This window comes from Candidatus Pelagibacter sp. HIMB1493 (assembly GCF_052047995.1).
In the GTDB taxonomy this organism is placed as follows: domain Bacteria; phylum Pseudomonadota; class Alphaproteobacteria; order Pelagibacterales; family Pelagibacteraceae; genus Pelagibacter.
In genome coordinates this window covers 1,319,270-1,434,612 of record NZ_JBNAIP010000001.1, presented here as the reverse complement: position 1 = coordinate 1,434,612, position 115,343 = coordinate 1,319,270, and the positions used below count along the sequence as shown (strand labels likewise).

The window sequence follows — 115,343 nt, the reverse complement described above, 5'->3', positions numbered from 1 at the left end:
CCAGATGTGATCTTAAACCTTTCTTCTCTAAAAAAAATTTCTGAAAAAATTTGAAAAATAGAACTTATTCTATTTATAAGAAAATAAGATATTAAAATTTTTGGAAAAAAAATTGAAATAAAAATTTTATCTAGAGAAAATAATGATGATCCCAAGAATGTAATAAGTGAACTTCTAAAAGAGTAACCATTTTTATCAAATTTTATTTCTATTTTTCCGTATAGATATACTGATGAAATCAAATTTATTAGAGTAAAAAATAAAATTAAATTTAAAAAAGAAACCTCTAAAAGAATGGAAAAATAAACTGAAAAAAACTTTAATATCGCTACAAAAAGTAAATATTTAGAATTTGAGGTCAGCATATCATTATATGCTGCTTTTGCTGATATTAAATTTATCCAAAATAAATTTAAACTCAAAACAATGAAAACAAAACTAATTAAAAAATCATATTTAATTGAGCAAAATATGAAAATTAGAATTTTTAAAAATAAGTAAAATATTAAAATTTCCTTTCTTATTGATAAAATGCCTTTATTTTGAAAAAAAAACTGAATAGATCCAAAAACTCCATTTAATAAACTTGAAATCGAAATTAGTTGAATATAAATAAAAAAATCATCTGTGAAATCTTTTGCCAAAATTAAAAAATAAAATTGAAAAAAAATCGATATAAAAGAATATATGTAAAAAGTTTTTCTACTCAATTTTAGAGCCCATTAATTACTTTAATGTCCTACAATTACCCAAATTATTTAAAGAATTAAACATCAAACCCAACACTAACCAATATTGTGATCCATTCCATGTTGTAAAAAAACTACCATTTGATGATATTGGCCATATATAAGCTAGATACAGAGCAAAAGAACAAATAAATAAGTGATATTCTATTTTATCTATCTGATTTCTGGTGAATAAAAATTTAAATGATTTTAAAACTATTATTAAATTAAAGGCTATAAATAAAAATAATCCTAATATTCCTGTTTCAGACATTAGCTCTAAATATAAATTATGCGGATGTGAAGAGCATAGCTGATGTCCATTTTCAGGTCTTAAGTCATTTAGCTCTATATCACAATCAACTCTAAAATTTTTTACACCAACACCATTTAAAGGATTTTTTTTCCATAATCGATATCCAGAGCTATATAATTTTCCATAGGTACTATCCTCAAAATTTAAAATTATATTTTTAAAATCACCATATCTATTTTGTACATGTGAACTATTGAAATTAATTAAAATAATTAAGCTTAAGAAAACTGTAAGAACTAAAATTTTATATTTTTTTAAGAAAATTAAAATTAATATGAAGCTAAAGCAAAATAATAAAAAAGCCATTCTTTCACCTGTAATCAATATAATTATTGTACTTGTGATAATAAAAAGAATTAATTGAAATATTTTATTTTTATTTTTAAAAAAATTATATAAGAAAAAACTCATTAATATTGTGCAAAATTTTTGCAGATATGAACCAGCAATCAGTTCATCACCAAAGAAACCTGCAAATCTATCCCCATGATCAGGATAACCGAATATGTCTTTGCCGAAAAAAAATTGTATTAAAATATCTGCTTTTGTTAAAAAAATAATTAATATCCAAAATGTGAAAATTTTCTTTAAAGAAATTCTTTGAAAAGCAAAAAAATATATACATCCAAAAAATAATATAAACCTGATAAAGAAAAATGAAGTTTTTAATGATGATAAAAAATTTGTTGCAAAAAAAGAATTTATCAAAATATAAAAATAGAAAATTAGAATTATTAAAATAAATTTTTCTTTAAACAGCAAAAATTTATTTTCTCTTTTGGCTAATATAATAAAAAAAATTGAGCATAATAATGTCAAAAAATTAACGAAGGGTGAACCAAGTATATAAAAAATAGGGCTTGTTAAAATTAAAACATCCAATAAATACTTCAAATCAAAATTTATTTTTTTCTGTAAGTAGTATTTCATTTGTAGTAATTATATTTACACAATGGATATTTCTTTTTTTCAAAAAATATTATTTATAATTTTAATTTCTTTTTTTGTGAATTTAATATTAACTTTGATATACAGAAATCTAGCAAAAAAATATAGTTTTTTTGATATACCCGAAAATATAAGTGTACATAAAAAAAAAATTATTACTGCAAGTGGAATAACTTTTGTTATAACTTTTCAAATTTTGGGTGTAATTTATTTTTTCACTAACATTTATGATAATTTAAGCTTTGAAGTTTACGGAAAATTTTGGATATACTATTTTAGCATTCTATTGTTGGGAATTTTTTTTTTCTTTGATGACATTAAAAAGATTAATCCTGTATATAAGCTTTTTTTTCAAACAACTATTCTTTTTTTATCAATACCTTTGTTAAACTTAAATTATTTTCCGTTTGAAAATTACACTAAATTAAATGTAATAATTGGTTTATATTTTTGGGTTTATACAATAAATATCATCAACTTTACTGATGGAACAGATGGCTTTCTTTCAACTAATTGTTTAATTTCCTTCATTGCGATTTCATTAACTGAAATTAATCAATCGAATTATTCATTTGTATTAATGTTAAGTCTGATTTCAATTGGAATTATAATTTCTTATTTAATTTTTAACAAACCTCCTGCTAAAATTTTTATGGGGGATACAGGAAGTATTATTTTAGGTTTCACTTTATTTATTTGTTCTTACAAATTATTAATAGATGGATATTGGTATATTGTCTTTTCTTATATAATTTACACTTATCTTGATTGCACATTAACTCTTATTAATAAAATTTTGAAAGGCCAGCTTCCTTGGGCTAGATTATTTGATTATAATTTCTTGAAACCCATTAAAAAAAATATTCACAATAAATCAAAAGTTTTTTATATAAATTTAACTTATAATTTGTTGATACTCTTAATTATAATTTTACAACTTTATTTTCAGCTAAACTATTTATTTGTTTTATCATTCATTTTAGCTTTAATTAAAATTAAGATCTATAGGGTCTTAGGATAAATTTTCTAAATCAGAAGCGACCATCTCTTTTACTAATTTAGTATAATTTATTTTTGGCGTCCATTTTAATATTTTTTTTGCCTTCATATAATTTCCCTTTAAAAAATTAACTTCATTTGGTCTGAATAATCTTTTGTCAATCTTAACTAAAACTTCTTTTGTTTTTTTATCTATACCAATCTCATTCAAAGATTTTCCTTTCCAAATAATTTGGACATCGATGCACTTGAATGCATCTTCAACAAATTTTCTTACTGTAAAACTTTTTCCAGTTGCTAAAACAAAATCATCTGGTTTCTTTTGTTGTAATATTTTATACATGCCTTCAACGTAATCTTTTGCGTGACCCCAGTCTCTTTTGGCGTCAAGATTACCAAGATACATTAATTTTTGTTTTCCTAACTTTATTTTTGCAACTGCCATAGTAATTTTTTTACTAACAAAAGTTTCTCCTCTTAATGGGCTTTCATGATTAAACAATATTCCATTACAAGCAAAAATCTTATAAGCGTCTCTATAATTTTTTGTAATATGGTATGCATAAACCTTTGCGGTTCCATATGGACTTTCTGGACTTAATATTGATTTTTCTGACTGTGGAGCAGGAGTGTTGCCAAACATTTCAGACGTAGATGCTTGATAAAATTTTATATTCTTTTTTTTCCTAACATTTCTAATAGCTTCTAAAATTCTTAGAGGACCTAAAGCATCACAATTGGCAGTATACTCTGGAGTTTCAAAACTCACTTTAACGTGAGATTGAGCACCCAAATTATAAATTTCATCAGGCAAAATATCTGAAATTAAATTTTGTATATTAGAAGTATCTGTTAAATCTCCATAATGTAAAATTAATCTTCTATTTTTTTTATAAGGATCCTCATAAATACTATCTACCCTCGAAGTATTGTATGAAGACGATCTTCTTTTTATTCCGTGCACTTCATATCTTCGTTTAATCAAAAACCTCGCTAAATATGCACCATCCTGTCCAGTAACACCAAAAATTAAAGCTTTCTTCATTTTAATGAATTGTACCAATTTATAGTTTCTTTTAACCCTTTATCCAAACTAATTCTAGGTTTCCAGCCAATTTTTTTTAATTTATTAATGTTCAACCTTTTTCTTGGAGTGCCGTCTGGATACTTTCTATTAAAAATGATTTTTCCATCATAACCAACTATTTTTTTTATTTTTAAAGCAAGGGATTTAATTGAGATTTCTTGACCTGTACCAATATTAATTGGTTTGTCTTCATTGTATTTATCAATAGTAAATATTATTGCTCTAGCCAAATCCTCAGCATATATAAATTCTCTTAATGGTTTACCAGTTCCCCAGAGTTCAACTACATCTTGATTATTTATTTTTGCTTTTGAAATTTTATTTATTAAACCTGGAATCACGTGACTATTATAGTCGTCAAAATTATCATATTTACCATAAACATTTGTAGGCATTAGAGATATATGGTTACAATTATACTGTTTTCTATATGCTTCAATTAACTTCAATCCTGCTATTTTTGCTATACCATACCATTCATTTGTTTTTTCTAAGTAGTTCGAAAGTAAATATTCCTCTTTTATTGGTTGTTTGGAGTTTCTTGGATAAATACAAGAAGATCCTAAAAAAATAATTTTTTCAACTTTATTTTTCTGGCAGGCTTCAATAAAGTTAATTTGTATTTTTAAATTTTCTAATAAAAAATTTACTGGATATTTACTATTTGCATAAATTCCACCTACTTTAGCAGCACATAAAACAGCAATTGAAGGTCGATTTTTTTTTAAAAATAAATTAATCCTATTTTTCTTAAATAAATCACATTGACTTCTGCTGCTACCTATTACTCTTCTTTTATTTTTTTTTAAAATATTAATTAAATTTTTTCCAACCATGCCATTAGCACCAGCAACCCAAATTTTAGAATTTTTATTCATTATTTCAGTTTAAGTTCAAAATAATTTTTTACAGTATTTTGTAGGCCTGTTTTTAAAAGTGTAAATTTTTTAAACCCTGTTATTTTTTTTATCAATCTATTATCTCCATATGTTTTTAAGCTATCTAAACTATTTTTATTTTTATAAATTATTTTAGGTCTATTAATAAAATTATCTAAAATAGATATAACTTTATTTAACGACACAGGTTTAGAACTACAAATATTAAATATATTATAATTTGATTTTAGTTTTTTTTTCAAAAGAATATTCATAATTTCAACTACATCTTTAATGTATGTAAAGTCTCTTTTATAATTTCCATTGAAATTTAAATTAAATTTTTGTTTATTTTTAATAGAACCTAGATATTTATATAAAAACATATCAGGTCGACCAAGTTCACCATAAACTGTAAAAAATCTTAATCCAATTGTTTTCAAACCATAATGATTTGTATATTGTTTTGCATATTCTTCATTATGAACTTTTGTAGATGCATAAATTGATAAAGGATTAAGTTTATTATTTTCTTTAGTTGGAAATTTATTTGTATTTCCATATACTGAACTTGAAGAAGCATAAAATAATTTTTTCACATTTTGATTTCTTGCAAATTCCAAGATATTAATAAAACTATTGATATTATTTTTGATATAAACTTTGGGATTTGTAATTGAGTATCTTACACCTGGCTGAGCTGCCAAATGAAAAATTACATCAATTTTTTTAATTTTTTCATATAAATTTTTTTCTTTAGACAAATCTTCTTCCAAAAAAGAAAAATTTTTAAATTTTTTCAAAATTGATAATCTTTTCTTTTTATAACTTGTATCATAATAAGAGTTTAAATCATCTAAACCAATTATCTTATGATTTTCTCTTAATAACCTCATACTTAAATGAAATCCAATAAAGCCAGCAGAACCTGTAATTAATATTTTCATAAATTAGGTGGATCTAAATATATAATTTTTTCATTATTTATTGCCCATTTATACCATTTATCAAGATCATCCAAATTGTCCTCCATAATATTAATTTTTCTTTTAGGTAAGAGATTATGGTCTAGTGGATCAACTTTTCCAGGATTTTTTGAAAAAACAGATTTAAATGACTGCATTTTCCACAATCTATTATCGAAACTTAAAAGTGCATGTTTTTTCGCTAAATCAATTATATTTTTTTCTAAACTACTTAATTGTTGCAAGTTCATTAGAATATTTTCGTATTCATTTATAGATTTTGGATCTACAGTAAATCCCAAATCAGAATATCTACCTGTGCCCGCTAATATTGTGGTAATGCCTTTTGTTGGTGCTTCCATCCCTGCAGTTCCTCTAACTGTAATTGCATAATTACTTATTTTAAACAAATCTGAAGTACTAATATTTGTTGTTGGATACAATATTTTTACATGTTCACCCAGATTACCTACAAATTTCTCTATTACTTGAATTTCTGCATACTTGCCATCCACATTATTTCTTTTGTATTTCCATATGTTTGCTGGGTGAACTTTAAGTATCCAGTTTATCTCTTTATTTTTATTTGCTAACTTTAAAGTTTCTATCAACCACTGACCATAATCATCATACAAATCTTCACCAAAAAAAAGATTGGTGTCCCAAAGAATATGTGAGTAAATTACAGCAATTTTCTTTTTATTTTTAAAATTAATTCTATCTAATATTTCATCTTTGCTCATTTTTACTATTTTATGACTATTTCTAGATTGAAGTATATATTTATCATTATACCTATCTTGAAAAATATTATTTAAAATTTTTTGATGATTTTCTGAAAATTCTATTTCATTATTTTTTAAGAATTCTTCTTTAGTAATTATGCTTGGATGAAATCTTCTTGTCTTTTTATTTAATTTTAAGAACGTTAGTGTTTTTTCATTCCATGGCTGATGAAATTGAATTACGTTTTTACCCTGATCTATAATTACATCTACATAAGGTGCATATTCAATATAATTGACATCAAATGAGGCTAAATATATGTCAAAACTTTTTTTTTTAAAAATTAGTTTTGATAATTTAATTTTATATAAAATTTCATTTAAGAAAAATTTGATAGTTGAGATAACTTCAGGGTCATTAAAGTCAATTTTTCCTGAAAATAATTTTTTTGATAAACTTGCAATGATAGTTGGTCCTATCCAAACATTTTCAAAATACCATTCTTTTATTATATTGATAGAAATTTTATCTTTTAAAAAATTTAAAGCTATTTCATTAATATCTTTTTTACTTATGTCGGGATTGTATTTATTTACATAAATAAATTTTTTTATACCAAAGCTTTTAAAAACTTTAATAGAGTCGTGATGATAGGTTTCAGTAAGTACTGTTATGTCCCAGCCTTGTTTTAAAAATGGCAATACTAACATTGATTGTAATTTTGATTGATAAATCCAATTAGAAAGTGAAATAATTAAAACTTTTTTTCCATTAGGCACAACTTTATCCACCTCGAAAGATATCTTTTTATTTATTTGATAAAAATCTAAATAAATTTTTAGTGACTGGATAGGGTTTTTTAAAACTCTTATAATTTTTAAAATAAAATTTATATCTTTAATTTTTTTTTTTAATTTATTGTAATCCACGACGCGTTTTTTATTTTGTTGAAATTTTTTTCATTTATTACAAAAATTTTAGATTTCGGTGAAATCTTTTTTTTTAACCAAGCGGCCCACCAATAAAAAGTACTATTTGAAATTATTAAATGGTCCATTTTAATCATTGAATTTAATGTTTTGATATTTCCATTTATCATTTCATTGTCTATAATTTTAAATTGTATTTTTTTTTTAAAAAAATATTTTATTAAAAGTGAATTTTTTAATAATTTCTTTTGTGTAATAAAAACAATAATAATTATATTTTTAAGATTTAGCTTTTCTATAGCATTTATATATTTTTTTTGACTTACTACGTTGTGATGATGTTTATCATACATTGAAACTTCTTCATACATTCTTATACAAATTCCAATAAATTGTTTATTTTTATTTTTATTTTTTAGATTATTTATTAATTTATTTTTTTTTAAATTGATGATTTTTTTAAAGTTTGTTAATGAAAAATCTTTAAAATTTTTTTCATTTTGAAAATAACCATAGAGCAAAACTGGTTTGGAATTCTTTTTTAAATCACCCAAATTATGATTAAATGAATTTGCAAAAATATTATGAAAAAAAATATTTTTTTTAAAAATTTTGAAAAATATAAACTCAAAAAAGATTAAAAATTTTTCAAATAATCTTGTTTTAGTAATATTTAGATTAAGTGTGTCGAGTTCATATTTTCTTTTATATTTAAAATCAAAAAAAAAACCTAAATAATTTTCAACAATTAATTTACCATGAATTTTTTTTGAAAAAGACAAAGATGATGCGTATTGAAAAAGCTGGTTCCCAAATCCACCCATAGAAATTAAATAAACTCTTTTTGGTGATTTAATTATTTTCATTATTGCTCAAATCATAGACAGTATCACAAATATCCAATAGTTTTTTTTTATGAGTAGATATGACCATTGTTAGATTCTCTCGTTTTAATTTAATTAATGATTCTATAATTTTTGATTCGGTCTCATCATCAAGTGAACTAGTAAATTCATCAAAAATTATAATTTTCTTATTCTGATAAATCGCACGAGCTATACCTATTCGTTGTGATTGCCCTCCTGATAAATTAGTTCCATTCTCACCAACTATCATATCAACTCCTTTATTATCTACTAAATTTTTTAAACCTGCTAAAACTATAGATTTATTTAATCTGTTTTGGTCAATATTGTCTTCTGTAAAAAAATTTAAAGTTATATTATTTTTTAAAGATGAATTAAGTAAATGAATATTCTGTGGAACCACTGTCATTAAATTTGATAAATCAAGGTGTTTGTTACTAACATCAATATCATCAATAAAAATTTTTCCATTAGGCATTTTAATTAGGCCAAGTAAAATATCAATTAAAGTTGTTTTTCCTGATCCAGATTTTCCAATTAATCCAACTATTTGATTTTTATAAATATTAAAGTTTAAATTTTTAAATATAACTTTTTTTTCGTAATCAAAATTTAAATTCATTTTAATTTCTTTTTTAAAATTATTTAATTTAAAAAATTCTTTTTTATTCGGGATAACTTTAATTGACTCATAAATTTCATTAAGTACTTTTTTTTGTGAATTTAAAATTTGAATATTTGATACAAGTTTATTAAATATTGGAATTAATTTAATTAGAATTACAAAAAATACCCCTAGAGAAACAATAATGTTTTGATCATCAAAAATTATATCTGAAAATATAATTATTGTACCAATTAGAACTATTCCAATAAATTCCATAAAAATTCTTGGAGTTTGAGTAATTATAATTACTTTTTTTTGAGGGTTAAAAAAATTATTTAAATATATTTTGAGATTAGATAAAAATTTTAAATCAAATTTTAAAAACTTAATTTCTTTAAATAGAGAAAAACTATCTTTAACTATTTTAATAAAGTTTTCATTTGAGATTTGTCTTTGTTCAATAAAGTTAGAGAGTTTAGTTTTATAAAAAGAAAAATAAAAATAAGAAACAAATATTAAAAATACTGAAACAAATAGTGTTATTTCTAGATTATAAATAGTTAAAAAAACTAAGTAAGAAATTAAAATTATAATATCAGGTATAATTAAGAAAAAGGGCAAAAATACATTAGAAGAAAAAAAACTTGGCTCATTAATAATATTCTTCAAATAATGAGATGTATCTTTTTTAATAAATTCTAAATATTCTTTAGATAATATATTTTCATAAATTTTAGTTGTAATTTTTTTTAAATTTAGAAAAATATATTTAGTACTTAAATTTAAATATATTAAAGAAACTATAAATTTTAATAAACTTAAAATAATTAATGTTAAAACTATAAAATGTAAATTGCTTAACTTTGTATTAAAAAATTCTTTTAGCTTGAATAATTTGTTATAATTTGTTGATATCTCACCTTCGTTTATAATTTGAAATAATCCTGGTAAAGCTGAGATTATTAATATTTCTAGAAATGTAATAAAAAGTGATATGAATATAAGAAAATAAAATATTTTAATATTATTTTGTCTTAATATATTGATTAATTTTTTTAGATATGAAAACATTTAAAATTAACTTAGAAATATAAAAATATTTATCTGATGAGATTTAAATTATCAAACTTAAAAACCTATATTGTAGCTGAAATAGGATGGAACTTTCTTGGTGACTTAAAATTAGCAAAAAAAATGATTAATATAGCAAAAAAAAATGGTGCTGATGCTGTAAAGTTACAAATTTGGGATCCAAAATATTTAAAAGAAGGATCTTGGGATCACGATGGAAGAAGAGAAATATATAATAAAGCAAAATTAAACATGAAAAAATACAATATTTTAAAAAATTATTGTAAAAAAATTAAAATCTTATGCTTTGCCTCAGTATTTAATCTTAAAAGTTGTAAAGATTTAAAAAATAATAAAGACAAGGTTATTAAAATTCCATCTCACGAAGCGTATAATAAAGAGCTAATCGAATATGCACTAAAAAATTTTAATACAGTAATATTGTCTGCTGGAGCAATAACACAAAAAGAGTTAAAGTTTTTAGAAAAATTTAAAAATTCAAATAAATTAATAATTTTACATTGTGTGAGCTCATACCCTCTTAAAAGTGAAAACGTGAATTTTCAAAAATTTTTTCATTTAAAAAATATTTTTAAAAAAGTTGGGTATTCAGGTCATTTAGAAGGTTTGGATGATGCTTATCTAGCTATATCTTCAGGTGCTGTAATGCTTGAAAAACATTTTTCTATTGATAATAACTTGCCAGGTAGGGACAATAAATTTGCAATTCTTCCAGAGGAATTATCTATTATAGTTAAATATAGAGATAAAGTTGCACAAATGAATAAAAAAAAAGGTTTAGGTTTGCAAAAATGTGAACAAGACATTTATAAAAATTATCGAGGTAGATGGTCAAAAAATCTAGAAAATTAAAAGTTTCAATTGTTATAAGAAATAAAAATGAAGCAAAATGGCTTAAAATTGTATTAAAAAAAATTTCAATTCAAACTTTTAAAGATTTTGAAATAATTTTCATTGATAATGATAGTGATGATAATTCAATAGATATCGCAAAAAAATTTAAAATTAAAAAAATTTTTAAACAAAAAAAATATATACCCGGAAGATTTTTAAATTTTGGTGTCTCAAAGTCTTACTCTGAATATATCATATTTCTTTCTGTTCACTGTATACCTTTGAATAAAAACTGGTTAAAAAATTTTATTAATTTCATGGATAATAATAAAAATATTGTAGCCGCATATGGAAAACAAATTCCTTTACCTGGAACAAATTCAAAAAACTCTCTTGATATGAATTTATTGTTCAGAGATAAACCAGTTTATCATTATAAGGATCCTTATATTAGTAATGCAAATTCAATTTATAGGACAAATAATTTAAAAAAAAATAAATTCAATGAGAGTGTAGGAAATATAGAGGATCGACTATGGGCTATGAAGGCATGTAAAAGAAATGAAGTAATAGCATATACAGGATCCTCTGAGGTTTATCATCTACATGGAGTCCATCAACACGAAAATGAGTCGGAAAGATCGAGAAGTACAATGAAACTTCTAAGAAATAACTATAATTGGACCTCTTGTGATTTTATTAGAAAAAATTACTTTAACTATTCAATCGTTTTAAATTGTAGAGGTGACTTAACTCCAATTAATAAAATAAAAAAACTTTTAAAAATTTTAAATTTAAAAAGAAATAAATATGTAAATTTTAGGAAAATATTCATCTTATCAAAAAAAAAAATAATTTTAAATAATTCAAAAAAATTAAATAAAATTCAACCCAGTAAAAATTTAGAAAAAGACCTTAAAAATATATATTACAGTTTCTATAAAGAGTGGATAGATACAGATTTTGTATTATATCTAAATTCAAAAGGAACTTGGTCAAGCAATACAATAAATAAACTGCTAAGTCACAACAGTAATTTTTCAAATAACTCAACATGTTATGCTAAAAAGTTTGTTGGAAATTTTATTGTAAATTTTCCTGAAGGTGGTCAAATTGAAAGTCTTAAACTTGAGGAAAGAGAGAAAAAACCATATTTGACTATTTTAAATTGGGCTAATGGTTCAGTTTTTGAAAATGATTATTTAAGAAAAGGTATAACTTTTGATAAAAATACCAAACTTTTGTTTTAATGAAAAAATATCCATGTTTTATACTTGCTAGAAAAAATTCTAAAGGACTAAAAAATAAAAATATAGTCAAGTTACTTAAAAAACCACTAATCTATTATACGGTAAAATTTGCAAAGTCTTCTAAATTGGTTTCAAAAGTGATTGTATCTACTGATGATAATAGAATATCTAATATAGCTAAAAAACTTGGCTGCTATGTTATATACCCAAGACCAAAAAAATTATCTAATGATAGCGCTAAATCAGAAGATGCCCTTATTCATGCGATAAATAATTATGAAGCTAATTTTGATAAGATAAGCGCATTTTCATATTTACAAATTACAGAACCACTCAGACCTAAAAATATTTTAGATAAATGTATTAAAGTTTTTAATAAAAAAAAATGCGATAGTGTTTTTGCCGCTTTCAAAACACACAAAAATTATTGGATAAAAGATAAAAAAAATTATTTTAGAATTTCTCCGAAAAAGCAATCTTTTTTGCCTAGACAAATTAAATCCCCAGTACTTAGGGAAGATACAGGAGTAGCCCTAATCACAAAAAAAGAAAACTTATATAAATATAAAAGTAGATTAGGAAGAAAAATTGAAATTATTGAATACGACTCTTTTCATGGACTTGTAGATATTCATACTTCAAAAGATTTAAAATTAGCAAAAATTCTTTTAAAAAATAAAATTATAAATTAATATAAATATTAAGTTTTTTCGCCAGGTTTTATAACACCTCTAATGTGGTCACATCCGTTGCAAGCATCAATTTTATATGCTTGTTTTTTTTCATGTAGAGATCTTGACTCTTTTAGTACCTTTCCATCCCAAATAGATTTAAGGTCATTTTTTCCAGTTAGTTTACCTAATGTAAGTCTTTTCCCTGCATCTCGACAACAAGCCGTAACTTCACCAGTCGCATTTATTGTCATTCTTTGCCATAAAGCAGGACAAGCGTAAGATTTGTTTTCTTTTTTTGTTTTTACATATCGATCTACCTTGTCTAACCCATCTTGGTTCCTATAATCAGTATAAGAAATTTCATCAGCATACTTGCCCCAAAAGCTACTAAAATTTTTTACTTCATGATCATTTTCCTTCATCCTAACCATGCTTATTCTTATTACTGGTAATTTAGATTTTAGTTTCTCTCTAGTTTCATAAAATAATTTAACATTATTTACAGTTTCTTCAAAAGTTGCTCCGATACGTATTTTTTCATAAATTTCCTTTGAAATACTATCCATTGAAAAAATTATTCTTGTTAAGCCAGACTCAACTAGCCCTTCTGCCATTTTGTGATCCATTTTTGTGCCATTGGTATGCATCATAATATCTAACACACCTTTTTTACTCGCATAATTAATCATTTCGACAATATTTTTATTGTACAAAGATTCACCAAAGTTATTTAAGTTGATAGCTTTTAGGCCTTTTTCAGCTCCTTCATCTATAATTTTTTTAAACTTATCCAGTTTCATCATTCTATTTTCCCAATTGCCCATTTCAACACGGTGTGTTCTAGGACACATGGGACAAGCTAAATTACAATATGAAGTAACTTCTATATCTAAATGTAAAGGAAAATTTGTTATTTTGTGTTTTAAAGCTGTATCACGCCAATTTTTTCTGTAATTTTGATATTCTATAGTTTTTTTAAAATCTATATCGTTCTTTTCTTTTATAACTTTAAAATGACTATAAAGTTGATTTAGCTCGTCATCAACATAGTTGGTATTTTTTTCATTTATATTTTTTTTAATTTCCACAATGTCTTATTTATGTGTAAATTGAGATTAATCAAGAAATTAATTATTGTGAATTCACAAATCAATTTAGCGTTAATATTAAAATTCAAATTTATGTATAGTTTAAATGTCAAATTTAAAAATATTTAAAAAAAAAATTTATTTGTTTGACTTATGGGGAGTAATTCATGATGGCAGAAAGCCTTATGATAGAATAATCAGGTTAATTAAACATTTAAAAAAATTAAAAAAAAGAATTTATATTGTATCTAATTCTTCATCTTCGAGTTCGGAAGTAAAAAAAGATTTAAAAAAAATGTTCATTAATATTAATTATTTTGATAAAATTTTTACTAGTGGAGATTTCGCATCAAATTATTTAAAAAGATATAAAAAAAAAAAATTTTATTCTCTTTCAGGTTTAGGACCTAAGAATTTAAAATTTTGTAAAGAAAATAAAATTATACTCACATCCGATCCAAAAAAATCAGATATTGGGATACTAATATCAAATGAAATTAATATTAGAGAAAGAGAGCTTATAGGTAATATTAACAACTTCTTTTTATTAAAGAAAAAAATTATTTGTATAAACCCTGATTATTTGAACATATATAAAAAAAAATGTATGGGCTTTTATGCAAATAAATTTTTTTTAAAAGGAGGAAATGTAACGTGTCTTGGAAAACCTGAAAAATTATATTTTAATTTTATTTCAAAAAAAATTAAAAATTTTAAGAAGAGAGACGCTATTCTTATAGGTGATACTTACTTAAACGACATCTGTGGTGCAAATAAATTTGGGATAGACTCAGTTTTATTTAAAAGTAGTAAAATAAATCAATATATTAAATTAAATAACGTAAAACTATTTGGAAAAATTAAAAAAAATTTAGAACCCTCAGCTAAAATTGATCCAAAGGAATTAGAAAAAATTTTTTTCTAATTCATTAATGATAAACAAGCCCTTATAGAAGGATGTTAAAATAGAGTCATAATCCTCTTTAACGTAACCAGTTAAAGACAACCAAATGAGTCCATGAATTAAATTAATTTTGTTAATTTCTCTACCAAATTTTTCTTTAAAAAAATATTGATATTTTGCCCATCCATTTTCTAAAATATAATATTCTATATTCTTATTTATAATTCTTAGTGCAAACTTTTTATTATTGAAATTGTCATATGACCCGTAAACAGAGTAATATAATTTTGCCCAATCATACAATGGATCCCCGAATAATTTTGAATTTCCAAAATTCATTCTCGGATCAATCAATTTAACATTATTTTTTTTACCAATAAGAATATTAGAAAAAGTTGTATCACCATGAATTATTGTGAATTTGTTTGGATTAATTATTTTCAATAATTTTTTTAAATCCCCAATATATTTTTTTGAAAAATAATTTTTACAATTTTGACCATTTATTCTAAATTCTTCATCTTTAAAATTAGGTATCATATTTTTTATACTTAAGACCCTATCAATCGTTTTTTTGTAATAAACTTTATTTAAATCTTGTCTAGTAGCTTCTTTCTCAGAAATAGAATGTAAATCATCAATCGTTTGGAAAATTTTTTTTAAAATTTTTTCTCTGTTAGAAAAAATTTGATAAGGATGTTTACCGTGTATTCTTTCCAGTTTAATTGAATTTTTAGATTTATATATTTTTGGAATTTTATTGAAATTGTATTTATTTAAATTTTTATACCATGCTTTTTCGCCTTTTAGAAGTTCATCAAAATTTTTAATCTTACTTTTCTTTATTACATATTTTTTAAATGTTGAAATTTCGTTAAAATATCTTGAGTTGCTAAATTTACTCCTAAAAATTTCAAGATTTCCATCTTCACCGATTTCAGAAACATTATCAAACTTTTGAGTATTAAATTTAATTTTTTTATTTATTAAATATTCTACAAATTCTCCATCACTAGAAATATTTTTTAATAACACTTTATTAGGAAAATAAAAAAAACCAATAACTCCATTCTTATTTTGAAGGCTAATATTTTTTTTAATTTTTTTATTTTGTATTAAATATCTACAAGGAAAATTATCAGAAATACCAATTAAAGGTTTATTTGATTTTTGTAATTTTAATTTTGATGTAAAAAATAGATCACTCCATATAATTAATATTGGCCCATCATTTTTTATCAAATGTAAAGCTTGATTTATTCCAGATAAGGAGCCCGATCCTTTTGCTTTAATTAAACGTAAATTATTTTTTGGTTTAATCGTTTCTGTATATAATTTCAATGCATCGAATTTATAATCACCAATCAAATAAAAGGAATTTGCGTCTACGGCATCTAAAGTATGATATAATAATGTTTTGCCCAACACTGGTACCAAACATTTGGGTCTATTCCACGTGTTATGCTTTAGTCTAGTGCCTTTTCCACCTGCTTGAATAATTACATTTAGTTTAATATTTTTTTTTTTCATTTTGCCAATAAAAATTTTCAACTTTTGTTATTAAGAAGTTTCTAAGTGTGTTATACTTTGAAAATAGTTTTAAATAATCTCTTATTTCATTTAAAGAACAATTGTTTATATTTCTATTATACAAAATCTCTTGAGACTCCCATAGTATAAAATTAGAAATCAATAATTCAAAATAAGCTTCCTCGAAATTTGATGCATTTGAAATAATTTTATGCCTTGTTATTTTATTAAAATCAATTTTGTCTATACTTTGTGCATTTTTTAACGCTTTAATAATGCTATTAACTTCAAATAAAGTGATATCTGCTTTTTTTCTATCTTTTAATTTTTTTTTTAAATGATTTAATTTTAAACATAATACTGTCAATCTATCTAATAACAAACCTACTGTATTCATTCCAACAATTATATTTTTATTTTTTCTTATTATCTTTTTTTTTGGAAATTTTTTTGTAAATTTTATTTTTTGATTGAACAGTTTAGTTGAAAATTTATTTTTAATAAAATTAAGATGCATAATTTTATCTGCAGAATTAGAATTAATAAATTTCAGTGTAAGATTAAAAATCTTGTCAAAATATAGTGAATTTCTGGTCATTTAAATATCTAACATATTGATAAGTTTTTGAATATTTTTCATAGGATTATGGTTTTGTTCCCAATAATTTCTCGCATTAATACTTACTTTTTTCAATAGATCTTTTTCATTAATAATTTTATGAAATATTTCATCCAATTTTTTTTTTTTATCTAATAAAAAACAATTTTTATTGTTCTCCAAAAGCGGAATACCCTTTTTTGCATTTAAATCTGTTATGCAAGGCAATCCAAACGATTGACTTGTAATCACCCTAGTTCTTGTTCCAACTGGATAATTAGATATAACAAAATAAAGATCATTTTGTTTATAATATTTTTCAATATTGTTTTGAAATCCATGAAAATTTAATTTTATATTTTTATAATTACTAAATATTTTTTTTTCATGCTTTCCAACAAAATTAAATTCAAATTCAAATTTTAATCTTGATAAGATTAATTCAATTTCATCTTTAAAAAATTTTATAAATGATCTGCCAACACTTGTCCTTAAATCTCCTACATGCAAAATTTTTATTTTGTTTTCTATATCAAAACTTTGTTTTATCTTGTCTTTTGAAATATATTCACTAGAGTATGGAAAAACATTACATTTTAGTCCTTTTAAAGTGTATTCTTCTGCGTGATGTTTTGAAAAAGAAAAAATTTTGAAATCTTTTTTTATTTCACGATTAATTTTTTTTATAATATTCTTATTACCTAAAAAAACACCTCTAAAATAATTAAAATTATCCTTTAAATTGAATGTTAAATTTGAGCCAAATTTTATTCTTTGATGTATAGGATCATTTAAAATACCAATACAATTTTTTATATTAGTGCTTGATAATGCTAAAATCCACCCCAGATCGTAGCAAATATAGCCATCAAAATTTAAATCAATTTTTTTTAAATATCCCTTCAAAAAATTTACATGGTATATTTTTTTTAAATACTCATATCCAAACTTAAATTTTGATAAAAAACTCTCCTCATAATAGTCTCCATCATCAATTATATTGATTTTAACTCCTAGAGTTTTTAATTTATCTAAACTTATTTGATTACTTTCTGATAAGAATTTTTTATTAGTCCTAAAAAAACCTTCAATATAAAAATTATTTTTAATTAAATATTCGCAGATTAAATAATTGGTTATACCAGTGCCTCCTTGGGTTAAATCAGGTAAGCTAGTTGAAAAAAAAGCAATTTTTTTCATTTTGCAAAAATTTAATTAAAAAATTAAATATGATCAATTATAGTTAAAATTAAGAACAAATGAGCAGTTTCTACATGATTGTACGTTTTGGAATCTACCCAGAATCCTATACCTTTTTTATTAATTAAGTTTAGTTTATTATTTTTTTTAAAACCTGAAAATGAAATTAATTCTACTTTATTATTTTTACACCAATTTGCTGCATTGATTATGTTTTTTGACTCTCCAGATGAAGAAATTATTACAACACAGTCTCCTTTTACATAATATTTTTTTAATGCTTCTCTCATCCAAAACTGGTGGCTAAAATCGTTTGAAAAACAGGTAATTAAATCTGCATCGTTAAAATTAATTGCTTTAATTTTAGTATTTTTTAGTAAGTCTACTGTTACATGACTACAGATAGCAGCACTACCTCCATTGCCAATAAATATTAATTTATTTGTTTTTTTTATTTTTTTAATTTTATTAATAGACTTGTTAATTAATTTATAATTAAAATCATTTAATTTAATTAGATTTAAAAACCTATAGTTATAGTTAAATACTTTTTTTTTAATCATATTTTATTTTGAAAGTTAATTAACCAAGCTTACAAAATTATCTCCTAAATTAAATAATTTTATTTAATTTAAGCCATTTTGGGGATATTTTGCAACCAGTTTCAACAAATACTCCATGATTTATTCCAAATTTTTGAACTCCTACGCCATAATTTGGATTATCTAAGTTTTCAATAAACTCTTCAATAATTTGCTTGCATTGTATTTTATCTAAATCTTTAAAATTTTTAAGAAAAAAATCTTTACTATAATTTTTTTTTATTCTAACTAAACTTTGTTTCAAAATATCCAACCTGTTATTGGTAATCATTGGATAAGAAAAAATTGAATTTCTAAAACAAAATCCAATTGGGTAACAATTCAAAACAAGATTTCTTTTTTTTGGCTTTAATAATTCCCACATAATTGGGCCAGTCATATTACCAATGTAAACATCACTGGAAATTCCAGTATAAAGATTAAAGTAGTCTTTTGATAAATTTGTAAATGCGTTTAAAAAAATATAGTTTCTATAATTCTTTATCCACTCAGGTATTTCAAAGTCTTCTCCGGTAATGATTATTTTCCATTTTTTATTTACTAGATATTCAAAAATATTTTTATAAAAATTAATTTGGTTGGAGTCTCTTAAATAATTTAAATGATCAATTTGGTTTTTTTTATACCTTAAATGAAAGTTAATTATTCCCTTACAAGAGTCTGCCTCATTATTCAAAAATCTATTAAAATCCTCACATCTAATTTTTATATTTTTAATATTATAATTTATTTTTTTTTTGTTAAATAAAACAAATGTTTCTTCTTCTTCATTAATTTTTTTTGAATAGTTTAGTTTTTTTAAAATAATATCATCATATAAAATTACTTTTTGTTTATTACAAAAATTAAATAGATTGATAATAAATTTTTCTATCTTTTTTTCAAAATATGAACTATGAATTCCTTTTCTAATAAAAAAGAGATTATCTTTAAAAAAAATTTTTATTAATTTATTATGTACTGCTTCTATACCAAAAATTAATACCCAATCTTTGTCATTAGTTAGTTTTAAATAATGAGGGGTTGTTATCAAATGACCGAATCCACCGTTTAATTTAAGTATTATTTTTAATTTTTTTTTTCTAAATTTATAAATTAAAAAAATTATATCATAAAAAAAAATTATGAAATCAATTGTAAATTTAATTAAAAGTAATATTTTTTTAAATAAATTTTTCATAAAATTTTTTTTTAAATATATGTAATTATGATTATATGTCATTCAAAAAAATTTATATTTCTTCGTCCACGTAAATGTGCATCTAGTACAATTGAATTATACTTATCATCTTGGTGTGATGCGACGGACATAATAACTTACGATCATCAAGTTGAAGAGATAAAGAAAATATATTCACCTAAATTCACAAAATACAATTTAGGTAAAAAAGTTTTAAATCTTGATAATATTATTTTTAATTTCAAAAATATCATTAAAAAATATTCTTTTTTTAAATTTAAAAATCCAGTAGAGAAATTAAGAAATTTTTCAATATATAAGTATCAATTTGACCTACCTCCCCACATTAATGCTAAAGAATTAAAAAAAAATTTATATTTTAAAAATCAAACAAATAATTGGAAAAACTATAAAAAAATTTCAATATTAAGGGATCCTGTCACTCAATTTTTAAGCGCCTGCAATCAAAAATATATAGATAATAGCATGTCATTAAAACAAAAAGTAAATAAATATGCAAAATTATTTTTTTCAATAAATAATGTTTATAGTATTAATGAAATTCCTATATGCGATTTTTTTATAAGATACGAGCACCTCGATGAAGATATTAATAAGTTATATAAATTATTAAATTTAAAAAATGAAATGTCATTTTATGATTTTCAAAATTACAATATTCGAATTAATGATCCTAAAATTAAAAAATTTTTAAATAAAATTCATTCTATTGATGAATTTGATGATGATGATATCAAAAAAATTAAACACGAAGCAAGCTATATTTATAATATTTATAATAATATTTAATTTATTTAAAACTTTCTAATACAATTCGTCTTTTTGTATTAATTTTAGAGATTCTTTTTTTAATACTATTAGATACTTTACTGTTGTTAATGTATATAAATAATTTTGTTTCTTCTGGAAAATTCTTTGTTGAATAAATTTTTTTGTCATCAAAAAATTTATTAATTTTAGAGGTATCCTCATCAACAAAAAATTTAACTCTATTTTTAAATAAAGCATTTAAGTAAAATGATGATGTTCCAACTCCAAAAATACCAAATTGTTTTCGCTTTTCTTGAATAATTTTTTTTTCAAATTTCAAATTTTTTTTTATTAAATGATTTACTAGATATAAAGTTTTTTTATAATTTTTTACTATTTTTTTTCCAGAATAAATAAATGATTTATTTTTAACTTTTTTCAAAATGATGAATAGTTCTGCATCATTTGCACTTTTTTCAAACTTAAAATAACTAAATTTAGATAAATAAATCAAATTTTTAATTGATTGTTTAGAAAAATGCGAACAATGGTCTAAAATTGAAAAATCAGAATTAACGAATTGATAGTTAGGAACTCTAATAATTGCGCATCCGTCTTCATTCAAGATTTTATGAATATTATTTAAAAAATTTATTGGGCTTATAACATGTTCTAAAACATGATTAGCACTTATTAAGTCAAATTTCTCCTTTATTTTAGTGATATCACATTGATAAAATCTTTTAATCAACTTTTTTTTTAAAATTAATTTTTTATTTATAGAGCTGATATCTTGTGCATTTACAAGCCAACCTTTATTGTATTTTGCGAATGACTGTAAAAAATTTCCAGCTCCACATCCTATATCTAAAAAATTTCCACTTTTTTTTAATTGTAATTTTTTTTTAATTTTTTTAACTATAAAATCATCACGACTTATAACTTTATTATTTTTAAAATTAATGTGTTTACCTAAGAAAAAATATTTTTTTTCATATAAATTCTGAATTCCTTTCTTCCAAGATGAGTCAATTATTTTTTGCACATGACCACATTTTTTACAAATACCTAAAGAAACAAAAAAAACTTTTGTTCCCATCGGGACAGCGCATTTTAAACTTTTGTTTTGTAATATTTTTAAATTGCCTTTACAAATTATACATTTTGACATAACTACTTTCATTTTAAGATTATTTATCAATTTTTACAAAGCAATTTATAATGAAAAAAATTTTAGTATTAGGTGGCGCAGGGTATGTTGGAACTGAACTTTGTAATTATTTAAGCAGCAAATATAAAGTTATATGTTTTGATACTTTTTGGTTTGGTGATTATTTAGATAAAAATGTTTTAAAAATAAAAGGTGATATTAGAAATATAAATGAAAAAATTTTCAAAAACATTGATGTAGTAATTTGTCTTGCTTACCTATCAAATGATCCAACATGTGAATTAGATGCTAGACAAACTTGGGAGATTGGCCCCTTGGCTTTAAATTCAATTTTAACAAAATCAATTCAAAATAAAGTAAAAAAAATAATTTTTGCTTCATCAGGAAGTATTTATGGAATCAAAAAAGAAAAAAAAGTGACCGAAAAACTAGATCTTTTTCCACTTACTGATTACAATAAATCCAAGATGATTTGTGAAAGAGTTTTGGAATCATATAAAAAACAAATAAAAATTATATCAGTTAGACCAGCTACTGTATGTGGGTTTTCAAAAAGATTAAGGTTAGATGTTGTTTTAAATTTATTCTGTTATCAAGCATATTTTAAAAAGAAAATAATTGTGACTGGAGGAAAGCAAATTAGACCATTAATTCACATTAAAGATATGATTAGATGTTATGATTTTTTCATTAAAAAAAATATTTCTGGAATATTCAATTTAGGTATTGAAAATAAAAGTATTTTATCTTTAGCTAAAAAAATTCAAAATAAAATACCATGTAAATTAAAAGTTATCAAATCTAATGATCCAAGATCTTATAGATTAGATTCCTCAAAACTAATTAAATCAGGTTTCAAAACTCTATATAATTCTGATGATGCCATTAATGATTTAATTTATAACTTTAAAAATTTTAAACCTTCAAAAAAAAATTGGAATCTTAAGTGGCTGGCAGAAAAAAAAATTATCTAAGTAAAAGTACATTACTTCAATCAAAAAAAAGGTGTTCTGATTATCGAAAGAGATTATTAGATTTATCTTTAAAAGTATCAGCTTTACATATTGGAGGTTCTTTTTCATCCCTTGAAATAATGGATTGTGTAAACAATATTCTTCATAAAAAGAGGCAAGATTTTAAATTTATTTTATCCAAGGGGCATATAGCGGTAATGATGTACATCATATTACAAAGTAAGAAGATTATCTCAAAAAATGAACTTTATAAATATTGTACAAAAAAAGGTAAGCTAGGTGTGCACCCTACAATCTCGACTCCAGGAATAGAAATATCGTCTGGATCTCTTGGTCATGGTTTGGGCATAGCATCTGGTATGGCGTATGCAAATATAAAAAATAAAAAAACTTTTTATGTTTTAATTAGTGATGGTGAATTACAAGAAGGCTCTACTTGGGAAAGTGCAATAACTATTGGTGCTTTAAATTTAAAAAATGTAATTTTAATTGTTGATAATAATAATCTTCAAAGTCTCGAAAATATGAGCAAATCTCATCCAAATCTTTACCCAATTGAAAATAAATTCAGAGAATTTGGATGGGATGCAAAAACATGTAATGGACATGATACACAAGAAATTTATCAAAAAATTATTGAAAGAAAAAAAAATAAACCATTTGCATTAATTGCAAAAACTATAAAAGGATATCCAATTAGTTTTATGAGAAATGTTCCAATATGGCATTACAGATCTCCAACAATAGAAGAATACAGTAAGGCTATAAAAGAATTGATATGAGAAATACTTTTTCAGACGAAATATTAAAAAACTCAAAAAAAAATAATAAAATTTTTGTTGTTGCAGCAGATATATCTCCGGCTGGTAGCATGGAAAAGTTTAGAAAAAAATATCCAGACAGATTTATCAATGTTGGTGTAGCAGAACAATCAATGATAGGACTTTGTGCTGGTTTAGCAATAGAGGGGAAAAAGCCATTTGCATATACTATTGCTGCATTTTCAGTATATCGACCATTTGAAATGATTAGAAATGATATTTGTCTGCAAAATTTGCCAGTAACAGTTGTTGGAATGGGATCAGGAACAATTTACTCTACTCTTGGAAGCACGCATTTAACACAGGAAGATATCGGAATTCTAAGATCAGTGCCTAATTTAAAAATACTTTCCCCAGCAGATCCGTTCGAATTGAAACATTGTATTGATTACTGTTGTAATTATTCAAAATCTCCTACTTATCTTAGAATTGGAAAAACTGGAGAAAAAAATTTTAGCGATAAAAATAGCGATAAATTTAAAATTGGAAAATTAAGGCAGATTTTTAAAGGTAATAAAATTTGTTTAATGACACATGGTATAATGATTGAAAAAGCAAACATAGTACGAAATGGATTAATAAAAAAAAAAATGAAAGCCAGTATTTATAGTTGTCATACACTCAAACCATTTGACATAAAATCCCTAAAAAAAATTTTTAGAAAATATAAATTAATTATTTCTATAGAGGATCATTCAATAATTGGGGGATTATCAGAAATAATTATTAATAACGCCTTTAAAGAAAAGTATAAAGGAAAAATCTTGAATTATTCTCTTAAAGATGAGTTTATTAATTGTTATGGAAGTCACAATGACCTCCTAAGAAAACATGGCATTGATGAAAAAAAAATTATTAAAGATATTTTAAATGAAATATAAAAAAAAAATATTGATTATTGGAAAAAATAGTTTTTTTTATAAAAACTTTAAACCATATCTTAAAAAATATAAATTAGTTGAAATTGGTAGAAAAGATAAAATTGAAAAAGTTAATTTTAAAAATATTGATTTTATAATCAATTGTGCTGCTGATGTTTATAATGAAAAAAATATGTTTGAAAATAATACGCATCTAGTATTTAAAATTTTAAAAAAATATATAAATGAAAAATCAAAGGCAAAAATAATACATTTTGGTACCTCAGGAGAATATGGTAGATTAAACAAACCAGCTATTGAAACCTATGCTCCAAATCCACAAACAATTTACGAAGGAACAAAATCTGCTGCAACAATGCTGGTTCAAAGTTTTACAAGACAATTCAATATACCTTCTATAATAATAAGACCTTATAGTATTTATGGTCCCTACGAAAATTCATCAAGAATAATACCTAATATTTTTAGACATTTTTTACATGGAGATAGTTTAAAAATATATGATGGGTACCATGATTATTATTATATAGATGATTTATCTAGATTAATTATTTCTCTTATTAAAAAATGGAAAATAAAATATTGTGGAGAAATACTTAATGTTGGGAGCGGGAAACAATATAGTAACTTTGAAGTTTTAAAATTTTGTGAAAAGGCTGTTAAGAAAAAAGCATCCCTGCAAAGAATATATAAATTTAACAAAAAATATGATAATAAAATTTGGTATACTAAAATTAAAAAATTAAAAAAATACAAATATCAATCGAAAACATCTTTGGAAAAAGGTATTAAAATATATTGGAATACTGTAATTAAAGACAAAACTTTATATAAACATATTATGAAATACAATAATCAACCACACAAAGAATGGAAATAAATGGGAATCATTAGACAAACAATAAAAGCATTGGTGCACGAAAATAACTATAAAAAAATTTCAGGTGATTTCGTTAGTCTAGGAAAACAATCTGTGAATGTTTCTATTGGAGAATGCGAAAAGCTAACTAATACAAAATTTAGTATAAAACTTGGCGCAGATAAACAAACAAGGCATGCCAAAAAAGACAGTAAATTTAAGAGAATTACTGATCATGAGCTAATTTCTAAAGCATTTAAAGTAAATTATTTCAATTTAGATATAAGCAATTACGAAGGAGCTAAATATATTCATGATATGAATCTAAGAATTCCAAAAAAATTTGAGAACAAATTTGACTTTATTTTTTCAGGTGGATGTTTAGACAATATTCATAACCCAAGTACAGCTCTTCAAAATACCTCAAGAATGCTTAAAAACAATGGAAGAATCATACATTGGGAAGCAGCAAGAGGATTGGTTGGTCATTTTCACTTTTTTTGTCCAGAATGGTTTTATTCATATTACGCGATTAATAATTTTACAGATTGTAAAACTTATCTTTTAACACAAAGAAAATTTGGCAAAGGTAGATTTGACTATGTTACTGATATATTTGAGTGGAAACCAAAGTTTACAAGGAGGAAGAATTTTAATTATTTCAAATCTTCAACTACGTTTAATGGTATACATTATATATTAGTTATTGCTGAGAAAAATAAAAATAGTACATATGATAAAATACCAACTAATTTACAATATCTTGATGATTCAAAATCATATGATTGGAGGAAAATGCAAAAAATATTTGATAAATCAAAAAGAAAACCTATTACTACAAAAATAAAATTTAAAAAAATTGGTTTACCATATGATACAGATCATTTTAAATACTTAGGTTCCAACTTTTAATGGAAATTAAAAAAGAAAGTTTTCTTAAAGAAATTAAAAAAAAATATAAAAAAAAAAAAATTGGCTTGTGTCATGGAGTTTTTGATATTTTGCATAATGGCCATATAGAGCATTTCAAAAAAGCTAAAAAAAATGTTGATATACTTGTTGTAAGTATAACTTCAAAAAAATTTGTAAATAAAGGTCCAAGACAACCTCTCAATGATGATAAAAAAAGACTAAATCTTATTGATAGTATTAAATATATTGACTACGTTTATATAAATAACACAAAAGATGCTGCTAGGGTTTTAAGTAATTTAAAACCAAATTATTATTTTAAAGGTCAAGATTATCTAAAAGCAGATAATCATGGGAATCTAAAAAAAGAACTGAGAATTTTAAAAAAAAATAAAGGAAAAATTTTTTATACAAAAACAAAACTGGAGAGTTCCACAAAATTATTTAACAAGAATTATGGTTGGACCGAAACTCAAATAAAACAATTAAAAAATATCAGCAAAATACCAATGAAAGAGATCAAAAATTATTTTGATAATATTTCTAAAATTACACTAAATCTAATTGGAGAACCTATAATTGATAAATATGAAATTGGTAAAATCATGGGTGTAACTACGAAAGACCCAGCTATATCAATTTTATCACAAAAAATAGATAGTATTGGGGGAGGGGTAATAGCGATTGCAAAAATGGCATCAGAATTTGTTAAAGAAGTAAATTTATTTACATACGGAAATCACGTAGAAATTAAAAAAAAATTTTCTAATTATCCAAATGTTAAAATTTATAACTTTTCAAAAAATAAAGAAATTCAGTGTAAAACACGTTTTATAAATTCAAATAGAGAAGAAAAATTATTGCAAGTAACTAATTTTGATAAAAATCACTTTTCAAAAAATGAAATTAATCAGCTAAAAACTAAAATTAGTAAATTAAAAGAAAAAAATTTAGTGATCTGTGATTTTGGGGTTGGATTATTTGAAAATGAATTTTTAGAATTTTTAAATAAAAAGAATATTAAAAAATATTTAAACGTACAGTCTAATTCAATTAATTTAGGGTTTAATTTATTTACTAAGTATGACTCTGCACATTATGTGAGTCTTGACAGTAGGGAGTGGTCTTTGGGCCTAGGTAGCAAAAATCTTGATTATAAATTTCTAATAAAAAGGACAAAAAATTTTAATTCTATATCAATAACTCTTGGTAAAGAAGGTGCGAAGTTCTTAATAGGAAAAGAAAATAATTTTTCGCCATCGTTTGTGAAAACAATAAAGGATACTACTGGTTGTGGTGATGCATATTTCATAATGTCTTCTTTATTGATTATGGTAAAAGCAAAACATGAAATAGTCCCATTTTTAGGAAATTTATATGCGGGTATGCACGGACAAAATTTAGGAAACAAAAATATTGTTACAAAGAATGAGTTGCTAAAAAATATTATTAGTATTATTAATATATGAAAATGATTAATTTAACTTAAGTCAATTTTTTTTGAGTTTTTTCCTCCGTACGCATAAAATTTAAGAGTTATAAGGTAATTTAAAAATTTAGCTAATATCTTTGCAAAGCTAAAATAATTGGCTTTGAAATATTTATTAAAACTATGTGTTATGCCACCAATTGTAATGATAACGATGTTACGATTTAAATTTTTTTTAATTATATGTCCACCCTTATGATAACATCTGTTAGTATCAACAAATAAAATATCACCTAAGTCAGACTCAAAATCAAATATCTCATTAAAAAAATGTTTTCTAAATACTTCATCTGTTACTCTAACACTATCTTCTCTCACATAGTCATCACTCACTGATTCTAATTTTTTTTGTAAAATTAGATCATTTAACTTTTCATGTATCTTGCAAATTCTTTTATCTGCTACAGAAAAAAAACCATTATTTTTATCTATTTTGTGAAGTGGAATAAAAACTTTGACATGAGAAAAATTATCATCAGCATCTCTATGCCATAGCATAGCATGCGTAGGACTAATAGCTGATTTATCATCATAATTAGATTTTAATACTTGGATTTGCAAGACTTTTGGAGAAAACATAAAATATTTCATCCATGAATTTACACTCAAAATTTTATCAGCTAAAATTTTTACATAATCAATTTGATCTTTATTTAATATATCAAAAATATCATTAGAATATCCTCTTTGTTCTCTTAAGTTTGAGAATAATTTACTATGATTAAATTGATTAACATACTCAGCAAATTTTCTTAAGTTAGTGTCAATATTTATTTTATCTACGCTAAAACCATTTAATTTTAATCTGCTTAAATGTTTCATAAAGTGCATTATTATTAAATTCTTTAATTTCATAAATCAAGTTAATTGAGCTATTGATACTAGTGAGTTGAGCCACCAATTATGTCTCTGTACAATGATTATCAATTTAATGTCTTACTTAAATTTTAAAATATCAATAGTTTTTATAAAAAATATATTCAAATTTAAATAGAAAGGCTATTCAACTATAATTAATTTTTGTATTAATTTTTTAAAAATAATTAAAATAAAAACATGAGTATTGTTTTTATACAAAGAGTGACTCGCTACAAATTTTCATTAAAGATATATCTGAGGAAGAGTCAGTGTAAAAAATAGAGTATTTGTTTTTAAATTTTTTTATTTCTTTTAAAACTCTTTTTTTTTTTTCAACTCCATAACAGTTTTTTCCTATAATTTTACCTAAATTTTTTTTTTTTAAATTTACTCTAGTAGATATCAATTTAACAGCAAGTAACTTGGCAATAAACTTACAGTAAAAATCTGCGCTAGCTGTAACTATATATATTTCAGATTTAAATTTTTTTGCTTTTAATAATTTTTTATATACAGAGATGTTTTTGAATCTTAAAAAAATATATTTAGCAAATTTCTGTGAGAAACTCTCAATTTCTTTCTTATTGTAACCCTCTAATAATTTAATCAAAAACTTTGATTTTGTGTGTGTATTATCCAAATTTTTATAAAGAAAATGTTGAAAGGATATTAAAACTAAAAAGGGAATTTTAAAAAGAATTTTAAAAGTATTTCTTTTAAACAAAAAAAGTACTAAAAGTTTAAGAGTATCATGTGTTATTAATGTTCCGTCTAAATCAAATAAAACTATTTTTTTTTTATTCATAAAGTAATAATTTTTTTTCAAAAAAATTTTTTTCAGTGCATAAATCAAGCCAATTGAGCTATTAGTACTGGTCAGCTGCACGCATTACTGCGCTTCCACATCCAGCCTATCAACGTGGTGGTCTACCACGGCTCTATAGGAAGAACTAGTTTTGAGGTGAGTTTCCCGCTTAGATGCTTTCAGCAGTTATCTCGTCCATACTTAGCTACCCGGCACTGCAGCTGGCGCTACAACCGGTCCACCAGTGGTATGTTCAACCCGGTCCTCTCGTACTAGGGTCAACTCCTCTCAATTCTTCTACACGCATAGCAGATAGGGACCGAACTGTCTCACGACGTTCTGAACCCAGCTCACGTACCACTTTAATTGGCGAACAGCCAAACCCTTGGGACCTGCTCCAGCCCCAGGATGTGATGAGCCGACATCGAGGTGCCAAACACTGCCGTCGATATGAGCTCTTGGGCAGTATCAGCCTGTTATCCCCGGCGTACCTTTTATCCGTTGAGCGATGGCCCTTCCACTCAGAACCACCGGATCACTATGACCGACTTTCGTCTCTGCTCGACTTGTCAGTCTCACAGTCAGGCAGGCTTATGCCATTGCACTCTACGAACGATTTCTGACCGTTCTGAGCCTACCTTCGCACGCCTCCGTTACTATTTGGGAGGCGACCGCCCCAGTCAAACTACCCACCATACAATGTCTTGACGCCGGATAACGGCAGTCAGTTAGATACCAAGAAAAACAAAAGAGGTATTTCACTGTTGACTCCACAAAAGCTGACGCCTATGCTTCAATGTCTCCCTCCTATACTAAATATGTTTTTCCTAATACCAATGTAAAGTTGCAGTAAAGGTGCACGGGGTCTTTCCGTCTAACTACGCGAACTCCGCATCTTCACGGAGAATTCAATTTCACTGAGTTGATGTTGGAGACAGCGGAGAAATCGTTACGCCATTCATGCAGGTCGGAACTTACCCGACAAGGAATTTCGCTACCTTAGGACCGTTATAGTTACGGCCGCCGTTTACTGGGGCTTCAGAAGTTAGCTTGCACCAACCGCATTAACCTTCCAGCACCGGGCAGGCGTCAGACCCTATACATCCACTTACGTGTTAGCAGAGCCCTGTGTTTTTGATAAACAGTCGCTTCTCCCTGGCTTGTGCCACCCATCTCTAGTTGCCTAAAAACAGGTCTTCCTTATCCCGAAGTTACGGAAGCATTTTGCCGAGTTCCTTCAACATCATTCTCTCAAGCGCCTAAATATACTCTATTAATCCACCTGTGTCGGTTTAGGGTACGGTCTAATGATGGAGCTATTTCTTGGAACCTTTTCGCGGCAAACTCAATCCATTAAGAGCTCACAACTTATAAGATCCGTCACTACCATCTGGTTAAGGAATATTAACCTTATTTCCATCGACTACGGCTTTCGCCCTCGCCTTAGGTGCCGACTAACTCTGCGCGGATTAACCTTGCGCAGAAACCCTTGGATTTTCGGCGAAGAAGTTTTTCACTTCTTTTATCGTTACTTATGTCAGCATTCGCACTTCTGATACCTCCAGGATCCCTCGCGGGTATCCCTTCACAGGCTTACAGAACGTTCCGCTACCAGTTATAACTTTCGAAAAAATTATAAATCCACAGATTCGGTATATGATTTTAGCCCCGTTACATCTTCGGCGCAGAAACTCTATTAGACCGGTGAGCTGTTACGCTATCTTTAAAGGATGGCTGCTTCTAAGCCAACCTCCCGGCTGTTAAGGAATTTCCACATCCTTTCACACTTAATCATAATTTGGGGACCTTATCTGGTGGTCTGGGCTCTTTCCCTCTCGACCATGGACCTTAGCACCCACAGTCTGTCTGCTGAAGAACAACGTTTAGCATTCGGAGTTTTATTAGGTTTGGTAAGAATCTCTTCCCCCTAGCCCATTTAGTGCTCTACCTCTAAACGTCTATTTATTCAACGCACTACCTAAATAGTTTTCGCGGAAAACCAGCTATCTACGAATTTGGTTGGCCTTTCACCCCTTACCACAAGTCATCCAAAGACTTTTCAACGTCAACTGGTTCGGTCCTCCGGTTGGTGTTACCCAACTTTCAACCTGCTCATGGTAAGCTCATTCGTTTTCGGGTCTAATTCATTAAACTAATCGCCCTATTAAGACTTGCTTTCGCTGCGCCTACACCTAGATGGCTTAAGCTTGCTTAATAAATTAAGTCACTGACCCATTATACAAAAGGTACGCCGTCACTCTAAAAAGAGCTTCGACTGATTGTAGGCATGCGGTTTCAGGTTCTATTTCACTCCCCTAATAGGGGTTCTTTTCACCTTTCCCTCACGGTACTAGTTCACTATCGGTCACTGAAGAGTATTTAGGCTTAGAGGGTGGTCCCCCTATATTCGAGCAGGATTTCACGTGTCCCGCTTTACTCAAGAATTTTGTTAAACATTACTCATACGGGACTATCACCCTCTATGGTTAGCATTTCCAAACTATTCAAATTTTTTTAACAAAACTACTGGCCTAGTCCGCGTTCGCTCGCCACTACTAACGGAATCTCAATTGATTTCTTTTCCTCTGGTTACTTAGATGTTTCAGTTCTCCAGGTTGTCTCTTTAAACCTATGTATTCAGTTTAAAGTACCACATAAAGTGGTGGGTTTCCCCATTCGGAAATTTTCGGATCAAAACTTACATACAGCTCCCCGAAACTTATCGCAGTATATCACGTCCTTCATCGGCTTTCAGTGCCAAGGCATCCACTACACGCCCTTAAACGCTTGATTTATGCACAGAAAAAAATTCTGTGTTGAATCAAATTTTTATTTTGAACATTAGTTAATTACATTACTAATGTTCGGATATAGATATTGATATTAATTATTAATTATTTACAAATTTTTATAACTAAGTGTTTTGGTGGAGGATAGCGGGATCGAACCGCTGACCTCCTGAATGCAAATCAGGCGCTCTCCCAGCTGAGCTAATCCCCCATGATCTAAATTTGGTGGGCCGAGAAAGACTCGAACTTTCGACCCCACCCTTATCAAGGGTGTGCTCTAACCAACTGAGCTACCGGCCCCTATGCAAAGAGAAACACTACTTTAAGAAGAGAAATGAGGACGGTCAACATTACCTGTATATTATTTAGAATGAAATTTTACTTTCATTCATCCTTAGAAAGGAGGTAATCCAGCCGCAGGTTCCCCTACGGCTACCTTGTTACGACTTCACCCCAGTCGCTGACTATACCGTGGTCAAGGGTTTTAAACCTTGCCTTAAGGTAGAACCAACTCCCATGGTGTGACGGGCGGTGTGTACAAGACCCGGGAACGCATTCACCGTGGCACGCTGATCCACGATTACTAGTAATTCCAGCTTCATGCACTCGAGTTGCAGAGTGCAATCCGAACTGAGGTATCTTTTAAGGATTTGCTTGACCTCGCAGCCTTGCTTCCTGTTGTAGATACCATTGTAGCACGTGTGTAGCCCAACACGTAAGGGCCATGAGGACTTGACGTCATCCCCACCTTCCTCCAGCTTATCACTGGCAGTTCTTTCAGAGTGCCCAACTAAATGATGGCAACTAAAAGTGAGGGTTGCGCTCGTTGCGGGACTTAACCCAACATCTCACGACACGAGCTGACGACAGCCATGCAGCACCTGTGTTTCGTCCGGCCGAACCGAAAACTCTAATCTCTTAGAGTCGCGACGAACATGTCAAGTGTTGGTAAGGTTCTGCGCGTATCTTCGAATTAAACCACATGCTCCACTACTTGTGCGGGTCCCCGTCAATTCATTTGAGTTTTAACCTTGCGGTCGTACTCCCCAGGCGGTGTGTTTATCGCTTTCGCTGCGACACTGAAAATAAATTTCCAACGTCTAACACACATCGTTTACGGCATGGACTACGAGGGTATCTAATCCTCTTCGCTACCCATGCTTTCGTTCCTCAGTGTCAGTAATGATCCAGAAAGCTGCCTTCGCAATTGGTATTCTTTCTAATATCTACGAATTTCACCTCTACACTAGAAATTCTGCTTTCCTCTATCACACTCTAGCTGAAAAGTTTTAATGGCAGTTCCAGAGTTAAGCTCTGGGATTTCACCACTAACTTTTTCAACCACCTACGAACTCTTTAAGCCCAGTAATTCCGAACTACGCTAGGTCCCTTCGTATTACCGCGGCTGCTGGCACGAAGTTAGCCGGACCTTCTTATTCGGGTACAGTCATTTTCTTCCCCGACGAAAGAGCTTTACAACCCAAAGGCCTTCTTCACTCACGCGGCATCGCTGCATCAGAGTTTCCTCCATTGTGCAAGATTCCCCACTGCTGCCTCCCGTAGGAGTTTGGGCCGTGTCTCAGTCCCAATGTGGCTGATCATCCTCTCAAATCAGCTATTGATCACAGTCTTGGTAGGCCATTACCCCACCAACAAACTAATCAAGTGCAGGCTCATCCAATGGTGCATAAAGCTTTCTCCGTTAAGACTTATCCGGTATTAGCACAAGTTTCCTCGTGTTATTCCAGGCCAAAGGGTAGATACCTACATGTTACTCACCCGTCTGCCACTAAGTATTGCTACTTCGTTCGACTTGCATGTGTTAGGCGTGCCGCCAGCGTACGTTCTGAGCCATGATCAAACTCTCAAGTTTAAAAACGGCGCACACTAGCTTCCATATAAATTCTAAGAATAAAATTTATATGTGATTGAAGTGTGTACGACAAATTTTTGGTAACCTTAACCGTCCACACTTCTCTTCTTAAATTTTAACTTTTAAAATAGCTAATTGAGCTAAAAAGGCTCAATAATCCTCACTAATTTATTGTGTTAACAATAATTTTATTGAGAAAGTTCAGTGCTTATAGGCTAAAAATAATGGAAATCAAGCATTTAAGAATAAATATTTAAATAAAAACACGCCATTTTAAGGGCTTTTTTTTGATTTTTAACACTGTCTAAACTAATAATTGTGTTCGCTTAAATATAAAATGTTGAAAATTCTATTAAGTAAAACAAAAAAAAACTTAGAAATTTTTGGCTTAGTTTTATTGATTCTTTTTACTGCTATCATCGCTACTAATTTGAATTCAACAAAAAAAGAGAATTTAGAAATCTATAATAATTTAGTTGATAACATTTACTTTAAAAAAACACTTACACACATAGTTGAAAACCTTGAACCAAAATACAAAAAAATAAAACATAAAATAAAATCTGGTGAAACATTTGATAAAATTTTAGAGAATTATCTAGTACAGAAAAAAGAAATATTAGAAATAAAAAAAGCCTTAAAAAAAAAAGTTAATCTTAATAAATTAAATACCAGACAAATTATTGAGTTCAGCCTAGATAAAACTAATAATCAAATAAGTGAATTTACTTTTCAAATATCAAATAAACAAAAAATATTTTTAGTAAGAGACAATTCTGGTAATACCTTTAATGATGAAATTATTTCAATTAAATTAAATAAGAAAATAGTATACAGAGAAAATTTAATTTTACAAAGTCTATACAAAGCTGCAACAGATGAAAAAATACCAGCAAATATAATAATTGAATTTGCTAGGATATATGGTTTTCAAGTAGACTTTCAAAGAGATGTAAGAAAACAAGATAAGTTTCAAATAATGTATGAAATTTTCCTTAATGATAAAAATGAAATCATTGAAACAGGAGATATACTTTTTGCTAATTTAAAATTAAGTGGTCAAGATAATGGGCTTTATTATTTTGATAAAGAAGGAAGCGAAGGGCATTATGATAAAAATGGTAAGAGTGTTAAAAAAGCTTTAATGAAAACTCCAATTAATGGAGCAAGACTTTCATCATCTTTTGGTATGAGAAAACATCCCATAGATGGATATAATAAAATGCATAGAGGAACTGATTTTGCAGCACCCACAGGAACGCCTATTATGGCATCTGGTGACGGTGTTGTAAAAAAAGCTGGATGGTGTGGTGGAGGTGGTAACTGTGTAAAAATAAGACATAACTCAACTTATCAAACAGTGTATGCTCACATGTCAAAATTTGCTCGTGGCATTAAAGCAGGAGTAAGAGTAAAACAAGGTCAAACAATTGGCTACGTTGGTTCAACAGGTAAGTCTACTGGACCTCATTTACATTACGAAGTAATTGTAAATGGAAAAAAAGTTAATTCTCAAAAACTAAAACTTCCTTCAGGTAAAATATTAAAAGGTAAAGAGAGAAAATTATTTGAAACCAACAAAATCAAACTGGATGTTCTTAAATCAGAAAAAATTATAGGTTTGAATTAATTAGCCTCTGCTGGTGTTTCAGTTTGAATATCTAAGTTAGAATTATCTTTTAAATTTTTTTCAGAAACATCAATATTTTCTGATGGCTTATTTGTTTCTTTTTCATTTTCATCAGATTTCTCCTCTAAATTTCTCTCTTTTTTGAAGCTTTCTCTTTCATTTAGTATTCTTGTAAAATGATCAGCATGCTGAAGATAATTTTCAGAAAGAATTTTATCACCATTTGACAAAGCCTCTCTAGCTAAATCATTGTACTTTTCGATTAATTTTGGTGCATTGTGATTGTTTCTGCCTGGAGACTTTCTTTTGAAATTATCACCATTAGAAAAATTTGAACTAAATTTCTGCCTGTCACCATTAGATTTAAAATTTCTGTCGTTTCTTCTAAAATTATTTCTTCTATTGTTGTTATTACTGTTATTCCTAAATGTTACCATGATTTAAATAATTATATTTTTGTGCAAATTATGCATCGATCATTATTAGCAAGATCTTTTAGAGCACTATTTATATAAAAACCCTCTTTATTTAATAATTTAATTACTTTATTTTTTTGATCAAAACCAATCTCTAAAATAAATTTACCATTTTTTTTAATCAGCTCAGATGATTTTTTAATAACTTTTCTGATTTCTGATAAACCATCTAATCCACCATCTAGTGCTATTTTTGGTTCAAACCTAGCAACTCCTTTATCCAAATATTTTATAATATGCTTTTTAATATAAGGAGGATTAGAAACTATCAAATCATATTTGCCCAAACTAAATTTGTCAACATTAGATTTATATAATTTAAGTCTATTATGTACTTTTAAACTAGTTGCATTCATATTAGCTATTTTTAAACAATTTTTGCTTATATCTATTCCCGTTCCATAAAAATTTTTTCTCTCTTTTAATATAGACAAAAGTATACATCCAGATCCTATGCCAATATCTAAAATACTAAGTTTACTTTTATTTTTTGTTAAATTTAAAATATTTTCTACAATTAGCTCAGTATCAGGACGAGGTATTAAAGTATCCTCTGTTACAAAAAATTCTGAATTCCAAAATAACTTTTTATTTGTCAAATGAGAAACTGGCTTACCTTTGGACCTTTCATTAATTAGTTTTTGAAACAAATTTAAATTTATTTCTTCTATTTTTTCTAGAGAATTAAGTATTAAGTATTTTTTATCCTTATTAATTGCTTTTGACATTAAAATTTCTGAATCCAAATAAGGATTTAAAAAAAATTTATCTTTTAAAATTTGAGCACCTTGAGTTATTGCTGATTGAATATTCATTTATTTTAAATTACTTAAACTTTCTTCTTGTGCTTGCAGTGTAAGTGACTCTATCATTTCATCAAAAGCCTCACCTTCAAGAAATTCTTCTAATTTGTGCAAAGTTAAATTTATTCTGTGATCTGTAACTCTACCTTGTGGAAAATTATAAGTTCTAATTCTTTCTGATCTATCTCCAGTACCAATTTTAGTTTTTCTATCTTGTGATCTTTCTTGATCAATTCTTGATCTTTCAAGTTCATACAATCTTGCTCTTAAGATTTTCATTCCTTTTGCTTTATTTTTGTGTTGTGATTTTTCATCTTGTTGAGAAACTGATAAACCAGTGGGTATATGAGTTATTCTAACAGCGCTATCTGTTGTGTTAACTGATTGTCCACCTGGACCACCTGCTCGAAAAACGTCAATTCTTAAGTCAGAGTCGTTGATTTTTAAATCAACTTCTTCAGCTTCAGGTAAAACAGCAACTGTGGCTGCAGATGTATGCACTCTTCCTTGTGTTTCGGTATCTGGAACTCTTTGAACTCTATGCACACCACTCTCATATTTTAATGTAGAATATATATTTGTACCTTTAATAGATGCAATTACCTCTTTTAAACCCCCAGCATCACTTCTTGAAATAGAAATAAGTTCTAATGACCACTTTTTTTTATGACTTACTTTTTCATACATTTTGAAAAGGTCTGAAGCAAATAAACTTGCTTCTAGTCCACCAGTTCCAGCCCTTATTTCTATTATTGCATTTTTTTTATCTGCTTCATCTTTTGGTAGTAGAAATAATTTTAATTTTTTTTCATTGATCTCATGTTGAGATTTCAAATCAACAAGTTCTAACTCAGCCATATTTTTTAATTCTTTATCTGATGAGCTGTCCTCTAATATTTTCTCTAATTCTTGTTTTTCATTTTCGAAAGATAAGTATTTTTTAGCATTTAAAATTATTTCATTAACATCGGAATATTCTTTTGATTTTTCAGCAAATACTTTATTATCCAAATTTCCTGATGATAGATCTTTTTCTAGTGTAGAATGTTTTATAATTAATTCTTCAATAGTCTTTGTTGGTATCATTGTAAATTTTCTAATTCAGAGGCCTTTTTTTCTACTTCTGCTACGACTTTATTAACTATATCATTAGTTAATACTTTTTCACTTTGTACCCCAGATAAATAAAGCATGTTGTTACCTTTTCCACCTCCAGTTATTCCAATATCAGTTAAAGCAGCCTCACCAGGTCCGTTCACAACACAGCCAATTATAGATAGGGTAATTGGAGTTTTTATATGAGATAATTTTTCCTCTAAAATTTTAACTGTATCAATTACTTGAAACGCTTGCCTTGCACAAGATGGGCAAGAAATTATTTTAACTCCTCTGTTTCGTAATCCTAAAGATTTAAGGATTTCATTTCCAATCTTAACCTCTTTAACAGGATCATCTGACAAAGAAACTCTTAAGGTGTCACCTATTCCGTCTAACAGCAATGAACCTAGTCCTATTGAAGACTTAACACTTCCTGATACAAAACTTCCAGCCTCAGTTATTCCAAGATGAAGAGGATAATCAGTAACATCTGAAAGCTGTCTATAAGCTGCAATCGACAAAAATACATCAGAGGACTTAACACTTATCTTGAAATTAAAAAAATCTTGATCCTCTAATATTTCAATGTTTCTTTTTGCGCTCTCTACTAATGCTTCAGGGCATGGCTCCTTATACTTTTCTAGAATATCTTTTTCAAGAGAACCTGCATTAACTCCTATCCGAATTGAACAATCGTTATTTTTTGCTGCACTTAAGACCTCATGGATTTTATTTTTATCACCAATATTTCCAGGATTTATTCTTAAACACTTCGCTCCATTTTCTGCAGCCTCTATGGCTCTTTTATAATGAAAATGAATATCTGCAATTACAGGTATTTGAACATTTTTTGTAATTTCTTTTAAGGCTTTTGAGGAGTCTTCGTCTGGACAGGAAACTCTAACTAAGTCTGCACCCTCTTCATGAATTTTATTTATTTGTTCTATAGTAGCTGAAATATCTGTGGTCAAAGTATTGGTCATTGATTGAATTGATATTGGATTGTCGCCACCAACTTTAATACCACCAACGTTAATTACTTTAGTTTTTTTTCGATTTATATTTCTAAATGGTCTTACATTCATAAGTTTAATCTAGTTTAAATTCTTTATGAAGAGCGGCTATTGCTTTTTTTACATTTTTTGATGAAACTAATACTGAAATTTTAATTTCAGATGTTGATATAACTAAAATATTTATTTGTTTTGAAGCTAAAGCTTGAAACATCCTGTAAGTAATTCCAGGTGTAGTAATCATCCCAACTCCAATTATAGAAACTTTGGAAAGATTTTTATCAAAAGAAAGTTTTTTATAAGATATCGATTTATTTTGCTTAATTAATTTCTCAGTTTTGTTCAGATCATCAGATTTAATTGTAAAAGTTAAGTCAGTATCTTTTCCATTTTGAGAAATATTTTGTACAACCATATCAACGTTAATTAAATTTCTTGATAGTGGTCTAAAAACTGAAGCAGCAACACCAGGTCTATCTTTAACTCCTACAATTGTGATCTTAGCATCATTTTTAGTTGAAGATATCCCGGTAATTATTTGATCGCTAAACGCTTTTTTAGAGCCTGTTATTAATGTACCTGGTTTATTAACAAATGAAGACTTAACTTTAATATCAATATTATTTAACTTTGCATCTTGAACTGATGTTGGTTGCATCACTTTTGATCCTAAAGATGCCATTTCTAACATTTCATCATAAAATATTTTTTTAATTTTCTTTGCTTTTTTATGTTGTCTTGGATCGGTAGTATAAACACCATCAACATCTGTATAAATAATACATTCATCAGCTTTAATAAATTTTGCTAACATTATTGCAGTTGCATCAGAACCACTTCTTCCTATTGTTGTAATTCTATTTTCATTATTAATTCCTTGAAAACCAGTAACAATTGGGATCCCACCTTGTTTCACATAATTATTTAATTCTTTTGTAACTATCTTATTTATTCTTGCTCCAGAATAAGGTCCATCAGTAATTATTGGTAATTGCCAAGAAACCCATGACCTAGATTTAAAACCATCATGAGTAAGTCTTCCAGCAATTAAAGCACATGAAACTTGTTCTCCAGTGGATACAAGTGCATCATATTCAGATCTGCTAAAATTATTACTAATTTGCTTCGATTTTTTTACGAGCTCATTGGTTACTCCACTCATTGCAGATGAAATCACCAAAACTCTATTTTTTTTCTTTTTATAAGTAGCTATAATTTTGCTTACTTTTTTTATCCTATCGATACTACCAACAGAAGTTCCGCCAAATTTTAGTACAACAGTTTTCATGATCAGTTGAATTAATATAATTTAATTATAAATTGATAAAGTACATCTTAATTGTTATGTCAACTAATTATATATTATGAACAGTATTAATAAAAAAGAAATAGAAAAATTTTCAAATATGGCGGCCGAATGGTGGGATCCAGAAGGAAAATTTAAACCTCTTCATAAATTTAATCCTATAAGAATAAAATATATTAAAGAAAATATAGTTAAGGAATTTCAACTTAAAAATAAAAAATATCCTCTTTCTGGAATAAATGTCCTTGATATTGGATGTGGAGGTGGATTGTTATCTGAGCCCATGTGTAGATTAGGAGCTGATGTTACAGCAATCGATGCTTCAAATAAAAATATTGCCATAGCAAACCTACATGCAAAAAAAAACAATCTAAAAATAAACTATATATGTTCATCGCCTGAAAAACTAAAAACTACAAAAAAATTTGATGTAATTTTGAACATGGAGATTGTTGAACATGTTGAGGATGTTGATTTTTTTTTAAAATCATGTGCTAATCTTTTAAAAAAAAATGGATTAATGTTTGTTGCAACTATAAATAAAACCTTAAAATCTTATATATTTGCAATTGTTGGTGCAGAATATGTTTTGAGATGGCTTCCTATTGGTACCCATGAATGGGAAAAGTTTGTTAAGCCTGAAGAATTAAAAAATATTCTAATCAAAAACAATCTAAATCTTAAAAAAATAGATGGAATGAATTTTAACATTCTGAAGGATGAATGGAATGTTTCAAAAGATTTATCAGTAAATTATATTGCTGAATTTAAGAAAAACTAATTTTCTTTTTCATCAACCCAAGGAATTAATTGAGTATCTATACCCTCTTCTTTGAGCTCTTTAACGTCTTTCTGAGAGGCTTTGCCATATATCCCTTTTGTAGGTTTCTTACTATTGTAATGAATAGATCTGGCTTCATATGCAAAATTATCCCCAACGTACTTAAAATTATCTTTTATAAATTTTTGGTAATTTTTAATTGTTTTTTTAATTTTTTTATACTTCTGAGTATCAAATTTTTCTTCATTTTTAGCTTTTCTATTTATTAGCTGAGGAGCCATTAATGTTTTTTCAACTTTTTCAGAATTACAGTTGTGACAGATTAAAAGTTTTTTCTTTTTTAGTTTTTCATATTCTGATGATGAAGAAAACCAACTATCAAACTTTAATTCACAGTCGTTGCACAAAAGTTTGTATTTTATCATAGTATAGAATTAGTTATCAAAATTTATATTTCAATATATTCAACTTCTATAATCAGCATTAATCTCAATATAATTTTTTGTAAAATCCATAGTAAAAGCAGTAAAGCTTTTAGGACCAGTAAACAAATCTACGTTAATGTCTATATTTTCACCTTTCATATACTCAGCTACTAATTTTTCATCGTAGTACTTGTATAATTTTCCATCCTGAATTATTTGATAATTTCCAAATTTCAAACCTAATTTATTTAAATTTATTTTTGGTCCTGCTTTTCCTATTGCCATCACTATTCGTCCCCAGTTTGGATCTTCTCCTGCAATAGCTGTTTTTACCAAAGCTGAATTTGCTATTGAGAAAGCAATTATCTTTGCATCTTGTTCACTTTTGCTTTTATTAACATTTATAGTTACAAATTTTGATGCTCCTTCTCCATCAGAAACTACTCTCTTAGCTAAATTTAACAAAACATTGTTTAATGCTTTGTCGAATTTTTTTAGTTTTATATCATTAATACTTTTAATATTTGAATTGTTTGCTTTATTTGTTGCAAAAATACTAACCATGTCATTTGTGCTAGTGTCCCCATCACACGAGATAGCATTAAATGTATTTGTAATATTTTTTTTTAATAATTTACTTAAAATATCATTCGATAAGTTGGCATCTGTAAATATGTATGCCAAAGTTGTTCCCATATTTGGAAATATCATACCCGAACCTTTGGCAACACCATAAATTTTTACCTCTTTATCTCCAATTTTACATTGTTCCATCGCAAGTTTTGGTTTTGTATCAGTGGTCATTATTCCTAAGGCTGCTTTCATCCAAAGAAATTTGTTTTGTGTATACTTAATTTTTTTAATCAAGTTTGGAATTTGATCTATTATCTTTTCACATGGAAATGTTTCGCCTATTGTACCAGTGCATCCAAAAATAATTTCCTTTGAAGTAATTTTCTTTGGATAATCTTCATCTTCATTTTGTTTTTTTGATAGTTGCTCAGAAGTTAAATCAGCAATTTTTGCAAGACTTGTGTAACCTTGTTTGCCTGTGAAAGCATTTGCATTTCTAGTATTTACAATAAGAGAATAAATTTTTTTTGATTTTTGATTTATATTCCATTTAATATTTTCTGAAATAATTTTTGACTTTGTATAGACGGAGGCATGATTTGCACCATCTCTAAAGTAAAACATTACTAAATCATCTCTTTTAGTTTTGTATAAATCTGCACTTAGAGCTGAAATAGATAAGCCATCTATATGATCTAGGTCCTGGAAATCCATCATTCTGGTATTTTTTGATTTTGAGGTTAAAAAATTTGTTAAATTAATACCCATGATATTTAAAATAATTGTTTAATACATATATTAAACAATATATTTAAAGAATAAATCAAATAGTAATGTTTAACCCGCTTAACCTAATTACAAAATTTATCAAATCTAGTAATCAAAAAGAACTAGATAGAATTGGAAAAATTGTAGAAAAAATAAATTCACACGAGGAACAATTCATAAAATTAAGCGATACAGACTTTCCAAAAAAAACAGTTGAATTTAAAAATCAATTAAAAAATGGAAAAAGTTTAGACGAAATTCTACCTGAAGCATTTGCAATAGTAAGGGAAGCTGCAAAAAGAACAAGACAGGAAAGACACTTTGATGTTCAGCTTGTTGGGGGAGTAGTTCTTCACGAAGGTAAAATTGCAGAAATGAGAACGGGTGAAGGAAAAACACTCACTATTGCTTTAGCAGCCTATTTAAATGCACTTTCTGAAGATGGGGTCCATATAGTAACTGTTAATGATTACTTAGCAAAAAGAGATTCGATGGAAATGGGTCTCATATATAATTTTCTAGGTCTTACATCTGGATTTATTAATAATGACCAAGATGATCCAGAAAGAAAGAAAAACTATAATTGTGATATTACTTATGCAACTAACAGTGAATTAGGATTTGATTATCTAAGAGATAACATGAAGTTTTCTCAAAAAGAGATGGTTCAAAGATCTCATGCATTTTCAATTGTAGATGAAATAGATTCTTGTTTAATTGATGAAGCAAGAACTCCACTTGTAATTTCTGGAGCTGCAGAAGATAAAACTGCTCAATACCTAGCAATAGATAAACTTATTAAAATTTTAAATAAGAAAGATTTTGAAATAGATGAGAAAGAAAAAAGTATACTTTTAACAAACGAGGGTATTAATAATGTTGAAAAGCTTTTCTCTAATGCGGGTATCTTAAAAAATGATAATTTTTATGACCCAGAAAATCTTCATTTAGTTCACCACGTAAATCAAGCACTTCGTGCAAATCATTTATTTGAAAAAGGAAAAGATTACATAGTAAAAGATGGAGTTCTTAAAATCATAGACGAGTTGACCGGTAGAATTTTAGAAGGAAGAAGATTTGGAGATGGACTTCATCAAGCTCTTGAAGCTAAAGAAAAAATTCAGATACAAGCTGAAAATCAAACTTTAGCATCTATTACCTATCAAAATTATTTTAAACTATATAAAAAAATATCAGGTTGCACCGGTACTGCAGTCACAGAGTCTGAGGAATTTTTTGAGATATATAATCTTTCAGTAGTTGTAATACCAACAAATAAAGAAATGATCCGAAAGGACTATAATGATTTAATCTTCAGAACTGAAAAAGAAAAAAATGATGCAATAATTAATAAAATTATTGAAAAGCATGAAGTTGGTCAACCAATTTTGGTTTTCACATCTAGTATCAACAAATCTGAAATTTATTCTAAATTATTAAATGAAAAAAATGTTAAACACGTAGTTTTAAATGCAAAGAACCATGAAAATGAAGCTGAAATTATTGCAAATGCTGGAAAAGAAAAATCTTTGATAATTACAACCAGTATTTCTGGTAGAGGTGTTGACATCCAGCTTGGTGGAAAAAAAGGATCTATTCCTGATGATGAGTTAAAAATAGATAAAGAAAAAATTAAATCTCTGGGTGGCTTATTCGTAATTGGTACAGAAAGAATGGAGTCTAGAAGAGTAGATAATCAAGCAAGAGGAAGAGCTGGACGACAAGGAGATGAGGGTAGTTCTGTATTTTATGTAAGTTTAGAAGATGATTTGATGAGAATTTTTGGCTCAGAATCTATGAATAATATGCTTGAAAAACTTGGTTTAAAAGATGGTGAAAGTATTGATCACCCTTGGATCAACAAAGCATTAGAAAGAGCTCAGCAAAAAGTTGAAGCCAGAAATTTTGATATCAGAAAAACACTTATCAAATTTGATAATGTTTTGAATGACCAAAGACATGTTGTGTTTTCTCAAAGAAAAAACGCAATGAATAGTGAAAATATTTTTGATTATTCTGACGAATTTTTAAAAGAAATATCAGAAGACTTGATAAAATTAAAAATTCAAAATCTAACTAATCCAAAAAGTAATGAATTTAACAATAAAGTTAGGCAAATTGTTGGAAAAAGTTTTAATGATACTGAACTTGAGAGTTTGATTTCTGCAAAAGATAATGAACTGAAAGAGCAAATATCCTCAAAATTTAATGAGACACGTAATGAAAGAATTAAAGTTCTAAACGAGCAGCATGCAAAAGAAATCGAAAAAAGAATATTTTTGCAAACAATAGATTTAAATTGGAAATCACATATACAATATTTAGAACAACTTAGACAAGTGATTGGATTAAGATCTTACGGTCAAAGAGATCCTTTAGTTGAATATAAAAAAGAAGCTTTTGATTTATTTTCAAATTTATTAGAAAAACTAAAATTAGACTACGTGACAATTTTAATGAATTTAAAAGTTATAACAGAAGAAAGATCTTCCAATGAGGAAAGAGTAAATCCAAAACCACAAACCAAAAAAATGGGAAGAAATGAACCTTGCTTTTGTGGATCAGGCAAGAAGTTTAAACATTGCCATGGAGCTTTGTAATTCTTAAACAAGAAAAAATAAGAAAGCTATCAATAATAAACCTGCACCAATACCAAATAATAATTTTTTTGACTTAAAAATATTATCAAAATTATTTTTTTTAATAGTCAAATTGCTTAAATCTTCTGCATTATTCATGAAACCATCATTTCTTCCAATTTTTAAGAACTTATTTTTTCTTTCATTCATTATTTCTTCTGATGACATTTCTTTATATTGATCTAAATTTTTAGAAATAGATTCTCTAACATTATCTAACATCAGATCTTTATCCCTATGAGCACCGCCTAATGGTTCTGGGATTATTTCATCTATGACTTTTAATTTTAATAAATCTTTTGCAGAGAGTTTCATTGCTTTTGCTGCATCAAGCATTTTTTTTGGATCTCTCCACAATATAGTTGCACAGCCTTCAGGAGATATAACTGAATAAATAGCATTTTCTAGCATGATAACTTTGTTAGAAGATGCTAATGCAATCGCACCACCTGAACCACCTTCACCTATAATTATTGCGATACTTGGCACCTTAAGTTCCATGCAACATTCAATTGATTTTGCTATTGCCTCAGCTTGACCTCTTTCCTCTGCACCAACACCAGGATAAGCACCTGGCGTATCTACAAAAGAGATAATTGGAATTTTAAATTTATTTGCTAAATTCATTAATCGAATAGTTTTTCTGTAACCCTCAGGTCGCATCATCCCAAAATTTCTTTCGATTCTACTATCTAAATCCTCACCCTTTTCTTGGCCAATAACCAAAACCGAATAACCATTAAATTTTGCAAAACCTGTAAGTACAGATTTATCTTCACCATAATAACGATCTCCAGATAGAGAAATAAAATCTTCGAATAAATTATCTATGAAAAATTTAGACTTTGGTCTGTCTTCATGTCTTGCAACCATGGTAGTTTGCCATGGATCAAGGTTTGAATATATATCATTTAATTTTTGATCTAACTCAACTTGTGTTTTTGAAATTTTTTGCGTATCTACTTCTGACAATCCCTCTTGATTATAGGGATCTTTTAATTTTTCCAATTCTGTCTCTAAATCTTTAATCTCAGTTTCAAAATTAAGATAATTTTTCATAATATGGTTATAGCGGATGGTTAATTCATAAAAAAGGCAATAAAATGATATTTAATTTAAAGTGTAATTGTTATTAATTGACTCTTTTCTAGAAGAAGATACATATTTTACTGTCGGGAGAGACTAATAGATTTAGCACCGAAGGAGCAACCACCCCGGAAACTCTCAGGTAAAAAGGACCGATAGTTGCATAACACTCTGGAAAGAGAATTAATTCCGCCGAAGGAGCAAAACTCTCAGGCAAAAATACAGATGGGGTAATTTAGGTGATATGCAAGAAAAATATATAAATATAAATACTTTAAAAGTATCTGAAAAGCTTTCTCAATTTGTAAGTGACGAGCTATTAAAAGAAACAGGTCTATCTGTTGACAATTTTTGGTCAGGGTTCGAGAAAACAGTCAATGAATTAGCACCTAAAAATAAAGAATTAATAAAATTTAGAGAAGACTTACAAAAACAAATAGACAATTGGCATATAAAAAATAAGGGAAATGAATTTAATTTGTCAGAATATAAAAAATTTCTAACAGAAATTGGTTATCTGAAAGAAGAAGGTGACGATTTTGAAATATCTACTCAAAATGTTGATGAAGAAATAACAAGTATTGCTGGACCTCAACTTGTTGTACCAGTAATGAATGCAAGATACGCATTAAATGCTGCTAATGCTAGATGGATGAGCTTATACGATAGTCTGTATGGAACAGATGTAATTGAACAATCAGAAGATAGTGTATCTGAAAGATACGACCCATTAAGAGGTGAGATGGTAATAAAATATGGAAGAGATTTTTTAGATAAATATTTTCCATTAGCTGGATTGAGTTGGCAAAAAATTACAAGTTTTGCGGTTAAGTATGGAAAATTTAAAGCTTTAAAAGGCGCTGATATTTATGATTTGGTAGATGAGAATAAGTTTATTGGCCATAGGGGTGAAGCTGACAACCCATCTGCTATAATTTTAAAAAATAACAATTTACATATAGAAATTTTAAAAGACTCAAGAGCTTTTGCGGCTCAACAAGATCATGCTGGAATTAATGACATAATTTTAGAATCTGCAGTGTCAACTATATGTGATAATGAAGATAGTGTTGCTGCTGTAGATGCAGAAGATAAAATTGTTTGTTACAGAAATTGGCTAGGTCTGATGAAGGGTGATCTAAAATCAAAATTTGAAAAAGAGGGAAAACTATTTGAGAGAAAACTTAACCCTAACAGAAGCTATGTTTCAAAAGATGGAAAAGGTTTAAAGCTTCATGGAAGAAGTTTGCTGCTAGTTAGAAATGTTGGTCACTTAATGACTAATCCATCAATAATTTTAAAAGATGGTAGTGAAGTTCCAGAAGGAATAATGGATGCGTTCATTACTACAGCTGCAGCCCTTCATGATATTAAGAAAAAAATCAATTCAAGAACTGGTTCTATTTATATCGTGAAACCAAAAATGCATGGACCAGATGAAACTGCATTTACTGATTTGCTTTTCTCAAAAGTTGAAGAAGTTTTAGGTTTACCAAAATACACATGCAAGATTGGAATAATGGATGAAGAAAGAAGAACCTCAGCTAATTTAAAAGAGTGCATTAGATCGTTAAAAAATAGAGTTTTCTTTATAAATACAGGTTTTCTAGACAGAACTGGTGATGAAATGCACACTTCTATGGAAGCTGGTCCAATGATTAAAAAAGGTGACATGAAAACTTCAAAATGGATTACAGCATATGAAAACAACAATGTTGATATTGGTTTAAAATGTGGATTTTCTGGAAAAGCTCAAATTGGAAAAGGAATGTGGGCAATGCCTGATAAAATGAAAGATATGATGGAGCAAAAAACTGGGCATTTAAAAGCAGGTGCAAATTGTGCATGGGTTCCATCTCCAACTGCTGCAGCTTTGCATTCGCTACATTATCATGAATTAAATATTTTTGATGAACAACAAAAAATTAAAAATAGAGAACAAGCAAAGCTTGATGATCTTTTAACAATACCTACTGCTGATAGACCAAATTGGTCTGTGGATGAAATTAATAAAGAAATTTCTAACTCAGCTCAAACTTTATTAGGTTATGTGGTCAGATGGATCGATCAAGGAGTTGGGTGCTCCAAAGTACCAGATATAAATAACGTAGGTTTGATGGAAGATAGAGCTACACTTAGAATTTCATCTCAACATATTGCAAATTGGATACATCACGGAATTACAACAAAAATTCAAGTTGTAGAAATTCTTAAAGACATGGCTAAAATTGTTGATGATCAAAATAAAAATGACACTAATTACGTAAGAATGAGTGATAACTTTGAAAATTCAATTGCATTTCAAACTGCATGTGATTTGGTGTTTAAAGGAAAAGAACAGCCATCTGGTTATACTGAACCCTTACTGCATTTAAATAGACTTACTAAAAAGTCTAATCTGAATTAGAAATTAAATTAGACCGATTTTTAAAAGCAGAAAACAAAGTCCCATCATCTAAACTTTCAATTTCACCACCTACAGGTAAACCCTGTGCAAGTTTTGTAATTTTTACATTAGAATTTTTTAGGCTATCTTGAATGTAGTAAGCAGTTGTTTGACCTTCAACAGTTGCACTTGTGGCTAATATGACTTCTTCAATTTTATCTCGGTTAACTCTCTCAACCAACGAATTTACAAGTAAATCTTCTTTTCTTTGACCTACTGATGAAATGGTGCCTCCAAGAATATGAAAATACCCTTGGTAAATATTTGAATTTTCAATTGACCATTGATCTGCAATGTCTTCTACAACACAAATCTTTGAATATTTATTTTTTGTATTTTCACAATTTATACATCCAGTTGAAATTGATTTAAGTGAACCACAAGAATTACATCTAGTTACATTTTTATAAACTTGAGCCAATGTATTTGCCATTGGTTTTACTAATTCATCACGGTTATTAATGAGTTTTAAAACAATCCTTTTGGCAGATTTTGGTCCTAAACCTGGAAGCTTTGAAATTAATTTTATTAACTCTTCAATCTCGTTAATATTTTGCATCTACTATAGCGGCCACTTAAAACCAGGTATTCCAAATCCACCTGTAGCTTTTGATATCTCTTCTGATGTTTTCGACTTTAATTGTGATTTAGCGTTATTATGTGCAGCTACAATTAAATCTTCTATTATTGATTTGTCTTCTTTCATTATTTCATCTGATAGTTTAATTGATTGCATTTCACCTTCTCCATCCAAGACGATTTTTGCTGAATTTGAGCCAGAAACACCCTCTACTCTAATCTCCTTAATTTTTTGCTGACTCTCTTTCATTTTTGCTTCAAGTTCTTTTGCTTTATCTAATATTTTATTAAAATCAGTCATTATCCTTATCCTCCTTAGTTATCGATTTAACATCTACCAGTTCTGCATCAGGAAAATTTTCCATAAAGTTTTTATAAATTTCAGTTTGTTTAGCTTTTTCAATTAATATTTTTTTTTCATTTTCTTTTTTTTCTCTAACTGAGAGATCTCCTTTTGATTTACTAAGAGTGATAATCCATCTTTCTTTTGTCCATTCAAAAAGCTTTGTGGAAAGATCTTTTACAAAATCTTTATCAAGGCTGTCATTAAATGAAATCTCAATCCTATTTTTTTCAAATTTAACCAAATTGACATTTTTCTCTAATTCAAATTTAAGTTTTAATTCTCTTTTACTTGTGCAAGTAGCAATTAATTCATCAAAAGAATTAATTTGAGTTTTAATTTCTGCTTTAACTTCAGTTTGTATTTCAGGATTCTTTTTTTCTTCTTGAGAAATATTTTTTATTTGGTCAATAATTTTAGTCTCTGTTTTTATTTCAATTTTGCTAGTTGAATTTTCTTCTTTAGGTTTTGTATCTATTTGTTTAACTTGTTTTACAGAACTTAAATGCATTAATCTAATCAAAAACATCTCAATTGATAAATGTTGATTTGATACAATATCTAATTCTTCTAATGACTTGATAGAAAATTGCCAAAATAAAATTAATACATCTGGTTGGATTTGATTAGAAATATTTTTTATTTTGTTAAATTCTTCATCATTGAGAGAAAAATTTGTGCTTTCTAAAGTTAAAGAATTTATATTTTTAAAGTAATACAACAGTTCTAAAAAATCATTTAAAAATATTTTTGGTTCAACTCCCTGATCATATATTTTTCTATAAATTTTAATTACCTTTTCTTCTTCTCCTCTTAATATCAATTCAAATAAATCAATTAATTGTGATTTATCAAAATAACCAAAAATCTTTTGAGCAGAATTTAAATCTAGTTCTTTATCATTATCTAAACTCAATAACGCTCTATCTAACAGAGATAATGCATCTCTTACTGAGCCCTCTGATATTTTTACAATTAATTTTAGAGCGTCATCCGTAACTTTTCCGTTTTCTTTATCTTTAATTTTTTTTATAAAATCTAATAATTCAGAAGATTTAATCCTTGAAAGATCAAAACGCTGACACCTTGAAACGACAGTTATAGGAATCTTTTTTATTTCTGTTGTGGCAAATATAAATTTTAAATATGAAGGTGGTTCTTCCAATGTTTTTAGTAAAGCATTAAAAGCTTGTTTGCTTAACATATGAACTTCATCGATTATAAAAATTTTGTACTTTGCTGAAGTAGGTCCGTATCTGGAAAACTCAATTAGATCTCTAACATCATCAACTCCTGTCTTGCTGGCCGCGTCCATTTCAAGTACATCAATGTGACTTGAGTTTGCAATCGACTGACAATTTTCACACAAATTATCAATGCACATTTTTTCAATACCATTTGAGCAATTCAAGGCTTTTGCTACAATTCTTGCGGTTGTAGTTTTTCCAATCCCTCTAATTCCAGTAAACAAATATGCATTAGGTACTTTGTCAGCTTTTATTGAATTTATAATTGTTTCAGCAACAACTTCTTGACCAATAAGATCATCAAATATTTGAGGTCTATATTTAAGAGCTAGTACTTTTGAATTGTTATTCATAAATTTTTTAAGGAGACTAGAACCTGAATAACTGTCTTTACGACTGCTTCCGTTAAGATCTGGTCGGGTTCAAGCAGCATCCACCTCTAGCCTCCAAATCTATTATAGCAGTTAAAATTTCTAATCTACAAGAAAAGATTATTGTTTTTTTTGTCTCAAACTATCGGCTTCAAAAACACCCAGGACGTGAAAATCCTCACAATGTAAGCCTAGCTCTTCAAGAGATTTTTGAACTTTTGGATCTTCAATATGTCCATCTAAATCACATAAGAAAAAATAAGAGTCGAAAGAATTTTTTTCAGGGTAACTTTGAAGCTTAGTAAGATTTACTCCATTGATGGCAAATCCTCCAAGCGATTGATAAAGAGCTGCAGGTTTACTTTTAAGTTTAAATAAAAATGAAGTTATATATTTTTTATTTCCAAACTCAGGTTGAGATATATTTTTTCCCATAACAAGAAATCGTGTTAAATTTCCACTCTCGTTTTCTATATTTTTTTTAATTACATCAAGATTATAAATTTCAGCACTTAGAGATGATGCTATTGCTGCCTGTTTTTTGTCTTTTGTTTTAGAAATCATTTCGGCTGATCCAGCTGTGTCTGCTCTTATATGTTCAGCAATATTATTTTCTTTTATGAAATTTGAACATTGCGACAAACCCTGTGCATGAGAGTAAACTTCTTTTATATCAGACAGTTTAGCTCCCTGTTGACCTAATAAATTATGTTCGATTTTTTGAAAGTGCTCTTGGTAAATATTCAATCTATGTTTAAAAATTAAATATTCGATACCTATATTTCCTGTAATTCTGTTAGACTCTGGTATTATTATTCTACAATCGGGTTCTTCTGAAGCTTTATTAAAACAATCATCAAAAGTTTTACAAGGTAAAATTTCAGCATCAGGGTCTATTGATAATGCTGCTAAATGAGAATAAGCTCCAAATGTTCCTTGAAAATATATTTTACCCATCAGGACTTATATTCCATTATTTTTTTTAAGGCCAGATAATCTTCCTCTGTGTCAACTCCTATAGGGGCTTTGCTTGCTAGAGCAACATTTATTTTAATATTATTGTCTAGAGCTCGAAGCTGTTCTAATTTATTTTCAATTTCATTTTTTGATTGTGGTAATTCAACAAATTTTTTAAGAATTTCAGATGAATAACAGTAAATTCCAATATGGTGATAAATATTTGGGGTATCTTCAGATTTCCTTAAAAATATTTTTGCTTTAGAAAACGGGTCATCTTCTAAATTATTTTCAGTAATAACTTTAACTATATTCTCATTTGCTAAATCTGATTTATTCTCAATTTTAGCAGCAAGGGTTCCTATTTTTGCTTTGTGATCTATCATCATTTGGTTTAGGTTTACAATATCCTCTATATTTATTGCTGGCTCGTCACCCTGTAGGTTCATTATAAAATCAATGTTATCTAAGTTGAGTTTTTGATAAGCTTCATATATTCGGTCTGTACCAGTTTTATGTTTATTGCTTGTAAAAATAGCATTTCCTCCATTATTTTTAATATCATTGACAATCTCTTGATCCTCTGCAGCAACAATTACCTCTCCAATATTTGCTTGTTTTGCCTTATTAAATACATGTGAAATAATTGAAATATCATTGATTTTTAATAATGGTTTTCCTGGAAGCCTAGTTGCGGATAATCTAGAGGGTATAATTATAAGAGTTTTCATTAATCACTAATTAAAATAGAGGCAAATTTGTACATTAAATTTTAGTCAAATTTTAATTTATCATGTTATACGTTCAAAATTAAATTTATAAAAATGGATTCTTTTGAAATTAACAAAATTGTAGCCGCAGTTCTAATGGTAGCACTTCTTGTTATTGGTATAGGAAAATTATCTGATGTAATTTTTCATGTAGAAAAGCCAGAAACTCCAGGATACACGGTGGAAGTTGAGCAGGTATCTACCGCCTCATCTTCTACAACAAACGCTGCAGAAGAAAAAATCGACATTGCTGCATTAATGGCCATGGGGGATATAGCAAGTGGAGAAAAAATATTTAAAAAGTGTGCAGCCTGTCACTCAATAATTAAGGGTGGGAAAAATGCTATAGGTCCAGCTTTATATAATGTCGTTGGAAGAAAAGTTGGAGCAGTTGAAGATTATAAATATTCAAAAGCATTAGCTGCTTATGAAAAAGAATGGACATTTGAAGAGCTAAATGGATTTCTAAAAAAACCTGCAAAATATATTAAAGGTACAAAAATGGCTTATGCAGGCTTAAGAAAAGAAGCAGATAGAGCTTCTGTAATTAAGTATCTAAATGAAAATTCAGATAGCCCAGTTCCACTACCTTAATTTTCCAAAACAATACAACAGTATACTTTTTTGAACATGAACTCTATTAAGAGCCTGCAACCATACATGAGATTTTTTTCCTAAGAAAATATCTTCAGAAACTTCATTCCCTCTAGGCAGACAGTGTAAAAAAATACAATTCTTATTTGCAAAACTCATTAATTTTTTATCAATTTTAAATTTTTTAAATGCCTGAATTTTTTTCTTTTTGTTTACTTTGTCATTTAACGAAATAACTTTATCAGAAAAAATTACATCAGCTCCGCTAGCAGCTTTTTTTGGATCATTATAAATATAAATTTTTCTCTTATTTTTTTTTACCCAATTTCTCACTTCTTTTCCTGGTTCAAAGTTTTTCGGACAGCCAATGCTTAATTTGAAAGAAAACTTAACTGAAGCAGCGATCAAACTATCCAACACATTATTTGAATCACCAATCCAGCAAATATTTAATTGTGAAATGGGTTTTTTTGTAATCTCTTCAACTGTAAAAACATCTGAAAGCACTTGAGTTGGATGAGATGATGGGCTCAAACCATTGATGACTGGAATAGATAAATATTTTTTGAAATCTTCAATTTTTTTATCACTATCTGTTCTCAACATAAATCCATCCCCATAAGTTGACAGAACCTTCGCTGTGTCTGATATACTTTCACCACCTTGTCCTAAATGAAGTTCATTAGATCTAAGTGTTAAAGTACCTCCTCCAAGCTGTTTTATTGCTAAATAAAAACTCATTCTAGTTCTTAAGCTTGGTTTTTCAAACATTTGGATCAAAATTTTTCCTTTTAATGGAGCACCTTTATCTATTTCTAGAGTATTGAGTTTTCTTCGAGAACTTTTTCTTTTTTTTGCATCAGTAATTATTTTTCTTAAATCTTTACTTGGAATATCTTTTAAATTTATAAAATGTTTCATAACTATTTAAATTGGCTACAAACTTTATTTATAATTTTTAAAGCTTCATCAAGCTCATTTTTATTAACATTTAGTGGTGGTAAAATACGGACAACATTTTCTGCGGCACGAATAGTTAATAATTTATTTTCCATTAATTTTTTAATGAAATTTGTCTGGTCTTGATGTAACTGCATCCCAATTAAAAAACCTCTTCCTCTTATTTGTTTAATAATACTAGGATATTTTTCCTTAATTTTGTTCAAGTTTGATAAGAAATATTTAGATAATTTTTTTACATTATTTAAAAACTTTTTATTTGAAACTATATCCATTACTTTATTACCAACTGACATAGCTAGTGGATTTCCTCCAAATGTAGATCCGTGAGTGCCAGGTACCATGCTTGAGGCTACTTTTTTATTCATAAGAACTGCTCCTATTGGAAATCCACCTCCAATTCCTTTGGCTATTGGGACTATATCTGGTTTTACTTTAGATTTTTCAAATGCAAAAAAATCTCCTGATCTACCTATTCCACATTGAACTTCATCCAAAATTAAAAGAATTTTTTTCTTATTACATAATTTTCTAAGCTCTCTTAAACAGAAATCTGGAATTACTTTAATTCCTCCCTCTCCCATTATCGTTTCAACCATTATAGCTGCAGTATCTTTTGAAATTTTCTTTTCTAATGCTTTGTGGTCTCCAAAAGTAAAGTGATCAAATCCCTTTACTTTGGGCCCAAATCCTTCTGTCATTTTCTTTGATCCACTCGCATAAATTGCAGCTAATGTTCTTCCATGAAATGAATTTTTAATGCATAAAATTCTATTTTTATTTGGTTTACCTATTGAAAAAAAATATCTTTTAGCAACTTTAATAGCTGCCTCTGTAGCTTCAGCTCCACTATTTTGAAACATTACATAATCAGCAAATGTTTTTTTACATAATTTTTTAGCTAAATTTTCTCCCTCAGGAATTTGGAAAGCATTTGAAACATGCCAAAGTTTTTTAGATTGTTTATTGATTGTTTTTACTAAACTTGGGTGAGCATGACCTAAAGAATTAACCGCAATACCCATCACAAAATCAAGATATTTTTTTCCATCAGTAGAGTAAAGATAGCTTCCCTTTCCATACTTAAATGAAATTTTTTTTCTGTTATAATTTTTTGCTAAATTGCTCATAAATTAAATTTGTTTTATAAATTTTATTTCATAGATACAAGTTATGATTGAAAAACTAATTTTATTTGAGCTAGGCTTTTATTGTTGATAACTCTAATTTTTTGATTGTTTCAATTAAATTAATAACAGTATATTGTCGTTTTATAAATAAATAACACAACATATAGATATGAGTTGGACTGAAGAAAAGGTTTCAAAATTAAAAGAATTATGGGGCAAAGGCAATACAGCTAGCCAAATTGCTGAAATTATTGGAGGCATAAGTCGTAACGCTGTGATTGGTAAAGCCCATAGATTAAATCTTTCAGCAAAAATCAAAACTAGAACTGCTACTTCTAATAAAAATTTCGAGAATTCAATTGAGCAGAATAACATTCAATCAAAAAGAGGCCGTAAAAGTAAATTTAAATCATTAATTATTGAAAAAGATTTTGAACCAGAAAATCCTAAACAATTAGAAGAGCTAGATGAGAATTCATGTAAGTGGCCAATAGGTCATCCAGATGAAAAAGAATTTTATTTTTGTGGCAGATCCTCTTTAAAAGATTTCTCTTATTGCAAACTTCATTTACTTTATGCTTATCAACCAAAAGGTAAAAAAGAAGAAGTTACAGAAAAAGAGGAAGTTCCAGAGTTTATTGAAAAGAAAATTCAATCTGCTTAAATTTTAACTCGTTTTAATATCTATATTATCTGAATTATATTTTTCTGTAGAAAATTGACCACCTTCCCTCCACATATAACAATATTTTTTAACTTCTTCATCGAAGTATTTTAAGCTTGGAACTCCCATGTCTGAGTTAGATTTATATTTACCAGATAAAACATTATCATATTTTAAAAGTTTTAATTGATCTCTGGTCAAAACTGGCTTTGGCATTATTTCAAAAAATCTAGCTGACAATTGAGCTAATGGTAAAGGCATTGGTATCAATAATCTTTTCTTTCCTATTAAATTTAATAATTTTTCTAATATTTCTTTAAACGAAATAATTTCGGGACCAACACATTCAATTATTTTAGAGTTAACATTATTAAAAATTACATTAAAAATAACGTCTGTTAGATCGGAACAATGAATTGGTGCAAACTTAGTTTTGCCTTCATAATAAAGCGGGAATATTGGCAATCTATTCAAAAGAGTCATGAAATTTGTCGTAAAATTATCATCTACTGAATAAACAATTGATGGTCTTATAATTGTTGCTAAAGGAAAATTTTTTAAAATTCTTTCCTCTCCTTCTAATTTGCTCTTGGCATAATCAGAGTCCGTAGCCTCATTTATTCCAAGTGCTGATAAATGAATAAAATGTTTAAGTTTATATTCTTTAGAAAGTTTAGATAACAAAGAAGGAAAAACAGTGTGAATGTTTTTAAATGTGTTTCCTTTTTTTGACTCAAATAAAATACCAATTAAATTTACACAAATATCTGCTTTTTCAAAAAGCTTTCTAAATTTTTGCTCTTCAAAAATATTGGATTCAACAATATCTATGTAGCCAGCATTTGCTTGAGTTTTAATTATATAACTTTTTTGATGAATGTTTCTTGTTACAACAGTTACTTGATAATTATTCTTTGTAAGTTTTCTAATTAAATTTCGGCCAATTTGACCACTTCCACCAAAAATTAGACAATTTTTTGCTTTCATATATATATGTTTAAAAATGAGTAATAATATTCAACTTCACAAAAACGATCTACCAGATGATTTAAATTTAGGCAATATAATTGCCGTAGATGGTGAATTTATGGGTCTAAATGTCAGACGTGATCCATTGTGCTTAATTCAAGTATCTTCAGGCAACTCAGACGCTCACATAGTTCAATTTGATAGAGAAAATTATCAAGCACCTAATTTGGTAAAACTTCTGAATAATGAAAACATAACTAAAATTTTTCATTATGGACGTGCAGATATGGCACATATTAAATACTATTTAAAAACAGATACTAAAAATGTTTTAGATACCAAGATTGCCTCAAAACTAGCGAGATCTTACTCTGATAATCATTCTTTAAAAACGTTAATTAAGGAGTTCACAAATATAGACATTAGTAAGCAATTTCAAAGTTCAGATTTTGGTGGAGAATTAACACCTGCACAACTTAAATACTGTGCTAATGATGTAATTTATCTTCATAAGATTCATGAAGAACTAATTAAAATTCTAAAAAGAGAAAATAGAATTAAACTTTACGAAAATTGTTTGCAATTTTTAAAAACAAGAGTTGATCTTGATTTAGCACTTTTCAAAGAAGATATCTGGTCTCATTAATGGATAAAAAAAAATTTTTATCAGTTGCTAAGGATGTGATTAATCTAGAAATAGAAGCGTTACAGAATTTAAAAAAAAATTTAAATAAATCTTTCAACGAGGCAGTTTTTCAAATAGCAAATTGTCAATCAAAAGTAATATTATGTGGCGTTGGGAAAAGTGGTCTCATAGCATCTAAAATTGCTGCTACATTAGCATCAGTAGGAACACCATCTTTTAGTCTTGTGGCAAGTGAAGCATCACATGGAGATCTAGGTATGATATCTAAAAAAGATATTTTAATACTTATAAGTAATTCAGGAGAAACTGTTGAGTTGAAAAATATAATTCAATATGCAAAAAGAAATAAAAATTTGTTGATTGGAATTGTATCTAAAAAAGACTCTATACTTTATAAAGCTTCAGACATAAAATTACTTACTCCTAAAGCAAATGAAGCAGAAGGAATTGTACCCACTGCGAGTACAACTTCACAACTAGCTTTAGGTGACTCTCTTGCTATAGCATCAATGAAATATAAAAAATTTGGTAAAATGGATTTTAAGAAACTCCACCCTGCAGGGAGCTTAGGAGCACAGCTTAAAACTGTTGAAGATATAATGATATCAGGAGAAAAAATTCCTTTTGTAAATGAAAATTTAGAAATGAATAAAGCTTTAAAAATTTTAAGTAAAAAAAAATTAGGCTTTCTTGTTGTTTTAAACAAAAAAAAAGAAACTATTGGAATTATTACAGATGGTCAAATAAGAAGAATTTCTCAAAAAAATTCAAACTTCCAGTTATTGCCGGTTAAAGATATTATGACCAAAAAACCATTTTCTATTAATAAAGATGAATTGGCAGCAAAGGCTTTAACATTGATGAATAGTAAAAGAATTACTTCACTAGTAGTTACTAAAAAAGAAAAACCTAAAATGACAATTGGAGTAATTCATATCCATACTATATTGCAGTCAAATATTTTATAAATGATTGTCAAAAAATTTTTTAAAATTTTTATTATTTTATCTTTAATTTTTCCTACTACCTATTTTTTTTATTTAAAGATTAATAACAAAGATGTTGGAGTAATCAGTGATAATGAAACTGAAAATGATGATATAAATCAAAATTCAAATATCATATTAAACGTAGAGTATACAAGTAAAGATAGTGATGGTAACGAATATTTAATTAGAGCTGAAGAAGGTACTATAGATTACTCCAATCCTAGCATAATATTTTTAAAAAAAGTAAATGCTTTAATTAAGTTAAATAATTCAGAAAACATTACAATCTTGTCAGATTTTGGAAAATACAATAGTGATAATTTTGATACAATTTTTTCAAAAAATGTAATAATTGATTATTTAGTTAATAAAATTACTGGAGATTATCTTGATTTTTCTTTAGAAAGAAATTCAATATTGATTTCAAAAAACGTTATCTTTAAGAACTCAGATAACATCTTAAAAGCTGATGTTTTTGAAATGGATATTATATCAAAAGATGCAAAAATATTTATGTACGAAGAAGAAGAAAAAGTAGAATTAATTAGTACAAATTAAATGGCAATCATAAAAAAGTTCAGGATCAAATCTTTTAAAAATATTAACTCGATAATTGAATTTAACAATATCTCCTTGTCTTACGGAAATAGATTAATTTTAGATAATATAAGTTTTAAAATTAATGAAGGTCAAATTTTTGGTATGCTTGGACCAAATGGTGTGGGTAAATCTACAATTTTTAACTTAATAACAGGATTGATAAATCCAAATAATGGTCAAATTAAAATTGCTGGACAAAATGTAAATGGTTATCCTGTGTACCTTAGAACTAAAAAATTTAAAGTAGGATATGTTCCTCAATACGGCGGATATTTTAATGATCTTTCTCTTCATGATAATCTCAAAGCAATTAGTGAAATCGTTATCAAAAACAAAAATTATCGATCAGAAAGAATAAGCTATTTAATGGCTAAGTTTGAACTAGATAATTTAAAAGATATTAAAGCAAAATTTTTATCAGGTGGACAAAAAAAAAAATTAGTAATTGCGCTCTCTTTATTAAGTGACCCAAAAGTTCTTTTATTAGATGAGTGCTTCGCTGCATTAGATGTTTTAACAATTAAAATGTTGCAAGAGATTATAGTAAACCTGCAAAGTGAAAATAAAATAACAATTTGTATATGTGATCATCAGGCAAGAGACTTATTAGCTTGTGTAGATATGGCAATGATATTAAGCAATGGAAAAATTATCGCTGAAGGTACACCTTCTAATTTAGTTAACAATATTAATGCGAAAAATGCATATTTTGGCGATAACTTTAAGTTTAATTAATATCTAATGTCAAAAGTTGTTAATATAAACAAGAAAATTGAAAATTTTAGAAAAATTATAGTTGTCCCTGGTGACAAAAGTCTAAGTATTAGATGGGTGTTATTTGCATCATTAGCAAATGGTAAATCAAAGGCAAAAAATCTTTTATTATCAGAAGATGTTTTGGCTGCCATAGAAGCAGTAAAAAAATTAGGTATTAAAATAATAATTAAAAAAAAAGAATATGTAATATTTGGAAAAGGCATAGATGGCTATAAATACAGAAAAAACTTAAAAATTGATGCAAAAAATTCAGGAACACTGGGAAGACTTATTCTTGGATTGCTAGTAAACTCTCCAAATCAAATTACTTTAGTTGGAGATAAAAGTTTATCAAAAAGAGACTTTAGAAGAGTCTCTGATCCTCTAAGTAAATTTGGAGCTAAATTTAAATTAAAAAACGATAATCATTTACCATTGAAAATTTATGGTTCCTCAAATTTAAAGCCTATCAGATACTATGAAAATAAAGGTTCAGCTCAATGCAAAAGCTCAATTATTTTTGCAGGGATGAGAACAAATGGAGTTACGAAAATTAAAGCAAAGAAATCGAGAAATCATACTGAGTTATTATGCAAGCATTTGAAGTTACCTATTAGCATCAAAAAAAATAGATATTTTGATGAGATTAAAATAAAAAAAGTAAAAAAAATTAACACTTTAAACTATGATATCCCTTCAGATATTAGCTCAAGTGCGTTTTTTATCGTTTTAACAGCTTTATCTCCAAGTTCAGAATTAACAATTAAAAATGTAAATATAAATCCATCAAGAATAGGAATAGTTACTATTTTAAAAAAAATGGGAGTGAAAATAACTTTTAAAAATGAAAAAATTTACAAAGGTGAAAAGAAAGCTGATATTAAAATATATGGTAGCAAAATTTTAAAAGCAATTAATTGTCCACCACACCTAAACAGTGGAGCAATTGATGAGTTTTTAGTTATTTTTCTAGTTGCTGCTAAAGCCAAAGGCATTTCTTATTTTAAAAACTTAGGTGAACTAAATCAAAAGGAAAGTCCAAGACTAAAATGGGCTAAAAAAATTCTAACAAATCTAGGAGTCAAAACTGTTACAACAAATGACTCGATTAAAATTTATGGTAACCCAAATTTAAATTTAAATCACAATAAAAAAATAATTATTAAAAATTATTTGAAAGATCACAGAGTTTTTATGACAAGTATAATTGCAGCTTTATCTTTCGGTGGTAATTGGAATGTTCATGACAAAGATTCTATAAATACTTCGTTTCCTAATTTTTTAAAGATTATTGATAGTTTAAAAAAGTGATAAAAAGAAAAAATATTTTAAAAATTGCTATTGACTCACCTGCTGCTGCAGGGGCAGGAACTTTAGCAAAGGCAATTTCAAAACATTATAATCTTCTTTATCTTGATACTGGTAAAATTTATCGATTTATCGCACATCTAAAAATAAAATATCCTAAAAAATTTAATAATAAATTTATAAAATTAAAAATTAAATCTTTAAAAATAAAAGATCTTGCAGACAAAAATTTATTGTCTGATGAAGTTGGAACTGAAGCTTCCATAGTTTCTAAAATTAAGTCTTTAAGAAAGTTAGTTCATTCATTTCAATTAAATTTTGCTTATAATCCTCCTAGAAAATACAATGGTTCTTGTTTAGATGGGAGAGATATAACTTACAATATAGTTCCTGACGCTGACCTAAAATTCTACATAACTGCTAATCTAAAAACTAGAGCTATGAGGAGATATAAAGAATTAAAAGGCTTAAAAAAAAAAATATCATATATGGAAGTCTTAAAAAGTATTAAAAAACGTGATAAAAGTGATTTAAATAGGAAAATATCTCCGTTAAAGAAAACAAAAGATTCACTATTGATTAATACGACAAACCTTAATAAAAGGGCATGTTTTTTAAAAATAAAAAAAATAATAGACAGGAAAATAAATAATTAATGGAAATTTACAAAGACTTATCAAATCCAGCATCACAAGAATTCGAAAAGCTACTAAGCAGCCAACTTTCAAAAGTTCAAATAGAAGAAGGTAAAATTATAGAAGGGAAAATAAATAAGATTACAGAGAAATTTGTATTCTTATTTGTTGAAGGTCTAAAATCGGAGCCAGTACTAGATATAAATGAATTAAAAAGCATGGGACTTACTGATAAAATTAAGGTTGGAGAAACAATTCCAGTATTACTAGAAAAAATTGAAGACAAAAATGGTGAGGTATTGGTCTCAGCAAGTAAAGCACAGAAAATTAAAGGTTGGGATAAACTAGTTGAAGCTTATGAGAAAAATGAGCCTATCATGGGTAAAATTACATCTAAATGTAAAGGTGGTTGCATAGTTGAACATATAGATACAGGCTCACTAATGTTTTTACCTGGATCACAGATAAGCGACAAACCTTTAAAAGATATAAGTCATTTAATGAATGAACCACAAAAATTTGCTCTCATAAAACTTGATAAAATAAGAGGAAATGCTTGTGTATCTAGAAGAGAAATAATTTCATCTTTTAAAAAAGAAGATAAAGCAAAAATAGTTGAGAAATATAAAGTGGGAGACATTATTAAAGGTGCAGAAGTAAAAGGATATAGTTCATTTGGATGCTTCTTTAATGTCAATGGTGAATTAGATGTATTGGTTCATTTACAAGAAATTTCTTATTCAAGAGTAAATCATCCTGATGAAGTATTTAATATAGGTGAAAAACACGACCTAAAAGTTATCAGTGTTGATAAAGAAAAATTACAAGTTGGATGCTCGGTAAAACAATTATCTCCAGATCCTTTTGAGCATATTGAAAATTACGAACTAAATAAAATCTACAAAGTTAAAGTAGTAAAATTAATGGACTTTGGTGCTTTTTGTGAGTTAGAACCAGGTTTAACAACTTTACTTCATTCAAGCGAACTAAGCTGGACTAAAAAAAATATTTCAGCAAAAAAAATGTTTAAAGTTGGAGATGAGATAGATTGTGTAATTACTGAGATAGACAAAGATAAAAGACGAGTAGCTATTTCACACAGGTTAACTCAGGATAATCCTTTCGAAACATTTGAAAAGAAATATCCTGTTGGAACGATAGTCGAAGGAGAAATTGTAAACAAAAATGAATACTCTTTATTTGTTAAAATTGAAGACCTAGATATTGATGCTTTTTTACATTGTAATGATTTAACATATTTAAATAATGGGGAAGAAGAACTTTCCAAATATAAAAAAGGTGATAAGCTTAAGGTTAAGGTATTAGAAATCAAATCCTCTGAACAAAAAATTAGAGTTGGTTTAAGACAAACTCAAGCAGATCCGTTTGACTGGTTTAAAGATAAGTCAAAAAATCAAACAATAACTGTTAAAGTTGTTTCAACTGATAACAAAGGACTTATAGTAAGACCAGAAGGTTGTGAAATGGACTTCCAGATTAAAAAATCTGCAATAGCAATTAATGCTGCTGATGCTAGACCAAGTAGATGGACAGGTGGTGAAAAATTAGACTGTGCGATTGCAGATTTGGACATGAATAAGAGAAAAGTAACATTAAGCATTAGATTACTTGAAGAAATTGAGAAAAAAGAAGCTCTTGATAAATATGGATCTGAAGGTTCTGGTAAAAACCTACCTTTTTCATCATTATCTGAAGATTTAAAGAAAAAAGAAGAAGAGAAAGAATAATTGAAGAAGTTATAAATTGGCTATTGTAAAATCAAAGCTTTTAAAACAACTCACTAGCAACTACCCAAATTTCTTAAAAAAAGATTTAGAGAAATTTACTGATATAATTTTAAATGAAATAAAAAGATCACTTCGTAGAGGAGACGGAGTTGAATTAAGAAATTTTGGAACATTTAGAGTTAAGACTCAAAAAGCCTCCATTAGAAGAAATCCAAAAACTGGTGAAAAAGTTGCAGTTCCTGAAAAGAAAGTAATATCATGGAAAATGAGCAAGGAAATGTTTAAAAAGATCAATAATGAAGAATAAAATTATATTCGTTGCATGTGATACTTCAAATTTAAATCAAATAAAGAAAATTCTTCAAAATATTAATACAAAAAAGTTAAAAATTATTCCAAAATTTGGATTACAGTTTTTTTACTCAAAAAATGGAAGAAAATTTTTAGAAAAATATAAATCAGATTTTTGGTTAGATTTAAAAATTAACGATATACCACAAACAGCTCTTTCTGCAGTTGATAGTTTAAAAGATTTAAAAAATTGCAAATATATTACAGTTCATGCAAACGGTGGCCTTGAAATGCTTAAAGCAATTAAAAATAAAACTAAACAAATTAATAAAAATTTGAAAGTACTAGGAGTTACTATATTGACTAGTCTTAAAAACAAATCTTTAAAGGAAATTGGTCATACCAAAACAGTTGATCAACTAGTTTTAAAACAAGCTAGTATTGTTAAAAAATCAGGGTGTGATGGAGTTGTTTGTTCAGCGCAAGAAGCAAAAATGATTAGAAAAAAATATAAAAATTTTTTAATCATAACGCCTGGTATAAGAATGCCAGGTGATAATTTAAACGATCAAGCAAGAGTAATGACACCAAAGGATGCATTCAAAAATAAAGTTTCAGGAATTGTAATTGGTAGATCACTTACAAAGGGTAATATTAAAAATAATGTTAAAAGACTAATTGATCATTTAAACTGATGTTCAAAGGATGTAAAATCTGTGGGATCTCAGATCCTAATACTTTGAACTTTTTAATTAATCACCCTCACCCGCCAACATTTATAGGATTTATTTGTAACTATCCAAAAAGTTCTAGATATGTTGAATATGAAAATTTAAAAAAACTTTTAAGCATTATTCCAAAACAAAGTTACTATGTTGCCGTTCTAGTTAAACCAAATACGAATATTTTAGAGAAAATTAAAAACTTACCTTTTGATTACTACCAATTGTATGATTGTACGCCAGGAGAAATAAAAGAGATAAAGAAAAAATATAAAAAGAAAATTATTACAGCCTTTACAATAAAATCAGAGTCTGATTTAGAGGATTATAAATTATACTCTGATCATACTGACATTTATCTATTTGACAGTAAGGGCTATGAGAAAAGTCAATCTTTTGATCATGACTTGATTAAAAATATCAACTTAAATAAGGAATTAATGATTGCTGGAAATATTCAATATAACGATGAGCTTAAAAACTACAAAAATTTAGCAAATTTTATAGATTTATCTGGTGGCGTAGAAACATCTGGATTAAAAGACTTATCCAAAATAGAATTTTTTTTAAATAAAGTGAATGAAATTAAAAATGAAGCTTAAAAGAGGTATTCCATTAATTGATCAACATGATCAACAAGGTTTTTGGGGAGGAAAGTTTGGTGGTAGTTTTATACCTGAAACTCTAAAAAAACCTGTAGAGGATTTAACAAAAGAATTTAAGAAACTTAGAAATAATAAAGAATTTTTAAAAAAAAGAGATTATTATTTTAAAAATTATATTGGATCTCCAACCTCTTTTGTGAAATTAGAAAATTTGTCCAATCATTTAGGTGGAGCTCAAATTTGGGCAAAAGTAGTTTCTGAAGCAAATGGAGGTGCGCATAAAATCTATAATGCCACTGTTCATGCACTAATTTGTAAAGCTATGGGTAAAAAATATATCGTTGGCGATACTGGTGCTGGATATGCAGGAAAAATGTTAAGTATGGCAGCTAAAAAATTTGGGCTTAAATGTAAAATTTTTATGGGTGCTAAAGACATTAAAAGACAAAAACCAAATTGTGACGCTATGAGAAAAAACGGTGCAGAAATTGTACCAGTTTATTCTGGAAGTCAGACTTTAGTTGATGCAGTGAGTGAATGTATGCGATATTGGGTATCTAATTGTGATAATACACATATGTGCGTTGGTAGTACTGTTGGACCAAATATCTTTGTAAAAATATGTGGTTGGTCAACTGCACAAATTTCTAGAGAATTAAAAACGCAGCTTAAAGAAGAATTTAAAAAAATTCCAAATAAAATTAAGTTAATTAATTGTGTTGGAGGCGGTAGTTCTGCATATGGATTTTGGAGTGAGTTTATTGATTTTGATAAAAAACAAATAGAATTAATTGGTGTAGAAGCTGGAGGTCCTAAAAAATCTAAACTTCATGCAGCACCTCTAAGTAGAAATGCAAAAGTTGGTATTTTGCACGGAGCAGCTTCTTATGTTTGCCAAAATAATGAAGGACAAATTAATGATACAGAATCTATAAGTGCTGGTTTAGATTATCCTGGAGTTAGTCCTATTCATTGCTTTTTAAAAGATACTAAAAGAGCACGATATACTTATGCAACAGATGAAGATGCACTAAATGCGCATGTTATGGTTACTAAGTTTGAAAAACTCAATCCAAGTTTGGAACCAAGTCATGCTTTTGCAGAGGCGATAAAGATTGCTCCAAAATTAAGTAAAGATACAATTATAATTGTTAACTCTTGTGGTGATGCAAAAAAAGATAGAGATATTTTAAAAGAGAGATTGGGAAAAAATTAATGAGCTCTTTACTTAATAAAGCTTTTTTAAATGCAAAAAAAGAAAATAGACCTGCTTTACTGACCTATACAGTTGCAGGAGATAATACTAAAAAAAAATCTTTAGAAATTCTTAAGTCTATTTCAAACTATGCTGATATTTGTGAATTAGGTTTTCCTCACAACACTCCCATAGCTGACGGAGGTCAAATCCAGACTAGTGCCTACAGAGCAATTAAAAACGGTATAAAAATTAATGATGTATTTTCAATTGCAAAAAATTTTAAAAAATCAAAAAAAAATACACCCATTATTCTAATGGGTTATTACAATATGATATTTCAGTACAATGAAAATAAATTTTTAGATAAATGTAAAAAATCAAAAGTAGATGGACTAATTGTTGTAGATTTACCTTATCCTGAAAACAAAAGTTTTGCATCAAGATGTAAAAAGAATGGAGTGAATTTTATACAACTGGTCTCACCTACTACTTCTCAAATTAGATTAAAAAAAATAATAAGGGACTCGCATGATATGGTTTACTATATTAGCATGTTGTCAACCACAGGGGGTAAACTAAAAGTTTCCCCAAAGAAAATCTTGGAAAGATACAATAAAATTAAAAATCAAAATAAATCAAAAAATGTGGTGATTGGCTTTGGTATTACAGAAAAGACGATTAAATCTCTTAAAAAAGCTGATGGTTTAGTAGTTGGTAGTGCGATATGTAAGGAAATATCTAAATCAATTGACAGAAGACAAAATACTGTCACAAATGTTACTAATATCGTTAAAAGATTAAGAAATAAAATTCAATGAACTGGATAACCAAAATTATCAAAGCAGGTGAAAAAATAAAAACTGCTATACGTGAACGAGCTACTAAAGAAGATATCGCAAAAAGTGAATGGACAAGTTGTTGTCGAGGACCAATTCTAAAAAAAGATTTAGAAGCAAACCTTTGGGTATGTCCAGATTGTAATAAACATCATAGAATTAAACCTAAACAAAGATTTGATATTTTATTTGGAAAAAACAATTACGAAGTTTTTAAAACACCTATTCCAAAAGATGATCCTTTAAATTGGACAGACTCTAAATCATACAAAGATAGATTAAAAAGTGCTCGTAAAAAAACTGGGTTAGATTGTGGAATGATGGTTGCATCTGGGACAATCAATAATATTAAAATAACAGCTGTTGCATCTGACTTTGATTTTTTAGGAGCTTCAATGGCTGCTGCAGAAGGTGAAGCATTTTTATATGGAATTCAACATGCAATAGAAAATCAAACGCCATTTATATGTATTAGTGCTGGTGGAGGAATGAGAATGATGGAAAGTTTAATTTCATTATCTCAAATGACAAGAACAACACTTGCAATTAATGAATTAAAGAAAAATGGTTTGCCCTACCTAGTTTGTATTACAGATCCAACTGCAGGAGGAATAACTGCTTCCTATGCAATGTTAGGAGATATTCATATTGCTGAACCTGGTGCTTTAATTGCATTTGCAGGTGCAAGAGTTATTCAAGGAACAGTAAAAGAAGAATTGCCAGAAGGTTTTCAAAAAAGTGAGTATGTTGAGAAAACTGGGTTTGTTGATTTAATCGTAGAGAGAAGAGATCTAGCATCTAAAATAGGAACTTTATTATCAATATTGTTAAAACAAAATTCTGCTATAAGTTCTGAGCAAAATGAAACTTCAGAAGACACTCAGCAATTTTCAAAAGTTGCATCCTAAAGAAATAGATTTATCTTTAGATAGAATTCAAAATCTTTGTAAAAAATTAGGAAATCCCCAAGATAAAATTAAGGCCATATCAGTTGTTGGAACTAATGGAAAGAACTCTACCATCCAGGCTATTTATGCAATTCTCAAGGAAGCAAATTTAAAATGCAATGTGTATACGAGCCCACATATACAAAAAATTAATGAAAGATTTGTATTTAATAATCAGGAATTAAATGACGAGGAATTAGCTGATTTATTAGAAGAGGTAGAAAAAGTTAATAATAACGAACCAATAACTGTTTTTGAAATGTTATCAGCTTGTTTTTTTTATAAAGCTGCCCAATATCCTGACAATATCAACTTAATAGAAAGTGGTTTATTCCACCGTTTTGATGCTACCAATATTTTAAAGAGTAATCTTGCAAGTATAGTAACATCTATAAGTAAAGACCATCTCGACTGGCTTCCAAAAGAAAATCAAACAATTGAGCAAATTGTTTTTGAAAAAACATCAGCCTTACTTAATTCAAATATTGTTATCGCAAAGCAAAATAAAAAAGAGACAATGGAATGTATTAAAAAAACTATTAAACATAACTCTTCAAATAAGTTATTTTTTAATGAAGACTATAGTTATTCAATTCAAGAGAATGGTTTTTTTTACTATGAGGATAAATTGGGAGGTTTGAAGCTTCCTCTACCGAACGTTCTTGGTCAGTTTCAACTAGAAAATATATCGACTGCTATTGCAACTATAAGAACTTTAAATCTTGGAATTCAAAACAATGAAATAGAAAGTGGTATTCAAAATATTAATAATCTTGCAAGATTACAGGAAATTAAATCTGGAAAACTAAAAGAACTTGTAAAAAATAATACATTATTAGTTTCTGGGGATCATAACCCTGATGGAGCTAGAGTGGTAAATGAATACCTCCAAACTTTAGATTGTAATAAACACATAATCTTAGGTATGATGTCCAATAAGGATCATAATGAGTATATTAGTTATTTTAAAAATATCTCAACCTTGACCACTATTGATATTCCAAACCAACCTAATTCAATTGGCGGAAAAGACTTAAAAAACAAACTAAATTCATTCAAAAATGTTCAGTACAAAGAAGATATATTTGATGCAATCAAGTCCATTTCGGTCAAGAAAAACGATATAATCTTAATTACAGGTTCTCTTTATCTAGCTGGAGAAATACTTAATTTGAATTAGATGTTTTTTTCTAAAAATTCTTTCATGTGGCTTTCAGGTACCCCACCAACTTTTCTATCTACTTCAACACCTTTTTTGTAAATAATAACAGTTGGTACGCCTCTTATGCCAGCAGCACTTCCAGTGTTTATTCCACCATCTTCTACATCAGCATAATAAAAACCAGCTTTACCTTTGTATTCATCAGCTAATTTATCCATCACTGGTTTTAAAGCTTTGCAAGGTCCACACCAAGCAGCTGAAAACTGAATTACTGAAACATCTTCATTTTTGATTTTACTATCAAAATCTTCATCTTTAAAATCTATAAGCATAAATCCTTTCTATAAATTAAAGTTTTAAAGTCAACTATGCAATTTCATATTTTTTTTCAATTGACATAATAAATTCATTTATTTCATCTAATTTTTTAAGCTCTTCCTCATCATCTCTATTTGATGCTTGATCTCTTAAGGTATCGATTTCAGTGTATGCCATTGCTATAGTTTGCCACTTTTCTCTATTTTTACTCAAAATTCTTCTAGCTATCTCACTTTTAATATTTTTATATAAATCAGGTGGCAATACGTGAGGTGCTTCTTGGTAAATAATTTTTTGCCCAAACCATGCACATCTTTTATCTTGAAATTTATCTAATAATCTTAATTTATCTTCCCATGATGAACTGTGCCACGTTTTGAATAAAGCAGTATCTTTGTTTGGAACAAATTTCTCATACAAAGTTTCTTCGGGAAGTAAATCTTCTTGATTTTGAGTTTGTGACTTTTCTTCTGCAGCTTCTCTATTAATGATTTGAATATTTTTGCATAAGTTTTCACTAGATCTAACTAATTTAGCTCTTTTTTGAATTGTTTCTAAATCTAGTTCTGTGTAGGCTTTTTCTTTTAACGCAAATTTTTTATCTAATACAACAGGCGCTTTATTTGTTTTTATAACTCTTAGAGCTTTTGGACTGATTTTTTTAAGATTAGCTTTAAGCTCATTAACTGACATGTTTAGAAAAGGCTCTGGATCTCTTCTTAAGTCCCATAGATATCCCCAAGAAGCATAAGATGGATGAAAACAATGTTCTGGATGTAATGTTGAAACTAAATACATCATATTTCTTCCTTTAACATTTTCAAAAATTGAATAAATACCTTCTCCTTTTAAAATAGATTCCACACTACTCTTTGTTGAGGTAGTTAAAAATTTTTCCCAATTGTCATTATGCTTTTCTTTTATAATTCTTAAAATTTTTAAACTTGTAAATGCATCATGATATGCGGTGTGTTGTTGTGAAGTATCAAATCCTTGTTGTCTTGCTAAACCTTCAAGAGCAAGACTTTCATTTCCAGCATCTGTTAGTTCTGTTTTTAAAGTTTCAGAATTAATTGTTTGTGCAGCTCTTGCAACATGAAGACCATCGTGTTCTTTATTTGGGGACGAGTGAGTAATGTAAGGATATCTGTTACCTTTAAAGAAATTGAAATGGAACATTCGTCTATCAAAATTTAAGTTACTCCATCCCATAAATAATGCTGGGGCAGCTTTTGAAAAGAAGTTTTCAACTGCTCCTAAAAATTCATAATGAGAATAGTTTCCTTTGGTAAGTAAATCTATACTTGTTGAGTTTACCAATAGAGCTTTAGCACTTGGCACTTCTCCTTCTGGCATTCTGCCTCTGATATTTAACTTACCAATTTCATTTAAATTTTTATCAACAACAACTGCTCCAACCTCAATAATTGATCCCCAAATAGTGCTATTTGTTGTTTCAGTGTCGTAGATTACAAATTTGTCCATATTTTCTTATATATTTTAAGTTAAATTAGATACTTCATGAAATTTTTTTAATCTTCCTAAAAACAAATTTTGATAGATGACTAAATCATGTCCTTGAATTTTAAATTCTTGGAATAATTTATCTACAGTGCAGACCAAAATAACACAAGAAGTGATATTTGAGTTATACACAACATTATGAGCTAAAGAATACGCGCTAGTTTGCAATAACCATGAATCGATATACTCAGCTTTCTTTGGTTTATTACTTTGTTTAAAATCTATAATTGTTTCTCTTCCTTCATAAACTCCAACACAGTCCGCAGTGCCAGCATACTTATCTGGATAGTAAAGTGTACACTCAACACCCCATATTTCTTCCAATCTATTTTTTAAACCATGATCTATTATTTCTTTTGCCATCAATTTATATTGTTCATTATCATCAAAAAAACTTAAATTTTCTCTCCCAAGCAAATAAGATTCTAAGTAGTTATGCATCTGTGAGCCTCTGCTACTTGCTGCTTTTGTGATAGCTTCAGCTTCTTTATATCCTGTTCTCTCCCTCCAATTTGCTAAAGCTGCTTTATCCTCATCAGATTTAGTAACATCTAAAATTGAAGTCACACTTGGTAATTTTTCTTCTCCCAAAAGGTATCTTCTAATACCATCAACTGTTGCCCTTGAAGATTTTGGATAATCATATTTACGATTCCATTGCATGAGACTTCTTATAAATGGTATTATCAAAAAAAAGAAATTAATTTTTAATTTGTCTTTGTTTATCAACAAATTTTTCAACTTTGTCTGTTTGTACAGCTTTCTCAACCTGCTCTGGATCTTTTATGCTTTCCAAAGTTCTATTTATTGATCTTGCATCTGTTCCAAATTTATCAACCACACCCATAGCATCTTCTAATTTTTTTCTTAGAATTATTATGTTGTCAAAGTGTTTTGAAAATCTTGTGCTTATTGTTTTTAAATGATTATAGATTTCAGTTGCTCCTTTTTGAACTTTCAAGGATTGAAATCCCATGTGTAAAGATTGCAAATACGCTGACAAAGTATTAGGGCCACAGATTACAACTTTATATTTTTTCATTAATTCTTGAATTAATAATTCTTTTGTACTTGGGTCTTGGTATTCAGTTAACTCTTTGTATAAACTTTCTGTAGGAGCATACACAATTGCAAAGTCAGTGGTTTTTGGTGGTACAATATATTTTTCATTTACACTTTTGGCTTTTGCTTTAAATGCAGTGGCTAATTTTGCTCTAGCATCGGCAACTAACCTTTTATCCTCCGCGTCATGACCATCGGTAATTGCTTTAAATTTTTCCACCGGAAAATGACTATCAACTGGAACTAAAACATCATCTTGTAGCTTAATTGCAAATTCTACATTCTCACTTGTATTTTCTTTCATTTTCACATTTGTCATGAATTGAGAAGCTGGTAGTAAATCTTTAATCAGTGCATCCAAACTAAACTCTGCAAGAGTTCCATATTTTTTAACTCCAGCCAAAATTTTTGTTATTCCTTCTTGGCTTTGGTTTAATAGTTGAACTTGTTGATTAAAATTTCCAACTTTTTCATCTACTTTAGTTAAAGCTTCTGTCATATCTTTTGTTACTCCGGTAGACAGATTGTTAAATGAAGTGGACATTGCTCCAAGTGAACTATTGATTGTTGTATTTAAAGTATCCTTTAAACTTGAAATTTCGGATTTTAAATTAGCTATTTCTTCAGCTTCTTTATTTTCTTTTTGATCTTCAGGCTTAGATCTCAAATTTAAGTAAAGAATTACCGAAACTACTCCGAGTAACAGAATTAAGATAACTAAAAATATAGCTTCCATGAATCACTTTATATCATATATAAAATATGTAATGGAATTATTATTAATATTCAAAATTATTATTGGTTTAGGAATACTAGTTGGTGTTTATGCAATCCTTCGAAACCTGGATATTATTAAAATTATTCTTATTTATTGGAAAGATTTAATTCTTAGAAAGTAATCTAGCTAAACTTTGAAGAGATTTATTTTTAGACGATGATTTAGATATCATCATACAAGCCTCTGATTTTAATATTTCACCATCTTTTAAAATTCTTAGATTATTAGCTTTTAAAGTTTCTCCTGTTGAAGTGATATCAGTAATTATTTCTGATGAACCAGTAAAAGGATATGCCTCTGTAGCACCTAAACTATCTACTAATTTAAATTGAGTAACCCCTTTGGAAAATAAAAAATCTCTTGTTAAATTTGGATATTTGGTTGCAACTCTTAATCTTTTCTTTTTCTTATCTCTAAACTCAAATGCTATTTCCTCTAAATCAGCAATAGTTTGGACATCAATCCAAGGATCTGGAATTGCAACTACTAACGTAGCCTTCCCAAAATCATATTTTTTAATAACATTAATTTTCTTTTGAATATTTATTTCACTCTCTTTCAATAAATCAAATCCGGAGAATCCTAGATCTAATGAACCATCTCCCAGTCTTTCTATAATTTCTCTTGCATGAAGGTATAAAATTTTAACATTTTTCTTTTGTTTAATTGAACCTAATAAATCTCTTTCTCCTCTTTCTGAAATTAGATTTAATTTATTTTTTTTAAAAATATTTAATATATCTTTTCTAAGTCTTCCTTTGCTCGGTATACCTATATTAAGTAATTTACTCATATTTAAACTCTTTCAATTCATCTTTAAATATTTTATTCATTTCTAAAATTAAATCTTTAGTTAACAATTTTTTATAATTATTTTTTGGCCCTAAATGAAAAAAATCAATTTTTTTATTTTTTAACTTTTTTTTAACAGACTCTGAAAATCCTTTCTCTAATTCCATTTTTTTCATTTTTTCGAATTGACATGATTGAATAACTTTTTTTGCTTTTTCTCTATCGAAAGATTTTCCTGAGTTAGTTATAGATTTTATGAAATAAATAACATTTTTAAAAGTATCGAAAGTTTTATTTTGCAAGTCTTCGTACCTTATTGTGAGAACAGGAAATAGTTTATTTTTTCTCCAAGTTTTTTGGTGACTTTTCCAAGAAAACAAAGACACAAAACCAAGATATCTATTATTTTCTTTATGCAACAAACATCTTTTTTCATCAAGCATAAATTCTAAGGCCTCCTCATAATATTTTTTATCAAAGTGATTATATATAGAGTTAATAACATTTCTTGGATCTCTAATAATGTATATAGCTCCAAGAGAATTTTTCTGATCTGTAAATATTGAATCTTCTATTCTGCATAAAGCATTGTGTGTTTTAAGAAATTTTATTTTTTTATCTTCATTAATTTTTCTTTGTGCATGTAACCAATATTTTGATGTACTCTCAGGTTTTTCAAATTTATCTTCATAATTTTTAAAATGTGTAAAACTTGGAAATTGGTCTATATAATTTAATAATTCAAAATTAAATTCACCATTATCACTGTAAAAATATGAAGCTATCATTGACCTCAGCCATGTATTTCCACTTTTAGGATATGAAGCAAGCCAAATAATCATAAGATCATATTGATTGCAGCGCCAACTGCTGGTATTTGTTTTTTTGACCCAAGATCAGAAATTAATCGATCATAACGACCACCATTAATAATATTTTTTAATTTATTTTTTGATTTAACATCAATTTTAAAAACCATCCCTGTGTAATATTCCAATTGTCTTCCAAAAGAAGTTGAAAATACTACATTTAGTTTTGAAACTTTGTTGTTAGAGACAGGAAAATATCTTTGATCAACCACCAAATTAATTCTATTTTTTTTAAAAAATTTATTTAACTCAGATGCTGCTTCATTGATTGGGCATTTGATTTTTAAAAAGTCTTTAATAATTTTTGAAACACCTTTACCTTTACTAGCTCTTCTTGGATCTTTAATTTTGTTATCAAATCGATTTAATATCTCATTAATAGTTCTTCCTGCTATTACATTTGATAAATCTTCTTTCAGCATTTTTAAATAACGCTTTTTATCTATTTCAACGATAGTTGGATCTACATCAGAGTTTGTCTCTAATCTTTTTAAAAGATCGTTAAAGTAATCTTCTCTCCAAAAATGTCTTGATAATCTTAACTTCCATCTTTTTGGAATATCTAGTTTTGAAATTAACAAATTAAATATTTCAACATTTCCAATTGTTAATTTGCCTGATGAATATTTAATATTTTGAAGAGATTTTAATGAGGTATTGATAATTTCTTTATCATCATTTTTTTCATCTTTAGAGCCTAAAATTTCAAATCCAATTTGATCTCGGATAATAGAATCACTTTTATTTTCAGATTTTCTATAAGCTTGACCACTATAAAAAATTTTTTCTTTTCCTTTTAAATTATTTTCTAAATATCTTAAGCAGGATGCAATTGTTAAATCTGGTCTAAGACATAGCTCACTTCCATTTTGATCAGTAAATGAAAAAATAAATTTTCTAAAGTTTTCACCTGACCTTTGAACAATATGATTTGCCTCAATAACTGACGGTAAATCAATATATTTGTAACCCTTAGATTTTACTGATCTAAGAATGCTTTCAGATAAGTTTTTTGATTTCATCTATTAAATTTGATTTTGGAAATGTTTTGTTATTTTCACCTTTAACACCTTTAAGATTTTTTATCGTTACTGTGTCTTCAGTAAATTCATTGTCACCACATATAACTGCTACATTTAATTCACGCTTATTTGCTAAGGTTAATTGCTTGCCTAAATTTTTCTTTGTGTCTAAAAAAATTTCTGTATTAATGTTATTTTCTCTCAATTGATCTACAATTTCGTAATAATTTTTTAGATATTTTTCCTCCATCACACAAACTAATACAGGCTTTTGATCATCCACCTTAATCTGATCCAATTGTAAAAGTGCAAACAACAATCTATCTACACCAAAACTAATTCCTGTACCTGGAATATCTACCCCTTTAAATCTTGAGATAAGCTTAGCATAAGACCCTCCTGAACAAATACTGCCTATATCAACTTCTTTTCCTTTATTATTTGTAATTTTAAAATTTAGGTTAGTTTCAACAATAAAATCAGAATAATAAGCTAAACCTCTTACAATAGTAAAATTGGTTTGTACTTGTTCCAAATTAGAACCAAATCCTAAAATTTCAAAAACTTCCTCAAGCTCTTTAATTCCTTCTTGAGACATTGGATTTTTTAAATTTTCTTTTAATTGTTTTAAATCTTTTATTTTTAAAAAATTTAAGATTTGTGATGCTTGTTCATCTGTTAGATCAGCGCCTTTTGTAACTGCGCCGCTTGCATCTTTTCTCTCTTTTTTAAGAAGATCTTCAACACCTTTTAAACCAAATCCAGGTTTATCTAATTTATCAATAGCTCTAATTACTTTTAATTGCTTATCTTCAGATATTTTTAAATCATTAATTAAACCTTGTACAATTTTTCTATTACTAATATTGATCGTAAATTGATCTTTATTCAAACCACAATCTAAGAGTGTACTCGAGATTAAATTACAAAGTTCCGCATTAGCTTGGGCCGAATTAACATTTCCAACAATATCAAAATCGGCCTGCATGAACTCTCTGTATCTTCCATTTCCTGCTTTTTCATTTCTAAAAACATTTTGAATTGCATATCTTTTGTAAATTGATGGAAGCTCTTGGTTATTTTGAGCAACAAATCTAGCTAAAGGACTGGATAGATCGTATCGAAGAGTAATATTTTTATCGCCATCTTTAAATGAGAATACATCAGACATAGGGTTATCCTCGTCCTCAGCCAAAAACGAACCAATATTTTCGCTGATCTCAAAAGAAGGTGTCTCTAATGGTTCGGCTCCAAATTTTAAAAAATTTTTTTCAATCACTTTTAAAAGTTGTTTTTTTAGAACTAACTTTTTATTCCAACGATCTTCAAATCCAGATGGTAAGGAAGGATTGAGTTTTTTATCTTTTTCCATTTTAGTGGTACTTTGGGTAGGTTACGCTCCTACGACTTCGGATCCACAAACCGACGTGATACTATTTCACCACCAAAGCTTATCCTTTAGTTATTATCTTATTTTATGTGGAATGAAAATTATAATATAAACAAATAGCCTAATGGCTATGGAAACAGTTTCTGTGAGTACTTCTATAAGTAATTCTGTATATAATATTTATATTCATGAGCAGTCTTTTAGACAAAAATTATTAATATTCAAGGCTTAAATAAAAAAAGGACGTTAATCTACTAAATGTAGAAATAACGTCCTTTAGAAATTTTACGAAAATTAGTCTATTTTTTTTAAATTTACTGCAGAAGGACCTTTAGGACCGTCTTCTAATGTGAATTCAAGTTTATCACCTTCGTTAAGAAATCTCATTCCAGCAGCTTTTACAGCTGAAGCATGTACAAAGGCATCTTTCTCTTTGTCGTCTCTCTCTATAAAGCCATATCCCTTTTTACCATTATACCATTTTATTTTACCTTGTAGTGTACTCATCTTATTTCTTCGTCCTTTTGTTATTTATTATATTAATTAAGTTAATTTCTTTTACAGGTATTTCAAGATCAAACTTTGTGGTGGTGGCTGAGGAAGGATTCGCACCTCCGACACAAGCCTTTTCAGGGCTCTGCTCTACTCCTGAGCTACTCAGCCTTATTTATCCTCTAAAGATAATTCTTCCTTTAGTAAGATCGTAAGGTGTCATCTCGACAGTTACATTGTCACCTTGAAGAACTCTAATTCTGTTTTTTCTTAACTTACCTGCTGTGTGAGCTGTAACCGTATGACCATTCTCTAGCTTAACTCTAAACATTGCATTCGGAAGCAGGTCTATCACAGTCCCCTTGAATTCAAGTAAGTCTTGTTTTGACAAATTTATTTTCTCCTTATTCTTTTTAATACTGATTGAGCATGCCCAACCAGGCCTTCATAATTTGCAAGTGTTATAACTGATGGTCCAAGACTTTCAATACCCTTTTTTGATAGGTTTATGTATGAAATTCTTTTGTAGAATTCGTTTACACTTATACCACTTGAATATTTTGCTGATCCGTTAGTTGGTAAAACATGGTTTGAACCTACATTATAATCTGTCATAGCCATAACGGCATATTTTCCTAAACAAATTGATCCTGAATTTTTTATTTTTGAAACAATAGATTTATAGTTTTTAACATTTAACTCTAAATGCTCTGGAGCTATTTTGTTAACAATATCGATAATTTTTTTATCTGAATTTACATGCATTAAAATTCCATTATTTTGCAAACTTCTCTTTGCAATAGACTCTCTTGGAATATCTTTTAATTGTTTAATTATTTCAGTTTTAACTTTATTTAATAAGTTTTTATCTTTTGAAATCAATATGCACTGTGCAAGATCATCATGTTCTGCCTGTCCTATTAAGTCACTTGCAATCCATTCTGGATTAGAATGCTTATCACAAACTATTGTAACTTCAGAAGGACCAGCAGTCATACCTTCAATTCCAACATCTCCAAAAACTTCTTTTTTTGCAGCTGCAACGTAAGCATTTCCAGGCCCTACAATTTTATCAACCTTTTTAATTTTTTTTGTTCCATAAGAAACTGCAGCAATAGCAGATGGTCCACCAATTGAGTAAATTTCCTTAATTTTACATTTTTTAGCAGCATACAATACCGCAGGATTTTGTTTTCCTTTATAGCCTGGGTTAATCATAACTATTCTTTTTACACCAGCAACAATAGCTGGAACTGCATTCATCAATACACTAGATGGATAGGATGCAGTTGAACCAGGTACATAAATTGCAACCGATTCTAATGGTAAATATTTATACTCAAGTTTATTTTTAAATTTATCAGTGTAAGAAATATTTTTAAACTTTTGTAATGAATGAAATTTATAAATCCTGTTGTAAGCAGTATCGATAGAATGTTTTACAATAGAATTTAATGATTGAATTGATTTTTGAATTTGATTTGAGCTAGGCTTGATTACTGAATTTTTGTTAAATTTTTTCTCATATTTTAATAAAGCTTTATCACCATTTTTTTTAACATCTTTAATAATGTTAGTGACTGAAACAGAGCTTGATTGAACTTTTCTCTTTCTGTGCAATAACAAATTATCTAATAGTTTACCAAAATTTTTCTTGCTACTATCTAAAACCTTCATCTCTAATTTATTTCACTTTGATCTTCTAATATTGCTTCAATCGTTTCAGCGGTCAAAGCGATATGAGCATTATTACTAAAAAAAAGATTTATTTCATAAACATCGTTATTTTTCAAATAATCTATTCCTACTAATTCTAAAACCAATTCTTGATTTGATTGATCAATATTTTTTGACTTTACCTTATCAACAAAATCAAATCTGCAAATACTATTGACTTTTTTGTCCTCATTTTCATTTTCTACTTTAATACGTTCAATTGATAATAAAAATACTTTATTAGATTCTAGATACTTAATGTCTGAAACTTTTACTTTAGCTCCTGAGCTACAAGCTGAAATCATTTGCAATCCCTCTTTGTCTGTAGCAATAATTTTGGCTAAATATTTGTTCATCTTTTTAATCTTTTTATTTTAACACCAATATTTTTTAATTTATTTTCAATTTTTTCATAACCACGATCTAAATGATAAATCCTGTTAATTACAGATTTCCCTTGTGCAACCGAAGCTGCTAAGACAAGTGCCACTGATGCTCTTAGATCACTAGACATGACTTCTGCACCAATAAATTTCGTATTACCCTCAATATAAGCTTTATTATTTTTAGTCGTAATATTTGCACCTAATCTCTGTAATTCGGCAACATGCATAAATCTGTTTTCGAAAATATTCTCTGTGATAGAGCTTTTTCCTTTTGCTTTACACATTAAGACCATTAATTGCGCCTGTAGATCTGTTGGAATTCCAGGAAACTCATTTGTTTTAATATTTTTAATAGACTTAATTTTTTCTGGTCCATTAATATGAATTTTATTTTTGCTTACTTTTATTTTGGCTCCTGTTTTTTTTAATAAATTAAGTTCTGTATTTATTATTTTTGGATCTAAATTATTAATTTCTAGAGTTCCTTTAGCTAAAGTTGCTGCTACGCAAAAAGTACCAGCTTCAATTCTATCAGCCATCACTGAATAATTTGTTGAATTTAAAGAACTTACTCCGTTAATAGTACAAGTTCTCCCTTTCCAATTAATTTTTGCACCAGCTGAATTAAGAAAATTAGTAAGGTCTTTTATTTCTGGTTCAACGGCGCAATTTCTTAATACTGTTTTTCCTTTTGCCAAGCATGCAGCAATTATAGAATTTTCAGTTGCACCAACAGTAATTTTTGGAAATCTAATTAACCCTCCTTTAAGTTTGCCAAAAGATTTTGCTAATATGTAACCATCCTTAATTTCATAATTCATCCCAAGTTTTTCTAAAGCTGACAAATGATAATTAACTGGTCTTGCACCAATTAAGCAACCACCTGGTAGTGATGTTTTTGACTTATGATATTTTGCAACCAATGGCCCTAATACCAAAATTGAACCTCTCATTGTTTTAACTAATGAATAACTAGCAAAAGTTTTCATATTTTTATTGTTTGAAATTTTTGCAGTTTTTTTATCTTTAGAAAGTTCAATTTTTGATCCAAGAGATTTAAGTAAATTAAGCATAGTACTAATATCTTTTACTCTTGGAAGGTTATGAAGAGTTACTGGTAAATCAAAAAGTAATGTTGCCGCTAATATTGGCAATGATGCATTTTTCGAACCTGATATTGAAACTTTGCCTTTGATTTTGCTAGGACCATCAATCAGAAATTTGTCCATAACTTACTTTTTAATTTTAGCAACCTGAATAGTAGTTTGTCCCTGATATTTACCGTTCTTAGATTTATAAGTTGTCTCTGGTTGAGTCTCTGATTTAAAGAATAAAAATTGGGCTATACCTTCATTAGAATAAATTTTTGCTGGATTAGGTGTAGTGTTGCTTAGCTCTATAACTATATTTCCCTCAAATTCATTTTCAATAGGAGTTACATTACAAATTATACCTGTTCTTGCATAAGTGCTTTTACCAACACATATGCAAAGTACGTCTTTTGGAATTCTGAAATATTCTACTGTTTTAGCTAAAACAAATGAGTTTGGAGGAATAATGCAATGTGGTCCCTTTTTCTCTATAAAATTATCATCTGAAAAATTTTTTGGATCAACTAAGGAATTATTTACATTAGTGAATATTCTATATTCATCAGAGATCCTAACATCATAACCCATGCTACTTAATCCATATGATATTTTTCCCTCTGCAACTTGATGATCCAAAAATGGTTCAATCATGTTGTGCTCTTTGCACATCTTCTTAATCCACGAGTCAGGCTGAATAGACATTACTTAGATTTTTTTTTGTTTTTTTTTTGGAATAGTTTTCTTTTTTTTAAGTTTTTTCTTAAAGCTAAGCTCAAACGCTCATTTTTATCTTTTGAACTCATTCTTTGTTGGGATTAGTCAAAAAATCTAATGATATTGGTTTATTAGGATCTAATGGTTTTGATGTGGGCTCTTCTTTTTTTGGGCCTTCTTTAGCTAAACGTTTGGCTTTTTTTTCAGCAAGCTTTCTTTCTCTTTTAGCTTGCTTCTCCATAAGCTTGTTGCCTTTTGTAGATTTATAATCGTAGTGAATTCCCATAACATTTTTTTAGTAGATATAGATCATTATGATCAAAAAATTAAGGCAATAATTTGAAAAAAATGCTTTATTATCAATAAATTACTAAATGTATTTTAGCTCCTGTAGTTAAATGGCATAACAAGTCATTGGTAATGACTAGTTCCCTGGTCAGTACAGGGTGGGAGCACCATTAATCTTTGTAAAATCTTTTCCTAAACAAGATAGTAGAAATAATTAAAACAAAAAAAGCTAAAAGAGGTAAATAAATATCAGGGGAGAATATTATATCACTTATTTTAGGAACTTTGCTATTATGATCAATAATTTTTTCAATACCACTACCTATAGATGCAATTAAAAACACACCTGGAATAATTCCAAAAAAAGTGGAAAAAAAATAATTTTTAATTTTTACGTTAAATAAAAGAGGCAAAAGAGATTGTAGTTGCCAAGGAATTCCTCCAATAATTCTATAGATTAATAAATAAATAAATTCAGATTTTTGAAATTTTTTTTCAAGATTTTGAAATTTGTTTAAAAATTTTTCTCTAATTAATTCTTTTAAAAAGTAATTTCCAAAAATATATAAAAATGTAGCACCTATAGTTAAACCAGCAGCCACAATAATAGCTCCTATCCATTTCCCAAAAATAAAGCCACCCATGAGTGCTACAGGAGATCCAAAGCCTAGAAAAGGAAATACCCAAAGCACAGTTAGAAACAAAAAAGAAATTAAAACTAAAAATAAATTAGAATTCTTCAACTCAATTAAATAAGATCTGTTATTTCTCAAAAAATCATAAGATGTAATCTCCTGAAGACTGAATTTTGAAAAAAAAAAATATAAAAATAAACTAACAATTAATAAGTAAGATAAACCTATAAATAGTTTAATTTTTTTTGTTTTTTCCATAAATATTGTTACTTTATTCCTAAATCTTCTATTTGCTATTTTTATTATTGCTAATATAAAGGGGCAAAATTTATAAAATTTAATCAATTTATTTATGAAAAGAACATACCAACCTTCAAATAAGAAAAGAGCTCGAAAACACGGCTTTAGATCGAAAATGAAAACTAAAGGTGGAAAAAAACTTTTAGCTAGAAGAAGAGCCAGAGGAAGAAAATCTTTAACTGTATCAGTGTAAATTAATGAAAAGCAAAATTGTTGCTCTTTCAAAAAACGAAGAATTTAAAAATTTACTTAAACAAAAAAAGTTCTCGAATAAGTATGTAACTATTTTCTTTGGTAAATTAATGAATAAAAATAATAATAAACTCAATATTAGCTTTGTAACAAAAAAGAAATTAGGGAATGCAGTTAAGAGGAATAAGATTAAAAGAAGATTAAGGAATATTTTAAACGAAGCAGTTAAAAAAATATCAATAAATTTTAACTATTCATTCCTTGTTATCGCTAAGTCATCTATGCTAAATAATGAATACAAATTAATAAAAGAAACTCTATTTCAGGATTTTGAAAAAATAAAATAATGAATATTTTTACAAGTATATTAATTAAAACTATCAAAGGTTATAAATATTTGATTAGTCCTTTATTTGGACATTCTTGTAGATATTTACCTACTTGCTCAGAATACAGTATTGATGCACTTAAAGAATTTGGTCTGTTAAAAGGATCATTTTTAAGTATTAAAAGAATCTTATCTTGTCACCCAATCAAATTTTTAGGTGGTGGTGAAGGTTTTGATCCTGTTAAAAAAAACACAAAATTAAAATAATATGGATACTAAAAATATAGTAGCAGCAATTTCATTATCAGCAGCAGTTATAGTTTTGTATTCACTATTTTTTGCTCCTCAACCAATTACTAAAGAAAATGTGGCTGAAGGAAATAAAGTTGAACAAAACAGCGATACACCTTCATTAGATCAAAAAGAAAATGTTGCTGAAATTTCTAGAGAAGAAGCTTTAAATCAAAGTGAAAGAATTAATTTTGAGAATGAGAGTATTGTTGGTTCTATTTCACTTAAAGGTGGTGTTATTGATGATCTAACTTTTAAGCAATATAATGTCAGTCTAGACTCTCAGGAAAAAGTTACACTTCTTTCACCAAGAAATTCAAAAGATGGTTATTTAATTGAAAGTGGTTTTATTACATCTGATAAAAATGTTGAAATTCCAAATTCAAATTCTATTTGGAAAGTTTCAGGAAATAATAAGTTAACAGATCAATCTCCTATAAAATTATCCTGGACAAATGATCAAGGTATAACATTTGAAAAAGAGATTGCCTTAGATGAAAAATTCTTATTTACAATCAAACAAAGTGTTATCAATCCTACCAATAAGAAATATGATTTTTATACTTATGGGCAAATCATTAGAAATGAAATACCTGATATATCTAACTTCTATATTCTTCATGAAGGTTTGATTGCAGATTTAGATGATGAATTAATTGAAGAAGATTATGATGATATACAAGAGAAGAAATTTTCAAGAACAGCTCAAAAAGGATGGCTAGGTATTGGAGATAAATACTGGGTAACTTCACTAATTCCACCTAGAGAAAAAGAATTTAAAACAACATTTGATTATAAAGATAAGTTCAGAGCAAATTTTGTATCAACAGAACCATTGGAACTTAATGAAAATTCATTGATTGAAGAAACCTTACAAATCATTGTTGCTGCAAAAAGAGTTGATGTAATTGATGGATATGCTGAATCTTTAAACATTGATAAATTTGACTTAACAATTGATTGGGGATTTTTATACTTTATTACCAAACCGTTATTTTTTGGAATAGATTATTTCTTTAAATTACTGGGAAATTATGGCCTAGCGATTATAGCAATTACAATTTGTATAAGATTAGCATTTTTTCCACTTGCAAACTTTTCGTTTAGAAGCATGGCAAAAATGAAAGCCTTACAGCCTGAAATGGCGAGACTGAAAGAGCTGCACAAGGACGATAAAATGAAATTACAACAAGCGATGATGGCTCTATATAAAAAAGAAAAAGTAAACCCAATGTCTGGTTGTTTACCAATACTTGTGCAAATTCCAGTTTTCTTTGCTTTATATAAAGTTTTATTTGTAACAATTGAAATGAGACAAATGCCTTTTTATGGCTGGATACAAGATTTATCTGAGAGAGACCCTACCTCTTTATTTAATCTATTTGGATTATTGCCTTATGATGTACCATCATTTTTAGTCATTGGAGCATGGCCTGTCGCAATGGGTGTTTCTATGTGGGTTCAACAAAAATTAAATCCTGCACCAACAGATCCGATGCAAGCAAAAATATTTATGTTCTTTCCATTATTCTTAACAATAATTTTGGCACCTTTCCCAGCAGGGTTGGTAATATATTGGACAGTAAATAATATTTTAACTATGGCACAACAAGTTTTTATAATGAAACGAACCACTGTTAAAACAACAACTTAATGTTGGATATTAAAGAAGAAGAATTAAAAACAATTCTACCACTCGATGGTCCTTCAACTGAAGAAGTAAAAAAATATTTAGAAAAATATAACGATGAATATATTGTTATTAAATGTGGTGGTAGCGTTTTAATTGATCAAAATCTTTTTGATATTTTTATTAAAGATATTTCAACACTAAATAAACTAGGATTTACTCCTATTATTGTTCATGGGGGTGGGAAAAGAATAAGCAATAAACTTAATGAGATAGGTTTAGAAAGTAAATTTATAAAAGGATTAAGGGTAACCGACAAAGAAACTATTAAAGTTGTAGAAGAAGTATTAATTGATTTTAATAAAGAAATTATCAATGCTCTAGATCAGCAAAATTGCGAAAGTCAGAGTATTAATTCCAAGGAAAATAATATTTTAACAGTTGTACAAGAAAATGAAGAGCTTGGTTTTGTGGGCTCTCCTACAAATGTAGATCAATCAATAATAGATAAAATTATAGCAGATAAAAAAGTGCCTATTATTGCCCCCTTAGGTTTAGATAAAAATGATCAAACTTATAACGTCAATGCAGATACTGCAGCTGGCTTTATTGCAAAAAAAATTAACGCAAGAAGGTTAATTATATTGAGTGACGTAGAAGGTGTTTTGGATAACAATAAAAATCTAATTCCAGAAATTAATTCAGAATCTATAAAAGAGTTAATAGATAATGAAACAATTACGGGTGGCATGATCCCAAAAATAAATAATTGCTTAGATGTTGCTAGTAACGGAGTAAAAGGAGTTGTTATAATAGATGGTAGAAAAAATCATTCTGTTCTATTTGAACTTTTATCAGATGGGGGATCTGGAACTTTAATTAGACAATGAAAAATTTAAGCAATATTAAAAATATTTTATTTGATTGTGATGGTGTTCTTTATAGCGACCTAGAGGCAGTATTTGGACAAGTAAGCCGAAAAATGACAGAATATATCTCAAGTAAACTTAATGTAGATTTAAAAAAAGCCAAAGAACTTCAGACAAATTACTTTCACAAATATAACACAAGCTTAAATGGTCTAATGATACATCATGAAATTGATCCTAAAGAATTTTTAGATTTTGTTCATGATATTGATTTATCTTTTTTAGAAAAAGATACGGCATTAAGATATGAGTTGGAGAATATAAATTTAAGAAAATTTGTCTTCACTAATGGTAGTCAAAACCATGTAAAGCATATCACTACAACACTAGGAATTGACGACCAATTTGAAGGCATATTTGATATCATAGATGCAGAATATCACCCAAAACCAGAAGCTAAAGCTTTTGATTTAATGGTAGAAAAATTCAAAATTGATCCAAAAGAAACTTTGTACATTGAAGATATAGCAAAAAACTTATCGATAGGTAAAGAGCGAGGAACAATTACTGCTTGGTTAATTAATGATGAGGAATGGGGCAAAAAAGAATCTAATAAAGAATATATTGATTATAAAATTGAAAATCTTACTTTATTTTTAAAAGAAATAAGGTTATTAAAAAACCAATAAAACTATGAGTATAGAAAACATTATAAATGAAGCTTGGGAAAATAAAGATCAAGTTAATCAAAATTCAGATCAAAAATTAAAAGATACTATTAATCAAGTAATAGAAGATCTAGATAGTGGTAAATCCAGAGTTGCTGAAAAAATTGATGGTGAATGGGTAACTCATCAACACCTAAAAAAAGCAATTATGCTAAGTTTTAGAATTCATGGAATGGAAACTTTAGATGGTCCCTACTCAGCTTGGAGAGACAAAGCTCATTTGTTAAAAGGAAAAACAGCCGGATGGTCAAACGCTGATTTTGAAAAAGCAGGTTTTAGAATGGTACCAAATACTGCAATGAGAAAAGGATCATATGTTGCTAAAAATGTTGTTCTAATGCCAAGTTATGTAAATATTGGTGCTTACATAGATGAAGGAACAATGATGGATACATTTAGTCGTGCAGGTAGTTGCTGTCAGATTGGAAAAAATTGTCATATTTCAGCAGGAACTGGTATTGGTGGAGTTTTAGAACCAGCACAAGCACTTCCGACTATTATTGAAGATAATGTTTTTGTAGGTGCTATGTCAGAAGTTGTGGAAGGGGTAATAGTTGGTGAAGGTTCAGTGCTAAGTATGGGTATGTATATTGGCCAATCAACTAAAATCGTTAATAGAAAAACTGGTGAAGTAACTCACGGTAAAATACCTCCATACTCAGTTGTTGTTCCTGGATCATTACCAGACAAAAACAATCCTGCTGCGCCCTCATTGTATTGTGCAGTAATCATCAAACAAGTAGATGAAAAAACAAGATCCAAAACATCAGTAAACGATCTTTTAAGAGATTAAAATGCAAACCATTAATGAATTACAATTAGCCAAAGAGCTAATTCGTTACCCGTCTATAACACCAATAGATGCCGGGGTAATGAAATTCTTAGAAAAAAAATTAAGAAAACTTGGTTTCAAAACTAAAATATTAGAGTTTCAGGAAAAAAACACTAAACCAGTAAAAAATCTTTATGCAAGACTTGGAACCAAAGGTCCAAATTTTTGCTACGCTGGTCACTTAGATGTTGTACCTGCTGGAAACTTAAAAGATTGGACAGTAAATCCTTTTAGACCCTCAATTAAAAAAGGACATTTAATTGGAAGAGGAGCAAATGATATGAAAAGCTCTATTGCAGCTTTTGTTTCTGCTGTCAGTATTTTTGTTAAAAATAATAAAAAATTTGATGGATCTATAAGCTTACTAATTACAGGTGATGAAGAAGGAATGGCTATTAACGGTACAAAAAAAGTTGTTGAATACTTAAAAAAAAGAAAGGAGAAAATTAATTTTTGTTTAGTTGGAGAACCAACTAATCCAAATAAATTGGGAGAAATGATCAAAATTGGTCGAAGGGGAAGTATGACCGGCAGACTTTCAGTCATAGGTGTTCAAGGTCATGTTGCTTATCCTCATAGAGCTAACAATCCATCAACTACTCTTGTTCAAATATTGAAAGAATTGAAGGAAATTAAATTTGATAAAGGAACAAAAGATTTTCAGCCAACAAACCTAGAGGTTACAAAAATAAATATTGATAATTCTGCTGATAACGTAATTCCCGGTTTAGCTAATGCAACTTTTAACATTAGGTTTAATAACAAACATTCATCGAATTCAATTAAAACAAAAATAAATAAAATATTGAAGAAAATTTGTAATAAAAATAAGTCAAATTACAAAATTGAATATAGTGTATCTGGTGAAGCTTTTTTAACTAAACCAAATCAAACTACATATATGATCCAAGATATAATTAAAAATATTACTAAGATTAAACCTGAACTCTCAACCACAGGAGGCACCTCTGATGCAAGATTTATTAGAAAGATTGCTCCCTGTTTAGAATTTGGTTTGGTTGGAAAAACAATGCACAAAGTAGATGAAGCAGTTTCTTTAAGTGATTTAAAAAAATTAACTTTAATTTATTCAAATATTTTAAAGAATTATTTTAAGTGAAAACAGCTTTAATTACTTCTGATACATACAAAAATCATAATACAGGAGATGGACATCCTGAAAAAATAGACAGAGTTACAGCTGTTATAGATAACTTTAAAAAATTAGATAACAAAAATTTAATATGGAAAAAGCCTTCAAAATTTGAAAAATCAATATTAATAAAAACTCATTCTTCTGAATATATTGATCATGTCGATCAATCATACCCTCAAAATGGATTTAATTTTTTAGATGGAGATACAGTTGTCTCCCCTGGTAGCAAAGAAGCAACAATGGACGCTGTTGGATCAATTATTGCAGCGATTGACGGTGTGAAGGAAAAAGAATTTAAAAATGCTTTTTGTGCAGTAAGACCTCCAGGTCATCACGCAGAAAAAGAGAAGGCCATGGGCTTTTGTATTTACAACAATGTTGCAGTTGGAGCTAATTATTTAATTGAAAAATATGGTTATAAAAAAATTGCTATAATTGATTTTGACGTCCATCATGGAAATGGAACGCAAGATATTTTTTTCAATAATGAAAGAGTTTTATATATTTCCACTCATCAATTTCCATATTACCCAGGTTCAGGTTCGGAAAAAGAGATTGGAAAATTTAATAATATTTTAAATATTCCACTTGAAGCTGGCACAAGTGCTAGAGAATATTTAAATGCATATGAACTGGTATTAAAAAAATTAAATGAATTTAAACCAGAATTTCTTTTATTTTCTGCAGGTTTTGATGCTCATATTGATGATCCTTTGGCACAATTAAAACTTAATGCTGAAGATTATTATACAATTACAAAAAGAACTTTAGAAATTTCAAAATCATTTTGTAGAGGTAATGTAGTATCTATACTAGAAGGTGGATATGACTTAAAAGCACTACAAGATAGTACTCAAAGACATGTTGATGCTTTAATAGAATTTAATTGATAATTCTCAATAAAAAACTAAATAAAACTCAATGAAATTATATAAAATTAAAAAATCTGATATCGATAAAAAAGGTAGAGGACTTTATGCTACTAAAGATATCAAAGAAGGTACAAAGATAATCGATTACGTTGGTAAACTAATTACAAAAAAACAAACTGAAGAGTCTGATAAATATGACAACAGTAAACCAATCTATTTATTTACTATCAACAAAAGATATGACCTTGATGGAGATTTTTCATGGAATACTGCAGGATTAATTAATCATTCTTGTGACAACAATTGTGATTATGATGGTAAGGGTCTAAAAATTTGGGTTAAAGCAATTAGAGATATCAAAAAAGGTGAAGAATTTACCTGCGATTATGGTTTTGGTTATGATGAAAATTACAAACAATTTCCCTGTAAGTGTAAGTCAAAAAATTGTTGTGGATACATCATAAGAGCAGAATCTAGATGGCGAATAAATAAAAAATTTGCCATGAGTAATAAAAAAAATCTAATAAAAAACTCTAGATAAAAATAATCCTGTAGGTGGTGCTGGAGGAGCGCACAGTGACCTTTTTTTAGACTTTAGAGCTTTGTCAAATTTTTTTAAATCCCATTTCTTTTCACCTAAATATTTTAAACAACCAACCATAGATCGTACTTGCTGTTGAAGAAAAGATTGAGATTTAAAATGAATTTCTATTTTATCATTTAAAGATTTTAATTTTACAAAATCCATCGTTCTAATTGGACTCTTAGCATTGCAACTTGAAGCCCTAAATGTTGAGAAATCTTTAGTACCAACTAATTTTTTTGCCCCTAATTTCATCAAATCTAAATCTAATTTTTTTCTTACATGCCAAACTTGATTTTTTTCAATCACAGGTGAACTTGTTCTATTTAAAATGAAATATTTATAAACTCTCTTTTTTGCAGAAAATCTTGAGTGAAAGTTACTAGTTCTTTTTCTTATTTTAAGAATTGTAATATTTTCATTTTTTAAAAAGTGATTAATTGAGTTAATAAATTTATCTAAGTTCAATAATTTATTTTTTAAATCAAAATGTGCTGACTGCTCGATAGCATGAACACCAGCATCTGTTCTACCTGATCCAACTATGGTAACATTTTCTTTTAATAACTTTCTAATTTTGTCTTGAAGTATTCCTTGAATAGTTTTATTTTTTTTTTGAATTTGCCAACCTTTATAATTTGTGCCTAAATACTCTATCAAAAGCTGATATCTAAACATTTATATTTTTGAGCCTTTTTTTATCTGCGAACCTTGAATAAATTCACTAATATTTTGAGGTCTTTTACCTTGCCTCTGAATTTCCTTAATAATTATCGATTGATTATTACCACAAGCAATTTCAAGATTATCACTCAATACTAACCCTGGATTTCCTTGAGCTCTTCCAACTTGAGCTTTTAGAATTTTATATCTTTCTCCATTAAACATAAAAAATGCTCCTGGTGATGGATATAAACCGTTTATCTTACCAATAATTTTTTCAGCATTTTCATTCCAGTTAATTTGACCTTCAGTTTTTTGAATTTTAGATGCATAGGTTGCTTTCGAATGATCCTGCTCAATAAAATTTGCTTTACCATCTAAAATATCATCTACGTTATCTAAAATTTTTTCTGCTGCTAAGCTAGAAAGCTTTTCACTAATTTCTAACGCATTCAAATTTTCATTAAGTTGGATTTTATAATTATTACAAACTGGTCCTGTATCTAATTTTTCAGCAATTCTCATTATACTTATTCCAGTCTCCTGATCTAAATTCATAATTGACCTTTGAATTGGTGCGGCACCTCTCCATTTAGGCAGTAAAGATGCATGTATATTTATAAAACCTTTTTTAGTTAGGTTTAGAAATTTTTTAGGTATGATTTGTCCGTAAGCAACAACTATTGCTAAATCAGCATCTAAAGAATTTAAAAAATTATACTCCTCTTCATTATTTATAACTGTCGGCGTTCTATATTCTAAATTTAAAGTTTCAGAAATACCTTGTATTGGAGACTTATTAATTTTTTGTCCTCTTTTTGATTTTTGAGGTGGCTGTGTATAAACATAAGAAATATTATATCCATTTTGATATAAAGATTTTAAAATTGGTACAGCAAACATGGGCGTACCCATAAAAACTAACTTTTTTGACATTTTTTAAACTTCAGCTGTATTTGATTTTAATTTTGAAAGTTTCTTTATGATCATTGATTTTTTTAGTTTTGAGAGATAATCGATGAATAATATCCCTTCCAAATGATCCATTTCATGCTGTATGCATGTTGCAAGTAATCCATCTGCCTTTAGTAACTGTTTCTTTCCATAGTAATCTAAATACTCTACTTCACATTTGCTTGGTCGATCAATTTCAGCAAATTGATTTGGCACAGATAAACACCCTTCTTCATAAGTTGCCTTAAGTGGATCTTTATTTTTTATTACTGGATTTACAAAGTATCTAGGCTCTTTTTTGTTTTCATCCTTGCTTATATCCATCACTATAATTCTTTTTGGTATACCAATCTGAATTGCTGCAAGACCAATACCATTAGCATCATACATTGTATCGAGCATATCATTCATTAATTTTTGCTCTTCACTTCCAACGGCTTCTACAGGTTTTGATACTTGTCGAAGTAACTTGTTTGGTTCTGTAATAATCGTTCTTATCGCCATAAAATTTGTATGTTATTATAATTTTTATACTTTTAAAGGAAGAACTTTTAGCAATAGCTTATTTCTAATTAGGTCAGCATTTATTTGATTTAAGGTATTCGAAATAAAATAAAGTCTTTTTTCATCAATATTTTCTATTTTGTCATTACCTATTATCTCAATTAAAGATAATAAAACTGTTCCAACTTCATTTGCTTCTATCAACTCAGCTAAATTTTCGTCTAATTCAAAAGGTTTTTGTGAATACAAACTTTCATACTCGCTTGGTATTTCTACTCCGTCTGATTTCAGACTTTCTATAAAAATTATATCTTTAATGGACAAAGTTTCATTACTAAAAATTATTCTATCAAGAAATTTTTTTAAATCTTCTTGTATTTCAGATTTTGAATAATCTCCTCTAAAATAATTTACCCACTTAGATTGATGTAAAATATTATTGTTGTATTGAATTTTTTTGAACTCTGAATTCTGATTTTTTGAATAGTTATTATAAAAACTTAAATAATCTGAAGGAACATTATTTACTTCAATTTCCTTCAAAAAGTTATTGAGCTCTTTATCAAAAGCTAAACCAATTTTGTTATCCTCAAATAACTGCTTCAACAACTGTAAAAATTTCAATTTCAATTCTGGTTCACTCGTTAAAAGTGCTCTTTGATAAATTAATGCTCTGGCTTCTAACGGAGACAGCAACTTGTAAGTATCAGTTGCACTTAACAATTGATCAATATTAAATTGAAATTTTTTATAATATTCAAATAAGTCTTTTTCTGAGAAAATTTTATAATTTGCAGCTTTCTCAATAATTAAGATTTTATCTTGATCATTTATTTCAACATTACTTAGATCTGGTAGTAAATTTGAATTTGATAGATATTTCCAAATTAATTTAGGCGTATTTTCATCGGGTTCAAATGAAAAATCTGGATTTGTTCTATGAGCTAAATGAAACTCAAATACTGAACTTTCAGAGACTTCTTTGGATGCTTCTTCAATATAACCAAACAGGTAATTCATTTTATTTTCAAAATACTCATCTTGAAAACCTAACTCTTTTTTAAGATCTAGAATTAATTGGGCTTCTTCATTTTTTCCATAATTTACTAAACAATATAAATTTAATTTAGATAAATATTCATCTTCAACTGGTTCTTTAATTTTTGTAAAAAATTCACAGGTCTTCTTTATATTTTTATCTGATAAATAGTTATCTAATAAATGTCTGGTTAGTTTGGGATGAGAGTTTACAATTTGATTATTAACCAAAAATTCTTCAATAAGTTCTAAATTAGAATTTTTAATTAACCAGTCAGATTTAAATTTTAAAAATTCATTTTCAGTAATATTTTGATTAGGATAATGAGCGTTAGTTAATAATGAAACTTCCATAATTTCTAATGCATCATTAGAAAGATTAATTTTCTCTAAACTGTTAAATAAATTTTTTAACTTTTGACCATCAGAATTCGTCCACATATCAATAGTCAAACCGTGTTCTGCAGGATCGTATAATCCTACTATTTTGACTTCTTTTGATGTTAAATTTTCATCTAATTCTATCGAGCCAGTATTTTTATCTGACTGCATATCAAAAACACTTATTTGATCATTATTATTTTCACCTTCTGTAATAACTGCTTCCTCAACAGTTTCATTTTCTTTTTTTTCAAGATTCCATATATCAATTGGATTATCTTCTGCGTGAATAGGATTTAAAATAATTAGATAGCTTAAAAAAATAAAAAAGAAATTTTTATTTAACAATTTTAAAATTTTCATTTGGAATAATTTTTTCAATTTCCTTTTTAGGAGCAGGAAAATCAATTGAATTGAGAATTAAAACAACGCCAAGAACAATTACTAGTCCAAAAATAGATTTAACAACTAGTCCAATTATACTTTTTTTACCTGAACTTGTATTTTTGTTGAATTGCATATAACTTTAGATAATTTCAAATTAAGACATATTTGTGTTTTTTCAATATTTAAACTTATGAAATCAAAAAAAAATCTTGTTTTTTTAGGTATGATGGGTTCTGGTAAGAGTTCTATAGGCTCTTTAGTAGCAAAAAAATTTAAATTAAATTTTGTAGATATAGATAAAGAAATAGAGAAAAATTTAAATACAACAATTCGAAAAATATTCGAAACAAAAGGAGAAGAATATTTTAGAAAAATCGAAGAAAAAACTACACTTAAAAAATTAAAACTTAGTTCTACAGTTATCTCTTTAGGAGGAGGTGCTTTTGCAAATAAAAATATTAGAAATGAAGTTTTAAAAAATCATTATTCATTTTGGTTAAATTGGAATGAAAAAATTTTAATTGAAAGAATTAAAAATAGCAAAAAAAGACCTTTAACAATTAATGCTACAGATAATGATTTAATTGATTTAATTAAAAAACGAACTAACATTTATTCTAAAGCTTTATATGAAATCAAGTGTGATAATCTCACTAAAAATGAAATAGTAAGAAAAATTAAAGAAATTTATGAAACCAATTAAATTAAAAATTGAAACAAAAACACAAAAATATCCAATAATAATTGGATCAAATCTAATTACTAACTTTTCAAAAATAATTAAAAATAATTCCTTAACATTCAATCAATGTCTTCTTGTAGTTGATAAAAATGTACCAAAAAAATTTATAACTAAAATAAAAAATTCATTAAATAAAAAGCAAATACATATATGTTTTTTTAATGCCAGTGAGGCCAATAAAAACTTTAATATTATTAATAAGATCCTAGAAATTTTATTAAATAAAAACTTTTCTAGAGATGACTGTTTAATATCAATAGGTGGGGGTATTACAGGTGATGTAAGTGGTTTTGCATCTAGTATCTTTAAAAGAGGTATGAAATTTATAAATATACCAACAACACTTTTATCCCAAGTCGACTCCTCGATTGGTGGCAAAACTGGCATAAATTCACATTATGGAAAAAACCTAATTGGTAGTTTTTATCAACCAAACTTAGTTATATCAGATGTTGATTTTCTTAAATCGCTGCCAAAAAGAGAGATTGTTTGTGGATATGGTGAAATTTTAAAACATTCCCTAATAAGAGATAAAAATTTCTTCAAATTTTTAAATAAGAATGTGAATAAAATTACTAAACTGAGTTCTCCATTTATTGAAAAAGCAATTTATGAAAGCTGTAAAATTAAAAAAAGTGTGGTTGAAAAAGACGAGAAAGAAAAAAATTTAAGAAAAGTTTTAAATTTTGGACATACATTTGGCCATGCTTATGAAGCAACCCTAAATTACAACAAGAAATTAAATCACGGTGAAGCAGTAATTCTAGGGATAAGGACGGCACTAAGTTTTAGTTTAAATTTAAAAATACTTAAAAAAAGTGATTACAACCTAATATTAAATCATATCAATAATTTAAATCTATCAATATCTGTTAATAAATTTTTTAATAAAAAAGATATAAATAAAATATTATTTTTCATGACAAAGGATAAAAAAAATAAATCTCAAAAAATTAATTTAGTACTTTTAAAAAAAATTGGATCTCCACAAATTAATATTGAATATCCAAAACAAAGACTGAAAAAATTTTTTAATGATTACTTAAGATAGTTGAATTTGAATTGAGTGAATAGTTTCTTTCAACTCTCTATCTAATACTTTATAAATTTTTTTATTGCTTTCAATTCTGTTCATATTTTTTAACTCATCAGAAACTATACTTAATTTTAAATGATATTTGCCTTCCTGATTACCTTTGTGATTTTTATGAAGAAAAGATTTATCTTCTATATCTATACTTTGAATATTTATTTGATCTGATAATTTTTTTTTTATAATTGCAATTAATTCATTTATATCCATATAGTAAATATTATATCATGAAAAATATTTGTGACTGGAATAATTGTAATGAAATTGGTGAATACAGAGCACCAATTGAGAAGGATAATAGCAGGAAATATAGAATGCTTTGTCTAGAACATGTTAAAGAATTTAACAAAAACTGGAATTATTTTTCTGGGATGAGTGATAACCAAGTAATCAATTTTTTAAAGTCAGATATGACTTGGCACAAACCTACTCAAAATTTTAGTTCTTCAGATAATTTTTTTAAAGTCCTATGGAACACAACATTAAAAGATGAATTTGATAAAGATAAATTCAATGGAGACTATAATCATATGCGTCAATTTAAATTCGATCATAAAGATATTAAAGCATTTGGAATATTGGGAATATCTGTGGGTTTAAAATGGCAAAAAATACAAGAAAAATTCAAAGTGCTTGTTAAAAAATTTCACCCTGATATGAATGCCGGAAATAAAAAATACGAGGAAAAATTAAAACTGATCACTTTAGCTTATACACAGCTAAAAAACACTTATAGGGAAAAAATTGACTCCAAATCTTAACATTCAACCTGACATAAAAGTTTCTTTAAAACAATCTTTTGGAATAGATTCTGAAATGGAAGTAGATGCATTTTCAAAAAAAAGTGAATATGTGCCTGAAATAGATAAAAACTATAAATTTGATAGAGATACTACACTTGCAATCATTTCAGGATTTGTGTTCAATAAAAGAGTATTAGTACAAGGATATCATGGTACTGGAAAATCAACACACATAGAGCAAATAGCTGCAAGACTAAACTGGCCGTGTATTCGAGTAAATTTAGACAGTCATGTTAGTCGAATAGATTTAATAGGTAAGGATGCAATTGTCCTAAAAGATGGAAAACAAGTCACACAGTTTAATGAGGGTATTCTACCATGGTCAATTCAAAATCCAGTTGCTTTAGTATTTGATGAGTATGACGCTGGAAGACCTGATGTTATGTTCGTTATTCAAAGAGTTTTAGAGGCTGAAGGAAATTTCACGCTACTAGATAAAAACAAAGTAATAAGTCAAAATAAATATTTCAGATTGTTTGCTACATCTAATACAGTTGGACTTGGTGATACTACTGGACTTTATCACGGAACACAGCAAATTAACCAAGGTCAAATGGATAGATGGAATATTGTAACAACATTAAACTATCTAAGCCTAGATAGAGAAATGGATATAGTTTTATCAAAGAATAAAAATTTAAATAATGCCAAGGGAAAAGAAAAAGTTGCTAATATGATTAAAGTAGCATCCTTAACTAGAAAAGGTTTTATTGCTGGAGATATATCTACTGTAATGAGTCCAAGAACAGTCCTTCATTGGGCTGAAAATTCTGAAATTTTTAAGGATACCGGATATGCATTTAGAGTAACCTTTTTAAATAAGTGCGATGATATTGAGAAAAATACAATCGCGGAATATTATCAAAGATGTTTTGGTGAAGAATTGCCTGAGTCTTTGTTCAATATTCAAATTTAAATGAGCAATAGAGAAACAAATTTAAAAGAAAAATTTAGAATTGCTTTATCTTCAACAGCAAAAGTAATCGCAGACGATATTGATATAAAGAACAAATCTTCTGAAGATAAAAAAACGAAAGATATTTCATCTTTTGAAATAAATGATCTAACCAGTCCAAGTGATTTTATAAAATTAAGGGCTGAAACAGACTCTACAGCACTTAAAAAAAGGTTTTCTAATGAAAAAATTTACAAAAAAAATTTACCTTCAAACACTTCATCTAGATCTTTATATAATATAGCTGAAAAGATTAGATATGAAGCCCTAGGAGGCAAAATGTTAAAAGGAATTCAAAAAAATTTTTCTGAAAACTATTCACAAATAATTAATCGTAAAAGAAAAGATCAGCTTAAAACAAAAGAAGACGTTCCTGTTGCTGAAGCATTTGAGCTATATATGCTTAAAAATTTTCATAATATAGACCTAAATCCTTTAACGTCTAGAATGCTTAATTTCTGGGAAAAAGATTTTGAGCAATCAATTAAGAAGCATAAAGAGTTTTTATTAAATAATTTAGAAAATCAAAATACATACAGTTCTAAATTTTCTAAAATACTTGAAGAAATGGATATTTTTCAAAGCGATGAGGAAGACCAAGAAGAGGAAGAAAATCAAGATCAAGGTCAAGACAATCCCTCAAATGATGACCAAAATAAAGATAATGAAGATAGCAAAGATGAAAATGATGAACAGCAAACAGAGGCATCTGTTGATGCTGATTATAGTATAGACGAGTTTAATTTGGATGAGCAATTATCTGATGTTGAGTCTGATGAACAAAACTCTGAGCAAGTAATTCAAAAAAAAATTGATAATGTAAATATAGATTATAAAATATTTACTACACAATACGACGAAGTGGTTAAAGCTGAAAATCTAGAAAATGCAGATGAAGCTACAAAACTTAGGAAAAATTTAGATCAGCAGTTAATTGGTTTCCAAGATGTAATTACCAAGTTAGCTAATAAACTTCAAAGACAATTACTAGCAAAACAAAATAGAGCTTGGGAATTTGATTTAGAAGAAGGCTTACTTGATAGTTCAAAGTTACCAAGAATAATAATGGATCCATATAACTCTTTGTCATTTAAAAAAGAAAAGGATTTAGATTTTAAAGATACAGTTGTAACTTTACTTATTGATAATTCTGGCTCTATGAGAGGAAGACCAATAACGATTGCTGCTATTTGTGCAGATATTTTGTCAAGGACACTCGAAAGATGTTCAGTCAAAGTAGAGATTTTAGGATTTACTACAAAAAACTGGAAAGGTGGACAGAGTAGAGAATTTTGGACTAAAAATTCAAAACCAAAAACACCTGGAAGACTTAACGATCTAAGACATATAATTTATAAAGGTGCGGATACACATTGGAGACAAGCAAAAAATAATTTAGGCCTAATGTTAAAAGAGGGTTTGTTAAAAGAAAATATTGATGGCGAAGCTATATCTTGGGCATACAACCGTATTAAAAAAAGGAAAGAAGAAAGAAAAATTTTAATGGTAATTTCTGATGGAGCTCCAGTTGATGACTCAACACTTTCAGTAAATTCAGGAGATTTTTTAGAAAAACATTTGAAGAAGATGGTCAAATTTATTGAGAATAAATCTGATATTGAAATTTTAGCGATTGGTATTGGACATGATGTTTCAAGATATTACAACAGAGCTATAAAAATTACTGACGTAAATGAGTTAGGAGATGTAATGATATCTCAACTTAGCTCTTTGTTTGAAACAAAGAAAAAATTTCATTGAATATTAAACAAATCTTTATTTCTCCATTTAATTATTACTTCTGCACCAGACCTTGTTTTGGAGTTTCTACAATTCACATTAGCAAAATTTTTTTCTAACAATGTTTTTCCTATAAACAAACCTAAACCAAGTCCTGTTTTTGATTTATCTTGAGGATTATTTGATTTTAAATATGGTTCTCCTATTTTTGATAAAATATCTTTTGGATAACCTGGACCATCATCCTCAATACTTATTTCTGTAAATTCACTATCGCTCTTTAGGTTTATGAAAATATTTTCATTAGAAAATTTATTAGCATTACCTATAAAATTTCTTAATCCATAAACAATTTCTATAGATTTTACTATTTTTTTTGAATTAGAGTCTTGATCAAAATTGAAGACAAACTTCTTTGTGCTTATCTCTTTAAATGAATTTAAAATTTCATTTAAATAATCTCTAATAGTAATATCTACATCAATAAACTCATCCTCCTCGTCTGGGTTTAAAGTTAATTTTTTTAATATTTCATTACATCTTTCAACCTGACTAGATAATAAATTGATATCTTTTTCTACATCTTTATTGCCTTCGAATTGTTTTAGTAATTCTTGAGTAATTATTTTTATGGTTGAAAGAGGTGTTCCTAATGAATGAGCAGCTGCAGCAGCTTGACCACCCAAGGACAATAGTTCGTGTTCTTTGGCCATTACTTCTTCCATTTTTGTAAGAGCTTCTTTTCTTAACCTAGATTGAGTTCCAAATGTCATTGCAAAATAATTTAAAAAAACAAGAGCAATAATCAAAGCAATCGGGATAGAATAATAATAATAAGGGCTTACATGAAAATGATCCCCAAGTGGAGAAGGTAATTTTGTTGAATAAAAAGTTAAAAACATAATTGATAAAACTGTTAACAACACAAGCATAGTATTTGTTCTAAAACTTAAATTAGATGATGAAAATACACTTGGAATAATTATAAAAATAACAAATGGATTAAGAATTCCACCTGACAAGTAAAGTAAAATAGCTAATTGCAAAATATCAATAACTAAGAAAATGAAAGCTGATCTGTCAGATAATTGAGTTTTTTTATAAATAAAAATTAAGTAAAAATTACTTATGATGCCAATAAATATAATTAGATTAGAAGTTATAAAGTCAAATTTAAAATCGAATACAAAGTATACAAAATTAACTGCAATTAACTGTCCAATTATACCAATCCATCTTAAGGTAATATAAGTAGATTTTTTGAATGAATGGTGTTTTGAAGTTTCAAAAAACTTCATTTTTAAATATCAAGATTTTTTACATTGATAGCATTTGAGACTATGAAATCTTTTCTTAACGCAACATCACTTCCCATTAGTGTATGGATAAGACTTTGATCTTTTTTAAGATCTTTAGAGTATTGCACTTGGAGCAAATTTCTAGTTTCAGGATCTAAAGTTGTATTCCACAACTCTTCTGGATTCATTTCACCAAGACCCTTAAACCTTTGTATATTCATTTTTGATTTTTCTAAATCTAAGGCATTCAAATAGTCTTTTGAGCCTCTTTTCAATTTCTTTAATTCCTTGTTATTATTTACGATATAATCCTCTAATTCTTTCTCATCTTTAATATAAATCCCTTTTGAACCTTTATTAATTTTAAATAATGGTGGTTGAGCTAAATAAACATGACCATTTTCAATTAATTTATTAAATGGTTTGTTATTAAAAAAAGTTAACAACAATGCTCTTATATGAGAACCATCAACATCCGCATCGGTCATTATAATTATTTTACCGTATCTTAAATCTTTTAAATCTATTTCCTGAGATTTAGGATCAAGTCCGAGTGCATTAATTAATGTTACTATCTCATTTGAAGATATCATTTTTGCTAGAGCTTTTGTTCTTAGATCTGAACCATTACCATTGCCATTGCCATTTTTTTTTAAATTTATGTCCTCGACATAAGTGTTTAAAATCTTACCTCTTAGAGGCAAAACAGCTTGATTTGCTCTATTTCTTCCTTGCTTTGCGGACCCACCTGCTGAGTCTCCCTCAACGATAAACAATTCAGTACCTTCTTGTTTTCCTATCTGACAATCAGCTAATTTTCCTGGCAATCCACTTAACTCAAGCGCTCCTTTTCTTCTTACATTTTCCCTAGCTTTTCTTGCAACATCTCTTGCCATAGCTGCTTGAATAACTTTAGCCAATACTATTTTGGCGATAGATGGATTTTGGTCAAACCATATTGATAGTTTTTCATTAACCAAAGTTTCAACAATCATTCTTACCTCGGAAGAAACTAACTTATCTTTAGTTTGTGAAGAAAACTTAGGATCAGGGATTTTAGTTGAAAGCACACATGTTAAGCCTTCTTTAATATCATCTCCTGAAATAGCTAATTTATTCTTTTTTAATAGATTATTTTCATTGGCATATTTGTTTACAACCCTTGTAAGAGCACTTCTAAAGCCTAATAAATGTGTTCCGCCATCTTTTTGATAAATATTATTTGTGTATGGAAATATATCTTCTGCATAACCAGCATTCCATTTTAATGAACACTCTATTTCAATATTATTCTTTTTGCCTTCAATATAAATTGGTTTTCGAAATAAATCGTTACCATTTTTATTTTGTAGTTTTTCTCTTTTCTCATCTAAAAAGTCTACAAACTCTAAAACACCACCATCAAATTTAAATTCAGATGTCTTTTCTTTTTTTTGACTAGCGTCAGTAAAAATTATTTTTATACCTTTATTTAAGAACGCTAACTCTCTCATCCTTTTAATTAAAATATTTGCACTAAATTTAATTGATGAGAATATATCTTTCGAAGGTAAGAATGTTATTTGAGTTCCTGTATTTTTAGATTTTCCAACTACTTTGAGAGGGGATTTTGCTTCACCATTTTTAAATTCTATTATGTGTTTTTTTCCATCTCTATTTATTTCTAATTCTAATTTTTCCGACAATGCATTAACAACTGAAACACCAACGCCGTGTAGTCCACCAGAAACTTTATATGAGTCATGATCAAACTTACCACCAGCATGAAGTTGAGTCATAATTACCTCGGCTGCAGATTTTTTTTCCCCTTTATGCATGTCAACAGGGATACCTCTTCCGTCATCATTTACAGTAATTGTTCCGTCAGAATTAATTTTTACATTAATATTTTTACAATGACCTGCTAATGCCTCATCTATCGAGTTATCTACAACCTCATAAACCATATGATGTAAACCTGTACCATCATCAGTATCTCCAATATACATACCTGGTCTTTTTCTCACTGCCTCAAGGCCTTTTAAAACTTTAATTGAGTCTGCTTGATATGAATTTTTATTTGTCATTTTTTAAATTTTGGAAAAAAAAAATTATAACATTATTTTTAAAAAATGCTTATTTATCTTAAAAATTCAGTAATTAATTGGTTAAATTAATGTTGAAATACAAAGCAAATTTAATGGCAGATAAAATTGGATTAGAACCCATGAAATAATTGAAGAAAATATATTATAATTTTTACTATTTTATTTAATAATAAGCATTATCTCAAGATAGATGCAAATCGATTTGCATGAATTTCAATTTGCAGTTTCTTTTCTTTAACTATCTGATCAACAGCTTGTTTGACTCCCTTAGCTTCACCATGGGTATAATCATCGCATAAAATATAGCAATCCTTTTTAGTATTATCCAATAAAAATCCTAACTCATAATAAACTGTTTCAAAACTATGTCCTCCATCTATATAAATCATATCAAAAATAGTCGTATCAACATTTTTTAATGTTTTTTTTGTATCTCCTTTGATTAATTTAATATTATTTTTAAATTTTTTTAAAAAGTTCAGAACAGAGTCAATTGAATTTAACTGCTCTTTTTTTATTATATTGTAATATAAATACTTTAATGGATTAGAAAATTTTTGTTTATACCTTCTGATTGAATTTGGAGCAATTTCCAATTCGTTGATTTCTGAATAATCCTCGAATAAATCAAGTCCATAATATTTGAAATCATTACCGTAAAAGTAAAATAAATATTCACAAATATTTCTGGCATTTACACCAGTATAAACACCTATTTCTAAAAAATTTTTTGGTTTTTTTTTTTTTAAAATTTCTAAAAAAATATCACCATGTTGATACATGGTGGAAGATCTCCAATATTTTTTGTATTTTGGATACATAATAAAAAAATAAAATATAGTTTTGTTACAATTATTTTACATTAAATTTCTATGAAATAGAATTTTTCATGATTGAGCTAAAAATGTTAGTATTGGCGGAGAGAGCGGGATTCGAACCCGCGAAAGAGTTGCCCCTTTACACGCTTTCCAAGCGTGCGCCTTCAACCACTCGGCCACCTCTCCATATCAAATAAATTTGAATTACTTAAAAAGTATTTTTTTTAAATCACTTATTAGTAAAAAGTTATATTTTGATATATCAATTTTCTTCTTAAGAGTTAATTTTCTAGTATTAATTTTATTTTTTGGGTTCAAAAATATGTTGTTGGGAAATCTTTTCTTCTCAAATTTATATAAATTATTTTTTTCCATAAATATTTTTTTGTTGTAAGCAATTCCTTTATACAACCAAGCTGATATTCTATATTTGTAAATATCTTCATCTAAAGGTAAATAAACAGCTTGTATTTTATTTATATACCTTTCATCAATAAACTCTAACAAACTTACATTTTCAAAATTACTAAATAGTTTTTTTTTTATGTTTGAATTTTTACTTAAAATATAAATTTTTAAATCTTTATTTTTTTTAATAAAGTTTTTAATTAAATTTTTATCAAAATGGTGCCTTGTTGGTATAAGAAATGTATTATTATTTTTTATTACAACTTCTGTATTTTTAATTTTAATTATAGGATGATGTGTGAAAAAAGCATTTCTTTTAAATTTAAAAACTAATAATTGTTTTGAATGCACATTATAGACTAAGTGGTTAATATTTTTATTTAAAAAGTTTAATAAAAAAAATCTAAATTTTTTTTTTATGTTTAAAGTATCGTGTTCAAAAACAAATATTTTAAAATAATCTAAATCCATAAGTATCCCAAGAACAATTAGAACTAAAGGCTCATATGATAATAGAACTATTTTATTTATTTTTTTTTTTTTAAATTCTTTAAACAATTTATATAATTGAACTATTCTAAAGAAAAAATTTTTTTCTAAATTTATATAATTAATATTTTTTCTTTTGTTTACTTTTTTTATTATTGCTTTGTTTAGGTAAATAAATTTAAAGTTTTTATTTAGATGTTTTATATAAAAATTAATTATATCAATGTGCCCAATGGGACTTAAGTAATCAACTAACACTGATTTCATTAAATATCTTTGTTAATTTTAAGCACTCCAATAAATGCTTCTTGTGGTATTTCAACTCTTCCAAATTGTTTGGATCTTGCTTTACCTTTTTTTTGTTTTTCCAATAATTTTCTTTTTCTATCTGTAGCTCCACCACCATGAATTTTTGTTAAAACATCTTTTTTAAACCCTTTTATAGTTTCTCTAGCAATAATTTTACCTCCAATTGCAGCTTGAACAGGGATCATAAAATTATGTCTTGGAATAAGGTCTTTAAGTTTTTCACAAACTTCTCTCCCTGTTTTTTGTGCAAAATCTTTATGTATCATCATAGCTAAAGCATCAACAGGTTCAGCATTCACTAAAATACCAAGTTTTACTAGATCACCTTCTCTATGCTCAATTATTTCATAATCAAAACTTGCATATCCACTCGTCATTGACTTAAGTCTATCATTGAAATCAAACACAACTTCATTTAAAGGAAGTTCATAATTTACTACTGCTCTACTTCCAGAATAACTAAGGTTGGTTTGTACTCCTCTTTTGTCTTGACACATTTTAATTATTGAACCTAAGTACTGGTCTGGAGTAATAATAGTTGCCTTAATCCAAGGTTCTTCAATATATTTTATTAATGTAGGGTCTGGTAAACTTGATGGATTTTGCAAATCTATCGTACCACCATTATTCAAATGAACTTTATAAACTACTCCTGGTGTTGTTGTTAATAAATTAACATCAAATTCTCTCTCAAGCCGTTCTGTTACTATTTCTAGATGAAGTAAACCTAGAAACCCACATCTAAATCCTAAACCTAGAGCGGAGGATGATTCCGGTTCAAAGGAAAAACTTGCATCATTTAATTGTAATTTTGCTAAACCATCTTTTAATTTTTGAAACTCTGAACTATCTACAGGAAACAATCCACAAAATACTACAGGTTTACTAGGTTTAAATCCTGGCAAAGCCTCTTTTAATGGTTTTGTTGCGTCACAAATTGTATCTCCAACTTTAGTCTCTGATAAAACTTTTATCCCTGTTGTGATAAATCCTATTTCTCCTGTTTTTAATTCAGTGATATCAACTGGCTTTGGTGTAAAAACACCAACTTTTTCTACAATATATTCTTGATTTGTAGACATCATTTTAATCTTCATATGTTTTGAAAGCTTGCCGTCTATAACTCTAACTAATATTACGACCCCTAAATAAGTATCGTACCAACTATCTACTAGTAAACATTTTAAATCCGATGAACTTTGACCTTTTGGTGCTGGTAAAGTCGTTATGATTTGCTCTAAAATATCTCCTATTCCTTCGCCAGTTTTTCCAGAACACGGAATAGCGTTCTCAGTATCTATCCCAATAACTTCCTCAATTTGTTTTTTTGTTCTTTCTAAATCAGAAGCTGGTAAATCTACCTTATTTAATACTGGGACAATTTCATGATTTGTATCCAATGCTTGGTAAACGTTTGCTAAAGTTTGAGCTTCAACTCCTTGTGTACTATCCACAATTAAAATTGAACCTTCACAAGCATATAATGATCTACTTACCTCGTAGCTAAAATCTACATGGCCTGGTGTATCTATAATATTTAAAATATATTCTTTTCCGTCTTTAGCTTTATAATTTAGCTTTACAGTTTGAGCTTTAATGGTGATACCTCTCTCTCGCTCAATATCCATTGAATCTAAAACTTGAGCTTTCATCTCTCTTTCAGTCAGACCACCACAATTATGAATTATTCTGTCTGCAATAGTAGATTTTCCATGATCAATGTGTGCGATGATTGCAAAATTTCTTATATTATCGATTGAACTCATTATCTTTAGGATCGAATTTTAGCGCCAGTTTTATTTTCGACTGTTTCTATAATTGACTTATTTATTTGATCTAAATCCGCTTCTTTAAGAGTTTTTTCTTGAGATTGAATTGTAACACTGATTGCAATTGATTTTTGGTTTTCAGGAATATTATCGCCCTCATAAACATCAAAAACTTTAATGTTAGAAATCAAATTTTTATCAACATTTGATACAACATTTAACAAATCTTGAACCTTAATTTCCTTATCAACTATAAAAGCAAAATCTCTTTCTGACTTTTGATAATCTGAAATAGAATATTTTGTTTTTTGATCTTTCAATGATTTTTTTGGTAATTTTAAATTATCAATAAATATTTCAAAACCTACTAATGACTCGGTTTTCATATCTATTTGCTTAATGATATTTGGATGAATTTCACCAAAGTATGCAGCCACACTTTCTTTACCTCTGTTCAAAAATAATCTTCCTGATTTACCTGGATGATAATAATCAGGAGTTTCGTCATCAATAAAAAATTTTTCTGCATCGTAACCTGCTTCAACTAAGGTTTGAACTACATCTTTTTTAATATCAAAAACATCGACATTTCTCTCTTTTTCTAACCAAGAAAGACGAGATTTTTTTCCAGCAGATAAACCACAGACTACTATATTTTGTTCACCAGGTTGTTTTCCAAAAAATGTTGGTCCTATTTCAAAAATAGATAAATCTTTAAATCCTCTATCTATATTTTTGCTCATATACATAATTAAATTTGAAAATATTGAATTTCTTAAAACTCCTAATTCTGAACTTATAGGGTTCACAATTTTTAATTCATTATTTTGTCCTTTGAAATGATTGTTATATTTTGCATCTGTAAAAGACCATGTAATTGCCTCCAAATATCCTTTTGAAGCAACAGATCTTTGCAAGAAATGAAATAATTTTTGAGTTTGTGTTAAAGTAGATTTTTTTCTCTCTTTGATTGGTTCTTCTATCTTGATTTTATCATATCCAACTATTCTTACCAATTCCTCAACTACATCTATTTCCTGAGTAATATCTGGTCTCCAAGATGGTATGGTTAATTTAAAAACTTTTTTATCTTTTTTACATATAAAACCTAAGTTATCTAAAATTTTTAACATATCTTTTGTTAAAATTTTAAAACCTGTAACTTTTTCAAATGAATTTGGATCAAATTTAATTATTGGATTTTTAAATGCAGTAATTTTTTGGATATCAATCTTACTAATTTCACCACCACAAATTTCTTTAATTAAAAATGCTGCTTTATTTAAACCTTCTTCAATCGACAATTGATCTATTCCTCTTTCAAATCTAAATTTTGCATCTGTATCGATATTTAATCTTTTTGCTGTTCGTCTAATTGATCTTGGATCAAAATAAGCTGACTCGATTAAAACATTTTGTGTATCCATTTCTGTTCCAGATCTTGTGCCTCCAATAATACCACCTAGTCCCAACACGCCTTTGTCATCACTAATTACACACATATCATCTTCAAGTTTATAGGTTTTGTTATCTAAAGCTGTGAACTCTTCACCAGATTTTGAGTTTCTAACAATTATACCTTTTTCAATTTTATCGGCATCATATGCGTGTAATGGACGATTAATATCTATCATTACATAATTTGTAATATCAACAATTGCTGAAATAGGTTTTTGACCTATAGAATTTAATTTATCCTTTAACCACTTTGGACTTTCAGTGTTTTTTACATTTGTTACCAAACAGCTCCCAAAAGAAAAACATCCTTGGTTTTTTTCATTTGTAATTTTTACTTTTATTGTTTGAGATTTTTTCGATTTTATTTTTTGTTCTTTAATCTGTTTTAATTTACCAAAGCCTGAAGCCGCTAAATCTCTAGCTATCCCTCTAACACCAAGACAGTCTGGTCTGTTGGGTGTGATTGATAAATCAATCAAATTAGAACTAGATTGAGTAAAAAAACTTTTTCCAATACTATTGTTGTATTTCGAAGATGAAAGCTCTGTAATTCCATCACTTTCTTCAGACAAATTAAGTTCTGATTCAGAACAAAGCATACCATAAGATGTAACATCTCTAATTTTTGCTATAACTAATTTAGTTTTATTTTTTGGAATAACCGCACCAGGAGGAGCATAAACAGTAATTAAACCTTCTCTAGCATTTGGTGCACCACATACGACCTTCTTAATCTCTTTTTCACCTACATCAACATCACAAACTTTTAAACGGTCTGCATTAGGATGTTTTTCGGTTTTTAAAATTTTTGCTACTTTGAATAAATCTAAACCTTCAGATAAATTTTCAACACTTTCAACTTCAAGTCCAATATCAGTTAATTTCTCAAGTAACTTCTCTTCCTTAGCACTTACAGATAAATGATCTTTTAACCAATCAAATGTTATCTTCATCGACTTAGACCTCTATAATTTGTAGGTACATCAAGTGGATCAAATCCAAAGTGATTTAACCATCTATAATCACAGTCAAAGAAAGCTCTTAAATCGTTAATACCATATTTTAGCATAGCTAACCTATCTATACCTATGCCAAATGCATATCCTTGGTATTTAGCAGGATCAACTTTGACATTTTTTAAAACGTTTGGATGGACCATTCCACATCCTAAAATTTCAAGCCACTGATCTCCTTCTCCTATAACAATTTTACCATCTTTAATTTCGTAACCAATATCTACTTCTGCAGATGGTTCTGTAAAAGGGAAATGACTTGGTCTGAATCTCATTTTGATTTTTTCCACTTCAAAGAACTCTTTAATAAAATAATTTAAACATCCCTTTAAATGACCCATATTAATATTTTTATCTATATGAAGGCCCTCAACCTGATGGAACATTGGTGCATGTGTTTGATCACTATCTGATCTATATGTTCTGCCTGGAGCAATAATTTTAAACGGTGGCTTGTCTTTTAACATAGTTCTAATTTGAACTGGTGAAGTATGCGTTCTTAACAAAACCTCCTTATTTTCGTCTAAATAAAAAGTGTCGTGCATGTCACGAGCTGGGTGATTATCTGGAGTGTTTAATGCAGTAAAATTATTATATTCGTTTTCTACATCTGGTCCTTCTTCAACACTAAAACCTATTTCTGAAAATATAGATGAAATTTCATCTATCGTTTGAGATACAGGATGAATTTTTCCTCTAACAAAAGATCTTCCGGGTAAAGTTATATCAACTTTTTCTTTTTCAAGTTTTTGATTAACTTCTTTTGTTTCTATTTCTTTAATCTTTTCTGAAATTAAAGATTGCAGTTCATCTTTTATTTTATTCAAGTCTGCTGCAAAAGTTTTTCTATCAGACTCTGGTATTGATCCTACAGTTTTGAATAAAGATGAAATTTGACCATTTTTTCCAAATAACTCTGTTTTGATTGAATTGATTTCATCCAAGCTTAGTTCATTTTTAAGCTTTGATACAAATTGATCTCTAATATTTTTTATGTCTGACATATTAGTAGATTATTTCCTTAAGAAATAAAAACAATAGAGATTAATTTAAAGCGGATTGAGCTTTTTGTACAATTGTTTTAAATGCTTCTGGACTATCGTAAGCAATTTCAGCTAAAATTTTTCTATCTATTGTAACACCACATTTACTTAAACCATTAATGAATTTTGAATAAGTCATACCCTCTGCTCTTACACCAGCATTAATTCTTTGTATCCATAATGATTTGAAATCTCTTTTTTTGTTTCTTCTATCTCTGTAAGCATACTGCATGGATTTCTCCATAGCTTGTTTAGCAACTCTGATAGTATTTTTTCTTCTGCCCCACTGACCTTTTACGGCTTTCAAAACTTTTTTATGTTTTGCTTTACTTGTTACACCTCTTTTAACTCTTGCCATTGTTACCCTCTTAAACTGTAAGGCATGTATGATTTAACAATTTTGCCATCTTGTTTGGACAAAGTCGTAGTGCCTCTTAATTTTCTAATTTGTGAATTCGTTCGTTTAATCATACCGTGTCTTTTACCTGCTTGAGCAGATATAACTTTACCCTTAGCTGATATCTTGAATCTTTTTTTTGCTGAGCTTTTTGTTTTTAATTTTGGCATAATTCTGCGGACTTATACAAAGAATGTTGAAATTTTACAACCTCTATTAAGGCTTATAAAGGTTGAATTACCATGATCATTTGCTTCCCATCAAATTTGGGTTGCAACTCTACTCTACCAATATCCTTCATATCCTCTTTAATTTTACCCATTAGTTCATTGCCTAAATGAGAGTGTTGGAGTTCTCGACCTTTAAATCTGATAGTAAATTTAACTTTATCTCCTTTGGAGATAAATTTTTTTGCATTTTTAACCTTAAATTCATAATCATGAGTTTCGGTTACAGGTCTCATTTTAATTTCTTTTAATGAAATAATTTTTTGTTTCTTTTTTGCAAGATTTGCTTTTTTTTGTGCATCATATTTATACTTTCCCATATCCATGATTTTACAAACAGGTGGGTTTGCATTAGGTGCAATTTCAATTAAATCCAAACCTTGGTTTTTTGCCATTGATATAGCTTCATTAGTACTGATCACTCCAAGATTTTCACCATCACTTGCAATTACTTGAACATCCGGTGAAGATATTCGGTTATTAGATCTTGGACCTCTATCCTTTGTTCTTCTTTGAAAGTAATTTTGTTTGAAATCTGCCACTTAGTTTGATGATGCTTTATTTAAAGCAGAGAAAGTTTTTAAAAATGAAACTATATCCATATTTTCTTGTTTATTAGAGTCTAACCTTCTAATCGTTACTGAATTAGAGTCAACTTCTTTTTTACCACAAATTAATAAAAGAGGTATTTTTGCTAAAGAATGATCTCTAATTTTATAGTTTAAATTATTATTTTTAATATCAACTGCAGAACTTATGCCTGCATCTTTAATTTTTTTAGATACTTCTATTGCGTAATCATTAAATTCTTCTGAAATTGGAATTACCATTGTTTGTAAAGGTGAAATCCAAAAAGGAAATTTACCAGCATAATTTTCAATCAATATTCCTATAAATCTTTCTAGAGAACCAAACAACGCTCTATGAAGCATAACAGGAACTTTTTTTGTTCCGTCTTTATCTACATATGATGCATCTAATCTTCCAGGTAAATTTAAATCAACTTGCAAGGTTCCACATTGCCAATCTCTTCCAATAGCATCTCTTAAAACAAATTCAATTTTAGGACCATAGAAGGCACCTTCACCTTTATTGATGCTATATTCTAACTTAGAAGCTTTAACTGCTTCAAGAAGTGAAGCTTCTGCTTTATCCCAAACCTCATCATCTCCAACTCTAATCTCAGGTCGATCAGCATATTTTAAAATTACATTTTCAAAACCAAGATCTTTATAAATATCTAAGATTAAATTTGTTACATTTAAACATTCACTCGTAATTTGATCTTCCGCACAAAAAATATGCGCATCATCTTGTGTAAAAGCTCTTACTCTAAGCAAGCCATGTAAAGCACCTGATGGTTCGTAACGATGAACCTTACCGAATTCTGTGATACGTAATGGAAGATCTCTATAACTTTTCAATCCTTGATTAAATACTTGTATATGACCTGGACAATTCATTGGTTTTATCGCAAACACTTTTTCATCAGGAGTTTCTGATGTGTACATATTCTCTCCATATTTTTCCCAGTGACCAGATTTTTCCCACAATTGTCGGTCTAAAATTTCAGGTGTATTTACCTCTTTATATCCAGCAGCATCTTGTCTACCTCTCATATAATTAATTAATTTTTGAAATAATGCCCACCCTCTCTCATGCCAAAAAACTGAGCCTGGACTTTCTTCTCTAAAATGAAACAAGTCCATTTCTTTTCCTAATTTTCTATGATCTCTTTTTTCTGCTTCTTCTATTCTTTTTAGATGCTCATCTAAATCTTTTTGAGAAGCCCAGCTTGTACCATAAATTCTTTGAAGCATTTCATTGTTTGAATCACCCCTCCAATAAGCTCCTGAAACTTTCATTAATTTAAAGTATTTACCTATTTTACCTGTTGAAGAAAGATGAGGTCCTCTACAAAGATCATGCCAATCTCCATGAAAATAAATTGAAACATCCTCATTCTCTGGTATTGCCTCAATTAACTCGGCTTTATAGATTTCACCTTTTTTTTTAAAATGATCTATGGCTTTATTTCTATCCCAAACTTCTCTTTTGGTAATCTCGTCTCGATCAACAATTTCTTTCATTTTATTTTCAATCTTTGCTAAATCATCTTCTGTAAACGGATCTTTTCTAGCAAAATCATAATAAAATCCGTTTTCAATTACAGGGCCAATCGTAACTTGTGTTCCTGGAAACAATTCTTGTACTGCCATTGCTAATATGTGAGCAGTATCATGTCTAATGGTTTCTAGACCCTCAGGATTTTTAGATGTAAAAATTTTTACTGAACAGTCTTTCTCAATTAGATGTTCTAAGTCTTTTAACTCACCATCTACACTTATCACCATTGCTTGTTTAGCTAATGATTTGCTAATTTTTTCTGCTACTTCTAATCCAGTAACTTTATTTGGGAAATCAATATTATTTCCATCAGGTAATGTAATTATAGGCATTTAATTTATTAATCTTTTATACTCTGAATAAGTAGAAAAGCACATTTTTTCAACATTAAATTTTTGAACTATATTTTTTCTTCCTTCAACACCAATTAATTTTAATTGAGTTTCGTCAATTGTCAGTGTTTTTAAAATTTTCTGACTTAAAGACTTTGCATCACCCGCTTTAAATAAATAGCCTGTTTTTTCATCAATGACAGTCTCATTAGAGCCACCAATATTACTCGCAATAATTGGTTTCTCCATAGATTGGGCCTCTACAGAAACTCTACCAAAAGCTTCTGGTTCAATAGAAGCTGAAACAATTATATCAGACACTTTGTAAGCTAACGCCATATCTTTGCAGTGATCGATAAATCTTAGCTGTTTAGTTAACCTATATTGTTCTGAAAGTCTTATTAGTTTTTTTTTATACAAGTCTCTTCCCTGATCACTTCCAAGGATAACAGCATAAAATGCTTCATAACCTAATTTGATATTTACCAGATTGATTGCTTCAATAAATACCTCTTGTCCCTTCCAGGTAGTTAATCTACCAGGCAAAAGTATAATCTTTTTATCTTTTTCTATTTCCCATTGTTTTAATAATTTTTTCTCTTCAGTTTCAAGTTTTGTGGTAGGATCAAAATAATCAACATTAATTCCTCTAAATACTACTAATAATTTTTTTTTTTGATTTAAGTAATTTGAATAATTTTCTTTGATGTGTGAAAAAATAAAGTTTGATCCTGCAATAATTAAGTCAGATCGAACCATTACTGAATTATATAATTTTTTCAAATTACTTTTAAAATTATAAGTTCCATGAAATGTAGTCACAAACTTTTTATTTGTTATCTTGGAGGCTATTAAACAAGACCATGCAGGCGCTCTACTTCTGGCGTGTATGATCGAAATATTATTAAATAAAATAATAAAAGTTAAAATTATCGCATTAATTAAAATTAATATTGGATTTTTACTTTGAACTGGAAGTCTAAAAACTTTTACTTTATTTTTATCTACAAATTTAAGTAACTCACCACCACTAGTAACTATAAATGATTTGCAACCGTTTTCTGGTAAATAGTGAGCAATATCATAACAGCCAGTCTCTGCACCACCATATCCAAGTTTTGGAATTACTTGCAAAACTTTTAAATTAGATGACATTTGGTATGATTATATATTAA

115 protein-coding genes, 4 tRNA genes, 2 rRNA genes and 1 riboswitch (1 of these 122 cut by a window edge) are annotated in these 115,343 nt (G+C 27.9%); of the genes, 48 read left to right on the top strand and 73 right to left on the bottom strand.

From position 1 onward, the window contains the following. Both ACTTBK_RS07595 and ACTTBK_RS07590 read right to left on the bottom strand, forming a co-directional pair. On the bottom strand, nucleotides 1-644 hold part of the coding region annotated (locus ACTTBK_RS07595) for a hypothetical protein (RefSeq protein ID WP_440619469.1) (this coding region is incomplete at its 3' end). Its footprint begins 74 nt before the window's first position; 644 of 718 annotated nt are visible. A gap of 82 nt (nucleotides 645-726) precedes the next feature. Further along, nucleotides 727-1,752, bottom strand: coding sequence for an O-antigen ligase family protein (locus ACTTBK_RS07590; RefSeq protein ID WP_440619468.1), 1,026 nt, complete (start codon nucleotides 1,750-1,752; stop codon nucleotides 727-729). A 298-nt stretch (nucleotides 1,753-2,050) separates the two neighbouring features. On the opposite strand from ACTTBK_RS07590, the gene ACTTBK_RS07585 reads away from it, so the two are divergent. Next, on the top strand, nucleotides 2,051-3,013 hold the full coding sequence (locus ACTTBK_RS07585) for a hypothetical protein (protein WP_440619467.1): 963 nt from the start codon (nucleotides 2,051-2,053) through the stop codon (nucleotides 3,011-3,013). Here the strand turns inward: ACTTBK_RS07585 and gmd are convergent. The 6 genes from gmd to ACTTBK_RS07555 are packed head-to-tail and all read right to left on the bottom strand — an operon-like array spanning nucleotide 3,005 to nucleotide 10,120. Next, nucleotides 3,005-4,036 (bottom strand): GDP-mannose 4,6-dehydratase, encoded by a 1,032-nt coding sequence (gene gmd, locus ACTTBK_RS07580; RefSeq protein ID WP_440619465.1) that lies wholly within the window; start codon nucleotides 4,034-4,036, stop codon nucleotides 3,005-3,007. The genes ACTTBK_RS07585 and gmd overlap by 9 nt on opposite strands. After that, the gene (locus ACTTBK_RS07575) at nucleotides 4,033-4,956 is read right to left on the bottom strand and encodes a GDP-L-fucose synthase family protein (protein WP_440619464.1); all 924 of its coding nucleotides are present in this window, start codon (nucleotides 4,954-4,956) and stop codon (nucleotides 4,033-4,035) included. Before ACTTBK_RS07575 ends, gmd begins: the two co-directional genes overlap by 4 nt. Next, nucleotides 4,956-5,903: an NAD-dependent epimerase/dehydratase family protein gene (locus ACTTBK_RS07570; RefSeq protein ID WP_440619462.1), complete on the bottom strand. Its 948-nt coding sequence runs from the start codon at nucleotides 5,901-5,903 to the stop codon at nucleotides 4,956-4,958. Before ACTTBK_RS07570 ends, ACTTBK_RS07575 begins: the two co-directional genes overlap by 1 nt. Further along, a complete protein-coding gene (locus ACTTBK_RS07565) occupies nucleotides 5,900-7,576 on the bottom strand; it encodes a hypothetical protein (protein WP_440619460.1) in 1,677 nt (558 codons plus the stop codon). Before ACTTBK_RS07565 ends, ACTTBK_RS07570 begins: the two co-directional genes overlap by 4 nt. Then, complete coding sequence (locus ACTTBK_RS07560) at nucleotides 7,558-8,442, bottom strand: alpha-1,2-fucosyltransferase (protein WP_440619458.1); 885 nt, start codon at nucleotides 8,440-8,442, stop codon at nucleotides 7,558-7,560. Before ACTTBK_RS07560 ends, ACTTBK_RS07565 begins: the two co-directional genes overlap by 19 nt. After that, complete coding sequence (locus ACTTBK_RS07555; protein WP_440619457.1) at nucleotides 8,429-10,120, bottom strand: ATP-binding cassette domain-containing protein; 1,692 nt, start codon at nucleotides 10,118-10,120, stop codon at nucleotides 8,429-8,431. The genes ACTTBK_RS07560 and ACTTBK_RS07555 overlap by 14 nt, the downstream gene beginning before the upstream one ends. A gap of 36 nt (nucleotides 10,121-10,156) precedes the next feature. Between ACTTBK_RS07555 and ACTTBK_RS07550 the strand changes: the two genes are divergently transcribed. The 3 genes from ACTTBK_RS07550 to ACTTBK_RS07540 are packed head-to-tail and all read left to right on the top strand — an operon-like array spanning nucleotide 10,157 to nucleotide 12,917. After that, complete coding sequence (locus ACTTBK_RS07550) at nucleotides 10,157-10,993, top strand: N-acetylneuraminate synthase family protein (protein WP_440619455.1); 837 nt, start codon at nucleotides 10,157-10,159, stop codon at nucleotides 10,991-10,993. After that, complete coding sequence (locus tag ACTTBK_RS07545; RefSeq protein ID WP_440619454.1) at nucleotides 10,969-12,225, top strand: glycosyltransferase family A protein; 1,257 nt, start codon at nucleotides 10,969-10,971, stop codon at nucleotides 12,223-12,225. The genes ACTTBK_RS07550 and ACTTBK_RS07545 overlap by 25 nt, the downstream gene beginning before the upstream one ends. Then, nucleotides 12,225-12,917, top strand: a complete 693-nt coding sequence (locus tag ACTTBK_RS07540) for an acylneuraminate cytidylyltransferase family protein (RefSeq protein WP_440619453.1) — start codon at nucleotides 12,225-12,227, stop codon at nucleotides 12,915-12,917. Before ACTTBK_RS07545 ends, ACTTBK_RS07540 begins: the two co-directional genes overlap by 1 nt. A gap of 8 nt (nucleotides 12,918-12,925) precedes the next feature. Here ACTTBK_RS07540 and ACTTBK_RS07535 read toward each other — a convergent pair whose 3' ends face one another. Continuing rightward, a complete protein-coding gene (locus tag ACTTBK_RS07535; protein WP_440619452.1) occupies nucleotides 12,926-13,987 on the bottom strand; it encodes a radical SAM/SPASM domain-containing protein in 1,062 nt (353 codons plus the stop codon). Between the two features lie 106 nt (nucleotides 13,988-14,093). On the opposite strand from ACTTBK_RS07535, the gene ACTTBK_RS07530 reads away from it, so the two are divergent. Further along, nucleotides 14,094-14,912, top strand: coding sequence for a TIGR01459 family HAD-type hydrolase (locus ACTTBK_RS07530; RefSeq protein ID WP_440619450.1), 819 nt, complete (start codon nucleotides 14,094-14,096; stop codon nucleotides 14,910-14,912). On the opposite strand, the gene ACTTBK_RS07525 is transcribed toward ACTTBK_RS07530, so the two are convergent. Genes ACTTBK_RS07525 through ACTTBK_RS07505 form a run of 5 tightly spaced genes read right to left on the bottom strand, consistent with a single transcriptional unit; the run spans nucleotide 14,892 to nucleotide 20,001 of the window. Further along, entirely contained in the window at nucleotides 14,892-16,421 is a 1,530-nt protein-coding gene (locus tag ACTTBK_RS07525) for a phosphotransferase (protein ID WP_440619449.1), read from the bottom strand. The two genes, ACTTBK_RS07530 and ACTTBK_RS07525, sit on opposite strands and share 21 nt — an antisense overlap. Then, nucleotides 16,402-17,019, bottom strand: a complete 618-nt coding sequence (locus tag ACTTBK_RS07520; RefSeq protein WP_440619447.1) for a hypothetical protein — start codon at nucleotides 17,017-17,019, stop codon at nucleotides 16,402-16,404. The genes ACTTBK_RS07525 and ACTTBK_RS07520 overlap by 20 nt, the downstream gene beginning before the upstream one ends. Next, complete coding sequence (locus tag ACTTBK_RS07515; RefSeq protein ID WP_440619445.1) at nucleotides 17,020-18,219, bottom strand: glycosyltransferase family 4 protein; 1,200 nt, start codon at nucleotides 18,217-18,219, stop codon at nucleotides 17,020-17,022. 23 nt (nucleotides 18,220-18,242) lie between these two features. Then, the gene (locus ACTTBK_RS07510; RefSeq protein ID WP_440619444.1) at nucleotides 18,243-18,782 is read right to left on the bottom strand and encodes an SIS domain-containing protein; all 540 of its coding nucleotides are present in this window, start codon (nucleotides 18,780-18,782) and stop codon (nucleotides 18,243-18,245) included. A 49-nt stretch (nucleotides 18,783-18,831) separates the two neighbouring features. Then, nucleotides 18,832-20,001 carry a hypothetical protein gene (locus ACTTBK_RS07505; RefSeq protein ID WP_440619442.1) on the bottom strand — a complete coding sequence of 390 codons (1,170 nt, stop codon included), beginning with the start codon at nucleotides 19,999-20,001 and terminating at the stop codon, nucleotides 18,832-18,834. A 27-nt stretch (nucleotides 20,002-20,028) separates the two neighbouring features. Between ACTTBK_RS07505 and ACTTBK_RS07500 the strand changes: the two genes are divergently transcribed. Further along, a complete protein-coding gene (locus ACTTBK_RS07500) occupies nucleotides 20,029-20,811 on the top strand; it encodes a hypothetical protein (RefSeq protein WP_440619441.1) in 783 nt (260 codons plus the stop codon). Between the two features lies 1 nt (nucleotide 20,812). Here ACTTBK_RS07500 and ACTTBK_RS07495 read toward each other — a convergent pair whose 3' ends face one another. Continuing rightward, complete coding sequence (locus ACTTBK_RS07495) at nucleotides 20,813-21,955, bottom strand: class I SAM-dependent methyltransferase (RefSeq protein ID WP_440619439.1); 1,143 nt, start codon at nucleotides 21,953-21,955, stop codon at nucleotides 20,813-20,815. 38 nt (nucleotides 21,956-21,993) lie between these two features. On the opposite strand from ACTTBK_RS07495, the gene ACTTBK_RS07490 reads away from it, so the two are divergent. From ACTTBK_RS07490 to ACTTBK_RS07465, 6 genes are read left to right on the top strand one after another with little or no spacing between them, the layout of a single operon-like run. Then, nucleotides 21,994-22,917: an SDR family oxidoreductase gene (locus ACTTBK_RS07490; protein WP_440619437.1), complete on the top strand. Its 924-nt coding sequence runs from the start codon at nucleotides 21,994-21,996 to the stop codon at nucleotides 22,915-22,917. Then, nucleotides 22,890-23,699: a thiamine pyrophosphate-dependent enzyme gene (locus tag ACTTBK_RS07485; protein ID WP_440619435.1), complete on the top strand. Its 810-nt coding sequence runs from the start codon at nucleotides 22,890-22,892 to the stop codon at nucleotides 23,697-23,699. Before ACTTBK_RS07490 ends, ACTTBK_RS07485 begins: the two co-directional genes overlap by 28 nt. Next, nucleotides 23,696-24,619 (top strand): transketolase family protein, encoded by a 924-nt coding sequence (locus ACTTBK_RS07480; RefSeq protein ID WP_440619434.1) that lies wholly within the window; start codon nucleotides 23,696-23,698, stop codon nucleotides 24,617-24,619. The genes ACTTBK_RS07485 and ACTTBK_RS07480 overlap by 4 nt, the downstream gene beginning before the upstream one ends. Further along, entirely contained in the window at nucleotides 24,609-25,499 is an 891-nt protein-coding gene (locus tag ACTTBK_RS07475; RefSeq protein WP_440619433.1) for an SDR family oxidoreductase, read from the top strand. Before ACTTBK_RS07480 ends, ACTTBK_RS07475 begins: the two co-directional genes overlap by 11 nt. Beyond that, on the top strand, nucleotides 25,500-26,390 hold the full coding sequence (locus tag ACTTBK_RS07470; RefSeq protein ID WP_440619431.1) for a methyltransferase domain-containing protein: 891 nt from the start codon (nucleotides 25,500-25,502) through the stop codon (nucleotides 26,388-26,390). It begins immediately after the preceding gene. Continuing rightward, entirely contained in the window at nucleotides 26,390-27,859 is a 1,470-nt protein-coding gene (locus ACTTBK_RS07465; protein WP_440619429.1) for an adenylyltransferase/cytidyltransferase family protein, read from the top strand. The genes ACTTBK_RS07470 and ACTTBK_RS07465 overlap by 1 nt, the downstream gene beginning before the upstream one ends. A gap of 11 nt (nucleotides 27,860-27,870) precedes the next feature. Here ACTTBK_RS07465 and ACTTBK_RS07460 read toward each other — a convergent pair whose 3' ends face one another. The 6 genes from ACTTBK_RS07460 to ACTTBK_RS07435 all read right to left on the bottom strand — a co-directional run bounded on the left by ACTTBK_RS07460 (nucleotide 27,871) and on the right by ACTTBK_RS07435 (nucleotide 34,204). Continuing rightward, on the bottom strand, nucleotides 27,871-28,701 hold the full coding sequence (locus tag ACTTBK_RS07460) for a hypothetical protein (RefSeq protein ID WP_440619428.1): 831 nt from the start codon (nucleotides 28,699-28,701) through the stop codon (nucleotides 27,871-27,873). Between the two features lie 247 nt (nucleotides 28,702-28,948). Further along, nucleotides 28,949-29,542, bottom strand: a complete 594-nt coding sequence (locus ACTTBK_RS07455; RefSeq protein WP_440619426.1) for an HAD-IB family phosphatase — start codon at nucleotides 29,540-29,542, stop codon at nucleotides 28,949-28,951. Between the two features lie 40 nt (nucleotides 29,543-29,582). Beyond that, nucleotides 29,583-32,335, bottom strand: a 23S ribosomal RNA gene (locus ACTTBK_RS07450). A 131-nt stretch (nucleotides 32,336-32,466) separates the two neighbouring features. After that, a tRNA-Ala gene (locus tag ACTTBK_RS07445) sits at nucleotides 32,467-32,542 on the bottom strand. A gap of 12 nt (nucleotides 32,543-32,554) precedes the next feature. Beyond that, a tRNA-Ile gene (locus ACTTBK_RS07440) sits at nucleotides 32,555-32,631 on the bottom strand. A gap of 98 nt (nucleotides 32,632-32,729) precedes the next feature. Continuing rightward, nucleotides 32,730-34,204: ribosomal RNA gene (locus ACTTBK_RS07435) — 16S ribosomal RNA — on the bottom strand. Together the 16S and 23S rRNA genes with 2 tRNA genes alongside form the textbook arrangement of a ribosomal RNA operon. A 337-nt stretch (nucleotides 34,205-34,541) precedes the next feature. Here ACTTBK_RS07435 and ACTTBK_RS07430 point away from each other — a divergent pair. Next, on the top strand, nucleotides 34,542-35,834 hold the full coding sequence (locus ACTTBK_RS07430; RefSeq protein ID WP_440619424.1) for a peptidoglycan DD-metalloendopeptidase family protein: 1,293 nt from the start codon (nucleotides 34,542-34,544) through the stop codon (nucleotides 35,832-35,834). Here the strand turns inward: ACTTBK_RS07430 and ACTTBK_RS07425 are convergent. From ACTTBK_RS07425 to ACTTBK_RS07405, 5 genes are read right to left on the bottom strand one after another with little or no spacing between them, the layout of a single operon-like run. Then, nucleotides 35,831-36,271, bottom strand: coding sequence for a DUF4167 domain-containing protein (locus tag ACTTBK_RS07425; RefSeq protein ID WP_075505996.1), 441 nt, complete (start codon nucleotides 36,269-36,271; stop codon nucleotides 35,831-35,833). The genes ACTTBK_RS07430 and ACTTBK_RS07425 overlap by 4 nt on opposite strands. A gap of 11 nt (nucleotides 36,272-36,282) precedes the next feature. After that, nucleotides 36,283-37,125, bottom strand: a complete 843-nt coding sequence (gene prmC, locus ACTTBK_RS07420) for a peptide chain release factor N(5)-glutamine methyltransferase (RefSeq protein WP_440619423.1) — start codon at nucleotides 37,123-37,125, stop codon at nucleotides 36,283-36,285. After that, nucleotides 37,126-38,199: a peptide chain release factor 1 gene (gene prfA, locus ACTTBK_RS07415; RefSeq protein ID WP_440619422.1), complete on the bottom strand. Its 1,074-nt coding sequence runs from the start codon at nucleotides 38,197-38,199 to the stop codon at nucleotides 37,126-37,128. Next, nucleotides 38,196-39,296 carry a flavodoxin-dependent (E)-4-hydroxy-3-methylbut-2-enyl-diphosphate synthase gene (ispG, locus tag ACTTBK_RS07410; protein WP_440619421.1) on the bottom strand — a complete coding sequence of 367 codons (1,101 nt, stop codon included), beginning with the start codon at nucleotides 39,294-39,296 and terminating at the stop codon, nucleotides 38,196-38,198. The genes prfA and ispG overlap by 4 nt, the downstream gene beginning before the upstream one ends. Nucleotides 39,297-39,300: 4 nt before the next feature. Then, nucleotides 39,301-40,512 carry an aspartate kinase gene (locus ACTTBK_RS07405; RefSeq protein ID WP_440619420.1) on the bottom strand — a complete coding sequence of 404 codons (1,212 nt, stop codon included), beginning with the start codon at nucleotides 40,510-40,512 and terminating at the stop codon, nucleotides 39,301-39,303. A 76-nt stretch (nucleotides 40,513-40,588) separates the two neighbouring features. On the opposite strand from ACTTBK_RS07405, the gene ubiG reads away from it, so the two are divergent. Continuing rightward, nucleotides 40,589-41,311, top strand: a complete 723-nt coding sequence (ubiG, locus tag ACTTBK_RS07400) for a bifunctional 2-polyprenyl-6-hydroxyphenol methylase/3-demethylubiquinol 3-O-methyltransferase UbiG (RefSeq protein ID WP_440619418.1) — start codon at nucleotides 40,589-40,591, stop codon at nucleotides 41,309-41,311. Here ubiG and ACTTBK_RS07395 read toward each other — a convergent pair. Continuing rightward, on the bottom strand, nucleotides 41,308-41,736 hold the full coding sequence (locus tag ACTTBK_RS07395; RefSeq protein WP_440619417.1) for a DUF1178 family protein: 429 nt from the start codon (nucleotides 41,734-41,736) through the stop codon (nucleotides 41,308-41,310). The two genes, ubiG and ACTTBK_RS07395, sit on opposite strands and share 4 nt — an antisense overlap. 39 nt (nucleotides 41,737-41,775) lie before the next feature. Next, nucleotides 41,776-43,077 carry a bifunctional glutamate N-acetyltransferase/amino-acid acetyltransferase ArgJ gene (gene argJ / locus ACTTBK_RS07390; protein WP_440619415.1) on the bottom strand — a complete coding sequence of 434 codons (1,302 nt, stop codon included), beginning with the start codon at nucleotides 43,075-43,077 and terminating at the stop codon, nucleotides 41,776-41,778. 65 nt (nucleotides 43,078-43,142) lie between these two features. On the opposite strand from argJ, the gene secA reads away from it, so the two are divergent. Further along, entirely contained in the window at nucleotides 43,143-45,677 is a 2,535-nt protein-coding gene (gene secA, locus ACTTBK_RS07385; protein ID WP_440619414.1) for a preprotein translocase subunit SecA, read from the top strand. A gap of 3 nt (nucleotides 45,678-45,680) precedes the next feature. Here secA and ACTTBK_RS07380 read toward each other — a convergent pair whose 3' ends face one another. Beyond that, nucleotides 45,681-46,775: an acetyl-CoA carboxylase carboxyltransferase subunit alpha gene (locus tag ACTTBK_RS07380; protein WP_440619412.1), complete on the bottom strand. Its 1,095-nt coding sequence runs from the start codon at nucleotides 46,773-46,775 to the stop codon at nucleotides 45,681-45,683. A 104-nt stretch (nucleotides 46,776-46,879) separates the two neighbouring features. Then, nucleotides 46,880-46,967, top strand: a riboswitch (glycine riboswitch). 79 nt (nucleotides 46,968-47,046) lie between these two features. Between ACTTBK_RS07380 and ACTTBK_RS07375 the strand changes: the two genes are divergently transcribed. Then, a complete protein-coding gene (locus ACTTBK_RS07375) occupies nucleotides 47,047-49,209 on the top strand; it encodes a malate synthase G (RefSeq protein ID WP_440619411.1) in 2,163 nt (720 codons plus the stop codon). Here the strand turns inward: ACTTBK_RS07375 and recR are convergent. The 5 genes from recR to kdsB all read right to left on the bottom strand — a co-directional run bounded on the left by recR (nucleotide 49,196) and on the right by kdsB (nucleotide 53,476). After that, nucleotides 49,196-49,807: a recombination mediator RecR gene (gene recR, locus ACTTBK_RS07370; protein ID WP_440619406.1), complete on the bottom strand. Its 612-nt coding sequence runs from the start codon at nucleotides 49,805-49,807 to the stop codon at nucleotides 49,196-49,198. The genes ACTTBK_RS07375 and recR overlap by 14 nt on opposite strands. Nucleotides 49,808-49,810: 3 nt before the next feature. Continuing rightward, nucleotides 49,811-50,128: a YbaB/EbfC family nucleoid-associated protein gene (locus ACTTBK_RS07365; protein WP_262590178.1), complete on the bottom strand. Its 318-nt coding sequence runs from the start codon at nucleotides 50,126-50,128 to the stop codon at nucleotides 49,811-49,813. Further along, nucleotides 50,121-51,770, bottom strand: a complete 1,650-nt coding sequence (dnaX, locus tag ACTTBK_RS07360) for a DNA polymerase III subunit gamma/tau (protein WP_440619405.1) — start codon at nucleotides 51,768-51,770, stop codon at nucleotides 50,121-50,123. The genes ACTTBK_RS07365 and dnaX overlap by 8 nt, the downstream gene beginning before the upstream one ends. Before the next feature lie 138 nt (nucleotides 51,771-51,908). Then, nucleotides 51,909-52,745 carry a prephenate dehydratase domain-containing protein gene (locus ACTTBK_RS07355; protein WP_440619403.1) on the bottom strand — a complete coding sequence of 279 codons (837 nt, stop codon included), beginning with the start codon at nucleotides 52,743-52,745 and terminating at the stop codon, nucleotides 51,909-51,911. Continuing rightward, nucleotides 52,745-53,476: a 3-deoxy-manno-octulosonate cytidylyltransferase gene (gene kdsB, locus ACTTBK_RS07350; RefSeq protein ID WP_440619401.1), complete on the bottom strand. Its 732-nt coding sequence runs from the start codon at nucleotides 53,474-53,476 to the stop codon at nucleotides 52,745-52,747. Before kdsB ends, ACTTBK_RS07355 begins: the two co-directional genes overlap by 1 nt. A 93-nt stretch (nucleotides 53,477-53,569) precedes the next feature. Here kdsB and ACTTBK_RS07345 point away from each other — a divergent pair, with 93 nt between their 5' ends. Continuing rightward, complete coding sequence (locus ACTTBK_RS07345) at nucleotides 53,570-54,109, top strand: c-type cytochrome (RefSeq protein ID WP_440619400.1); 540 nt, start codon at nucleotides 53,570-53,572, stop codon at nucleotides 54,107-54,109. On the opposite strand, the gene argF is transcribed toward ACTTBK_RS07345, so the two are convergent. Together argF and ACTTBK_RS07335 are read right to left on the bottom strand one after the other, a co-directional pair. Then, a complete protein-coding gene (gene argF, locus ACTTBK_RS07340; protein ID WP_440619398.1) occupies nucleotides 54,101-55,030 on the bottom strand; it encodes an ornithine carbamoyltransferase in 930 nt (309 codons plus the stop codon). The genes ACTTBK_RS07345 and argF overlap by 9 nt on opposite strands. A 2-nt stretch (nucleotides 55,031-55,032) precedes the next feature. Further along, nucleotides 55,033-56,199 (bottom strand): aspartate aminotransferase family protein, encoded by a 1,167-nt coding sequence (locus ACTTBK_RS07335; RefSeq protein WP_440619397.1) that lies wholly within the window; start codon nucleotides 56,197-56,199, stop codon nucleotides 55,033-55,035. 169 nt (nucleotides 56,200-56,368) lie between these two features. Between ACTTBK_RS07335 and ACTTBK_RS07330 the strand changes: the two genes are divergently transcribed. After that, on the top strand, nucleotides 56,369-56,863 hold the full coding sequence (locus ACTTBK_RS07330; RefSeq protein WP_440619395.1) for a GcrA family cell cycle regulator: 495 nt from the start codon (nucleotides 56,369-56,371) through the stop codon (nucleotides 56,861-56,863). Between the two features lie 3 nt (nucleotides 56,864-56,866). Here ACTTBK_RS07330 and ACTTBK_RS07325 read toward each other — a convergent pair whose 3' ends face one another. Beyond that, nucleotides 56,867-57,850: a complex I NDUFA9 subunit family protein gene (locus ACTTBK_RS07325; RefSeq protein ID WP_440619393.1), complete on the bottom strand. Its 984-nt coding sequence runs from the start codon at nucleotides 57,848-57,850 to the stop codon at nucleotides 56,867-56,869. Between the two features lie 16 nt (nucleotides 57,851-57,866). Between ACTTBK_RS07325 and ACTTBK_RS07320 the strand changes: the two genes are divergently transcribed. The 14 genes from ACTTBK_RS07320 to ACTTBK_RS07255 are packed head-to-tail and all read left to right on the top strand — an operon-like array spanning nucleotide 57,867 to nucleotide 70,293. Next, complete coding sequence (locus ACTTBK_RS07320; protein WP_440619391.1) at nucleotides 57,867-58,478, top strand: ribonuclease D; 612 nt, start codon at nucleotides 57,867-57,869, stop codon at nucleotides 58,476-58,478. Continuing rightward, on the top strand, nucleotides 58,478-59,446 hold the full coding sequence (locus tag ACTTBK_RS07315; protein WP_440619389.1) for a KpsF/GutQ family sugar-phosphate isomerase: 969 nt from the start codon (nucleotides 58,478-58,480) through the stop codon (nucleotides 59,444-59,446). Before ACTTBK_RS07320 ends, ACTTBK_RS07315 begins: the two co-directional genes overlap by 1 nt. Continuing rightward, a complete protein-coding gene (lptC, locus tag ACTTBK_RS07310; protein ID WP_440619388.1) occupies nucleotides 59,447-60,025 on the top strand; it encodes an LPS export ABC transporter periplasmic protein LptC in 579 nt (192 codons plus the stop codon). After that, a complete protein-coding gene (locus ACTTBK_RS07305) occupies nucleotides 60,026-60,802 on the top strand; it encodes an ATP-binding cassette domain-containing protein (protein ID WP_440619386.1) in 777 nt (258 codons plus the stop codon). A gap of 6 nt (nucleotides 60,803-60,808) precedes the next feature. After that, nucleotides 60,809-62,134 (top strand): 3-phosphoshikimate 1-carboxyvinyltransferase, encoded by a 1,326-nt coding sequence (gene aroA / locus ACTTBK_RS07300; protein ID WP_440619384.1) that lies wholly within the window; start codon nucleotides 60,809-60,811, stop codon nucleotides 62,132-62,134. Then, complete coding sequence (locus ACTTBK_RS07295; protein ID WP_440619382.1) at nucleotides 62,131-62,787, top strand: (d)CMP kinase; 657 nt, start codon at nucleotides 62,131-62,133, stop codon at nucleotides 62,785-62,787. The genes aroA and ACTTBK_RS07295 overlap by 4 nt, the downstream gene beginning before the upstream one ends. Continuing rightward, nucleotides 62,787-64,514 carry a S1 RNA-binding domain-containing protein gene (locus tag ACTTBK_RS07290; protein WP_440619380.1) on the top strand — a complete coding sequence of 576 codons (1,728 nt, stop codon included), beginning with the start codon at nucleotides 62,787-62,789 and terminating at the stop codon, nucleotides 64,512-64,514. The genes ACTTBK_RS07295 and ACTTBK_RS07290 overlap by 1 nt, the downstream gene beginning before the upstream one ends. A 16-nt stretch (nucleotides 64,515-64,530) precedes the next feature. Continuing rightward, nucleotides 64,531-64,821, top strand: coding sequence for an HU family DNA-binding protein (locus ACTTBK_RS07285; RefSeq protein WP_440619379.1), 291 nt, complete (start codon nucleotides 64,531-64,533; stop codon nucleotides 64,819-64,821). Further along, nucleotides 64,811-65,500: an orotidine-5'-phosphate decarboxylase gene (gene pyrF, locus ACTTBK_RS07280; protein WP_440619377.1), complete on the top strand. Its 690-nt coding sequence runs from the start codon at nucleotides 64,811-64,813 to the stop codon at nucleotides 65,498-65,500. The genes ACTTBK_RS07285 and pyrF overlap by 11 nt, the downstream gene beginning before the upstream one ends. Beyond that, on the top strand, nucleotides 65,500-66,129 hold the full coding sequence (locus tag ACTTBK_RS07275; RefSeq protein WP_440619375.1) for a phosphoribosylanthranilate isomerase: 630 nt from the start codon (nucleotides 65,500-65,502) through the stop codon (nucleotides 66,127-66,129). Before pyrF ends, ACTTBK_RS07275 begins: the two co-directional genes overlap by 1 nt. Continuing rightward, a complete protein-coding gene (gene trpB / locus ACTTBK_RS07270) occupies nucleotides 66,119-67,348 on the top strand; it encodes a tryptophan synthase subunit beta (RefSeq protein WP_440619483.1) in 1,230 nt (409 codons plus the stop codon). The genes ACTTBK_RS07275 and trpB overlap by 11 nt, the downstream gene beginning before the upstream one ends. After that, on the top strand, nucleotides 67,348-68,148 hold the full coding sequence (gene trpA, locus ACTTBK_RS07265; RefSeq protein ID WP_440619373.1) for a tryptophan synthase subunit alpha: 801 nt from the start codon (nucleotides 67,348-67,350) through the stop codon (nucleotides 68,146-68,148). The genes trpB and trpA overlap by 1 nt, the downstream gene beginning before the upstream one ends. Continuing rightward, entirely contained in the window at nucleotides 68,145-69,074 is a 930-nt protein-coding gene (locus ACTTBK_RS07260; protein ID WP_075505966.1) for an acetyl-CoA carboxylase carboxyltransferase subunit beta, read from the top strand. Before trpA ends, ACTTBK_RS07260 begins: the two co-directional genes overlap by 4 nt. Further along, complete coding sequence (locus tag ACTTBK_RS07255) at nucleotides 69,028-70,293, top strand: bifunctional folylpolyglutamate synthase/dihydrofolate synthase (RefSeq protein WP_440619371.1); 1,266 nt, start codon at nucleotides 69,028-69,030, stop codon at nucleotides 70,291-70,293. Before ACTTBK_RS07260 ends, ACTTBK_RS07255 begins: the two co-directional genes overlap by 47 nt. On the opposite strand, the gene ACTTBK_RS07250 is transcribed toward ACTTBK_RS07255, so the two are convergent. The 4 genes from ACTTBK_RS07250 to ACTTBK_RS07235 are packed head-to-tail and all read right to left on the bottom strand — an operon-like array spanning nucleotide 70,290 to nucleotide 73,915. After that, nucleotides 70,290-70,607, bottom strand: coding sequence for a thioredoxin family protein (locus tag ACTTBK_RS07250; protein WP_075505964.1), 318 nt, complete (start codon nucleotides 70,605-70,607; stop codon nucleotides 70,290-70,292). The genes ACTTBK_RS07255 and ACTTBK_RS07250 overlap by 4 nt on opposite strands. 34 nt (nucleotides 70,608-70,641) lie before the next feature. Next, entirely contained in the window at nucleotides 70,642-72,078 is a 1,437-nt protein-coding gene (locus ACTTBK_RS07245; protein ID WP_440619370.1) for an exonuclease domain-containing protein, read from the bottom strand. A 15-nt stretch (nucleotides 72,079-72,093) separates the two neighbouring features. Further along, nucleotides 72,094-72,780 (bottom strand): hypothetical protein, encoded by a 687-nt coding sequence (locus ACTTBK_RS07240; protein WP_440619368.1) that lies wholly within the window; start codon nucleotides 72,778-72,780, stop codon nucleotides 72,094-72,096. A gap of 37 nt (nucleotides 72,781-72,817) precedes the next feature. After that, nucleotides 72,818-73,915: a DNA recombination protein RmuC gene (locus ACTTBK_RS07235; protein ID WP_440619367.1), complete on the bottom strand. Its 1,098-nt coding sequence runs from the start codon at nucleotides 73,913-73,915 to the stop codon at nucleotides 72,818-72,820. A 31-nt stretch (nucleotides 73,916-73,946) separates the two neighbouring features. On the opposite strand from ACTTBK_RS07235, the gene ACTTBK_RS07230 reads away from it, so the two are divergent. Further along, nucleotides 73,947-74,078: a hypothetical protein gene (locus ACTTBK_RS07230; protein ID WP_256998081.1), complete on the top strand. Its 132-nt coding sequence runs from the start codon at nucleotides 73,947-73,949 to the stop codon at nucleotides 74,076-74,078. On the opposite strand, the gene hisG is transcribed toward ACTTBK_RS07230, so the two are convergent. The 13 genes from hisG to ACTTBK_RS07165 all read right to left on the bottom strand — a co-directional run bounded on the left by hisG (nucleotide 74,061) and on the right by ACTTBK_RS07165 (nucleotide 83,610). Continuing rightward, nucleotides 74,061-74,750: an ATP phosphoribosyltransferase gene (hisG, locus tag ACTTBK_RS07225; RefSeq protein WP_440619365.1), complete on the bottom strand. Its 690-nt coding sequence runs from the start codon at nucleotides 74,748-74,750 to the stop codon at nucleotides 74,061-74,063. The genes ACTTBK_RS07230 and hisG overlap by 18 nt on opposite strands. Next, entirely contained in the window at nucleotides 74,743-75,591 is an 849-nt protein-coding gene (locus ACTTBK_RS07220) for a sulfotransferase domain-containing protein (RefSeq protein WP_440619363.1), read from the bottom strand. The genes hisG and ACTTBK_RS07220 overlap by 8 nt, the downstream gene beginning before the upstream one ends. Next, nucleotides 75,588-76,640, bottom strand: coding sequence for an ATP phosphoribosyltransferase regulatory subunit (locus tag ACTTBK_RS07215; protein ID WP_440619362.1), 1,053 nt, complete (start codon nucleotides 76,638-76,640; stop codon nucleotides 75,588-75,590). Before ACTTBK_RS07215 ends, ACTTBK_RS07220 begins: the two co-directional genes overlap by 4 nt. Further along, nucleotides 76,618-78,012 (bottom strand): histidine--tRNA ligase, encoded by a 1,395-nt coding sequence (hisS, locus tag ACTTBK_RS07210; RefSeq protein WP_440619361.1) that lies wholly within the window; start codon nucleotides 78,010-78,012, stop codon nucleotides 76,618-76,620. Before hisS ends, ACTTBK_RS07215 begins: the two co-directional genes overlap by 23 nt. 312 nt (nucleotides 78,013-78,324) lie before the next feature. Continuing rightward, on the bottom strand, nucleotides 78,325-78,537 hold the full coding sequence (locus ACTTBK_RS07205) for a cold-shock protein (protein ID WP_075505957.1): 213 nt from the start codon (nucleotides 78,535-78,537) through the stop codon (nucleotides 78,325-78,327). 81 nt (nucleotides 78,538-78,618) lie between these two features. Continuing rightward, nucleotides 78,619-78,693, bottom strand: a tRNA-Phe gene (locus ACTTBK_RS07200). 4 nt (nucleotides 78,694-78,697) lie between these two features. Next, a complete protein-coding gene (infA, locus tag ACTTBK_RS07195) occupies nucleotides 78,698-78,913 on the bottom strand; it encodes a translation initiation factor IF-1 (protein ID WP_023854397.1) in 216 nt (71 codons plus the stop codon). Nucleotides 78,914-78,915: 2 nt separating this feature from the next. Continuing rightward, entirely contained in the window at nucleotides 78,916-80,199 is a 1,284-nt protein-coding gene (gene hisD, locus ACTTBK_RS07190) for a histidinol dehydrogenase (RefSeq protein ID WP_440619360.1), read from the bottom strand. A gap of 2 nt (nucleotides 80,200-80,201) precedes the next feature. Then, on the bottom strand, nucleotides 80,202-80,594 hold the full coding sequence (locus ACTTBK_RS07185; RefSeq protein WP_440613489.1) for a DUF2948 family protein: 393 nt from the start codon (nucleotides 80,592-80,594) through the stop codon (nucleotides 80,202-80,204). Continuing rightward, nucleotides 80,591-81,853 (bottom strand): UDP-N-acetylglucosamine 1-carboxyvinyltransferase, encoded by a 1,263-nt coding sequence (gene murA / locus ACTTBK_RS07180; RefSeq protein WP_440619358.1) that lies wholly within the window; start codon nucleotides 81,851-81,853, stop codon nucleotides 80,591-80,593. The genes ACTTBK_RS07185 and murA overlap by 4 nt, the downstream gene beginning before the upstream one ends. A 3-nt stretch (nucleotides 81,854-81,856) precedes the next feature. Continuing rightward, nucleotides 81,857-82,417 (bottom strand): dCTP deaminase, encoded by a 561-nt coding sequence (gene dcd, locus ACTTBK_RS07175; RefSeq protein WP_075505953.1) that lies wholly within the window; start codon nucleotides 82,415-82,417, stop codon nucleotides 81,857-81,859. A 97-nt stretch (nucleotides 82,418-82,514) separates the two neighbouring features. Then, on the bottom strand, nucleotides 82,515-82,715 hold the full coding sequence (locus tag ACTTBK_RS07170; RefSeq protein ID WP_075505952.1) for a hypothetical protein: 201 nt from the start codon (nucleotides 82,713-82,715) through the stop codon (nucleotides 82,515-82,517). 172 nt (nucleotides 82,716-82,887) lie between these two features. Beyond that, the gene (locus ACTTBK_RS07165; RefSeq protein ID WP_440619357.1) at nucleotides 82,888-83,610 is read right to left on the bottom strand and encodes a TVP38/TMEM64 family protein; all 723 of its coding nucleotides are present in this window, start codon (nucleotides 83,608-83,610) and stop codon (nucleotides 82,888-82,890) included. A 94-nt stretch (nucleotides 83,611-83,704) separates the two neighbouring features. On the opposite strand from ACTTBK_RS07165, the gene rpmH reads away from it, so the two are divergent. From rpmH to ACTTBK_RS07115, 10 genes are read left to right on the top strand one after another with little or no spacing between them, the layout of a single operon-like run. Next, nucleotides 83,705-83,845 carry a 50S ribosomal protein L34 gene (gene rpmH / locus ACTTBK_RS07160; protein ID WP_023854404.1) on the top strand — a complete coding sequence of 47 codons (141 nt, stop codon included), beginning with the start codon at nucleotides 83,705-83,707 and terminating at the stop codon, nucleotides 83,843-83,845. 4 nt (nucleotides 83,846-83,849) lie between these two features. Next, nucleotides 83,850-84,191: a ribonuclease P protein component gene (rnpA, locus tag ACTTBK_RS07155; protein WP_075505950.1), complete on the top strand. Its 342-nt coding sequence runs from the start codon at nucleotides 83,850-83,852 to the stop codon at nucleotides 84,189-84,191. Then, on the top strand, nucleotides 84,191-84,439 hold the full coding sequence (gene yidD, locus ACTTBK_RS07150; protein ID WP_440619356.1) for a membrane protein insertion efficiency factor YidD: 249 nt from the start codon (nucleotides 84,191-84,193) through the stop codon (nucleotides 84,437-84,439). Before rnpA ends, yidD begins: the two co-directional genes overlap by 1 nt. A gap of 1 nt (nucleotide 84,440) precedes the next feature. Then, nucleotides 84,441-86,117 (top strand): membrane protein insertase YidC, encoded by a 1,677-nt coding sequence (gene yidC / locus ACTTBK_RS07145; protein ID WP_440619355.1) that lies wholly within the window; start codon nucleotides 84,441-84,443, stop codon nucleotides 86,115-86,117. Next, on the top strand, nucleotides 86,117-86,983 hold the full coding sequence (gene argB / locus ACTTBK_RS07140) for an acetylglutamate kinase (RefSeq protein WP_440619353.1): 867 nt from the start codon (nucleotides 86,117-86,119) through the stop codon (nucleotides 86,981-86,983). The genes yidC and argB overlap by 1 nt, the downstream gene beginning before the upstream one ends. Beyond that, on the top strand, nucleotides 86,980-87,651 hold the full coding sequence (locus tag ACTTBK_RS07135) for a pyrimidine 5'-nucleotidase (protein WP_440619352.1): 672 nt from the start codon (nucleotides 86,980-86,982) through the stop codon (nucleotides 87,649-87,651). Before argB ends, ACTTBK_RS07135 begins: the two co-directional genes overlap by 4 nt. A gap of 4 nt (nucleotides 87,652-87,655) precedes the next feature. Then, a complete protein-coding gene (dapD, locus tag ACTTBK_RS07130) occupies nucleotides 87,656-88,483 on the top strand; it encodes a 2,3,4,5-tetrahydropyridine-2,6-dicarboxylate N-succinyltransferase (protein ID WP_440619350.1) in 828 nt (275 codons plus the stop codon). Between the two features lies 1 nt (nucleotide 88,484). Then, entirely contained in the window at nucleotides 88,485-89,642 is a 1,158-nt protein-coding gene (gene dapE, locus ACTTBK_RS07125) for a succinyl-diaminopimelate desuccinylase (protein ID WP_440619349.1), read from the top strand. Continuing rightward, the gene (locus ACTTBK_RS07120) at nucleotides 89,639-90,568 is read left to right on the top strand and encodes a histone deacetylase family protein (protein WP_440619348.1); all 930 of its coding nucleotides are present in this window, start codon (nucleotides 89,639-89,641) and stop codon (nucleotides 90,566-90,568) included. The genes dapE and ACTTBK_RS07120 overlap by 4 nt, the downstream gene beginning before the upstream one ends. 31 nt (nucleotides 90,569-90,599) lie before the next feature. Beyond that, nucleotides 90,600-91,091: an SET domain-containing protein gene (locus tag ACTTBK_RS07115; protein WP_440619347.1), complete on the top strand. Its 492-nt coding sequence runs from the start codon at nucleotides 90,600-90,602 to the stop codon at nucleotides 91,089-91,091. Here the strand turns inward: ACTTBK_RS07115 and truA are convergent. From truA to ACTTBK_RS07090, 5 genes are read right to left on the bottom strand one after another with little or no spacing between them, the layout of a single operon-like run. Further along, nucleotides 91,071-91,811 (bottom strand): tRNA pseudouridine(38-40) synthase TruA, encoded by a 741-nt coding sequence (gene truA, locus ACTTBK_RS07110; protein WP_440619346.1) that lies wholly within the window; start codon nucleotides 91,809-91,811, stop codon nucleotides 91,071-91,073. The two genes, ACTTBK_RS07115 and truA, sit on opposite strands and share 21 nt — an antisense overlap. Beyond that, entirely contained in the window at nucleotides 91,812-92,732 is a 921-nt protein-coding gene (gene fmt / locus ACTTBK_RS07105; protein WP_440619345.1) for a methionyl-tRNA formyltransferase, read from the bottom strand. 3 nt (nucleotides 92,733-92,735) lie between these two features. Next, a complete protein-coding gene (gene def / locus ACTTBK_RS07100) occupies nucleotides 92,736-93,254 on the bottom strand; it encodes a peptide deformylase (RefSeq protein WP_440619343.1) in 519 nt (172 codons plus the stop codon). Between the two features lie 24 nt (nucleotides 93,255-93,278). Continuing rightward, nucleotides 93,279-95,036: a hypothetical protein gene (locus ACTTBK_RS07095; RefSeq protein WP_440619342.1), complete on the bottom strand. Its 1,758-nt coding sequence runs from the start codon at nucleotides 95,034-95,036 to the stop codon at nucleotides 93,279-93,281. Continuing rightward, nucleotides 95,011-95,193: a hypothetical protein gene (locus ACTTBK_RS07090; RefSeq protein ID WP_075505937.1), complete on the bottom strand. Its 183-nt coding sequence runs from the start codon at nucleotides 95,191-95,193 to the stop codon at nucleotides 95,011-95,013. Before ACTTBK_RS07090 ends, ACTTBK_RS07095 begins: the two co-directional genes overlap by 26 nt. 57 nt (nucleotides 95,194-95,250) lie before the next feature. On the opposite strand from ACTTBK_RS07090, the gene ACTTBK_RS07085 reads away from it, so the two are divergent. Further along, on the top strand, nucleotides 95,251-95,763 hold the full coding sequence (locus tag ACTTBK_RS07085; RefSeq protein ID WP_440619340.1) for a shikimate kinase: 513 nt from the start codon (nucleotides 95,251-95,253) through the stop codon (nucleotides 95,761-95,763). Continuing rightward, nucleotides 95,750-96,853: a 3-dehydroquinate synthase gene (gene aroB, locus ACTTBK_RS07080; RefSeq protein WP_440619339.1), complete on the top strand. Its 1,104-nt coding sequence runs from the start codon at nucleotides 95,750-95,752 to the stop codon at nucleotides 96,851-96,853. The genes ACTTBK_RS07085 and aroB overlap by 14 nt, the downstream gene beginning before the upstream one ends. Here the strand turns inward: aroB and ACTTBK_RS07075 are convergent. Next, nucleotides 96,845-97,105 (bottom strand): BolA family protein, encoded by a 261-nt coding sequence (locus tag ACTTBK_RS07075; RefSeq protein WP_440619338.1) that lies wholly within the window; start codon nucleotides 97,103-97,105, stop codon nucleotides 96,845-96,847. The two genes, aroB and ACTTBK_RS07075, sit on opposite strands and share 9 nt — an antisense overlap. A gap of 17 nt (nucleotides 97,106-97,122) precedes the next feature. Here ACTTBK_RS07075 and ACTTBK_RS07070 point away from each other — a divergent pair, with 17 nt between their 5' ends. From ACTTBK_RS07070 to ACTTBK_RS07060, 3 genes are read left to right on the top strand one after another with little or no spacing between them, the layout of a single operon-like run. Next, nucleotides 97,123-97,656, top strand: a complete 534-nt coding sequence (locus tag ACTTBK_RS07070) for a J domain-containing protein (protein ID WP_428079254.1) — start codon at nucleotides 97,123-97,125, stop codon at nucleotides 97,654-97,656. After that, entirely contained in the window at nucleotides 97,640-98,614 is a 975-nt protein-coding gene (gene cobS / locus ACTTBK_RS07065) for a cobaltochelatase subunit CobS (RefSeq protein ID WP_440619337.1), read from the top strand. Before ACTTBK_RS07070 ends, cobS begins: the two co-directional genes overlap by 17 nt. Next, a complete protein-coding gene (locus ACTTBK_RS07060; RefSeq protein ID WP_440619335.1) occupies nucleotides 98,615-100,414 on the top strand; it encodes a cobaltochelatase CobT-related protein in 1,800 nt (599 codons plus the stop codon). On the opposite strand, the gene ACTTBK_RS07055 is transcribed toward ACTTBK_RS07060, so the two are convergent. From ACTTBK_RS07055 to ACTTBK_RS06995, 13 genes are all read right to left on the bottom strand, one after another. Beyond that, on the bottom strand, nucleotides 100,408-101,691 hold the full coding sequence (locus ACTTBK_RS07055; RefSeq protein WP_440619333.1) for an ActS/PrrB/RegB family redox-sensitive histidine kinase: 1,284 nt from the start codon (nucleotides 101,689-101,691) through the stop codon (nucleotides 100,408-100,410). The two genes, ACTTBK_RS07060 and ACTTBK_RS07055, sit on opposite strands and share 7 nt — an antisense overlap. A 2-nt stretch (nucleotides 101,692-101,693) precedes the next feature. Then, on the bottom strand, nucleotides 101,694-103,757 hold the full coding sequence (locus tag ACTTBK_RS07050) for a DNA gyrase subunit B (RefSeq protein ID WP_440619332.1): 2,064 nt from the start codon (nucleotides 103,755-103,757) through the stop codon (nucleotides 101,694-101,696). A gap of 197 nt (nucleotides 103,758-103,954) precedes the next feature. Beyond that, nucleotides 103,955-104,599 (bottom strand): class I SAM-dependent methyltransferase, encoded by a 645-nt coding sequence (locus tag ACTTBK_RS07045; protein ID WP_440619331.1) that lies wholly within the window; start codon nucleotides 104,597-104,599, stop codon nucleotides 103,955-103,957. 93 nt (nucleotides 104,600-104,692) lie between these two features. Continuing rightward, nucleotides 104,693-104,782, bottom strand: a tRNA-Ser gene (locus tag ACTTBK_RS07040). A gap of 18 nt (nucleotides 104,783-104,800) precedes the next feature. Next, on the bottom strand, nucleotides 104,801-105,760 hold the full coding sequence (locus tag ACTTBK_RS07035; protein ID WP_440619329.1) for a hypothetical protein: 960 nt from the start codon (nucleotides 105,758-105,760) through the stop codon (nucleotides 104,801-104,803). Then, entirely contained in the window at nucleotides 105,760-107,568 is a 1,809-nt protein-coding gene (gene lepA / locus ACTTBK_RS07030; protein ID WP_440619327.1) for a translation elongation factor 4, read from the bottom strand. Before lepA ends, ACTTBK_RS07035 begins: the two co-directional genes overlap by 1 nt. A 5-nt stretch (nucleotides 107,569-107,573) precedes the next feature. Continuing rightward, nucleotides 107,574-109,982, bottom strand: a complete 2,409-nt coding sequence (gene pheT, locus ACTTBK_RS07025; RefSeq protein WP_440619326.1) for a phenylalanine--tRNA ligase subunit beta — start codon at nucleotides 109,980-109,982, stop codon at nucleotides 107,574-107,576. Further along, complete coding sequence (pheS, locus tag ACTTBK_RS07020; protein WP_440619325.1) at nucleotides 109,979-111,046, bottom strand: phenylalanine--tRNA ligase subunit alpha; 1,068 nt, start codon at nucleotides 111,044-111,046, stop codon at nucleotides 109,979-109,981. The genes pheT and pheS overlap by 4 nt, the downstream gene beginning before the upstream one ends. Nucleotides 111,047-111,086: 40 nt before the next feature. Further along, nucleotides 111,087-111,443: a 50S ribosomal protein L20 gene (gene rplT, locus ACTTBK_RS07015; protein ID WP_440613511.1), complete on the bottom strand. Its 357-nt coding sequence runs from the start codon at nucleotides 111,441-111,443 to the stop codon at nucleotides 111,087-111,089. 2 nt (nucleotides 111,444-111,445) lie between these two features. Further along, on the bottom strand, nucleotides 111,446-111,652 hold the full coding sequence (gene rpmI / locus ACTTBK_RS07010) for a 50S ribosomal protein L35 (protein ID WP_023854436.1): 207 nt from the start codon (nucleotides 111,650-111,652) through the stop codon (nucleotides 111,446-111,448). A gap of 53 nt (nucleotides 111,653-111,705) precedes the next feature. After that, nucleotides 111,706-112,251, bottom strand: a complete 546-nt coding sequence (gene infC / locus ACTTBK_RS07005; RefSeq protein ID WP_075505925.1) for a translation initiation factor IF-3 — start codon at nucleotides 112,249-112,251, stop codon at nucleotides 111,706-111,708. Beyond that, entirely contained in the window at nucleotides 112,252-114,168 is a 1,917-nt protein-coding gene (gene thrS, locus ACTTBK_RS07000; RefSeq protein WP_440619323.1) for a threonine--tRNA ligase, read from the bottom strand. Further along, nucleotides 114,169-115,323 (bottom strand): glycosyltransferase family 4 protein, encoded by a 1,155-nt coding sequence (locus ACTTBK_RS06995; RefSeq protein WP_440619322.1) that lies wholly within the window; start codon nucleotides 115,321-115,323, stop codon nucleotides 114,169-114,171. Between the last annotated feature and the right edge of the window lie 20 nt (nucleotides 115,324-115,343).

Coding starts and splice junctions, on each gene's coding strand:
- ACTTBK_RS07475 (WP_440619433.1), top strand. CDS start 24,609: ATGAAATATAAAAAAAAAATATTGATTATTGGAAAAAATAGTTTTTTT.
- ACTTBK_RS07455 (WP_440619426.1), bottom strand. CDS start 29,542: ATGAATAAAAAAAAAATAGTTTTATTTGATTTAGACGGAACATTAATA.
- ACTTBK_RS07570 (WP_440619462.1), bottom strand. CDS start 5,903: ATGAAAATATTAATTACAGGTTCTGCTGGCTTTATTGGATTTCATTTA.
- ACTTBK_RS06995 (WP_440619322.1), bottom strand. CDS start 115,323: ATGTCATCTAATTTAAAAGTTTTGCAAGTAATTCCAAAACTTGGATAT.
- ACTTBK_RS07490 (WP_440619437.1), top strand. CDS start 21,994: ATGAAAAAAATTTTAGTATTAGGTGGCGCAGGGTATGTTGGAACTGAA.
- secA (WP_440619414.1), top strand. CDS start 43,143: ATGTTTAACCCGCTTAACCTAATTACAAAATTTATCAAATCTAGTAAT.
- hisG (WP_440619365.1), bottom strand. CDS start 74,750: ATGAGTAAATTACTTAATATAGGTATACCGAGCAAAGGAAGACTTAGA.
- ACTTBK_RS07505 (WP_440619442.1), bottom strand. CDS start 20,001: ATGAAAAATTTATTTAAAAAAATATTACTTTTAATTAAATTTACAATT.
- ACTTBK_RS07405 (WP_440619420.1), bottom strand. CDS start 40,512: ATGAAAACTGTTGTACTAAAATTTGGCGGAACTTCTGTTGGTAGTATC.
- lepA (WP_440619327.1), bottom strand. CDS start 107,568: ATGAGTTCAATCGATAATATAAGAAATTTTGCAATCATCGCACACATT.
- pyrF (WP_440619377.1), top strand. CDS start 64,811: ATGAAGAATAAAATTATATTCGTTGCATGTGATACTTCAAATTTAAAT.
- ACTTBK_RS07495 (WP_440619439.1), bottom strand. CDS start 21,955: ATGAAAGTAGTTATGTCAAAATGTATAATTTGTAAAGGCAATTTAAAA.
- ACTTBK_RS07115 (WP_440619347.1), top strand. CDS start 90,600: ATGAAATTATATAAAATTAAAAAATCTGATATCGATAAAAAAGGTAGA.
- ACTTBK_RS07520 (WP_440619447.1), bottom strand. CDS start 17,019: ATGACCAGAAATTCACTATATTTTGACAAGATTTTTAATCTTACACTG.
- rpmI (WP_023854436.1), bottom strand. CDS start 111,652: ATGCCAAAATTAAAAACAAAAAGCTCAGCAAAAAAAAGATTCAAGATA.
- kdsB (WP_440619401.1), bottom strand. CDS start 53,476: ATGAAAACTCTTATAATTATACCCTCTAGATTATCCGCAACTAGGCTT.
- ACTTBK_RS07510 (WP_440619444.1), bottom strand. CDS start 18,782: ATGATTAAAAAAAAAGTATTTAACTATAACTATAGGTTTTTAAATCTA.
- ACTTBK_RS07575 (WP_440619464.1), bottom strand. CDS start 4,956: ATGAATAAAAATTCTAAAATTTGGGTTGCTGGTGCTAATGGCATGGTT.
- pheS (WP_440619325.1), bottom strand. CDS start 111,046: ATGTCAGACATAAAAAATATTAGAGATCAATTTGTATCAAAGCTTAAA.
- ACTTBK_RS07540 (WP_440619453.1), top strand. CDS start 12,225: ATGAAAAAATATCCATGTTTTATACTTGCTAGAAAAAATTCTAAAGGA.
- ACTTBK_RS07075 (WP_440619338.1), bottom strand. CDS start 97,105: ATGGATATAAATGAATTAATTGCAATTATAAAAAAAAAATTATCAGAT.
- ACTTBK_RS07055 (WP_440619333.1), bottom strand. CDS start 101,691: ATGAAGTTTTTTGAAACTTCAAAACACCATTCATTCAAAAAATCTACT.
- ACTTBK_RS07085 (WP_440619340.1), top strand. CDS start 95,251: ATGAAATCAAAAAAAAATCTTGTTTTTTTAGGTATGATGGGTTCTGGT.
- ACTTBK_RS07460 (WP_440619428.1), bottom strand. CDS start 28,701: ATGAAACATTTAAGCAGATTAAAATTAAATGGTTTTAGCGTAGATAAA.
- rplT (WP_440613511.1), bottom strand. CDS start 111,443: ATGGCAAGAGTTAAAAGAGGTGTAACAAGTAAAGCAAAACATAAAAAA.
- yidD (WP_440619356.1), top strand. CDS start 84,191: ATGAATATTTTTACAAGTATATTAATTAAAACTATCAAAGGTTATAAA.
- ACTTBK_RS07250 (WP_075505964.1), bottom strand. CDS start 70,607: ATGCTTATAGATTTTAAAGATGAAGATTTTGATAGTAAAATCAAAAAT.
- ACTTBK_RS07345 (WP_440619400.1), top strand. CDS start 53,570: ATGGATTCTTTTGAAATTAACAAAATTGTAGCCGCAGTTCTAATGGTA.
- truA (WP_440619346.1), bottom strand. CDS start 91,811: ATGTTTAGATATCAGCTTTTGATAGAGTATTTAGGCACAAATTATAAA.
- ACTTBK_RS07375 (WP_440619411.1), top strand. CDS start 47,047: ATGCAAGAAAAATATATAAATATAAATACTTTAAAAGTATCTGAAAAG.
- ACTTBK_RS07235 (WP_440619367.1), bottom strand. CDS start 73,915: ATGGAAGCTATATTTTTAGTTATCTTAATTCTGTTACTCGGAGTAGTT.
- murA (WP_440619358.1), bottom strand. CDS start 81,853: ATGGACAAATTTCTGATTGATGGTCCTAGCAAAATCAAAGGCAAAGTT.
- ACTTBK_RS07050 (WP_440619332.1), bottom strand. CDS start 103,757: ATGACAAATAAAAATTCATATCAAGCAGACTCAATTAAAGTTTTAAAA.
- ACTTBK_RS07060 (WP_440619335.1), top strand. CDS start 98,615: ATGAGCAATAGAGAAACAAATTTAAAAGAAAAATTTAGAATTGCTTTA.
- ACTTBK_RS07165 (WP_440619357.1), bottom strand. CDS start 83,610: ATGGAAAAAACAAAAAAAATTAAACTATTTATAGGTTTATCTTACTTA.
- ACTTBK_RS07135 (WP_440619352.1), top strand. CDS start 86,980: ATGAAAAATTTAAGCAATATTAAAAATATTTTATTTGATTGTGATGGT.
- ACTTBK_RS07550 (WP_440619455.1), top strand. CDS start 10,157: ATGAGATTTAAATTATCAAACTTAAAAACCTATATTGTAGCTGAAATA.
- ispG (WP_440619421.1), bottom strand. CDS start 39,296: ATGAATGTAAGACCATTTAGAAATATAAATCGAAAAAAAACTAAAGTA.
- pheT (WP_440619326.1), bottom strand. CDS start 109,982: ATGAAGATAACATTTGATTGGTTAAAAGATCATTTATCTGTAAGTGCT.
- argB (WP_440619353.1), top strand. CDS start 86,117: ATGTTGGATATTAAAGAAGAAGAATTAAAAACAATTCTACCACTCGAT.
- trpA (WP_440619373.1), top strand. CDS start 67,348: ATGAGCTCTTTACTTAATAAAGCTTTTTTAAATGCAAAAAAAGAAAAT.
- fmt (WP_440619345.1), bottom strand. CDS start 92,732: ATGTCAAAAAAGTTAGTTTTTATGGGTACGCCCATGTTTGCTGTACCA.
- rpmH (WP_023854404.1), top strand. CDS start 83,705: ATGAAAAGAACATACCAACCTTCAAATAAGAAAAGAGCTCGAAAACAC.
- ACTTBK_RS07470 (WP_440619431.1), top strand. CDS start 25,500: ATGGGAATCATTAGACAAACAATAAAAGCATTGGTGCACGAAAATAAC.
- ACTTBK_RS07220 (WP_440619363.1), bottom strand. CDS start 75,591: ATGATTATTTGGCTTGCTTCATATCCTAAAAGTGGAAATACATGGCTG.
- ACTTBK_RS07530 (WP_440619450.1), top strand. CDS start 14,094: ATGTCAAATTTAAAAATATTTAAAAAAAAAATTTATTTGTTTGACTTA.
- ACTTBK_RS07035 (WP_440619329.1), bottom strand. CDS start 105,760: ATGAAATCAGTGTTAGTTGATTACTTAAGTCCCATTGGGCACATTGAT.
- argJ (WP_440619415.1), bottom strand. CDS start 43,077: ATGGGTATTAATTTAACAAATTTTTTAACCTCAAAATCAAAAAATACC.
- dcd (WP_075505953.1), bottom strand. CDS start 82,417: ATGTCTATTCAGCCTGACTCGTGGATTAAGAAGATGTGCAAAGAGCAC.
- ACTTBK_RS07230 (WP_256998081.1), top strand. CDS start 73,947: ATGGAATTATTATTAATATTCAAAATTATTATTGGTTTAGGAATACTA.
- hisS (WP_440619361.1), bottom strand. CDS start 78,012: ATGGAAAAAGATAAAAAACTCAATCCTTCCTTACCATCTGGATTTGAA.
- ACTTBK_RS07465 (WP_440619429.1), top strand. CDS start 26,390: ATGGAAATTAAAAAAGAAAGTTTTCTTAAAGAAATTAAAAAAAAATAT.
- ACTTBK_RS07515 (WP_440619445.1), bottom strand. CDS start 18,219: ATGAAAAAAATTGCTTTTTTTTCAACTAGCTTACCTGATTTAACCCAA.
- ACTTBK_RS07185 (WP_440613489.1), bottom strand. CDS start 80,594: ATGAACAAATATTTAGCCAAAATTATTGCTACAGACAAAGAGGGATTG.
- ACTTBK_RS07325 (WP_440619393.1), bottom strand. CDS start 57,850: ATGAAAGCAAAAAATTGTCTAATTTTTGGTGGAAGTGGTCAAATTGGC.
- ACTTBK_RS07070 (WP_428079254.1), top strand. CDS start 97,123: ATGAAAAATATTTGTGACTGGAATAATTGTAATGAAATTGGTGAATAC.
- ACTTBK_RS07380 (WP_440619412.1), bottom strand. CDS start 46,775: ATGAAAAATTATCTTAATTTTGAAACTGAGATTAAAGATTTAGAGACA.
- ACTTBK_RS07240 (WP_440619368.1), bottom strand. CDS start 72,780: ATGCAATGGAATCGTAAATATGATTATCCAAAATCTTCAAGGGCAACA.
- ACTTBK_RS07090 (WP_075505937.1), bottom strand. CDS start 95,193: ATGCAATTCAACAAAAATACAAGTTCAGGTAAAAAAAGTATAATTGGA.
- ACTTBK_RS07480 (WP_440619434.1), top strand. CDS start 23,696: ATGAGAAATACTTTTTCAGACGAAATATTAAAAAACTCAAAAAAAAAT.
- ACTTBK_RS07525 (WP_440619449.1), bottom strand. CDS start 16,421: ATGAAAAAAAAAAATATTAAACTAAATGTAATTATTCAAGCAGGTGGA.
- dapD (WP_440619350.1), top strand. CDS start 87,656: ATGAGTATAGAAAACATTATAAATGAAGCTTGGGAAAATAAAGATCAA.
- rnpA (WP_075505950.1), top strand. CDS start 83,850: ATGAAAAGCAAAATTGTTGCTCTTTCAAAAAACGAAGAATTTAAAAAT.
- ACTTBK_RS07255 (WP_440619371.1), top strand. CDS start 69,028: ATGAAACTTCAGAAGACACTCAGCAATTTTCAAAAGTTGCATCCTAAA.
- hisD (WP_440619360.1), bottom strand. CDS start 80,199: ATGAAGGTTTTAGATAGTAGCAAGAAAAATTTTGGTAAACTATTAGAT.
- ACTTBK_RS07335 (WP_440619397.1), bottom strand. CDS start 56,199: ATGAGCAATTTAGCAAAAAATTATAACAGAAAAAAAATTTCATTTAAG.
- ACTTBK_RS07555 (WP_440619457.1), bottom strand. CDS start 10,120: ATGTTTTCATATCTAAAAAAATTAATCAATATATTAAGACAAAATAAT.
- yidC (WP_440619355.1), top strand. CDS start 84,441: ATGGATACTAAAAATATAGTAGCAGCAATTTCATTATCAGCAGCAGTT.
- ACTTBK_RS07545 (WP_440619454.1), top strand. CDS start 10,969: ATGGTCAAAAAATCTAGAAAATTAAAAGTTTCAATTGTTATAAGAAAT.
- ACTTBK_RS07320 (WP_440619391.1), top strand. CDS start 57,867: ATGAGTAATAATATTCAACTTCACAAAAACGATCTACCAGATGATTTA.
- ACTTBK_RS07560 (WP_440619458.1), bottom strand. CDS start 8,442: ATGAAAATAATTAAATCACCAAAAAGAGTTTATTTAATTTCTATGGGT.
- ACTTBK_RS07305 (WP_440619386.1), top strand. CDS start 60,026: ATGGCAATCATAAAAAAGTTCAGGATCAAATCTTTTAAAAATATTAAC.
- aroA (WP_440619384.1), top strand. CDS start 60,809: ATGTCAAAAGTTGTTAATATAAACAAGAAAATTGAAAATTTTAGAAAA.
- ACTTBK_RS07095 (WP_440619342.1), bottom strand. CDS start 95,036: ATGAAAATTTTAAAATTGTTAAATAAAAATTTCTTTTTTATTTTTTTA.
- thrS (WP_440619323.1), bottom strand. CDS start 114,168: ATGCCTATAATTACATTACCTGATGGAAATAATATTGATTTCCCAAAT.
- ACTTBK_RS07500 (WP_440619441.1), top strand. CDS start 20,029: ATGATTATATGTCATTCAAAAAAATTTATATTTCTTCGTCCACGTAAA.
- ACTTBK_RS07330 (WP_440619395.1), top strand. CDS start 56,369: ATGAGTTGGACTGAAGAAAAGGTTTCAAAATTAAAAGAATTATGGGGC.
- ACTTBK_RS07365 (WP_262590178.1), bottom strand. CDS start 50,128: ATGACTGATTTTAATAAAATATTAGATAAAGCAAAAGAACTTGAAGCA.
- ACTTBK_RS07425 (WP_075505996.1), bottom strand. CDS start 36,271: ATGGTAACATTTAGGAATAACAGTAATAACAACAATAGAAGAAATAAT.
- aroB (WP_440619339.1), top strand. CDS start 95,750: ATGAAACCAATTAAATTAAAAATTGAAACAAAAACACAAAAATATCCA.
- recR (WP_440619406.1), bottom strand. CDS start 49,807: ATGCAAAATATTAACGAGATTGAAGAGTTAATAAAATTAATTTCAAAG.
- argF (WP_440619398.1), bottom strand. CDS start 55,030: ATGAAACATTTTATAAATTTAAAAGATATTCCAAGTAAAGATTTAAGA.
- ACTTBK_RS07170 (WP_075505952.1), bottom strand. CDS start 82,715: ATGGGAATTCACTACGATTATAAATCTACAAAAGGCAACAAGCTTATG.
- dnaX (WP_440619405.1), bottom strand. CDS start 51,770: ATGAATAACAATTCAAAAGTACTAGCTCTTAAATATAGACCTCAAATA.
- ACTTBK_RS07245 (WP_440619370.1), bottom strand. CDS start 72,078: ATGGACAAATTTGTAATCTACGACACTGAAACAACAAATAGCACTATT.
- ubiG (WP_440619418.1), top strand. CDS start 40,589: ATGAACAGTATTAATAAAAAAGAAATAGAAAAATTTTCAAATATGGCG.
- ACTTBK_RS07355 (WP_440619403.1), bottom strand. CDS start 52,745: ATGGGTAAAATATATTTTCAAGGAACATTTGGAGCTTATTCTCATTTA.
- ACTTBK_RS07275 (WP_440619375.1), top strand. CDS start 65,500: ATGTTCAAAGGATGTAAAATCTGTGGGATCTCAGATCCTAATACTTTG.
- ACTTBK_RS07045 (WP_440619331.1), bottom strand. CDS start 104,599: ATGTATCCAAAATACAAAAAATATTGGAGATCTTCCACCATGTATCAA.
- def (WP_440619343.1), bottom strand. CDS start 93,254: ATGGCGATAAGAACGATTATTACAGAACCAAACAAGTTACTTCGACAA.
- ACTTBK_RS07260 (WP_075505966.1), top strand. CDS start 68,145: ATGAACTGGATAACCAAAATTATCAAAGCAGGTGAAAAAATAAAAACT.
- ACTTBK_RS07205 (WP_075505957.1), bottom strand. CDS start 78,537: ATGAGTACACTACAAGGTAAAATAAAATGGTATAATGGTAAAAAGGGA.
- lptC (WP_440619388.1), top strand. CDS start 59,447: ATGATTGTCAAAAAATTTTTTAAAATTTTTATTATTTTATCTTTAATT.
- trpB (WP_440619483.1), top strand. CDS start 66,119: ATGAAGCTTAAAAGAGGTATTCCATTAATTGATCAACATGATCAACAA.
- ACTTBK_RS07215 (WP_440619362.1), bottom strand. CDS start 76,640: ATGAAATCAAAAAACTTATCTGAAAGCATTCTTAGATCAGTAAAATCT.
- ACTTBK_RS07290 (WP_440619380.1), top strand. CDS start 62,787: ATGGAAATTTACAAAGACTTATCAAATCCAGCATCACAAGAATTCGAA.
- dapE (WP_440619349.1), top strand. CDS start 88,485: ATGCAAACCATTAATGAATTACAATTAGCCAAAGAGCTAATTCGTTAC.
- ACTTBK_RS07395 (WP_440619417.1), bottom strand. CDS start 41,736: ATGATAAAATACAAACTTTTGTGCAACGACTGTGAATTAAAGTTTGAT.
- ACTTBK_RS07430 (WP_440619424.1), top strand. CDS start 34,542: ATGTTGAAAATTCTATTAAGTAAAACAAAAAAAAACTTAGAAATTTTT.
- prmC (WP_440619423.1), bottom strand. CDS start 37,125: ATGAATATTCAATCAGCAATAACTCAAGGTGCTCAAATTTTAAAAGAT.
- prfA (WP_440619422.1), bottom strand. CDS start 38,199: ATGATACCAACAAAGACTATTGAAGAATTAATTATAAAACATTCTACA.
- gmd (WP_440619465.1), bottom strand. CDS start 4,036: ATGAAGAAAGCTTTAATTTTTGGTGTTACTGGACAGGATGGTGCATAT.
- ACTTBK_RS07315 (WP_440619389.1), top strand. CDS start 58,478: ATGGATAAAAAAAAATTTTTATCAGTTGCTAAGGATGTGATTAATCTA.